The 111,044-nt window shown below is 67.9% G+C and carries 83 protein-coding genes, 1 tRNA gene and 1 riboswitch (1 of these 85 cut by a window edge); of the genes, 28 read left to right on the top strand and 56 right to left on the bottom strand.

Annotated elements, in window-relative coordinates:
• Window positions 1-117 precede the first annotated feature (117 nt).
• The 3 genes from KY501_RS03500 to KY501_RS03490 are packed head-to-tail and all read right to left on the bottom strand — an operon-like array spanning window position 118 to window position 4,781.
• Entirely contained in the window at window positions 118-921 is an 804-nt protein-coding gene (locus tag KY501_RS03500) for an ABC transporter permease (protein WP_224361045.1), read from the bottom strand.
• 5 nt (window positions 922-926) lie between these two features.
• Window positions 927-1,673, bottom strand: coding sequence for an ABC transporter ATP-binding protein (locus KY501_RS03495; RefSeq protein ID WP_224361044.1), 747 nt, complete (start codon window positions 1,671-1,673; stop codon window positions 927-929).
• A 42-nt stretch (window positions 1,674-1,715) separates the two neighbouring features.
• Entirely contained in the window at window positions 1,716-4,781 is a 3,066-nt protein-coding gene (locus KY501_RS03490; protein WP_224361043.1) for an adenylate/guanylate cyclase domain-containing protein, read from the bottom strand.
• 237 nt (window positions 4,782-5,018) lie between these two features.
• On the opposite strand from KY501_RS03490, the gene KY501_RS03485 reads away from it, so the two are divergent.
• Window positions 5,019-5,918 (top strand): hypothetical protein, encoded by a 900-nt coding sequence (locus tag KY501_RS03485; protein WP_224361042.1) that lies wholly within the window; start codon window positions 5,019-5,021, stop codon window positions 5,916-5,918.
• Between the two features lie 42 nt (window positions 5,919-5,960).
• Here KY501_RS03485 and rnr read toward each other — a convergent pair whose 3' ends face one another.
• Window positions 5,961-8,879: a ribonuclease R gene (gene rnr / locus KY501_RS03480; protein WP_224361041.1), complete on the bottom strand. Its 2,919-nt coding sequence runs from the start codon at window positions 8,877-8,879 to the stop codon at window positions 5,961-5,963.
• 119 nt (window positions 8,880-8,998) lie between these two features.
• Window positions 8,999-10,402 carry a protease inhibitor I42 family protein gene (locus KY501_RS03475; RefSeq protein WP_224361040.1) on the bottom strand — a complete coding sequence of 468 codons (1,404 nt, stop codon included), beginning with the start codon at window positions 10,400-10,402 and terminating at the stop codon, window positions 8,999-9,001.
• Window positions 10,403-10,560: 158 nt separating this feature from the next.
• On the opposite strand from KY501_RS03475, the gene KY501_RS03470 reads away from it, so the two are divergent.
• From KY501_RS03470 to KY501_RS03455, 4 genes are all read left to right on the top strand, one after another.
• Entirely contained in the window at window positions 10,561-11,799 is a 1,239-nt protein-coding gene (locus KY501_RS03470; protein ID WP_224361039.1) for a molybdopterin molybdotransferase MoeA, read from the top strand.
• Between the two features lie 110 nt (window positions 11,800-11,909).
• Complete coding sequence (gene ribA / locus KY501_RS03465; protein WP_224361038.1) at window positions 11,910-12,581, top strand: GTP cyclohydrolase II; 672 nt, start codon at window positions 11,910-11,912, stop codon at window positions 12,579-12,581.
• Window positions 12,538-13,497 (top strand): MBL fold metallo-hydrolase, encoded by a 960-nt coding sequence (locus tag KY501_RS03460; RefSeq protein ID WP_304608590.1) that lies wholly within the window; start codon window positions 12,538-12,540, stop codon window positions 13,495-13,497. The genes ribA and KY501_RS03460 overlap by 44 nt, the downstream gene beginning before the upstream one ends.
• 13 nt (window positions 13,498-13,510) lie before the next feature.
• Complete coding sequence (locus KY501_RS03455; protein WP_224361037.1) at window positions 13,511-14,749, top strand: cytochrome P450; 1,239 nt, start codon at window positions 13,511-13,513, stop codon at window positions 14,747-14,749.
• 9 nt (window positions 14,750-14,758) lie between these two features.
• On the opposite strand, the gene KY501_RS03450 is transcribed toward KY501_RS03455, so the two are convergent.
• The 10 genes from KY501_RS03450 to lpdA form a co-directional block, all read right to left on the bottom strand.
• Entirely contained in the window at window positions 14,759-15,922 is a 1,164-nt protein-coding gene (locus tag KY501_RS03450) for an acyltransferase (RefSeq protein ID WP_224361036.1), read from the bottom strand.
• Window positions 15,923-16,018: 96 nt separating this feature from the next.
• On the bottom strand, window positions 16,019-17,731 hold the full coding sequence (locus KY501_RS03445; protein WP_224361035.1) for a fatty acyl-AMP ligase: 1,713 nt from the start codon (window positions 17,729-17,731) through the stop codon (window positions 16,019-16,021).
• A gap of 1 nt (window position 17,732) precedes the next feature.
• Window positions 17,733-18,044 carry an acyl carrier protein gene (locus KY501_RS03440; protein ID WP_224361034.1) on the bottom strand — a complete coding sequence of 104 codons (312 nt, stop codon included), beginning with the start codon at window positions 18,042-18,044 and terminating at the stop codon, window positions 17,733-17,735.
• Window positions 18,045-18,059: 15 nt separating this feature from the next.
• A complete protein-coding gene (locus KY501_RS03435; RefSeq protein ID WP_224361033.1) occupies window positions 18,060-19,028 on the bottom strand; it encodes an acyl-CoA desaturase in 969 nt (322 codons plus the stop codon).
• 22 nt (window positions 19,029-19,050) lie between these two features.
• Window positions 19,051-20,034, bottom strand: coding sequence for an acyl-CoA desaturase (locus KY501_RS03430; RefSeq protein WP_224361032.1), 984 nt, complete (start codon window positions 20,032-20,034; stop codon window positions 19,051-19,053).
• A 47-nt stretch (window positions 20,035-20,081) separates the two neighbouring features.
• Window positions 20,082-21,179: a lipoyl(octanoyl) transferase LipB gene (lipB, locus tag KY501_RS03425; RefSeq protein ID WP_224361031.1), complete on the bottom strand. Its 1,098-nt coding sequence runs from the start codon at window positions 21,177-21,179 to the stop codon at window positions 20,082-20,084.
• Window positions 21,176-22,894 (bottom strand): ClpX C4-type zinc finger protein, encoded by a 1,719-nt coding sequence (locus KY501_RS03420; protein ID WP_224361030.1) that lies wholly within the window; start codon window positions 22,892-22,894, stop codon window positions 21,176-21,178. The genes lipB and KY501_RS03420 overlap by 4 nt, the downstream gene beginning before the upstream one ends.
• A 45-nt stretch (window positions 22,895-22,939) precedes the next feature.
• The gene (locus tag KY501_RS03415) at window positions 22,940-24,244 is read right to left on the bottom strand and encodes a dihydrolipoamide acetyltransferase family protein (RefSeq protein ID WP_224361029.1); all 1,305 of its coding nucleotides are present in this window, start codon (window positions 24,242-24,244) and stop codon (window positions 22,940-22,942) included.
• A gap of 64 nt (window positions 24,245-24,308) precedes the next feature.
• Window positions 24,309-25,238 (bottom strand): lipoyl synthase, encoded by a 930-nt coding sequence (lipA, locus tag KY501_RS03410; RefSeq protein ID WP_224361028.1) that lies wholly within the window; start codon window positions 25,236-25,238, stop codon window positions 24,309-24,311.
• 279 nt (window positions 25,239-25,517) lie between these two features.
• Entirely contained in the window at window positions 25,518-26,915 is a 1,398-nt protein-coding gene (gene lpdA, locus KY501_RS03405) for a dihydrolipoyl dehydrogenase (protein ID WP_224361027.1), read from the bottom strand.
• Window positions 26,916-26,987: 72 nt separating this feature from the next.
• On the opposite strand from lpdA, the gene KY501_RS03400 reads away from it, so the two are divergent.
• Window positions 26,988-28,142 (top strand): hypothetical protein, encoded by a 1,155-nt coding sequence (locus KY501_RS03400; RefSeq protein WP_224361076.1) that lies wholly within the window; start codon window positions 26,988-26,990, stop codon window positions 28,140-28,142.
• 19 nt (window positions 28,143-28,161) lie between these two features.
• Here the strand turns inward: KY501_RS03400 and KY501_RS53855 are convergent, their stop codons facing one another.
• Window positions 28,162-29,409 (bottom strand): FKBP-type peptidyl-prolyl cis-trans isomerase, encoded by a 1,248-nt coding sequence (locus KY501_RS53855; protein ID WP_224361026.1) that lies wholly within the window; start codon window positions 29,407-29,409, stop codon window positions 28,162-28,164.
• A gap of 45 nt (window positions 29,410-29,454) precedes the next feature.
• On the opposite strand from KY501_RS53855, the gene KY501_RS54190 reads away from it, so the two are divergent.
• Complete coding sequence (locus KY501_RS54190) at window positions 29,455-29,859, top strand: pentapeptide repeat-containing protein (RefSeq protein ID WP_224361074.1); 405 nt, start codon at window positions 29,455-29,457, stop codon at window positions 29,857-29,859.
• Window positions 29,860-31,960: 2,101 nt separating this feature from the next.
• On the opposite strand, the gene KY501_RS03385 is transcribed toward KY501_RS54190, so the two are convergent.
• From KY501_RS03385 to KY501_RS03340, 10 genes are all read right to left on the bottom strand, one after another.
• Complete coding sequence (locus tag KY501_RS03385) at window positions 31,961-33,331, bottom strand: sensor histidine kinase (RefSeq protein WP_224361025.1); 1,371 nt, start codon at window positions 33,329-33,331, stop codon at window positions 31,961-31,963.
• Complete coding sequence (locus tag KY501_RS03380) at window positions 33,328-34,752, bottom strand: sigma-54-dependent transcriptional regulator (protein WP_224361024.1); 1,425 nt, start codon at window positions 34,750-34,752, stop codon at window positions 33,328-33,330. The genes KY501_RS03385 and KY501_RS03380 overlap by 4 nt, the downstream gene beginning before the upstream one ends.
• A gap of 60 nt (window positions 34,753-34,812) precedes the next feature.
• Window positions 34,813-35,493: an ABC transporter ATP-binding protein gene (locus KY501_RS03375; protein WP_224361023.1), complete on the bottom strand. Its 681-nt coding sequence runs from the start codon at window positions 35,491-35,493 to the stop codon at window positions 34,813-34,815.
• A gap of 6 nt (window positions 35,494-35,499) precedes the next feature.
• Entirely contained in the window at window positions 35,500-37,929 is a 2,430-nt protein-coding gene (locus KY501_RS03370; protein WP_224361022.1) for an ABC transporter permease, read from the bottom strand.
• 5 nt (window positions 37,930-37,934) lie between these two features.
• Window positions 37,935-40,364, bottom strand: a complete 2,430-nt coding sequence (locus KY501_RS03365) for an ABC transporter permease (protein ID WP_224361021.1) — start codon at window positions 40,362-40,364, stop codon at window positions 37,935-37,937.
• Window positions 40,365-40,436: 72 nt separating this feature from the next.
• On the bottom strand, window positions 40,437-41,201 hold the full coding sequence (locus KY501_RS03360) for an ABC transporter ATP-binding protein (RefSeq protein ID WP_224361020.1): 765 nt from the start codon (window positions 41,199-41,201) through the stop codon (window positions 40,437-40,439).
• On the bottom strand, window positions 41,198-42,490 hold the full coding sequence (locus tag KY501_RS03355; protein WP_224361019.1) for an HlyD family secretion protein: 1,293 nt from the start codon (window positions 42,488-42,490) through the stop codon (window positions 41,198-41,200). The genes KY501_RS03360 and KY501_RS03355 overlap by 4 nt, the downstream gene beginning before the upstream one ends.
• A gap of 751 nt (window positions 42,491-43,241) precedes the next feature.
• On the bottom strand, window positions 43,242-43,826 hold the full coding sequence (locus KY501_RS03350) for an INSIG family protein (RefSeq protein ID WP_224361018.1): 585 nt from the start codon (window positions 43,824-43,826) through the stop codon (window positions 43,242-43,244).
• A gap of 42 nt (window positions 43,827-43,868) precedes the next feature.
• Window positions 43,869-45,209 (bottom strand): hypothetical protein, encoded by a 1,341-nt coding sequence (locus tag KY501_RS03345; protein WP_224361017.1) that lies wholly within the window; start codon window positions 45,207-45,209, stop codon window positions 43,869-43,871.
• Window positions 45,206-47,293: a hypothetical protein gene (locus tag KY501_RS03340; protein WP_224361016.1), complete on the bottom strand. Its 2,088-nt coding sequence runs from the start codon at window positions 47,291-47,293 to the stop codon at window positions 45,206-45,208. The genes KY501_RS03345 and KY501_RS03340 overlap by 4 nt, the downstream gene beginning before the upstream one ends.
• A 131-nt stretch (window positions 47,294-47,424) precedes the next feature.
• On the opposite strand from KY501_RS03340, the gene KY501_RS03335 reads away from it, so the two are divergent.
• Window positions 47,425-48,042: a metallophosphatase domain-containing protein gene (locus KY501_RS03335; protein WP_224361015.1), complete on the top strand. Its 618-nt coding sequence runs from the start codon at window positions 47,425-47,427 to the stop codon at window positions 48,040-48,042.
• 126 nt (window positions 48,043-48,168) lie between these two features.
• Here KY501_RS03335 and KY501_RS03330 read toward each other — a convergent pair whose 3' ends face one another.
• The 11 genes from KY501_RS03330 to hisG all read right to left on the bottom strand — a co-directional run bounded on the left by KY501_RS03330 (window position 48,169) and on the right by hisG (window position 56,836).
• Window positions 48,169-48,675, bottom strand: a complete 507-nt coding sequence (locus tag KY501_RS03330) for a MarR family winged helix-turn-helix transcriptional regulator (RefSeq protein WP_224361014.1) — start codon at window positions 48,673-48,675, stop codon at window positions 48,169-48,171.
• 134 nt (window positions 48,676-48,809) lie between these two features.
• Window positions 48,810-49,535 (bottom strand): polysaccharide deacetylase family protein, encoded by a 726-nt coding sequence (locus tag KY501_RS03325; protein WP_224361013.1) that lies wholly within the window; start codon window positions 49,533-49,535, stop codon window positions 48,810-48,812.
• 121 nt (window positions 49,536-49,656) lie between these two features.
• The gene (gene hisIE / locus KY501_RS03320; RefSeq protein ID WP_224361012.1) at window positions 49,657-50,274 is read right to left on the bottom strand and encodes a bifunctional phosphoribosyl-AMP cyclohydrolase/phosphoribosyl-ATP diphosphatase HisIE; all 618 of its coding nucleotides are present in this window, start codon (window positions 50,272-50,274) and stop codon (window positions 49,657-49,659) included.
• A complete protein-coding gene (gene hisN / locus KY501_RS03315) occupies window positions 50,274-51,056 on the bottom strand; it encodes a histidinol-phosphatase (protein WP_224361011.1) in 783 nt (260 codons plus the stop codon). Before hisN ends, hisIE begins: the two co-directional genes overlap by 1 nt.
• Window positions 51,053-51,814, bottom strand: a complete 762-nt coding sequence (gene hisF, locus KY501_RS03310; protein WP_224361010.1) for an imidazole glycerol phosphate synthase subunit HisF — start codon at window positions 51,812-51,814, stop codon at window positions 51,053-51,055. Before hisF ends, hisN begins: the two co-directional genes overlap by 4 nt.
• Window positions 51,814-52,350 carry an imidazoleglycerol-phosphate dehydratase gene (locus KY501_RS03305; protein WP_224361009.1) on the bottom strand — a complete coding sequence of 179 codons (537 nt, stop codon included), beginning with the start codon at window positions 52,348-52,350 and terminating at the stop codon, window positions 51,814-51,816. Before KY501_RS03305 ends, hisF begins: the two co-directional genes overlap by 1 nt.
• Window positions 52,347-53,060, bottom strand: a complete 714-nt coding sequence (locus tag KY501_RS03300; RefSeq protein ID WP_224361008.1) for a 1-(5-phosphoribosyl)-5-[(5-phosphoribosylamino)methylideneamino]imidazole-4-carboxamide isomerase — start codon at window positions 53,058-53,060, stop codon at window positions 52,347-52,349. Before KY501_RS03300 ends, KY501_RS03305 begins: the two co-directional genes overlap by 4 nt.
• Complete coding sequence (gene hisH / locus KY501_RS03295) at window positions 53,057-53,650, bottom strand: imidazole glycerol phosphate synthase subunit HisH (RefSeq protein WP_224361007.1); 594 nt, start codon at window positions 53,648-53,650, stop codon at window positions 53,057-53,059. Before hisH ends, KY501_RS03300 begins: the two co-directional genes overlap by 4 nt.
• Window positions 53,647-54,684 (bottom strand): pyridoxal phosphate-dependent aminotransferase, encoded by a 1,038-nt coding sequence (locus KY501_RS03290; RefSeq protein WP_224361006.1) that lies wholly within the window; start codon window positions 54,682-54,684, stop codon window positions 53,647-53,649. Before KY501_RS03290 ends, hisH begins: the two co-directional genes overlap by 4 nt.
• Window positions 54,681-55,982: a histidinol dehydrogenase gene (gene hisD / locus KY501_RS03285; RefSeq protein ID WP_224361005.1), complete on the bottom strand. Its 1,302-nt coding sequence runs from the start codon at window positions 55,980-55,982 to the stop codon at window positions 54,681-54,683. Before hisD ends, KY501_RS03290 begins: the two co-directional genes overlap by 4 nt.
• A complete protein-coding gene (gene hisG / locus KY501_RS03280) occupies window positions 55,979-56,836 on the bottom strand; it encodes an ATP phosphoribosyltransferase (RefSeq protein ID WP_224361004.1) in 858 nt (285 codons plus the stop codon). Before hisG ends, hisD begins: the two co-directional genes overlap by 4 nt.
• A 316-nt stretch (window positions 56,837-57,152) precedes the next feature.
• Between hisG and KY501_RS03275 the strand changes: the two genes are divergently transcribed.
• From KY501_RS03275 to KY501_RS03260, 4 genes are all read left to right on the top strand, one after another.
• Complete coding sequence (locus tag KY501_RS03275; RefSeq protein WP_309242942.1) at window positions 57,153-58,097, top strand: trypsin-like serine protease; 945 nt, start codon at window positions 57,153-57,155, stop codon at window positions 58,095-58,097.
• Window positions 58,098-58,144: 47 nt separating this feature from the next.
• Window positions 58,145-59,029, top strand: a complete 885-nt coding sequence (locus KY501_RS03270) for a S1 family peptidase (RefSeq protein WP_224361003.1) — start codon at window positions 58,145-58,147, stop codon at window positions 59,027-59,029.
• A 65-nt stretch (window positions 59,030-59,094) separates the two neighbouring features.
• Entirely contained in the window at window positions 59,095-65,670 is a 6,576-nt protein-coding gene (locus KY501_RS03265; RefSeq protein ID WP_224361002.1) for a pentapeptide repeat-containing protein, read from the top strand.
• Window positions 65,671-65,679: 9 nt separating this feature from the next.
• Window positions 65,680-67,635 (top strand): metallophosphoesterase family protein, encoded by a 1,956-nt coding sequence (locus tag KY501_RS03260; protein ID WP_224361001.1) that lies wholly within the window; start codon window positions 65,680-65,682, stop codon window positions 67,633-67,635.
• 24 nt (window positions 67,636-67,659) lie between these two features.
• Here KY501_RS03260 and KY501_RS03255 read toward each other — a convergent pair whose 3' ends face one another.
• Window positions 67,660-68,628, bottom strand: coding sequence for an Rpn family recombination-promoting nuclease/putative transposase (locus KY501_RS03255; protein ID WP_224361000.1), 969 nt, complete (start codon window positions 68,626-68,628; stop codon window positions 67,660-67,662).
• A gap of 83 nt (window positions 68,629-68,711) precedes the next feature.
• Here KY501_RS03255 and thiO point away from each other — a divergent pair, with 83 nt between their 5' ends.
• The 3 genes from thiO (at window position 68,712) to moaA (ending at window position 72,284) form a co-directional block, all read left to right on the top strand.
• A complete protein-coding gene (gene thiO / locus KY501_RS03250; RefSeq protein WP_224360999.1) occupies window positions 68,712-69,830 on the top strand; it encodes a glycine oxidase ThiO in 1,119 nt (372 codons plus the stop codon).
• 108 nt (window positions 69,831-69,938) lie between these two features.
• The gene (locus KY501_RS03245; protein WP_224360998.1) at window positions 69,939-71,144 is read left to right on the top strand and encodes an HD domain-containing phosphohydrolase; all 1,206 of its coding nucleotides are present in this window, start codon (window positions 69,939-69,941) and stop codon (window positions 71,142-71,144) included.
• Window positions 71,145-71,273: 129 nt separating this feature from the next.
• Window positions 71,274-72,284, top strand: coding sequence for a GTP 3',8-cyclase MoaA (gene moaA / locus KY501_RS03240; RefSeq protein WP_224360997.1), 1,011 nt, complete (start codon window positions 71,274-71,276; stop codon window positions 72,282-72,284).
• 62 nt (window positions 72,285-72,346) lie between these two features.
• On the opposite strand, the gene KY501_RS03235 is transcribed toward moaA, so the two are convergent.
• Window positions 72,347-72,730: a DUF4870 domain-containing protein gene (locus KY501_RS03235; RefSeq protein WP_224360996.1), complete on the bottom strand. Its 384-nt coding sequence runs from the start codon at window positions 72,728-72,730 to the stop codon at window positions 72,347-72,349.
• A gap of 386 nt (window positions 72,731-73,116) precedes the next feature.
• Here KY501_RS03235 and KY501_RS03230 point away from each other — a divergent pair, with 386 nt between their 5' ends.
• On the top strand, window positions 73,117-74,475 hold the full coding sequence (locus KY501_RS03230) for a hypothetical protein (protein WP_224360995.1): 1,359 nt from the start codon (window positions 73,117-73,119) through the stop codon (window positions 74,473-74,475).
• On the opposite strand, the gene KY501_RS03225 is transcribed toward KY501_RS03230, so the two are convergent.
• From KY501_RS03225 to thiC, 3 genes are all read right to left on the bottom strand, one after another.
• Entirely contained in the window at window positions 74,469-77,033 is a 2,565-nt protein-coding gene (locus KY501_RS03225; RefSeq protein WP_224360994.1) for a serine/threonine-protein kinase, read from the bottom strand. The genes KY501_RS03230 and KY501_RS03225 overlap by 7 nt on opposite strands.
• 23 nt (window positions 77,034-77,056) lie before the next feature.
• Entirely contained in the window at window positions 77,057-79,396 is a 2,340-nt protein-coding gene (locus KY501_RS03220; protein ID WP_224360993.1) for an ATP-binding protein, read from the bottom strand.
• A 231-nt stretch (window positions 79,397-79,627) separates the two neighbouring features.
• On the bottom strand, window positions 79,628-81,502 hold the full coding sequence (gene thiC, locus KY501_RS03215; protein ID WP_224360992.1) for a phosphomethylpyrimidine synthase ThiC: 1,875 nt from the start codon (window positions 81,500-81,502) through the stop codon (window positions 79,628-79,630).
• Between the two features lie 40 nt (window positions 81,503-81,542).
• Window positions 81,543-81,652, bottom strand: a riboswitch (TPP riboswitch).
• A gap of 183 nt (window positions 81,653-81,835) precedes the next feature.
• On the opposite strand from thiC, the gene KY501_RS03210 reads away from it, so the two are divergent.
• The 5 genes from KY501_RS03210 to KY501_RS03190 are packed head-to-tail and all read left to right on the top strand — an operon-like array spanning window position 81,836 to window position 86,743.
• On the top strand, window positions 81,836-82,267 hold the full coding sequence (locus KY501_RS03210) for a CBS domain-containing protein (protein WP_224360991.1): 432 nt from the start codon (window positions 81,836-81,838) through the stop codon (window positions 82,265-82,267).
• A 39-nt stretch (window positions 82,268-82,306) separates the two neighbouring features.
• The gene (locus tag KY501_RS03205) at window positions 82,307-83,659 is read left to right on the top strand and encodes a universal stress protein (RefSeq protein ID WP_224360990.1); all 1,353 of its coding nucleotides are present in this window, start codon (window positions 82,307-82,309) and stop codon (window positions 83,657-83,659) included.
• A gap of 3 nt (window positions 83,660-83,662) precedes the next feature.
• Window positions 83,663-85,072 carry an SLC13 family permease gene (locus tag KY501_RS03200; protein ID WP_224360989.1) on the top strand — a complete coding sequence of 470 codons (1,410 nt, stop codon included), beginning with the start codon at window positions 83,663-83,665 and terminating at the stop codon, window positions 85,070-85,072.
• A 60-nt stretch (window positions 85,073-85,132) separates the two neighbouring features.
• A complete protein-coding gene (locus tag KY501_RS03195) occupies window positions 85,133-86,542 on the top strand; it encodes a sigma-54-dependent transcriptional regulator (RefSeq protein ID WP_224360988.1) in 1,410 nt (469 codons plus the stop codon).
• A gap of 54 nt (window positions 86,543-86,596) precedes the next feature.
• On the top strand, window positions 86,597-86,743 hold the full coding sequence (locus KY501_RS03190) for a hypothetical protein (protein ID WP_224360986.1): 147 nt from the start codon (window positions 86,597-86,599) through the stop codon (window positions 86,741-86,743).
• Between the two features lie 23 nt (window positions 86,744-86,766).
• On the opposite strand, the gene KY501_RS03185 is transcribed toward KY501_RS03190, so the two are convergent.
• The 5 genes from KY501_RS03185 to KY501_RS03165 are packed head-to-tail and all read right to left on the bottom strand — an operon-like array spanning window position 86,767 to window position 92,474.
• Window positions 86,767-88,953, bottom strand: a complete 2,187-nt coding sequence (locus KY501_RS03185; protein WP_224360984.1) for a fused MFS/spermidine synthase — start codon at window positions 88,951-88,953, stop codon at window positions 86,767-86,769.
• 17 nt (window positions 88,954-88,970) lie between these two features.
• On the bottom strand, window positions 88,971-90,086 hold the full coding sequence (locus KY501_RS03180) for a sensor histidine kinase (protein ID WP_224360982.1): 1,116 nt from the start codon (window positions 90,084-90,086) through the stop codon (window positions 88,971-88,973).
• Complete coding sequence (locus tag KY501_RS03175) at window positions 90,083-90,793, bottom strand: response regulator (RefSeq protein WP_224360981.1); 711 nt, start codon at window positions 90,791-90,793, stop codon at window positions 90,083-90,085. The genes KY501_RS03180 and KY501_RS03175 overlap by 4 nt, the downstream gene beginning before the upstream one ends.
• On the bottom strand, window positions 90,768-91,958 hold the full coding sequence (locus tag KY501_RS03170; protein ID WP_224360979.1) for a protoglobin domain-containing protein: 1,191 nt from the start codon (window positions 91,956-91,958) through the stop codon (window positions 90,768-90,770). The genes KY501_RS03175 and KY501_RS03170 overlap by 26 nt, the downstream gene beginning before the upstream one ends.
• A gap of 48 nt (window positions 91,959-92,006) precedes the next feature.
• Window positions 92,007-92,474 carry a hypothetical protein gene (locus tag KY501_RS03165; RefSeq protein ID WP_224360977.1) on the bottom strand — a complete coding sequence of 156 codons (468 nt, stop codon included), beginning with the start codon at window positions 92,472-92,474 and terminating at the stop codon, window positions 92,007-92,009.
• Window positions 92,475-92,783: 309 nt separating this feature from the next.
• Between KY501_RS03165 and KY501_RS03160 the strand changes: the two genes are divergently transcribed.
• Window positions 92,784-96,350, top strand: coding sequence for a serine/threonine-protein kinase (locus tag KY501_RS03160; protein ID WP_224360975.1), 3,567 nt, complete (start codon window positions 92,784-92,786; stop codon window positions 96,348-96,350).
• Here the strand turns inward: KY501_RS03160 and KY501_RS03155 are convergent.
• From KY501_RS03155 to KY501_RS03140, 4 genes are read right to left on the bottom strand one after another with little or no spacing between them, the layout of a single operon-like run.
• Window positions 96,347-97,168, bottom strand: a complete 822-nt coding sequence (locus tag KY501_RS03155) for an SDR family oxidoreductase (RefSeq protein ID WP_224360973.1) — start codon at window positions 97,166-97,168, stop codon at window positions 96,347-96,349. The genes KY501_RS03160 and KY501_RS03155 overlap by 4 nt on opposite strands.
• Complete coding sequence (locus tag KY501_RS03150; RefSeq protein WP_224360972.1) at window positions 97,165-97,917, bottom strand: lysophospholipid acyltransferase family protein; 753 nt, start codon at window positions 97,915-97,917, stop codon at window positions 97,165-97,167. Before KY501_RS03150 ends, KY501_RS03155 begins: the two co-directional genes overlap by 4 nt.
• On the bottom strand, window positions 97,914-98,882 hold the full coding sequence (locus tag KY501_RS03145; protein WP_224360971.1) for a 3-oxoacyl-ACP synthase III family protein: 969 nt from the start codon (window positions 98,880-98,882) through the stop codon (window positions 97,914-97,916). The genes KY501_RS03150 and KY501_RS03145 overlap by 4 nt, the downstream gene beginning before the upstream one ends.
• Complete coding sequence (locus tag KY501_RS03140; protein ID WP_224360970.1) at window positions 98,879-99,022, bottom strand: hypothetical protein; 144 nt, start codon at window positions 99,020-99,022, stop codon at window positions 98,879-98,881. Before KY501_RS03140 ends, KY501_RS03145 begins: the two co-directional genes overlap by 4 nt.
• Before the next feature lie 166 nt (window positions 99,023-99,188).
• Between KY501_RS03140 and KY501_RS03135 the strand changes: the two genes are divergently transcribed.
• Entirely contained in the window at window positions 99,189-100,949 is a 1,761-nt protein-coding gene (locus KY501_RS03135; RefSeq protein ID WP_224360969.1) for a sigma-54-dependent transcriptional regulator, read from the top strand.
• 39 nt (window positions 100,950-100,988) lie between these two features.
• On the opposite strand, the gene KY501_RS03130 is transcribed toward KY501_RS03135, so the two are convergent.
• Entirely contained in the window at window positions 100,989-101,573 is a 585-nt protein-coding gene (locus KY501_RS03130) for a superoxide dismutase (protein ID WP_224360968.1), read from the bottom strand.
• A gap of 34 nt (window positions 101,574-101,607) precedes the next feature.
• Window positions 101,608-102,108, bottom strand: a complete 501-nt coding sequence (locus KY501_RS03125) for a flavin reductase family protein (protein ID WP_224360967.1) — start codon at window positions 102,106-102,108, stop codon at window positions 101,608-101,610.
• Between the two features lie 399 nt (window positions 102,109-102,507).
• On the opposite strand from KY501_RS03125, the gene KY501_RS03120 reads away from it, so the two are divergent.
• From KY501_RS03120 to KY501_RS03110, 3 genes are all read left to right on the top strand, one after another.
• Window positions 102,508-104,388, top strand: a complete 1,881-nt coding sequence (locus tag KY501_RS03120) for a M4 family metallopeptidase (protein ID WP_224360965.1) — start codon at window positions 102,508-102,510, stop codon at window positions 104,386-104,388.
• Window positions 104,389-104,648: 260 nt separating this feature from the next.
• The gene (locus tag KY501_RS03115) at window positions 104,649-105,512 is read left to right on the top strand and encodes a pirin family protein (RefSeq protein WP_224360964.1); all 864 of its coding nucleotides are present in this window, start codon (window positions 104,649-104,651) and stop codon (window positions 105,510-105,512) included.
• Window positions 105,513-105,638: 126 nt separating this feature from the next.
• Window positions 105,639-106,040, top strand: a complete 402-nt coding sequence (locus tag KY501_RS03110; RefSeq protein WP_224360963.1) for a DoxX family protein — start codon at window positions 105,639-105,641, stop codon at window positions 106,038-106,040.
• Window positions 106,041-106,240: 200 nt separating this feature from the next.
• Here the strand turns inward: KY501_RS03110 and KY501_RS03105 are convergent.
• A tRNA-Thr gene (locus KY501_RS03105) sits at window positions 106,241-106,316 on the bottom strand.
• 251 nt (window positions 106,317-106,567) lie between these two features.
• On the opposite strand from KY501_RS03105, the gene KY501_RS03100 reads away from it, so the two are divergent.
• A complete protein-coding gene (locus KY501_RS03100) occupies window positions 106,568-108,118 on the top strand; it encodes a Glu/Leu/Phe/Val family dehydrogenase (protein ID WP_224360962.1) in 1,551 nt (516 codons plus the stop codon).
• Between the two features lie 75 nt (window positions 108,119-108,193).
• On the opposite strand, the gene KY501_RS03095 is transcribed toward KY501_RS03100, so the two are convergent.
• Window positions 108,194-108,541: a PilZ domain-containing protein gene (locus tag KY501_RS03095; protein WP_224360961.1), complete on the bottom strand. Its 348-nt coding sequence runs from the start codon at window positions 108,539-108,541 to the stop codon at window positions 108,194-108,196.
• Between the two features lie 162 nt (window positions 108,542-108,703).
• On the opposite strand from KY501_RS03095, the gene KY501_RS03090 reads away from it, so the two are divergent.
• A complete protein-coding gene (locus KY501_RS03090; RefSeq protein WP_224360960.1) occupies window positions 108,704-109,339 on the top strand; it encodes a DUF6066 family protein in 636 nt (211 codons plus the stop codon).
• A 60-nt stretch (window positions 109,340-109,399) separates the two neighbouring features.
• On the opposite strand, the gene KY501_RS03085 is transcribed toward KY501_RS03090, so the two are convergent.
• Window positions 109,400-111,044, bottom strand: the 3' portion of a protein-coding gene (locus KY501_RS03085; RefSeq protein ID WP_224360959.1) for a carboxypeptidase regulatory-like domain-containing protein. The gene runs 1,280 nt beyond the window's last position; 1,645 of the gene's 2,925 nt are visible here — the last part of the coding sequence; the start codon falls outside the window, past its right edge; its stop codon occupies window positions 109,400-109,402.

The following is a 111,044-nucleotide window of genomic DNA, read 5'->3' as shown; positions in this document are numbered from 1 at the left end:
CTCTCCAAGTACGCTGCTTCTTCGGGGACCAGATGGATCAGGTGCGGCGGTCGTCTCCTCATCCACCAGAGCTATTCATTCCCCACGACTATGTCGAATGACTTGTCGGACACTCCACTAGCTCACGCTCTCGGCGCTGTAGCGGGCAATGAGGCCCGTGCGCACGGCATGCCGGAACACGCTCATGAAGAACGCGCAGGCAAGCAGGATGTAGATCACCGCCAATCCCATGCCCCAGAGCAGCGTGGTGCCCGAGAAGGAGCCTCCCGCGACGATCGTCCGCATGCCCTCGAAGACATGGGACGGCGGCAACAGGTGCGAGATGAGCTGCATCCACGGTGGGAGCGTCGAGACGGGATAGAAGACTCCCGCGAACGGGGAGATCACGGCGGGGATGGGCCAGACGAACCACTCCGCGGACGGCCCGAGCCTCAGCACCACCGCGCTGCCGAAGATGCCGAGCGCGATCCCGAACAGGAACAGCACGAGCAGGAACGGCACGAGCAGCACACCGTAGGAGAACATGGACAGGCCAAATGCGGCGCTGGCCACGGCGACCATGACGAGGAGGCCAACGGAACTCGTCGCGATGCTGGAGAGCACCAGCCCGCCGACGTACTCCGAGATATGGATGGGCGACGCGAAGACGTTGAGGAAGTTGCGCGACCACACGTCCTCGAAGAACGCCATCGTCACGCCCTGCATGACTCGGGTGAGGAAGTCCCAGAGCAGCACCGCGCCCAGGAGCGAGGGCAGCAGGTTCAGCCCCGGCGCGGAGAAGGAGCTGAAGTACCGGGTGATGAAGCCCCACAGGATGATGTCGATGGCCACCCAGACGAAGAGCGGGAAGATGCGCGAGAGACTCCCGCGGATGAGGAAGAACTGACGCAGGACGATGGCGGCGGCACGTTGGATGGACATGATGCTCAGCTCTGGGCCAGCGCGAGCGGCTCTCGCGCCACGGTGATGAACAGCTCCTCGAGGGTGGCCTTGCCGTGCTCTCGCGGCAGCGTCTTGGGGTCTCCTTCGAGGAGCACCTTGCCGCGCGAGACGAAGAGCACGCGGTCGCAGACCTCCTCCACTTCGTACATGTTGTGCGACGTCCACAGCACACCGCTGGAACCGCTCGTGGAGAACTCGCGGATCCGAGCGCGGATGTCCTGGGCCGTCGCGGGATCGAGCGAGGCGGTGGGCTCGTCCAGGAGCAGGAGCCGTGGGCTGTTGAGCATGGCCTTGGCCAGGGCCACGCGCGTCTGCTCTCCCGAGGAGAGCACTCCGCACTTCACGTCCCGGAACTTCTGGAGATCGAACTGGGTGAGCAGCGTCTCGATGCGCTCGGAGAGCTTCTTCACACCGTAGAGGAGTCCGAAGACGCGCAGGTTCTGCTGGACGGTGAGGTTGCCGGGCAGCGGCGCGTAGACCGCGGCGAAGTTGGTGCACGAAAGCGCCTGGGAGCGCCGCTTCGAGAGATCCACGCCTTCGATGTGGATGGACCCGGCGCTCGGCTCGAGGACGCCGAGGACCATGTTGATGGTCGTGGTCTTCCCTGCTCCGTTGGGCCCCAGCAGCCCGACGATCTCGTTGCGTCGCACCTCGAACGAGATGCCGTCCACGGCGACGGTGGCGCCGTACTGCTTGCGCAGTTGCTGGACCGAGAGAACGTTATCGGTCATAGGCCCTGCATATCAGCGCGCGGGGCGCGCTGTAGCCTCTTCCTACGCCTTCAACGTGCGCAGCTCCGCCTCAAGGATCCGCAGCCAGCCGCGCAAGTCCGACGAGGCCCCCTCGAGCGGAACGTGCCGCGCGCGCTCCAGCCGACGGTGGACCTCCGCCCTGCTCTGCTCCGCCTCCGGGCTCCCAGAAGCTGCCGCGCGCAACGCGATCAGATCCAGCGTCGCCCGGAGCAGAGATGCCAGCTCGCGCAGCACCGGATCGTTCTCGAGCTCGGGTGCCGAGCCCAACGCCGAGAAGCTCCTCCGGGCCTCCTCTACCGCGCCCCGCGAAGCCTGGGACGCCGCCAGATGCAGCGAGAACCGCAGCGCGTGCCAACGAGACACCTGGGTCAAGATCGACGTGGCGCTCATCAAGTAGGTCTCGGCCACCTCCAGCACTCCCGAGTCCAGGAAGGCCCGGCCCAGCTCACCCCAGGCGCATCCCTCAACGATGCGCATGCCCAACTGCCGAGCCAGCTCCACCACGGCTTCCAGGTGCTCACTCGCCTCGGAGGGGCGATCCGCATCCAGCAGGCAACAGCCCAGGTTCAACCGCGCGAAGGCCTGCCCCGAGCGGCTGCCCGCGCCCAGAGCCTTCGCGAGCGCCTCCTCCAAGAAGCGCACCGCCTCGGCCGTGCCGCCGGCTTCACCAATCGCCAACGCCAGGTTGTTGAGGAAGAGCACCTCGAAGGTCAGATCTCCCACCGCCCGGAACAACCCCAGCGCCGCATGCAGGTGAGGCACTGCCGCTCCCGGGCCACTGCGCACCTGCTCGATGATGCCCAGGTTCCCAACCGTATAGGCCTCCAGCCACCGGTCCCGTCCCGAGGGCAGGCTCCGTGCCTCCTGGATGAAGCGCCAGGCCTCGTCCACGTGCCCCTCATGCCGGGCGACGATCGACAGATCGACCAGGATCCGCTTCTCCTGCACTCCCGCGCCCAGCGTCCGGAACGAGGCACGCGCCTGCTCCAGATCCCTGCGCGCCGCCGCGAGCTGCCCCGTCTCCAGCCAGGCCCGGCCTCGCACCGCCAGCGCCTCGGCGCGCAGCAGCGAGTCCTGGGAGAGCGTCGACGCCTGCTCCAGCGCCCGATCCAACCGCGGCAGGGTGATGCCCACCGGCCCGCGAGAGGCGATGTCCGGCTCCAGCGCCACCAACGCATCCAGCGATCGCTTCACGGACTCGGGAGTCGGCGGCCACGAAGCCAGCCCGTGATCGCACACGGCCAGCAGGTTCTCCCGCTCCAGCATCAGCCGGCGGAGCGCCTCCACTCCTCCGCCACGTGCCGGACCACGCAGCTCCCGTGCCATCGACAAATAGAAATCCGCCTGGCGGCCAATGAGCGCCGCGCTGTCCTCTGTCTCGGCCAACCGGGCAGAGGCGTACTCACGGATGCTCTCGTACATGCCGAGGCGCAATTCGCCCGGCATCGCCTCCGAGGCCCCTGCCCGTAGCAGTGACTTGGACCGCAGCGCCTGGACGCTCTCGAGTACGTCCGGCCCGCCCGCCACCGGCGCGAGCACCGCCTCGGCCGCCTCCAGGGTGAAGCCTCCTCGGAACACCGAGCACTGCGCCAACACCGCCTGCTCCGTCACATCGAGCAGGTTCCACGACCAGTCGATCGCCCCTCGGAGCGTCGCCTGCCGAGCCACCGCGTCCCGTTGCCCGCTGCGCAGCAGATCGAAGCGCTTGGACAGCCGATCCCGGATCTGCCCCACGCCCAGCAGCGCCGTGCGCGCCGCCGCCAGTTCGATGGCCAGGGCAATCCCATCCAGTCGCCGAACGATGTCCGCCACCAGCGGCGCCTCGGACTCGGTCAGCTCGAAGCCCGGCCGAGCCACCTCCGCCCGGCGGACGAACAGGCGCACCGCCTCCGCGCGGGAGATCGCCTCCAGCGTGCGCGCGGACTCGTCCGGCAGCCCCAGCGGAGCCAGATCCAGGATCCGCTCTCCCGCCAGGCGCAGGGACTCCTGCGAAGTCACGAGGAAACGCGCTTGCGGCGCCAGGACGATCCACCGCCGGAGCGTGGCCGGTACGTGCTCCAGCAGGTGCTCCAGGTTGTCCAGGATGACCAGCGCGGGCCCGCGCCCGCTCAGCGCGCGCCCCAACTGGCCCACCAAATCCTCCCCCGAACCGCTGCTCAGGTGCGCCCCGAGCGCCTGCCCGACGACGTGGCAGATGTCCTCGAGCGTCTTCGCCTCGGTGAGATCGCACCACCACACGCCGCCCTCCCAGGAGCGCGTGCCCAATTCGAGGCTGCCGAAATGGGTGACCAACCGCGTCTTCCCCATGCCCCCCGGCCCCATGATCGTGATGAGCCGCGCTCCCTCCGAGAGCCACAGCCGCAGCGTGTCCAGCTCCTCCTCGCGGCCGATGAAGTCCCCCGCATCCTCGGGGAGGTTGCCGCGCCGCTCCTCCTGCACGCGAAGGGACTCGAAGCGCCGCTCCGCCAGCGACAGGGGCAGCACCTCCAGGAGCGGAACAGGCTCGGAGATACCCTTGAGGCGGAAGTTGCCGAGCACGCGCACCGAGGGCCGCCCCAGGCGCTCCAGCATGCCGGCCACCTGGGCCCACGCCGCGCCGCTCAGCAGCACCTGGCCGCCGTGGCCCGCATCCGCCACGCGGGCCGCCACGTTCACCATCCGGCCCACGTAGTCCACCTGGCCGGTGCGGGAATCCACGCGCAGCTCGGGCTCGCCCACGTGCACGCCCATGCGCACGCGCAGGCCCCGGAACAAGAGCCCATGCGGCCCTCGCTCCACCGCCCCCTCGGGCTGAGCCAGCAGTTCCTCCGGCCAAGGAGCGTTGAGCAGCACTTCCTGCACGTCCAGACACCAGCGCATCGCGTCCGACACCGTGGGGAAGGCGACCATGAAGGAGTCGCCCTGCGTCTTCACCTCGTAGCCCGAGGTGGTTCCCAGCAGGGTGCGGAGGATGCGGTCGTGCAGCTCCAGCGCCAGGCGCATGCCCGTGCTGCAACGCTCCCACAGCAAGGTGGAGCCCTGGATGTCGGTGAAGACGAGGGCCACCGTGCCGGATGGGGCTTCCATGGGCCTGGCGAGAGCGTTCATGACCGGCTTCGAGCCCGACGGGACCCGACACCCGGAACAGTGCCGTGGGGCTCTCCACAAGAGAGGCATCCGCGGGCCACAGGCATCCCCCGCTATCGGGAACTGGACGGAGGATCGGCGGGCTGTTGAGCACCGCACGCTTCTCACGTTCGGAAACGAAAACCCGATCACCCTGGAAACGGACCGCCCTTCATTACCGTGTCACGGTCGCCATCTTGTCTAGCTGAAAGGACCCCCATGACAGAGATGACCCCCCAGACCCTGAGCCGCGCGGGAGTCCGAGTCCGTGCGAAAGGAGCAAGCAGGTGGGCCCTGGCCGTGATGCTGCTGCTGGCAGCGTCGGGCTGTGGCCCCGCGGAGGAGGAGCCCGAGCCCTTCTCACCGAGCACCCGGAGCCAGGAACTCGACTCGATGAACGGGCTATCGGCCAACGGGCTCAGCGCGAATGGACTCTCAGCCAATGGGCTCAGCGCGAACGGACTCTCGGCCAACGGGCTCAGTGCCAATGGCCTGTCCGCGGAGAACTTCGCGTCCTGGTTCGCGACGAATCCCGCGCTGAGCGACATGGTGATGCGCTACATCGTCCGGTGCGCCGTGCCCGCGGGAGAGACGCGCTCCTATACGGATCCGCAGACGGGTCAGAGCTATAGCTGGAGCGGCAACCTGGGGCTGGCTCCGGATTGGGCGGCCGGCGCGCCCGCCACTACGGCCGAGCAGCAGGTCATCACCGCGTGCCTCATGGCGCATGTGAACCGGTACGGGCTCAGCATCCCCATCTCGGTGCTGGGCCGGGATGCGCACGGAGAGCTCATCCCCTACAGCATCCAGGAACTCGCGACGTTGAGCGTCCGGGAGGCCTGCTTCTTCGGCAACCTCTTCACGGACGAGGGGCTCTTCTTCGGCGTGGACCGGCTCATCAGCAGCGACAGCGCGTACCTCACTCGGGCCTGCGCGGGGATGAGTTCAGCGCAGCAGTGCGAGCCCATGCAATTCGTCGGCGCCTGCTGGCTGCACTGCACCCCCGAGCTGTTGATGCCCTTCTACAGCCGGTGCACGCACAACGGGGTGTCCTACCGGGCCATCACCACACGGATGCGCGTCGTGGACTACGAACAGCTCTTCCAGGACGCTCCCTGACCTTGGGCAGGATCCAGTCCCTGCCCCGAACGCGAGGGTGGCTCAGCGCTTCCTTCGCCCAGGCTTGAACTTGCCTCGAGCCTTCTGCGGCTTGCCGCCTCCCGAGCCCTTGCTCTTGCCCGCGGGCGCGGCGCGGCTCGCCTTCTTGCCCCCGGGCGAGGCATTGTGGGCAGGTCGCTTCTCCCATCTCTCGCGGGGAGGAGCCTCCTGCGCACCGGCAGGGCCTCCAGCGGGGCGGCCCTCCTCACTCGTGCGACCACGCCGGGCTGCGAGCGCACGCAAGCGATCGAACCCGGGAGGAGGAGCCGGTGGAGGTGCATCCGCCATGAAGGCCGCCAGCGGATCGCCCTCGGCGATGGGATGAGGCTCGGGGCTCCAGGGAGACTGTGACGCTTCGGCGTCACGCTCCCGCTGGGCTGACTCTGCTGGGCGCACGATGAAGCGCCTGCGCCCCGTGGCTTCTGGCTGCTCCGAGATTTTCTCTCGCGGCTCGGGGCGCCGGGGTGCCTGCTCCCACTCGGCACCGCGCTCGCTCTTCCAGCGCTTGCGGTCGACCTTGCTTGGCGCCGCCTCCTCTCGCTGGCCGTCTCGGACGAAGCGACGGCGCTTCTCCTCGCTGACGACGCCAAACCGAGGCGCCGCGTCGTCCGGGCTCCAAGCCCCGAACCGGCTCCCGGGAGAACGGGCGCGCTCCTGCCGCGGCTCCTCCTCGAAACGAGACGTGGGCTGCCAACCCGGCCGTTCCGGGCGCTGAGCGCGCTCACGGCGCGCCACGGGCCGGCCTTCGATCTCCAGGGGCTCGAAGTCCATCTGCCGCCGCTCGGTGCTCACGGAGGTCAGGCGCACGCGGCACTTCTGGCCCACACGGATGCGCCGCCCGTCCGAGAACACGAGCGCGTGCAGCATCTTGTCCAGCTTCCCGCCGAACCCGAGCGCATCGAGCTTGATGAGGCCCTCCACATGCTCGGTGTCCAGCTCCACGAAGGAGCCGAACTCCGCGAGCCCGGAGATGGTGGCGTCGAACTCCTCGCCCACCCGGTCCTTCATGAGGAGCGTGGCGTAGAAGGAGACGACCTCGCGCTCCACCTGCATCGCGGCGCGCTCGCGCTCGGAGCTCTGCTCGGCCATCTCCTCCAGCAGGGACTCCTCGCGCTCCAGCGCTGCCTGCGAGCGCTTCTTGCCCTTGCGCGCCCACTGCGCCTTGAGCAGCCGGTGCACGAGCAGATCCGGGTACCGGCGGATAGGCGAGGTGAAGTGCAGGTAGTGCTCGGCCGCCAGGCCGTAGTGCCCCACCCGCGAGGCCGAGTACACCGCCTGCATCATCGAGCGCAGCAGCAGTTGGTTCAGCGCGCGCTGCTCCGGGTGGCCCTCGAGCTGGGAGATGAACGCGTCCAGTTCCTTGGACGACACCCCGTCCTCGAAGCGCAGCTTGAATCCGTAGGCCTGCGCCAGCGCGGCGAAGGCGGCCAGCTTCTGCTCGTCCGGCTCGCCGTGGAAGCGGTAGACGGTGGGCAGCCCTTCGTCCTGGAAGAACTTCGCGACCGCCTCGTTGGCGGCCAGCATGCACTCCTCGATGAGGCGGTGGCTCTCCTTGCGCTCGCGCTTCTCCATGCGCGCGGGCATGCCGTCCTCGCCCATCATTACCTTGTGCTCGGGCAGATCGAAGTCGATGGCCCCCCGCTCCTTGCGCATGGCTCGAAGCGCACGAGAGACCACCAGCAGCCGCTCGAAGAGGGGACGCAGCGCGTTGCGGTGAGGCACGTCCTTGCCGTCCAGGACGTCCTGCACCTCGTTGTACGTGCACCGGGCCACGCTGCGCATGACGCCCGGGTAGAGCTCATAGGAGCGCAGGTGGGCGCGCGCGTCGAACACCATGTCGGCCACCATGCACAGCCGATCCTCGTCCGGCCGCAGCGAGCAGATGCCGTTGCTCAGCCGCTCCGGGAGCATGGGCAGCACGCGATCCGGCAGGTACACCGAGGTGGCCCGGCGCAGCGCCTCGGCATCCAGCGGCTGGCCCTCGCGCACGTACTGCGTCACATCCGCGATGGCCACCACCAGCCGCCAGCCCGAGCCATGAGGCTCGGCGTACACCGCGTCATCGAAGTCCCGCGCGTCCTCGCCATCGATGGTGATCAGCTGCATGGAGCGCAGATCCCTGCGCCCCTCTGCTCGCGACTCCTCCTCGGAGACGGCGGGGCCCACGCGGTCGGCCTCGTCCATCACCTCGGGAGGGAACTCGTCGTTGAAGCCCTGGCCATAGGCGATGGAGAGCACCTCGGCACTCGGATCGCCCGGCCGGCCGAGCGACCCGGCCACCTCGCCAATGAGGCCCTCGCCCTCCTCCAGCATCCCCGCGCCCACGCCCAGGCGCACCTTCACCAGGTCGCCAGGACGTGCCATCTGCGTACGAGGGACGCGGATGGGCCCCTGCAGGCTGTTGTCGTTGGGAACCACCTGCGCGTGCCGCGCTCCCAGCTCCGAGTAAACGCCCACGACGAGTTCGCGGCGCCGCTGCACCACGTCCACCAGACGGCCCTCCAGCCGCCCCGGACGCCCCGCCACCTCCACGAGGACGCGATCGTTGTCCAGCGCGCGCGAGGCCTCCGCGGGAGGCAGGAACACGTCGTCGCCCTCTCCGGACAATGGGCGGACGAAGCCGTAGCCGTCGCGGTGGACGGTGAGGATGCCCTCCACTTGGGTGGGCTCGGAACGGGTGGGAAGAGGGCCCTTGCGCCCCTTGCGCCGCTCGGGCTCGGAGGACTCGGCGCGCCGCTGCTCCAGCCGGAAGCGCTTGCCCTCCTTGAGGATCTCTCCCTGGCGGACCATTTCCCGCAAGGTGCGCTTGAGGGTTGTCTGCTCTCCAGGGTGCATCCCCGCCAGCCGCAGCAGCTCTTTCACCCCCAGGGGGTGATCGGCATCGGCGAGGATCTGTCTCAGTTGCTCAGAGGAAGGAGTCACAAAGTGTCGGGTCGCGGGCCTTCCCGCTCATTGGAACGGGTAGGCCCGGACGTGCCGGACAGGAACCCCCCAGGCAGCCGTGCTCGGTCCCTGGCTTGCTCCAGGTCCGAGCCCAGCGCTCAAGGCTTGACCGTCACGTTGATCTTGAACGAGCGCTCCACGACGCCCGGAGTGAAGGCCTTCGCGAGGAAGAACTCCATCTCCGAGGTGCCGGGGTTGCGCGGGGTGAAGAAGAATTCGCGGGTGGCCACGGCGCCCGCCTCGCCCGGCTCGTACCGAGCCTCGCGCAGGCCCACGCGCTTGGCCGCCGTGGGCTCGATGGCCCAGGTATACCCGGGCTGCTCCTGCAGGCGCACGGTGAGGCCGTGGTTGAGCTTCACGTCCACGGAGGTGGGCACCTCGCCCTCCACGTGGACGATCTCCATGTCCTCGCGGGACACGCGCGCCTCGGGCGGACGCGGCTCGAAGTTCTCGACGATGATCCTGCCGCCCCAGCCGGAGGACTTCTCCACCACACCGGTGATGAAGAGCAGCTGTCCCACGTACTTGCGCATCCCCTTGGTGCCCTTGCCCTCGAAGATGAAGGACACCTGCTGGCGCGTGCCGGCGTTGGAGACCACGAGCACGAAGTCCTCGCCCGTCATCTCCAGGTTGCCGCGCAGCGAGGCAAAGCCCTTGATGCCCGAGCCCATGCCGGCGCTCGTGACCATGGACACCTCGCCGGGGGACAGGAAGCGAAGCTTGGCCTCGGTCTCGGCGGGCGGGGGCGCGGGGGCCTCGGCCTCCGGCTTCTTCGCCGAGTACTTCCGCACATCCACCGTGCCGCCGTAGTTCGTCGTCTTGCGGATCAACCCGCTGACGGAGACCTTGTGGTCCACATAGGCGGGCAGCACTTCCTGATCCGGGCCCTGCAGCAGGAACGTCAGCTCGCGCTTGTCCCGGCCCACGACGAGCAGGTTCGGCATGCCGTCGGTGACGACGAGCCGGCCCTTGAGGCTGCCCTCGCCGAACACGCCGCGGCCTTCGCCAGCGGACAGCAACTGCTCCATCTCTCGCTTGGTGAGCGCGTCACCCACCGGGGGGAGCTTGGTGGCGCGGGGACGGGGCTTCTCCTGAGGAGGGGCTGCCGGAGCCGCGGCGCCCTTGCCCTTACCTGCCGCGGGAGCCTTCGCCTTGCCCTCGGCCTTCTCGGTCTTGGCCTCGGCCTTCTCGCCCTTGGTCTCGGCCTTTTCACCCTTGGGGGGCGTCTCGGCCTTCGCAGCGGACTCTGCCTTGCTGGCGGTCTTGCTCTTGGGAGCCGCGGCCTTGGGGGCGGCACTCTTCGCCGCGGCCTTGGGCGCTGCCTTCTTCGCCGGCACTTTACCCTTCGTCACTTCTGCCACCTTGTCCTTGACGGCCTTGGCCACCTTCGTCGCCGCCTTCGCCACCCGCTCGCTCGCGTTCTTGAGAAGCTCCAGCCGCGCAGCCTTGTCCTTCTTGGCAGCGGGGGTCGCCTTCTTGGCCCCAGACTTGGGCTTGGCCATCGACGCTGTCTCCTTGGATCCCGTGTTATTTCAACGGGTTGGCGGATCTCCCCTGGCGGGGGGGCGTGTCACGCGAACAACGTCGCTTGTAACGATGATCCATGGGACTGTCAAACAAAGTCTTGAATTTCCTAGAGACTTCGATCTCAGTGCACCCCATGAGCGCTGAAAACGAGCTGCTATCGGTGGAGGACGCGCGGGCCCGATCGCTCGCCCTGGCCTCCCCTCTTGCCGTGGAGTGGGTGCGCCTGGACGAGGCGCTGGGGCGCGCGCTGGGCGCGGATGTGACTGCGCAGCGCACGCTGCCCCCGTGGGACAACTCGGCCATGGACGGTTACGCGGTGCGTAGCGCCGATCTCCTGAGCCCTCTGCCCGTCCGCCTCGCCGTGGGGGAGATCATCCACGCCGGGGAGATGCCCGAGGTGGAGCTGCGCCCAGGTGTCTGTGCCCGGATCATGACGGGTGCGCCGCTGCCCGTTGGGGCGGACGCGGTGGTGATGCAGGAGCGAACCCGAGCCATCGCCAGCGAAGGCGCCGAGGGCCCGGCCGTGGAGATCCTCGAGGCCGTGCCGCCCGGAACCTTCGTCCGCCCCCGAGGTGAGGACGCTCGGGCCGGAGAGCCGCTGCTCGCGCGAGGCACCCCCCTGGGCATCCCGGAACTGGGACTTTTCACCGCCCAGGGGATGCTCACGGTGCCGGTGCCGCGCCGGCCTCGAGTGGCCATCCTCTCCACGGGCGACGAGCTCTGCCGCGCGGACGAGCCCCCTGAAGGCCGCATCGTCGACACCAACGCGCCCTCGCTGGCGCTGGCGGTGGCTCGGGCCGGAGGCATCCCCACGCTGCTGGGCATCGCCCGGGACACGCAAGAAGAGGTGTCCGCGCGCCTGGCGGATGCCCAGGGGTTCGATGTGGTGATCACCAGCGCGGGTGTCTCCGTGGGCGAGCGCGACTTCGTGAAGGCGGCGCTCCATGAGCAGGGCGTGGAGATGAACTTCTGGCGGGTGGCCATCAAGCCCGGCAAGCCGCTGGCCGTGGGGCGGCGCGGCAACACCCTGTACTTCGGGCTGCCCGGCAACCCCATCTCCTCCCTGGTCACCTTCGAGCTGTTCGTCCGCCCGGTGCTGCGCAAGCTGCTCGGGCACACGGACGTGGAGCCTGCGCGGGTGTCCGGCCGCCTGGATGGCTCGTTGCGCAAGTCCGCCGGGCTGGCGCACTACATCCGTGTAGCAGCCATCTGGCGAGACGGAGAGCTGTGGGCCCGCCCGCTCGCTACCCAGACGTCTGGGGCGCTGCGATCAGCGGCCTCGGCCACCCACCTGCTCCACTTCCCCCGCGAGGCGAGCAGCCTGGCTCATGGGGAACATGTCGTCCTCTTGCCTGTCTCCTGGATCGCTTGAGCAACTCCTGAGGGTCCTCTACATCCAACCTGTTGGATCGCTGGGCCACACTTGACTTGAACCCCAACGACCCCCGAAAAGGGGGCCTCATCCCGGGAGAATGGTTTCCCATGTCCGACACGCGTCCACCCCAGGTGCTCCCCTCGCGCAAGCCGACCCAGAACCTGGAGCGGTTCTCCGAGGCGGACATTCCGACCGAGCGGGGAGTGCTGAGGACGGTGGTGTTCCGGGATCGGCGCAACGGCCGTGAGCACGTGGCCATCGTCGTGGGCGAGGTAGCAGGCAAGGAGGGGGTCCCCGTCCGGGTGCACTCCGAGTGCCTGACTTCGGAGGTGTTCGGCAGCCTCAAGTGCGACTGCCGCGAGCAGCTGGACCGGGCCCTGGACTTCATCACCCAGGCGGGGTGTGGGGTGGTGCTGTACCTGCGTCAAGAGGGTCGCGGCATCGGCCTGGGCAACAAGATCAAGGCCTATGCCCTGCAGGCCAAGGGGTACGACACCTACGAGGCCAACCGGCAATTGGGTTTCGCGGATGATCTTCGCAGCTATGATATTGCAGCGGAGATGCTGAGGTCCCTGGATGTGCCGTCGGTGGACCTGATTACGAACAATCCATTGAAGATCGCGGGGCTGGTGGAGGAAGGCATCCCGGTGCGGCGTCGAATCCCTTCCCGGACCGAGCACAATCCGCATAACGTCGGATACCTGAAGACCAAGCGCGAGCGCACGGGGCACCTGATTGAGCTCTTCGCCGAGGAAGACACCGAAGCCAAAGCCGGCTGACAAGCCGCTGAAGTTCCGCGCCCGCCAGGCGGCGCGCCGGGTCCAGGCCGCCGTGAAGGGGGCCAAGGGCACGTCGTCGAAGACGCACTTCCACGTCCGGTTCTGGGGCGTGCGTGGCTCCATTCCCTCACCGGGCCCGCATACCCGGCGCTACGGCGGCAACACCCCGTGCGTGGAGATGCTCGTGGGGGACAAGCTGCTGGTCTTCGATCTGGGCACGGGCGCACGGCCGTTGGGCGACGCCCTGCTGGCCTCGGGGCAGCCGGTGAGCGCCTCGGTGTTCCTGTCGCACTACCACTACGATCACCTGCAGGGCCTGCCCTTCTTCACGCCCATCTTCGTCCCGCAGAACGCGTTCACCTTCTACGGGGCCGCGCGCAACGGGCAGTCGGTGAAGCAGATCCTCGCGGGGCAGATGACGCAGCCCTACTTCCCGGTGACGGCGGAGGGCGTGTTCCGAGCGCGGCTCGAGTACCACGACATCCAGGCCGGCGAGCAGATCACCGTGGGCCCGGCGCAGGTGCGCACGCTGGAGCTGAACCACCCGGGCGGCAACCTGGGCTACCGCGTGGAGTGTGACGGGCGCTCGGTGGTGTACGCCACGGACATCGAGCACGGCGGCGGAGACGAGGAGCGCTTCTTCGAGTTCGCCCGGGGCACGGACCTGCTCATCTACGACTCGATGTACACCGAGGACGAGTACTGCGGCCGTCACGGTCCGCCGCGCACGGGCTGGGGCCACTCCACGTGGCAGGCCGCGGTGCGCGCGGCGAACGAGTCCCAGGCGAAGACGCTGGTGCTCTTCCACCATGATCCGACGCGCGACGACGCGGCGATGGACCGGTTGGTGCGTCAGGTGCGCAAGCACCGCCCCGAGGTGATCGCCGCCAAAGAGGACATGATCCTCAAGCTCTAGGAAGGGAGCGGGGATGGACGACTCCACCGGCCCCCTGAGCACGGATCTGGCGAACCCGGAACTCTACGAGCGCAACGAGGCTCGTGAGCTCTTCGCGCGTCTGCGCAAGGAGCGCCCCGTCGCGTGGAGCCTGGGGCCTGATGGGCACGGCTTCTGGTCGGTGCTCCGGTACCAGGACATCGCCACGGTGTCGAAGAACCCTCGCCTCTTCTCTTCGGCGTGGCACCTGGGCGGCCATCGCATCCACGACGAGGCCAACGCGGAGATCCTCAAGGGCCCCGGGCCCACGATGCTCACGCTGGATCCGCCGGAGCATGGCACCTACCGCGGCCTTGTCTCTCCCGGGTTCAACGCCGAGCGCATTCGCGGGCTAGAGGCTAGCATCCGGGCTCGGGCGACGGAGCTGCTCGATCGCATCGCCCGGCGCGGGGAGTGCGAGTTCATCTCCTCCGTGGCCGCGGAGCTGCCGATCCAGGTCCTCGCCGAGCTGCTGGGCGTGCCTCCCGAGGACAGGCCCCGGCTGTTCGAGTGGTCCAATGCGCTCGTTGGCGAGAGCGATCCGGAGCTGCGCAAGCCGGGCGAGTACATCCACCAGTGCCTGAAGGAGATGCGGGCGTACGCGCAGAAGCTGTGGCGCGAACGGCTGCGGCGGCCCGGGGACGATCTGGTCTCGATGCTGGTGCACACTGAGTTGGAGGGGACGGGGGACGTCATCTCCGTGCCGGCGTACTACGCCACCTTCTCCTTGCTGGTGGTCGCTGGGAACGAGTCGGTGCGGAACTCCATCGCGGGAGGGCTCGTGGCCCTCTCGCAGCATCCCGAGCAGCGGCAGCGGCTGCTGGACACCCCAGCGCTGATCCCCCAGGCAGCGAAGGAGATCGTCCGCTGGGTGTCTCCGTTCCTCCACTCTCGCCGCACGGCCACCGAGGACACCGAGCTGGCTGGGCAGCGCATCGCCAAGGGAGACAAGGTCGTCCTCTGGTACCTCTCGGGCAACTATGACGAAGAAGTGTTCGAGCAGCCCGAGCGCTTCGACGTGACACGCGCCGGCCAGCCGCCCCACCTGGGCTTCGGTCATGGACTGCACTTCTGCCTGGGCTGGCGGCTCGCGGAGCTGCAGTTGACCGTCGTGTTCCAGGAGCTGCTGCGCCGCTTCCCGGACATGGAGCCGAGTGGGCCCATCCGCCGGGTCCGGTCCAACTTCGTGAACGGCATCAAGGAGATGCCGGTGCGCTTCACTCCGGAGCGCTGAGCCGCCAGTTCAGGCTTTCGCCTCCGGCAGGATCAAGGACACCTCGGACCCTTCGTCGGTCTGCTGGATGGCGGCAGTGCGTGACTCGACGGCTGGCAGCAGGGTCCGCAGCGGCGGCCCCCTGCCGAAGTCGAGCATTCCGAAAGGAAGGCGGGACACGTTGGTCACCAGGAACCCGTTCCGAGGGTCGGCCAGGTGGACGTCCTCGAAGACCCGTGGCCCCTGCTCTCTTCGGAGCTGCTCGAGGCACTCGAGCGAGTCACGGGCGCCACGCTCATCGAGGACCGCACGAACGGACTCCTGCACCCGTGCAGCGAGCTCGGGGATCGACTCGCGCTCAAGGAGCTCTCGGTCGAGCCACAGCGGTGCGGCCCGCACGGCGTTCCCGAAATAGCTCTGGGGCAGCCCTCCGTAGCTGCGGCGGTAGTCGATGGGAACGGACAACGCGAGCCCCTCGGGTCCGGCGAGGACGTGCGCGTACGTCTTGAGGAGCCAGGCACAGAGCAGGTCATTCTCGAAAAGCGTCGGGCCTCCGGAGGAAGGCTCGAGCGCTGGCGGTACCCTCCGCACTCCAAAGGTGGCGGGCTGGGGAGACTCCACGGCTCTCGTCCCAGGGCTCCACGTGAAGCCCGTCCTGCGCCAGACGTCCTCCGGCTTGATGGCCGTCTCTCTCGACTGGAGTCCGGCAGCCAGCACGCTCCGATCCCAGGTGGGCGCATCAGCGGTGCGGCCGAGTGTCGCCCGTGACCACGCTCGCAAGAACGTGAAGAAGCCGTGGCCATCCGTCACAGCGTGCGACACGGTCACGCTCAGGATGCTGCCGGAGGGCATCCGCGTCAGGCGGACGCCCAGCAGCGGTTGCTCCAGCCCCGTTGCCAGCCGGGGAACGAACTCCCCCAGAGACTCCGGGCCACTCAGCTCACCGGGCGCCCGGGGTGTCTCGCGGACCTCGATCCATTGGGACGGGACCTGCGACGGTGCGAACCCCAGGCGGGCATCCGGCAGCTCGACGAGATGACACGCGAGGGGCGTAAACCCCTGGAGCACGGTGGACAGGGACGCCTCGAGCCGGCCCGCATCGAGGTGCTCCCCGTACTCCAGGACGGCCGAGAAGGCATGGCCGACGAAAAGGTGATCGATCGGAGAGAGGGGAAAAGGTCCGGTGGAGGGCACAGGAAGAAACCGGGGTGGGGCCGGGGCGGGCCGGGTTTGCGCCAACTGGTCCAACCAGCTTACCAGTTGGTCCAGACCGCGCCCCGAGGGGGGACCTCAACCTCGCGCGAGTTCGTCGAGTGCTCCCGCCTCGAACATGGAGCGGCACTGGCGGCGCTGGATCTTCCCGCTCGAGGTCCTCGGAATGCCACCGGTCCTCACGAGCACCGCCACGTGCAGTTGCAGCCCGTATTCCTCCGAGAGCGTTTGCCGCAGTTGGCCCACGATCTCCTCCACGGGCGGCGACTCCTGGAACTCGCGCTGGACCTCCTGGGCGATGACGAGCTTCTCCGTCCCCTTGTCCTCGACGAGGAAGGCAGCGGCGCACCCGGCTCGCAGCGCGGGGTGGCTCTGGCCGATGGACCACTCCAGATCATGAGGGTGGTAGTTGCGGCCACGGATGATGAGGACGTCCTTCAGGCGCCCCACCACGAACAGTTCCTCGCCCTTCTTGAAGGCGAAGTCCCCCGTGCGCAGGAAGCTCCCCTCCCCTGTCTCCAGGTGCGCCCCGAACGTCTCCGCTGACTCGTCAGGACGCCCGAGATAGCCCCCCGCGACGCCAGGGCCTCTCACCCAGACCTCTCCCACTTGCTCAGGAGCTACACGGGCCCGGGTCTCAGGATGAACGATCAGCACCTCCGTATCGAGGCCCGCCGTGCCACACCCGACGATGGTCGTCGAGCCCGAAGCGCCCTCGGGCACCTCCACCACCCGCCCCTGTTCGAGCGCCACGTTGTCGACGGTGCAGAGAATGGGCTCCGCATCGAGCCGACCTCCTGTCACGGCCAGCGTCGCCTCGGCCAGGCCGTAGCACGGGTAGAAGGCAGAGCGGCGGAAGCCCTGAGGCGCAAACGCATCCTGGAAGCGCTCCAGCGTGTCACGGCGGATCGGCTCCGCGCTGAGATAGGCCTGCACCCAGTTCCCCAGGTCCAGCCCTTCCCGTTCCCGAGGCGGGATCTTCCGGACACAAAGATCGTAGGCGAAGTTGGGCCCACCCGAGTGGGTTCCCTTGTATCGCGAGATCGCCTCGAGCCACCGCCGGGGCCGGCGGATGAAGGCCAACGGAGACATCATCACGCTGATACAACCAGCGTACACGGGCTCGAGCACTCCGTTGATGAGGCCCATGTCGTGGAAGCACGGCAGCCACGTCACCGAGACGCTCTGCTCGCCAAGCAGCAGCGGCCGCCGGATGCACTCCATGTTGGCCATCAGGTTGGCATGGCTGACCATGACGCCCCGAGGAAGGCGCGTCGAACCCGAGGTGTACTGGAGGAAGGCCAGGTCCTCGGGCTTCACGCGGTGTTCACCCGGCGAGTCCGGTCCGCTGTCCATCGCATCGGTGGCGATGAGCGGCAGTCCAGCCAGTTGCTCACTCTGCGAGAGCCACGCCTGGAGCATCGGCAGCAGATCCCCCGCGGTCAGCACGGCCGCGGCGTGGGCATCATCGACGATCGCCTGGATCCGCGAAGTCCGCTCGGTGGGGAGCGGAGGAGGAACCGCGATGGGGATCACTCCGGCGGCGAGACAGCCGAAGAACGCTGTCACGAAGTCGAGCCCCGGCAGGTAGAAGAGTAGGACGCGCCGACCCGTGAGCCCTTCCCTCTGGAGCGCCCGCGCCACGGTCGCATGGCGCGCTCGCAGCTCCGCGAAGCTCAGGCGGGCCGATTCGGTCTCCCCCTCTTCGAGGAACAGGAAGGCCGTGCGCTCTCCATGGGCCTGAGCGCGGTGCTCCAGGACCTCGAGCACAGTCCCCATCGAGTCCCCCATCTCACTTCTCCGGCTTGCGCAGCTTCGCGCGGTTCGCGGTGACGAACTCGGCCAGGGCTTCGATCGTCTTGTACTCGTAGAGGAGCTTGGGGTTGATCTCACACCCGAGCCACTGCCCGAGATCGCCCGTGAGCGCGACGGCGGCGGTCGAGTCGAGGCCATAGCGCCCCAGCGGCAACTTGGGGTTGACCTCCGAGGGCTCGAACTCGAGCAGATCGGCGATGTACGTCACCAGCCACTGCTGAACGGCCGCCGCATCGGGCACTCCCTCAGAGGGCTGCCCCGACACCCCAGGACTCTGCTCTTTCGACATTCGACGTTCCTCCATTCATCTCGGGAGCCGTGCTTCACCCGCCGCCACGGAGCGCGCCGCCCGCTCGGCAGAGCCTTCCTCCGAACCCCAAGCCTCTTCAGGAACGGCACTCCGGGAAGCAATGGCACTGGCCGGGGGCCGCTTGACGTTCCAGACCCAACCGAGCCCCTCGAGCCCCCGGAGCACGATCGCCCCCGGATCGAGCTGCCACCACTCGAGCCCGAACACCCCCGAGGATGGAAACGCATGGTGGTTCTGGTGCCAGCCCTCGCCGAAGGTCGGCAGCGCGAGCAGCGCATTGTTGGCGCTGTTCCCTCGAATGGCGAACGGACGGCTGCCATGGCTGTGCGCGATCGAGCCGATGGCCAGGCTGATCTGATAGGCCACGAAGATGCGAGCGAATCCACCCCACAGCAGTCCCTGGAGCGCTCCGGCGAAGCTCCAGGTGAGCAGCCCTCCGAGCAGCGCCGGTACCACCAGCCCCAAGCCGATCCAGAGGAAGTAGAAGCGGCTCCACAGCCGGATGGCGGGTGACCGCATCAAGTCCTTCGCATAACGCACGGTGTCGGGGATCTCGTGGCTGTAGGTCCAGCCCAGGTGCGCATGCCACAGGCCTCGCAGATTCCCGAGGGGCTTGTCGCCATGGACATAGGGAGAGTGGGGATCCCCCGCCACGTCCGTGAAGCGATGATGGGTCCGGTGGTTCGCCACCCAGTAGATGAGCGGCCCCTGGCAAGCCATGGAGCCACAGACGGCCAGCGCGGCCTGGATCCACGGAGCAGCCTCGAAAGAGCGGTGGGCGAAGTAGCGGTGGAACCCCACGGTGATCCCCACCATGCTCAGCGAATACATGAGGCAGAACAGCCCGACTTCGACCGGGCCGATGCCCCAGCGAAGGCTGGTCACCAGCGCGGCCACCGAGCCCGCCAGGGAGAGGACGACCACCCCGATCGCGTGGAGCTTCTTCGATCTATCGAGCTGCACGGCTCCCTCCCTGCATGTCCGGCTAGCCCACCGAAGTCCCTGCTTCGCCGCGAGGCTCCACGCCGTCCCACGGGTGCCGAGCCTCGGGCGGAGGCACCTTCACGTCGGAGGCAAGCCCGGCACGCTCGAAGCCTCGGATCAGCCCACCCCCGAGATCGAAGTGCCACCACCGGAACCCGACGAACGCCGAGCTGGGAAAGGCATGATGCGTGTTGTGCATGGCCCCTCCGAACGTGGGGATCACCAACCAGAGGTTGTTCGTGCTCCAATCCCCCGTCTGGAAGGGGCGCGTCCCGAAGACGTGACAGAAGGAGTTCCCCGCGAACGTCGCGTGCTGCACGAGGAACATTCGCACCAGCCCTCCCCACAGCAGGCCCGACACGGCGCCGGACACGGAGCCCGCGACCAGCCCTCCAATGAGCGTCGGCACGCCCAGGCCGATCAGCACCCACAGGTAATAGAGCTGGTTGATCCGGGTCAGCGTCGTGTCGCGGAGCAGATCCTTGGCGAGCCGGATCGGGTTGGCCGGCGCGTGGCCGAACATCCACCCCACGTGCGCATGCCAGAGCCCCGAGACGACTCCCCGCTGCTGGCCGCGCTCATCCAAATATGGCGAGTGCAGATCCTCCTCGCTATCACTTCGCGCGTGGTGGAGGCGGTGATTGCTGGCCCAGTAGATGACGGGCCCCTGCGCCGCCATGCTCCCGAACACGGCGAGCATCGCTCGAAGAAGCGGATGCGCCTTGAACGATCGATGCGAGAAGAGCCGGTGATAGCCCACGTCCACGCCCATCATCGTGACGGCGTACATCCCCACGAGCAGCGCGATCTCCACAGCCTTGAACCCATGGAGGAAAGCGCCCACGAGGGCCACGCCGCTCCCCAGGAACGGCACGATCAACGTGACGAGGGCATGCAACCGCTGGCGGGTGCGCACCGCGCGGCCGTCGATGGTCAGTCGCTGGGCCGCACTGGAGGTCCGCACCTCCTGGCCGTCGGAAGACATGGTGAGCAGATCGAGTGGAGGAGGGAATGGAAAGCTTGAGGGCGAGGTCACCCCCCTGTCAACTCCCCCCGGAGCGCCACGGCGCGCTTCACTCCCTCTCGAAGGCCCCGGTACTCCAGCCGCTCGAGCGCGGTGTTCGGACTGACCCACTCGTGGGCGTCGTGCTCGGCGCTGAGCCGCACCTCGTGCCCCTCCGGGCACCACGCGACGAAGGCCGTCTCCTCCACCAGCATCGGCGGAAGGATCTCTCCGAGCGCGAACGCGTGCCGGTAGTCCAGCGCGCGCACAGGCACGTCCAGGCCGGTCTCCTCCTTCAGCTCTCGCGCGGCGGTCTGCTCTGGAGACTCGCCCGGCTCCACGCGGCCCGTGATCGTCTGCCAGAAGCCTCCGCGCTCGGGAATGCGGCGCACCATCAGCACCCGGGCCTCGGGACCGTGCCCTCGCAGCACGGTGATGCTGACCGTGCGCACGGAGACGCCGGACTCGCGCCGCTCGCTCTCGAAGACGGAGCAGAAGTGACGGGCGAGCGTGTCCTCCACGTCCGGCACGGAGACGAGGTGGCCCAGCTCGCGCTTCATCGAGGTGACCCCCGCCTCGCGGATGCCGCACGGCACAATCAGGTTGAAGTGCGGCAGGTGCGTGTTGACGTTCAGCGCGAAGCCGTGCGTCGTCAGCCAACGGGAGATGTGGATGCCGATGGCCGCGATCTTCCGTGTGTCCGGTGCACCCTCCTGCCCCAGCCACACCCCAGGCCACTTGGGGATGATGCCGGCATGGAGCCCGTACTCCGCGAGCGAGTCGATGACGCAGCGCTCCACGTCTCGCACGTAGCGCCGCACATCCTGGCGCTCCTTGGGCAGCAGGAAGATGGGGTAGCCGACCACCTGCCCCGGCCCGTGGTAGGTGACGTCTCCTCCGCGGTTGGTCTGGTAGAGGTCCACTCCCTCCGAAGCCAGCAGCTCGTCACTGGCGAGGACGTTCTCCCGCTTCGCGCCTCGCCCGAGCGTGAGGACGGGCGAATGCTCCAGCAGCAACAGCGAGTCTCCGATGAGCTCCTGCTTCCGCGCCTCCGCGAAGCGCTGCATGAGCGTCAGGCCATCCTCGTACTCCACGCGGCCCAGCTTGTAGACCGTGAGCGTGTTCACACCGAACCCTTCCGCCGGCCTCGCCGGCCCGGCTTCGTCGCCGCACCCTTCCCTGCCACCTTCTTCGTCCGCGCCTTCTTCTCTTCCCCCGCGAGGCTCCAGGAGCCCGCCAGCACACGCGTCAGCAGCGCGCTCAGCTCGTGTCCGGCCCGAGGCGAGCGCACAGCCTCCGCGGCAAAGGCGGCGAGCACCGGCTCGGACAAGGCGAGCTCCGAGCCGCGCAGGGCCAAGCGCCGCCGGGCGATCTCCAGGAACTCGACCTCGGTGGGCACCTGGAGCGGGATGGAGACCTGGACCTGCTCGAGCAGCTCCAGCGGCACCGAGTCGAGCACGGCCGCGGACAGGGCGCTGGTGGTGAACACCGGCAGGCTGCCCGACGCGCCATGCAGCACGAAGCTGGGAGCCTCCAAGGTGCCACGCGCGCTCATCAGCACCGTTCGCTCCGGGTAGCGCGCAATCAAGGAGCTGAGCCTCGCCCAGTCCTCGGGCATGTACCGCTCCACGTCCTCCACGAGCACCAGGGAGCCGCCACCGCCCTGCTCCAGCGTGTCGAGCGTCGCGATCGTCCCCCGATCCTCGCGCGCCAGCTCCCGGAACCAGACGGTCTTCCCACAGCCCTCTGGGCCCACCACCAGCAGCCGGCGGGCCCCCGCCTCCAAGGCCCGCTCCAGAAGCGCGCGAGCCTCCTGCTGGCCGATGAAGGGCATCCCCTCGCCCTGGGCCTCCTTGCGCCGCGAGGCCCGAGGACGCACCGCGCTCATGTCTTCCAGCGAGAGCAGTCCCCGCGACTCCATCACGCACCCAGCGCAGATGAAGGAGCCCGTGGGACCCGCGACCAACTCCCCCACCTCCACACCCGGGCGGCAGCAGAACGAGCACCAGGCATCGATGGCGGGATCGGCTCGGGTCGGTCCCCGTTCGATCAGCGAACGCTCCTCGGCGCGCTCCCCGTCTCCCTGAGTGCCCTCCTCGGAGTCAGACCCGAACTCGGGAGGAACCGAATGCGAGGAGACGGCTTCGTAGGAATCGACCTGCACATCCGCCACCAGGGCCGTCACACCGCCCTCGACGAGAGGCCTCACCTCCAGCGCCACGGAGGCGGCCGCATGCGTCACCGAGCTGCCGGGATGGCGCGGGCTCTCCGTTCGAGGCTCAGGCTCCGCGACCGGGCGCAGCTCGAGATCCCCCTGCGAGTCCTCCTCCTCGACCGACCACTCACGCGGAGCCCGCTCCTCCTCCTGGGCATTCCGAAGGGCCCAGTCGAGCGCCCGCCGACTCGCGTCCTGGAGATCCACGGGACGATTGGCGCCCGCCTCGACGCTCCAGCGCTTCACCTCATCCTCGGCTTCGCCTCCGTCCCCCGAGACGCCTTCCTGCTGCCTCAACGCCGCATCGATGAGCCGCTGACGCTCGGCCAGCTCCTCGGGAGCCGACCTCAGCTCCCGAACACGGCCACCAGACTCGAAGTCTTCCCCTGGAGACGCCCCAGCGCTCGACTCCTCCGCCTCCATCTCCAGCCGGATGAGCTCCTCGGCCACATCGTCCCGGCTCGGGTCCAGGCTCTGGGCATGGCGCAGCAACTGGAGCGCCCGCACCAGGTTGCCCGACTGCCGGTAGAGCTCGGCCGCCTTGCACAGCTCGGCGATGGCACCGGCCTTGTCGGCCCTCAGCTCCGCCGCCTGGGCGGCTCGGATGTGTTCGCGAGGATTGGCCATGGGGTAAGCGTAACCCGGCCACGGGCCACAGGCCCGCCCGTCGAGCTAGGTCATCGCCAGGAACAGCATGTCCGGGGTCTCGAGATACTTGATGACCTCGTAGACGAACTCGGCCGCCACGGAGCCATCGATCACGCGGTGGTCGCACGACAGCGACAGGTTCATCATCTCGCGCACGACGATCTGGTCGTCCTTGACAACAGGGCGCTTGCGCAGCCGGTGGACCCCCAGAATTCCCACCTCGGGGTGGTTGATGATGGGCGTGGCGAAGAGGCCGCCGCTCTGCCCCAGCGACGTGATGGTGAACGTGCCGCCGGTCAGCTCCTCCATCTTCAGCTTCCGATCGCGAGCAGCTGTCCCCAAGCGGGCGATCTCGTGGGCCAGATCGCGCACCGTCAACCGGTCCGCGTTGCGCACCACCGCCACGGTGAGCCCGTCTGGTGTCTGCGCCGCGATGCCGATGTTGTACTCGCCGCGGACGACCAGCTCCTGCGCCGCCTCGTCGAAGTTGGCGTTGAGGTGGGGGAACTTCTTCAGCGCGGCGATCACCGCCTTCACGATGAACGGCAGGTAGGTGAGCTTGACGTCATCGCCCGCGGCCTGGAGCTGCTTGTTGAGGCGCTTGCGCAGCGCCACCAGGTCCGTGCCGTCCACCTCCTCGACGAAGGCGAAGTGCGGCATGGTGAACTTCGACCGCACCATCTTCTCCGCGATCTTCTTGCGCAGCCCCCGCATCGGAACCCGCTCGTCGCCACGGGCCGCCGCGAGCGGAGCCGGAGGAGGAGCCGACGGGCGGGCCTGCACAGGAGCCGGAGCCGGGGTCGGGGCCGGAGCCGGAGCCTCGGTAACGGTGTTACCCGAGCCCTTGCCCTCCAGCGCCGCCACGACATCGGCCTTCGTCACCCGCCCCTGCGGACCGGAGCCGGAGATCTCCGCGAGATCCAACCCGTGCTCCCGAGCCATGCGGCGGGTGAGCGGCGTGGCCAGCACCTTGGTCGCGGGCGCAGTGCCGTTCTTCGCCGCCACGGACTCGGACTTCGCCGCGGAGGACGTGCCCGCACCGTTGCCGCCATGCGCGCCATGACCCGCTGCCTGAGCGGGAGCGGCCCCCTCCACCTCCAGCGTGACGAGGAGCTGGTGGACCTTGGCCATGTCGCCCTCCTTGCCGTGCGTCTTGAGGACGCGGCCGGCCTTGGGGCTGGGCACGGTGACGGTGGCCTTGTCGGTCATCACCTCGGCGATCACGTCGTCTTCCTTGACGGCGTCGCCTTCCTTCACGTGCCACTTGACGAGCTCACCTTCCATCACGCCTTCGCCGAGGTCGGGGAGCTTGAATTCGAAGAGAGCCATGGGAATGAGGGTTCCGTCCTTCGCGGGGGAAACGGGACTCGGTGAATGGGACTGCGAAGAGGCGCTAACCGATGCGCTCCAGCCGCTCGCGCTCCATGAGGCCTTTCATGAAGAACTCGGCGGCGCGGTAGCTGGAGCGGACCAGCGGACCGCTGGCCACATAGAGGAAGCCGTAGGACTCGGCCAGCTTCTTGTAGGACTCGAACTGCGCCGGAGAGACGAAGCGCTCCACGCGCAGGTGGTACTGCGAGGGCTGCAGGTACTGGCCCAGCGTGAGCACGTCCACGCCCGCCTCGCGCAGATCCTTGAAGGTCTGCTCCAACTCGGCGTCCGTCTCGCCCAGGCCCACCATGACGGAGCTCTTGGTGTACAGGCCCTCGGGGCGCTTCTTCAGGTACTCCAGCACGCGCAGCGACTGCCGGTAGGTCGCGCGGCGATCGCGCACCGTGGGCGTGAGGCGCTCCACCGTCTCCACGTTGTGGGCCACCACGTGGGGCCGGGCCTCGGCCACGGTGGTGAGATCCTTCTCCACGCCCTTGAAGTCGGGGATGAGCACCTCGACGATCGTCTTGGGAGACTCGCGGCGCAGCTCGCGGATGGCCGAGGCGAAGTGGCTGGCGCCGCCATCCGGCCGGTCATCCCGGTTCACGGACGTGACGACGATGTACTCCAGGTCCATCTCCTTGACGGCCTGGGCCAGGTGGATGGGCTCCATCGGGTCCAGCGGCGGCGGCGCGCCGACCTTCACGTGGCAGAAGCGGCAGGCGCGAGTGCACACCTCGCCCATCAGCATCACCGTGGCGGTGCCACCGCCCCAGCACTCGGCGATGTTGGGGCAGCGCGCCTCCTCGCACACCGTGGACAGCTTCGTGCGACGGACAATGGATTTGACCCGCTCGTACCCCTCGCCGTGGGGCAGCCGCACCTTCAACCACTCGGGCTTTCGAGTGCTCTCGGAGACCTGGGGGAGGGGGAACCGATCGGGAGTCGCCATGGGACGCGGGCCTTGTAGGGTTGGGTCAAAAGCAGGGTCAAGCAGGAAGCCTCTAACGCGGGGCGTCAGCTGTGACAAAGGCTTCTGGAACGTCCCGTATTGCTTAACGCCGGACGGCTCGGGCGGCACTGCTGCACCGGAAGCAGCGGAGGCCAGAGCCTCCCAATGAAAAAGCCTGGAGCCCTGGGATGTTCCCAGGAACTCCAGGCTCGGATGCGACCGCGACTGTCAGTCAGGGCTCACGCGCTCACAGCCAACGGAGCCCTGCCGCGTTCTGCATCAGATGTGGATGGGGTGACCCAGGGTCGCCTCGGCGCTCTCCTTGACGATCTCGGAGAGCGTCGGGTGAGCGTGCATGGTGCGCGCGAGCTCCTCGGTGGTGATCTCCAGGCGGAGGGCCACGCAGGCCTCGGCGAGGAGCTCGGTAGCGTGCGGACCGACCAGGTGCACGCCGAGGACCTCGTCGTACTTCTTGTCGGAGACGACCTTCACCATGCCGATGTTCTCGTTCGAGATGGTGGCCTTGTGGATGGCGCTGAACGGGAAGATGCCCGTCTTCACGTCATAGCCGCGCTCCTTGGCCTTCTTCTCGGTGAGGCCCACGGAGGCGACCTCCGGGTAGCAGTAGGTGGCGGAGGGGACCAGATCGTAGTTGATGGGCTGGGGGTTCTTCCCGGCGATGTGCTCCACCGCGAGGATGCACTCGGAGCTGGCCACGTGCGCCAGCATGGCCGTGGGGATCACGTCGCCAATGGCGTACACGTTGGCCTCGGAGGTGCGCATCATCGAGTCCACCTTGATGAAGCCGCGGTCCACCTGGATGTTGGTCTGCTTCAGGCCGATGTCCTCCGTCACGGGCGCGCGGCCCACGGCGGACAGCAGCAGCTCGGCCTCGATCGTCTTGGTCTCCGAGCCGACGCTCATCGTCACCTTCACGCCGGTGGCGGTGTGCTCCACCTTCTCGACCTTGGCGCCGGTGTGCAGATCGATCTTGCGCTTCTTGAAGTAGCGCTCCAGCTCCTTCGAGGCGTCGATGTCCTCGATGGGCAGCAGGTTGGGCATGTACTCGACGATGGAGACCTGGCTGCCCACATGGTTGTAGACGGAGGCGAACTCGCAGCCCACCGCGCCGGCGCCGATGACGATCAGGCTCTTGGGGATGCGGTCGAGCGTCAGGATGGAGTCACTGTTCAGCACCCGCTTGTGGTCCACCTGGACGTTGGGAAGCGACTTGGGGACCGAGCCGGTGGCGATGATGATGTTCTTCGTGTCCAGCGTCTGCTTGGTGCCATCCTCGGCGGTGACCTCGACCTTGCCCTTGCCGGCAATGCGGCCGTGGCCCTTGAACACGGACACCTTGTTCTTCTTCATCAAGAAGTCGATGCCGTTGGCGCCCTTGAGGACGACCTTGTCCTTGTGCTTCTGGGCGTTGGCCCAGTTGATGGCGGAGCCGGACACGTCGATGCCGAAATCAGCAGCCTCGTGGATGTGGTGGTACAGCTCGGCCGTCCAGAGCAGGGCCTTGGTGGGGATGCAGCCTCGGTGGAGGCAGGTGCCGCCCAGGCGCTTGTCCTTCTCGATGATGGCCGTCTTCAGGCCGAGCTGGGCCGCCCGGATGGCGCCCACGTAGCCGCCAGGGCCGGAACCGATGATCACCACGTCGAACGTCTCAGCCACACACGCCTCCGTTGAGTAGAACTCGCGGGGGGCTGATAACCCCCGCACACGGTGAGAATCAAGGAGTTTGCATTGCGACGCTTCCCGCTCCGCACCCTACTGCTCATGGTCCTGGCGCTGGTCGTCTTCGGGCGCCTGTACCTGGCCACCCATTCCAAAGCTCCCAAGGAGGCGGAGGAGCCCACTCCTCGCAGGCCGGCCATGGAGGTGCAGGTGGCACCGTCCACGGGCGAGAAATCCTCGACGGCGGGCACCGGTGCGCCGGCTGCCTGTGGTGGGCTCGAGCGAGCGCTGGAGGCGGTGGTGCGGGCCCCGGAGGATGCCTCGGCGCTGGCGGAGGCTCAGCGGGTCACAGCGGGGTGTCCGACTCCGCCTGCGAGGGCCTGTGAGCTGGGGGCGGCGCTGGATGTCCGGGCTCCGCTGGCGGCGGGGGAGACTCCGGCGCGGGGGTTGTTGAAGGCGCTGTGCCAGGGATGCCCGGCGGAGATGAACCCGTGTGTCAGCAGTGTGACTCGCACGCTGGTGGAGGCTTCCACGGGACATGCGCGAGCACCGGCCGAGGCGCTGTGGAACCTGGAGAATGCGGGCCCTGGAACGCCGGCCGCGTGTGCGGCGCTGGTGCGCATGACGTGGGTTCCCGCGGCAACGACGGGAGGGAAATTCGATGAGGCGCTCTGGCCACTGATGAACGCGCTGACGCCGCAGTGCGCCGGAGCGGGGCACGTATCAGTGGCTGTGCTGAATGCCGGAGTGGTGCAGCAGGGCGCGCGGGCCCAGGAACTCCAAGGGCTGGCCACGGCTCCGGGCTGGGGTTACGCGCCCGTGGTTCCCGACCAGATCACGGGCGCGGAGGCCGGGAAGCACGCGTTCGATGGGAAGGAGAAATCGGGAGTGGATCTGGGCAACGGGCAGACGCCTCGATGGGAGGCGGATGGCGCGCTGCGCGGCCAGTTCGAGCCTCCGCTGAAGCAGCTGACTTCACTGCGCGTCCGAGCGAAGGGCGCAGGCACGCTGCGCGCGATCGTCCGGATGCCTCCGGGGCTGGGACTGGATGACAAGGAGCGGGGCACGTTCTTCGTGAACCCCACGGTGTGCCGGTTCAAGGGCACCGGTCAGTGGGAGACGTGCGAGCTCCCGGTGCCCCTGGTGGATGTGGAGGCGATCAGCGTGTTCCCTGCCCTGCCCCGGATCGCGTTCCACGAGTTGGAGGTGCGTGGAACGCGGTGAGGGACAGCTTCCGAGGAACTCAGATCTCCGGAGCGGGATCTCCGGAGGCTGGCTCCTCGACTCCCTCGAACTGGATCCGTGCCTGCTCCATGACGTGCTCGAAGGCCATGACCTGTCGAGCAGAGGCCATGATGAGCGGAGCCGCCTCGGGATCCTGCAACGCCTCGTGGGCCTCGGCCAGACTCAGTCCGAATGGCTCGATGGCCAGCTCCAGCACCTCGTCCAGTCGCTCCGGCGTCAGCTCGAGTCCATCTCGCTCGATGATCGCCCGGAAGGCCACGGAGGCTCGTAGGTCGCGCTCCGCCTGCACTCGGGTGGACGGATCCTTCAGCCACCCCTCGAGCGCATCCTGCAGCTCGTCGGGAGAGAAGTTCTTCGCCCTCAGCAACGGGGCCTCGGCCTCGTTCCAGCGCCGGTAGATCTCTTCGTTCACCAGCTCGGGCGAGACCTCCATCTCCGTGCGACGGACGATCTCGTCGATCACGAGCTCCTGCGCCTCCAGCCACAGCTCATCCGCGCGCTCGTCGGCCAGCTCGTCCATGAGGGATTCCATCACCGCGTCGAGCGTCTCACCCCGCCCCAACCGCTGCAGGAACTCTTCACTCTCGGGATCGGGCAGCTGCAGCTCCTCCGCCGCATGGACATCCACCAGGAACCGGGCCGTGGCGCCCCGGAGCGACTCGACGGGATAGTCGTCAGGCAGGGAGATCTCCACCTGCACGCTCTCCCCCACGGGCGTGCCCTCCAGGGCTTCCATCAAGCCGGGGAGCATGACCTGCGGGGCCAGCTCCATCTCCAGATCATTCCGGACACTGAAGGGAATGAGCTCGCCTCCGGCATAACCCAGGGTGTCGATCCGCACTTGATCGCCCAGAGCGATGGGCTCACCGAGCGCGCGCGTCCTCCGAGCCCCGCGTTCCCGAACGAGCTCATGGAAACGCATGATCAGATCATCCTCGGTGATGGGCGGCGACTCGGGAACCGTCACGTGCAGGTCCTCGAGAGAGGGAGCCTCCGCCTGAGGCAGCTCCAGGCCGCCACCCTGCTCGCCCGAGGCCGCAAGCCCCAGCTCCGGCACCGCCTCGAGGCCCTCCTCGGAGTTTGTGGGCCCCAGCTCCGGCACCGCTTCGAGGACTTCACCCCTGGGGGCCTTGCTCGCCTGAGCGAGCTGCTCCCCCAGCATGCGGCGGAGTCGATCACCCCCCAGAGACGGGGTAACGCCCCCGCTCCGTGAGGCGCCCAGCTTCTGCAAATCGTCGTTGCTCACCACTGTGTCTCCTGTGGACCGCCGTCAGCACTACCAGCCCGAGAAATGCACCTTCGGCAGGCTGACCTTCGGCAAGCTCACCTTCGGCAGGCTGATCTTCGGCAAGCTCACCTTCGGCAGGCTGATCTTCGGCAGGCTGATCTTCGGCAACTTCACCTTGGGCAAGCTGATCTTCGGCAGCTTCACCTTCGGCAGATGGATCTTCGGCAGGCTGATCTTCGGCAGGTGCACCTTCGGCAAGTGAATCTTCGGCAGCTTCACTTTGGGCAGGTGGATCTTCGGCAAGCTGATCTTCGGCTTGTGGATCTTCGGCAGCTTCACCTTCGGCAGGTGCACCTTGGGCAGGCTGATCTTCGGCTTGCTGATCTTCGGCAGCTTCACCTTGGGCAGGCTCACCTTCGGCAACTTCACCTTGGGCAGGTTCACCTTCGGCAGGTGGATCTTCGGTAGGTTGATCTTCGGCAGCTTCACGCTGCTCGCGAGGCTCGAGAGCGTGGAGACCACCGCACCGGCCTGGCTCAACACCGGGACGTTGGTGGCCGCGGCCAGGGAGCCCAGCGCCGTGACGCCGCTCAGCACCTTGCTGGTCACGCTCGCGTTCGGATCACGCAAGGTCTTCACGAAGGCGGCGGTGTCCATCGCGGCGATGGCGATGTTGGCGCCTGGCGCGAAGCGGCCCAGTGCCTTGGCTCCCACCTTCGCGGCGGTCTTGAGCCCCGACTTCTCCGCCACGCGGACCGCCGTCTTCCCAACGGCCTGGCCCACGCGAGACTGGGCCACCCGGGAGGCCGTGGTCTTGGCGCTCGTGGACACTCGCGACGCCGCGGAGGTGATCCGTGCGGACGTGGCCGGAGCCTTGCGCTGGAAGGCACGACCCGCGGCCTCCATCGCCTTACGCGCCTGCGGCGCGGACTCGGCCAACTGCTGCGCGGAGGTGTAGGTCCCCGCGCTGGACTCCAACGCCTTGCCAATGTCCCCCGCGTCGCGAGTCTTGATGGCCTGGCGGATGTCCCCCACCGTCGACTTGGTGCTGCTGGCCAGGTTCACCGCGTTCGAGCCGAAGTTGACGAGAGAGGCTCCGTGCCCAGCCGCCTTGCGGACCGTCGTCGCGCCCGCCTTGGCCTTCTGAACCCCAGCCTGCACCTTCTCGTTCTGCCGCACCTGGTTGGCAGCGCTCGCTACCCGCTGCCCCACCCGGCTCTGCGCCACCTTCTGCGCCGTCTGCCCCACCCGGCTGGCTGCATCTGAGATCCGCTGCGAGGTGCGCGGCGCCACGCGCTGGAACGTGCGCGCTCCCGCCTTCACCGCATCGCGCGCTTTCGGCGCCGCCTCGACCAGGCCCTTCGCGGACTCGATCGCCCCCTGCGTGGAGGTGACGGCCGTGGCGATGTCTCCCACGTTGTGGGTCTCGAAGGCCTTGGCGATGTCACGCCCCGCAGTGATGCCGTTGGTGACAGTCCCGTGAGCGTTGTTGCCAAAGTCATAGAGCGCCGCACCATGGTCGGCTGCCCGCGTCGCGGCCCTGGCGCCATCTCTCACCCGCTGCGCGCCCGCCTTGGCTTTCTGGACCCCAGCCTGCACCCGCTCGTTCTGCCGCACCTGGTTGGCGGTGCTCGCCACCCGCTGCCCCACCCGGCTCTGCGCCACCTTCTGCGCCGTCTGCCCCACCCGGCTGGCTGCATCCGAGATCCGCTGCGAGGTACGCGGCGCCACGCGCTGGAACGTGCGCGCTCCCGCCTTCACCGCATCTCGCGCCTTCGGCGCTGCTTCCGCCACCGAACGGACGGAATTCACGAGCTCACGCGCCGAGGCCAGGGCCTTGGTGATATCCGCGGCCTTGCCACTCTCGAGCGCCTTGGAGATGTCGTTGAGTGCGGTCCGGCTGTTGGTCGCCAGCTCGCTCGTATTCGACTGGAAATCCCTCAGGGCCTGTCCATGCTCGCGCGCCTGGTCGGGAGAGCCCAGCTTCTCGTTCAGCTGCTGGGTCTTCTGCTTCACACGATCCACGGCCGCGTTGACCCGCTGTCCCACGCGGCTCTGGGCGACGCGCTGCGCGGCCTGGCTGATGCGCTGGGGAACCCGCGGTATCCCCTGCTGCGTGCGAGCCGCCGATCTCTGCTCGGCGCGAGCCCTCGGAGCCTCTCCCGCAACGGCCCGCGCGGACCGGGGCGCTCCGTCCTGCCTGGCCCGGGCGCTCTGCGTCCCCGGCCGTCCCGTCGCACGCACGGCCTGACGCGCATGGGTGGAGGAAGTCCCGCGGGCCTGGGCCGCCCGAGTCCTTCCGCCCTCAAAAGTGCTCCGACCGCTGTGCCCGGTGCGCTGCGAGGCAGCAGCGCCTTGCTTCCGGGGAGCCGAACGGGCCTTCGCGGGAGCTGCCTTGCGGGCCACGGGCTTGGGTGGAGGGGGAGGCGGGGGAGGCGGAGGCGGGCGATCAATCCGAGAAGCCACGCAGAAAGCTCCTAAGGTAGGTAACTACCCTTCATCATCCGTTCGGTTTTTTAAAAGTTTCGTCTCATTCTCAGATACAGCTCAGGCGAGAATTTTCTGTTTCTCAAACCCGGAGCGAGGCCACATCCGCGCGAGATCCTGTGAGCTGCAACGGAAGCCTCAGGCGCGCTCGGCAGCCAGAGCCCTCCGTCCGGTTCTCCAGGCGCAGGGTGCCTCCATGAGCCTCGGCGATCTGCCGGCTCAGCACGAGGCCAATCCCGCTGCCCTGCGGCTTCGTGGTGAAGAAGGGCACGAACAGGTTGGCCGTGTTCGCCAACCCTGGCCCCTCGTCCTCCACCCACAGCTCCACCGCGTCCGCCGAGGGCCGCGTCCACGACACCCAGACGCGCCCCTGCCGCTCCCTCGCCGCGTCCACCGCGTTGCGAACCAGGTTGATGAGCAACTGCTCCAGTTGATCTCCGTCTCCGCTCACCGTGAGCGCCGGGCCGGGGCGCACCTCCACCGGCAGCCGCGTCTCCAGCGCCACCACCCGCCGCACCCAGGACTCCAACTCCAGCGGCGCCAGCCGGGGCGGAGGCAGCTTCGCCAGCTTCGCGTAGGCCGACAGGAAGCGCGCCAGCGACTCACTGCGCCGCTCGATGATCCCCAACCCGGACCTCGCGTCCTCCTCCCAGTCTGGCGGACGGTTCCCCTGCTCCAACGAGTCCTTCAGTGCCCCCGCGATGGACTGGATGGGCGTGAGCGAGTTGTTGATCTCATGGCTCAGCACCCGGACGATCCGCTGCCAGGCCTCGCGCTCCTCCTCGCGCAGCGCCAACCGCAGGTCCGTCAGCACCACCAACTGATGTGGCAGCCCCCCCTGCCTGAACGTGCCCCGGCGCAGCTCGTACGGCCCGCCCTCCACGGAGAAGGTGCGCGTGAGCCGGCGAGGCACGGTGCCTTCCAGCAGCTCCGCCAGCCCCAGCGTTCCCGCTCCCTTGTTCACCAGGTGCGCCCGAGGCAACCCCAGCAACCGCTCGCCCGCGCGGTTCACCAACCGCAGCGTCCCCTCCGCGTCGAAGGTCAACACCGTGACGTCGATCTCCTCGATCACCTGTGTCAGCAGCGCGCCCGCCTCCAGGGCTCCCAGGCGCTGCTCGCGCAGCGTGGCGCTCAGGGCGTTGACCTCCATCAGCACCTCGCCCATGGGATCGTCCGGCCGGGCCCCGCGCCCACGCACCGAGTAGTCCCCTTCGCGCAGCGCGGCCAGCAGGTTGGCCACCGTCTGCAGCGGCCGGGAGACGCGCTCGCGCACCGCGAACGCCGCCCCCAGGTGCACCGCCAGCACCACCACCGAGAGCGTCCACTGCACCTTGGCGCTCAGGTCCCCCGTCCACAGGAGCCCCAATGTGGCGGCAGAGCCCGGCAGCCCCGCCAGCAGCGCCAGCAGGAAGACGCGGAGATCGTACGGCAGCGATCTCCGAGGCTCGCTCACCGCGCTCCCTTGATGCCGTAGTACTGCATCCTCCGGTACAGCGCGCTGCGCGACAGCCCGAGCGCCTTCGCCGCGTCACTCACGTTGCCCTCGTTCCGGGTCAACGCCCGCTCGATGAGGTAGCGCTCCACCTCCTCCAACGTCATCTCCTCCAGGCGGGACGGACCCTCGCGGCTGGCGCGGCGCAGGAGCAGATCCTCCGGCGTCACCTCGTCCCCGCTGGCCATGAGCAGCGCGCGCTCCACCGTGTGCTCCAGCTCGCGCACGTTGCCCGGCCACGAGTAGGCCATCAGCGCCTCCAAGGCACCCTGGGAGAAGCGCATCGCCCCACGTCCGTAACGGCGGCCCTGCTCGGCCAGGAAGTGCGCGGCCAGCACCGGGATGTCCTCGCGCCTGTCTCGCAGCGGCGGCAATTGCACCTCCACCGTGTTCAGCCGGTAGAGCAGGTCCTCACGGAAGCGGCCCTCGGCCACCGCCTTGGCCAGATCCACGTTCGTCGCTGAGACAACCCGCACCGACACCCGGCGCACCTTCGAGGAGCCCACCGGATGCAGCTCGCCCGTCTGCAGCACGCGCAGCAACTTGGCCTGCTGCGTGAGCGGCATGTTGCCGATCTCATCCAGGAAGAGGATGCCGCCGTCGGCCAGCTCGAAGCAGCCGATGCGATCCGTCTTCGCATCCGTGAAGGCGCCCTTCACGTGGCCGAACAGCTCGCTCTCGAAGACGCCCTCGGACAGTCCGCCCGAGTTGACCGCCACGAAGGCGCTGTCCGGACGCCCCGAGGCCGCGTGGAGCCAGCGCGCCACCACTTCCTTGCCCGTGCCGTGCTCGCCGGTGATGAGGACGTTGGCTCCCGACGGTGCCACGCGCTCCACCAGGCGCCGCACCGCCTGCATGGGGCGCGACTCGGCGAGGAAGGAAGGCCGCTCTCCCCCTCGCTTCAGGTGGGTGTTCTCCTCCTCCAGCCGCCGGGAGCGCTTCAGCGCCCGTCTCAGCTCCAGCTGCGTGCGCACCAGCGTGAGCAGCCGCGTGTTGTCCCACGGCTTCTGCACATAGTCCCGAGCGCCCGCGCGCATGGCCTCGACCGCCCCCTCCACGCTGCCCCACGCCGTCATCACCAGCACCGGGAGCGCCGTGTCCATCTGCCTCACGCGGGCGAGCAGATCCAACCCCTCGCGCCCCGAGGTGGTATCGCGGGCGTAGTTGAGGTCCATCAGCAGCACGTCCACGTCCTCGGCCTCGAGCGTGGCGAGCACGCCCGCTGGGGACTGGGCCGTGAGCACCATGTACCCGTCCCGCTTCAGCAACAGGCGCAGCGCCTCAAGCACGTCGACCTGATCGTCGGCGACGAGGATGCGCGGCCGTGCATCGACATCCGGACGGGGAGCGCTGTCAGGGGCTGGGGGAACAGTTTCGGACACGGCGTTTTCCTGGGGAAAGAAGACTCTGCCAGAAGCCCCACGTGGTGGGGGAACGCGATTTCAGCGGGACTCCTGGATCCAACCATCGGCCATCTGCACGACGCGGCTCCCATAGGCGGCGTTCGCCTCGGAGTGCGTCACCTGCACCACCGTGGTGCCCGTGCGGTTGAGGGCCTGGAACATCTCCATGATCTGCTTGGCCTGCGCCGAGTGCAGGTTGCCCGTGGGCTCGTCCGCCAGCAGCATCTTCGGGCTGGCGATCAGGGCCCGAGCGATGCCCACCACCTGCTGCTGCCCGCCGGAGAGCTGGTTGGGGTACAGGTCCTTCTTCCCCACCAGTTGGAAGCGGTCCAGCATGTCTCCCACCAGTGCCTCGCGCTCGGAGCGCTTGAGGTTGCGGTACGAGAGCGGCACCTCCAGGTTCTCCGCGACAGTGAGCCCGTCCAGCAGGTGGTACTGCTGGAAGACGAAGCCGATGGTGCTCTTGGCCAGCTCCGCCCGCTCCTTGGGCTTCATCGAGTGCACGGCCCGGCCTTCCAGCAGGAACTCGCCCGTCCACTCGGCATCGAGCATGCCCAGGATGGACAGCAGCGTGGACTTGCCCGCGCCCGAGGGGCCCATGAGCGTGACGAACTCGCCGGGCTGCACGTCGAGTTGGATGCGGCGCAGCACCCAGACCCGTCCGCCCGCGATGGGGTAGGACTTCTCGACGTTGCGCAAGGAGATGAGAGGTTGGGACATAGGTGTTTACTCCGCTCGCAGGGTGAGTGCGGGGTCCACCTTCGCCGCACGGCGCGCAGGCAGCCAACTGGCCAGAAGCGCGACTCCCGCCAGCAGCGCCCCCACTCCTGCAAACGTCAACGGATCATGCGCCTGCACTCCATACAGCAGCGCGCTCAACAGACGACCCAGCCCCAGCGACAGCAGCAGGCCCACTGCCACTCCCACCAGCGTCAGCCGCATCCCCTGCCCCACCACCAACCCCAAAACATCCACCTGCCGAGCTCCCAGCGCCATGCGGATCCCCAGCTCCCGCGTTCGCTGCGTCACCGTGTACGAGATGACGCCGTAGATGCCCAGCGAGGCCAGCACCACCGCCACACCCGCGAACAGCATCAACAGCACCATCGAGAAGCGGCGCTGGGCCACCGAGTCATCCACCACCGCATCCATGGGCGTCACGCTATACAGTGGCAGGTCGCGGTCCACCGTGCGCAGCTCCGCCTGCAGCGAGGCCAGCAGCGACTCGGGCCGCTGCTGCGTCCTCACCACCAGATACGTCGACGTGGGAGCCTGCTGCGTCACGGAGAAATAGGAAGTCGCGCGAGCAGGGACATCCAGCCCCCACTCCCTCACGTCCTTCACGATTCCCACCACCGTGGCCCACGGCGCGTCATGATCGTTGCTGCGGAGCCGCATCCGCTGGCCGAGCGGATCCTTCCCTGGGAAGGCAAGCCGGGCCATCGTCTCGTTGATCACCACCGCCAGAGGAGCGCCGAAGGCATCCGAGTCCGCGAGCAGCCTTCCCCGCAGCAGCGGGATTCGCAGCGCCTTGTGGTAGTCCGCGCTCACCGCCCGGTACTCCATCGACGGGTGCTTCACACCCGGAGCACTGGGCTCCTCGCCCTCCAACTCGTAGCCCCAGGACACGCGGCCCCTGAGCGGCAACACCGAGGTCAGCCCCGCCATCTCCACCCCGGGTACCGCTCGCACTCGCTCCAGGAAGGTGCTCATCATCGCGGCACGCTGGACTGGCTCGCGATACCGATCCGAGGCCAGCGACAGACGCGCGGTGAGGATGCCCTGGGACTCGAAGCCGGCATCCACTGCCCGCAGCGCCATGAAGCTGCGCAGGAACAGGCCCGCTCCCGCGAGCAGCACCAGCGCCAACGCCACCTGCGAGACCACCAGCAAGGCGCGCATGGCGCCCGAACCCCGCCCTCCCTTGCCTTGCGGCCCTCGGCGCATCGCCCCCTGCAGATCGACGCGGCTCGCCTGGAGCGCGGGGATCAATCCGAACAACAGCCCCGTCAGCACCGAGGTCCCCAGGGTGAACAGCATCACCCCGCCGTCCAGGTGCACGTCCGCGACGCGCGGCAGGTTGTCTCGGGTCAGGGCCAGCAGCGCATCCAGGCCCCACATCGCCAGCAGCAGGCCCAGGACACCTCCGGAGACAGCGAGCAGGAGACTCTCGGTGAAGAACTGGCGCACCAAGCGCCGCCGGACGGCCCCGAGCGCCGCGCGAATGGAGAGCTCCCGGCTGCGCGCCGTCGCCCGGACCAGCAGCAGGTTGGCCACGTTGATACAGGCAATGAGCAGCACGAAGCTCACCGCTCCCAGCAGCACCCACAGCGTCTTGCGGACCTCTCCCACCACCTCCTCTTGCAAGGTGATCACGGAGATGGCCCACCCGCTGCCCTGCCGGTACTTGTCCGGGAAGGACTGCTGGATCTCCGCCGCCACGCGGTCCATGTCCCGCTGAGCGGCATCCGGCGTCACGCCAGGCTTCAGGCGGCCCACCACGTCCAGGAAGCGCCAGCTTCGGAAGTCCGGCAGGAGCAGGTTCTCGGGCGGCACGTACGGGATGTAGAGATCCCTGTCCTGTGGGTACTCGAAGCGCTCGGGCAACACCCCCACCACGGTGAAGGGTTGTCCGTTGAGGGTGAGGGTCGTGCCCAGGATGTGGGGATTGGCCCCGAAGCGCCCGCGCCACAAGCGGTGCGAGAGGACGACCACCCGCTCCCGGCCCGGCGTCTCCTCCTCTTCGGTGAAGGAACGGCCCAGGAAGGGTGTCACGCCCAGCGTGGGGAAGAACGAGGCGGTTGCGCTGACGGCGCGCAGGCGCTCGGGCATGTCCTGCCCCGTGAGCGTCACGTCCGTATCCGTGAAGATCGCGGTCGAGGCCAGTGTCTTCGCCCGCTCGCGAAAATCGCGGTACTCGAGCACCGAGACCGGGATCTGCTTCAGGCCATTCGCATGGAAGTTGTCATAGATGCGCACCAGCTGGTCCGGCTCGGGGAAAGGCAACGGGCGCAGCAGCACCCCATTCACCACGCTGAAGACCGCGCTGTTGGCGCCGATCCCCAGCGCCAGCGTCAGCACCGCCACGAGCGTGAAGCTCCGGTCTCGCAGCAGCCCACGCAGGGCGTAGCGCAAATCCTGGAGGAAGGTGTCCATGCTCGTCACTCCGCTCGCAGGGTGAGTGCGGGGTCCACCTTCGCCGCACGGCGCGCAGGCAGCCAACTGGCCAGAAGCGCGACTCCCGCCAGCAGCGCCCCCACTCCTGCAAACGTCAACGGATCATGCGCCTGCACCCCATACAGCAGCGCGCTCAACAGTCGGCCCAGCCCCAGCGACAGCAGCAGGCCCACGCCCACTCCCACCAGCGTCAGCCGCATGCCCTGCCCCACCACCAATCCCAGCACATCCACCTGCCGAGCGCCCAGCGCCATGCGGATTCCCAGCTCCCGCGTTCGCTGCGTCACCGTGTACGAGATGACGCCGTAGATGCCCAGTGAGGCCAGCACCACCGCCACACCCGCGAACAACACCAGCAGCACCATCGAGAAACGGCGCTGGGCCACCGAGCCATCCACCACCGCCTCCATCGGTGCCACGTCATACAGCGGCAGGTCGCGGTCCACCGTGCGCAGTTCCGCCTGCAACGAGGCCAGCAGCGACTCCGGCTTCTGGTGCGTCCGCACCACCAGGTACACGCTCAACTTCGGCTGCTGCAACACCGAGTAATAGGCAGTGGGCCGCGCGGGCACGTCCAGCCCCCACTCCCTCACGTCCTTCACGATGCCCACCACCGTGGCCCACGGCTGCTCCTTCGCGCTGCTCTGGGGCCGGATGCGCTGGCCGAGCGCGGCCTCGCCGGGGAAGAGGATCCGTGCCGCCGTCTCGTTGATGACCACCGCGCGAGGCGCATCGAAGCTGTCCGAGTCCGCGAGCGTCCGCCCCTGGATCAGCGGCACGCGGAGGACCTTGTAGTAGTCCGCGCTCACGACCCGGTACTCCACGGCCGGAGGCGGCGGATCATTCGGAGCCATGGGCTTGCCATCGATCTCGGTGGTCCAGTCACTGTGGGCGGTGAGCGGCAGGATCGTGGCCAGACCCGCTGCCTCCACACCGGGCACCGCCTGCGCCCGCGACAGGATCTCCTGAAGTGTCGCGGCACGCTTGGACGCCTCGCCATAGCGCTCCTGGGGCAGCGACAGCCGAGTGGTGAGGACGCCCTGGGGATCGAAGCCCGCATCCACCTTCTGCAGTTCCACGAAGCTGCGCAGGAACAGGCCCGCGCCCACCAGCAGCACCAGCGCCAGCGCCACTTGGGACACCACCAACACGGCGCGCACCCGCCCTGAGCCGTGCCCCGCCGTCCCCCGGTCTCCCTCGCGCATGGCACCGTGCAGATCCGCGCGGCTCGCCTGGAGCGCGGGGACCAGGCCGAAGAGCACCCCCGTCAGCACCGAGATGCCCGCGGTGAACAGGACCACCCCGCCGTCCAACCGGATCTCGGAGACCCTCGGCAGCCCATCACCGATCATGGCCAGCAGCACATCCACGCCCCACATCGCCATCAGCAGCCCGAGCACCCCACCCGTAAGCGAGAGCACCAGGCTCTCCGTCAGGAACTGCGTCATCAACCGCCCTCGCCCAGCCCCCAACGCCGCGCGGATTGAGATCTCCCGGGTGCGAGCCGCGGCTCGGGCCAGCAGCAGGTTCGCCACGTTGGTGCACGCGATGAGCAGCACGAAGCCCACCGCGCCCAGCAGCAGCCACAGCGTGGAGCGCACCCCACCCACCGTCTGCTCCTCCATGGACACCACGGAAACCGCCCACCCGGCCTTCGTGCCGTACCCACCGGGGTTTGCCGCCAGCACCTCCGCCGTCACGCGCTCCAGGTCCCGCCGGGCAGCGTCCACCGTCACCCCGGGCTTCAAGCGGCCCACCACATCCAGGAAGCGCTGGCCACGGGCCGTGGGCACGAGCAGCTCCGGCGTGGGCGCAAAGGGGATGTAGAGATCCGTCTGCTGGGGATACTCGAAGCCGTCGGGCAGCACTCCCACCACCGTGAAGGGCCGTCCATCCAGGCTCAGCGTCGTGCCCAGGATGTTTGGGTTGGCGCCGAAGCGCCCGCGCCACAACCGATGCGTGAGGATGACCACCTGATCCCGGCCCGGCGTCTCCTCCTCCGGGTTGAAGCCGCGTCCCATCATCGGGGACACGCCGAGCGTGGGCAGCAATGACGGAGAGGCCAGGATGGCGCGCAGACGCTCGGGCATGTCCTGCCCCGTAAGCGTCACGTCGTTATCCACATAAGCCGCCACGGAGGACAGCGCCCGCGGCCGCTCCTGGAAGTCCCGATACTCCAGCGCGGAGGCCGGAATGCGCTCCAGCCCGATCGAGGGCAGGTTGCCGAAGATGCGCACGAGCCGCTCCGGCTCGGAGAAGGGCAGCGGCCGCAGCAGCACGCCGTTCACCACGCTGAACACGGCGCTGTTCGCGCCGATACCGAGCGCCAGTGCCAGCACCGCCGCCAGCGCGAAGCCCGGAGTCTTGCGAAGCAAGCGCAGCGCGTACCGCGCATCCTGGAATAGGTGATCCATAAGGCTCCTCGAATGAGGCCTGGGTGCTCGCCCGAAGCCATCCCCTCCGCCCCCTGTCGAGGGAGCCGAGACTCAGCGCAAGCGCTCGTCCTGCACGACACGCCCGTCGAACAAGCTCACCGTGCGAGTGCCCAGCCGCGCCTGGGCCGGATCGTGCGTCACCATGATCAGCGTGGCACCACCCTGGTGCAGCTCGGACAGCAACTGCATCACCGACTCGCCGTTCTTCGAGTCCAGGTTACCGGTGGGCTCGTCCGCCAGGAGGATGAGCGGATCTCCAGCCACCGCGCGGGCCACCGCCACGCGCTGCTGCTGACCGCCCGAGAGCTGCCCCGGCATGTGCCGCGCCCGATGGCTCATGCCCACGCGCTCCAGCGCCTTCTCCACCCGCGCCTTGCGCTCGTCGGCCGGCATGCCCCGGTACGTGAGCGGCAGCTCCACGTTCTCGAAGACGGACAGGTCGCCAATCAGGTTGAAGCTCTGGAAGATGAAGCCAATGTGCCGGTTGCGCACCAGCGCGCGCTCCGTGGGAGACAGATCCAGCACCGACTTGCCGTCCAGCAGGTAGGTGCCCTTGCTGGCCGTGTCCAGCAGCCCCAGCACCGCCAGCAACGTCGTCTTCCCAGAGCCGGAGGGGCCGACGATGGACAGCCACTCGCCCGGCCGCACCGTGAGGTGCACGTCCGCGAGGGCGTGCGTCTCCACCTCCTCGGTCTCGAAGACCTTGGTGACTCCCTCCAACTGGATGAGCGCCTTCTGGGGCACCACCTCCGCCGCACTGGCCGCCGTCACCGCCACGCTGTCGGCCTTCGCGCTCTCCGGAACCGTCGTGTTCATCGCACTCTCACTCGATCCACCGCGTCCCACGCGGTCATGTCCGAGAGGACCACCTGATCTCCCTCGGTAAGTCCCTGCACCACTTCAATGGCATTCACCGAGCCCCGGCCAAGCTGCACCGGAACGCGCACGGCCTCGTCGCTGCCCGGCATCACCCGGAAGAGCGACACCGTGGAGTTCGGCTGCGCGCCCGCGGGCCGCCCCACGGACAGCACATCCCCCAACCGCTCCAGCTCCACCGTCCCCTCCACCGTGAGATCCGGCCGCGCGCCCTTGGGCAGCGTGTCCGGCAGCGTCACCTCCACGCGCACCGTGCCCTGGCTGGCCGCCGGAGCCACTCGAGCCACCGTGCCCTCCACCACCCCGTTGCGCGTGTCGACCTGCGCCTTCTGCCCCACCTGGATGTCTCGCGCCTGCGTCTCGGCGATGCGCAGCTCCGCCTTCAGCCGCTCGGGCTTCACCACCTTGGCCAGCACCGTTCCCGGCGTCACCCACTGCCCCAGCTCCAGCGGCAGCTCCGTCAGCACGCCTGCCTCGCCCGCCTTCACCTGCATCGACTCCACCTGTGTACGCCGGAACCGGGCGACCGCTTTCAATCGCTCGATCTGTCCCTGCTGCGCCGCGAGCTGCTCGCGCGTGCTGGCCTGGATCACGGCCAAGCGCTTGCGCTCCAGCTCCAGGCGCACGCTCAGCTCCCCGGCGCGCTCCTTGGACTGCTGGGCCTCCAGCGTGGGCACGTAGGCGCGGTCCAGCAGCGCCACGGTGGCCTGGGCCTGGCGGCCGGCGTTGGCGGACTCGGCATCCAGGGTGGCGATGGCGGCCTCCTGGGAGATCCGCTGCGTCTCCAGCTCGGTGCGCAGGGCGATGAGCTCGGCCTCGGCGCTGGCCAGCTGGCGATCGGCCTCGAGCGCCTGCAGCTGCACGTCCGGATTGGAGAGCTCGAGCAGGAGCGTGTCTGGCTGCACGGGTGCACCGGGGCGCACGTGGATGCGCTCGACGCGGCCGGCCGTGTCAGCGGTGAGCCAGCGGATGTATTCGGGAACGAGCGTGCCGGCGCCCTTCACCTGGCGGAGCATGGGGCCGCGCTTCACCGTATCCATCCAGACGCTGCCTCGCTCCACGGTGGGGGCGGCGGCACGAAGCTGGGAGAGGCCCAGCGTCACGCCCACGAGCGCGAGCACTCCGATGGATCCGTAGATGAGGGGCTTGCGGTTGGGTTTGCGAGTCCGAGGGATGTCCACGGCAGGAGACCTGAGCGAAGGCCGTGCCAGCGCGGGAGTGAGTTCCAACCCTTTGGAATTCCTGGAGATTGCGCTCCGTGCCGCGCGGGCGCTGCCCGATTGCGCGAAGTGTCGTCCCAGAAACGGACACTTCGCAAGCGCCCTCTGAGGAGTCCGAGCCGGGGGTACGGGGAGCGGTCCCGCATCCTTATATGCGGGAACTGCTCCCCTGCCCTCCGAATGGAGGCAGTGCGGGGCTGTTCGGAGCTGGGACGTCACTTCTCGGAGGCGGGCGATCCGGCGCGCGGCGTTTCGAGCCTGCTGCGCCAGGAGTGAAGAACGCGACTCAACCTCTGAGGATAGCGGAACGAAGCTCCGCCGTTTCGACGCGCCGCCGGGGACTCACACACCGCAGCGGCGCGTCGTCTCTTCCGCGCAATGGGAGCGGCTCATGGATGGATGAAGTCGATGATCAGGGCCGCGCTGCCGATGACGTAGACGGCGATGACAGAGCACATGATGAAGAAGGGGTTGCTGTCGTTCTTGATCTCAGAGCTGAACATGGGGTGTCTCCTGAAGGCGTGCCCAACGCACGCGCTGACTCACACTTCAAAGCGTGGGCCAGCGTCGCGAACGCTGAACTGACACCGAGCCTCCAGGAGCCCTTCTGAAATGCCGTGCAGTTACGCAGCCTTGTGCTGCGTCCCGCAACCGCGCGCGGCAGAGACACCGCGCTGTCGTGTCATTCGTGGGATGAGCCGCTTCGAGAGCGGACAATCTGGCAGCGAGGACGCGAGCAACCGGCTCGCTGTCCAGCGACTCATCCCTCTCGGGCAGTGCTCAAGGAGGGCTCGCCTCCTTGCTGAGCGAGCCATCGGCCGAGGCTGCCAAGTCCCACAGCGGCGGTGAGGTAGAGGAATGGGAGCCAGCCTGGGATACCGAGGAAGAGCACCTCGTGATGAACGAAGGTGCCCGCGTGGACGAGGACGATCTCGACAAAAGGCCCGACGATGGCGGTCATGACCGCGAGAGCGATTCCGATTCCCGTCCGATCACAGATCCACCAACTGATCCCGAAGATGCCAGTGAGGATGGCGGAGCGGACGATCCAGGAACCGGGAGCGACCGTGAGCCAATAAGCCGCGATGAAGAGCCCCATGGCCAGAGCGGCCTTCCATGCGGGGATGGGAGCCGGATCTCGCCCGAGCCACGGCCGCGCGACGCCTCCTGCGTAGGCTCCGGAAAAGAGCAGCGGGACCCACCAGGCGGCCTGAGCGAAGAACGGGCTGGTGTAGCTCAACGCTCCGAAGTGCGAGTGGATGCCATCGAGCGCGGAGCCCAGCGTGGCCCCCAGGCCTGCGAGGATGAGCGTGGTTCTGAGGAGGCGCTGCCGTGTCTCGGACATGGCGCCATTGTGCCGGGAGGCTCACGCGGAGAACAGCGAGGCTCAGCTTCGGTGCCGCTCGGCCACGCGGTACAACTGGGTGAGCGAGAAATCCACCAGCGACTGGCACGAGCGCATGTACTTGTGGGCACGCACGAAGGGCAGCCACACCCGCTGTCCGACCCGCACTTGCGTCTCCTCCAGCTTCCTGCGGGGGATCCACTGCCCGCCCAGGCGGCGCACGAGGACCTGGCCCAGGTAGGCCCCCACGGTGGGTATTGCTCGCTGGTCGATGTTCTGCCGCTCGAAGATTTCCGGAAAGCTCTCGACCCAGAACTGGAAGTCCACGTCAGTAAGGGACTCGGGAGTTTCATCGAAGACGGAAGGCACCTGGGTGTGGAAGAGCGCCACCAGGTATTCAGCGAGCAGAGAGTAGTGCTCTAGCGCTGCCTTTACATCCGGCACGTCCGAGGGCAGGGCCGCATCGGCTGGGAGCCATTCCTCTGGCTCCGGAGGGTGGTAGGCGTTGAGCTCCGCAATCCGGCGCTGGCGCTGGCTGATGGCCTCGGTGTCCAGCATCCGCGACAGCAGGGGCGCCACGTCCGGGTGAAATCGAGGCTCTACGGGAACAAGGGCGGCGTTGCGCTCACGCAGCGCGCGCACCACGGTGTCGTAGTCGAGCTCTGGACGCAGGTGCACCAGCGCGCGGGCCTGGGCCTGGCGTGCTTCTTCACGGGTGAAATCCGCGGCGGTGGGCCAGGTCACCAGCAGCACCGAGCCGTCGGGTAGTTCTTCCACGCGGTGGGCCGGGGTGGACAGCATGCGCTCGCGGCCCACCGTCTCCACCAACTGTGGACCGAAGACGTTGAGCCAACACACCTCGTAGATCTTGTCGAAACCATCGCTCCGGGCGCTCTCCCTGTCGCGCCCGTAGTAGGGAGCATCCGCCAACTGCGCGTCGGCGGAGCTGTGGGCTGACGTATAAGAGCCCGGGTAATGTGAGGCCCAGTCGCGCACCATGTCCACGAACTGGTGGCAACGCTTCGTCTCCGAAAAGAAGGTGAGTGGCTGCACAGCCAAGCTGACCCACAATTGGCGGGGGCGCGGTTGGAGCGCGAGTTCGAGTGTCAGTGACACCGCAGGCGCTGTGGCCCGATAGAGGCCGATGATCGGGCCGATTCGATCCTGCCGCTCTTCCAGTGCCTTCCAAACGGCCGATCGAGAGTAGTTGCGCCGCCGCTTTCCATTCACCAGTTGCGGCATCCACTCGCCCGCATGGTCCTCGAGTGCCTGGAAAAAAGGCTCCAGCACACGTGGCAGTTCCATCTCTGGATGGAAGCTCCCTTTGAAGTAGAGGGAGAGGCTGTCCTCGGTATTCAAGTCCTGCAGCGTCAGCAACTTCATTGGATGAGCACCTCCACTCCCTGGACTTGCCGCTCGACAGCCTCCATGACTTGCTCCAGTTGCTGCAGTTGCCTGGGCAAGAGCTTGCCACCTTCGTAGATGAGGCGGACGCGCCGCACCTGAGCACGACGCTCGAGGGAAGGCCGCCGGATGTCCACCGTTCCTCCGTAATAGTCCACAGCGGCGAGCGCATCAGCCCCCATCTGTAACCTCAGCGCTTCGTCCTGGAGCACCGCAAGGTTGCGGCTCTTGAAGCTGAAGGTCTCCACTCGGGCAGGCTGGCCAGCCGGGGGGACCTGCTCGATGACGAGCACGTCCGCGAAGCGCACGCCGGGGACGCCCGGCTTCGTCATGCCCACGTGGACTTCGATGCGCGGCTGGCGGAAGGACTTGAGCCAGTGGCGCTGCTCCAACGGGAGGGCCGCGTCCGCACGCAGCACGGACACCATGGCGCGCTCGAAGGCCAGCCCTCGGGCGAAAGCCCCGCGCATCTGCTCATATGCCGCCCATCTCAGGGGCCCCGCTGCAGCCCTCCCCTGCTCCAGCGCCGCCAACCGCTGTTGCCGGTAGGAGACGTACTCGCTCCACAGCGTGGAGCCTTCCGGAACGCCTGGCGGTGGCGAGGACAGCGTGGAGCGTAACTTCTGCAGCAGCGCCACGTTCGCTGGCAAGCGAGGCCCCGGAGCTTCCAACTCCGCCTGCCCGAGCTTGGCTTCCACCACTTCCAGGCTGTAGCCGGCCGCCTCATCTATCAGCGAACGCACCGCCCCCAGGGTCCTTCCCGTGGCAATGCTGGGTTCCGCGGCTCCCGTACGCTCGGGCCGGGCCTCGGACAACCAGGCTTGTGCTCGCGCCAGATTGCCCCGCGCCTCGTACAGCGCGACGGCTGCAGGTTCTCCTCCCGCTCCCACGAACACCGCGGCTTCACGGCTGGCGCGAATGTAGCGTGCCAGCTCCGCCAACCCATCCAGGCCCAGCCGTTCCCCCACCTGCCACGCCACCTGCTTGAGTGCCTCCAGCCGCACCTCTGGTACCGAGAGCCGCAGTCGTGCCCGTTCTGCCTCGGCCAGATACCGAATCCCCTTGCCTCCGGCGTACAGCGCCACCAGCAGCGCTGCGGGTGCCAGCTCTCGCGTGGCCTGCTCGTACTGTCCCTGTGTCAGCTCCTTCACCCCGTGCGCCGTGCCTGCCACGAGGTGGTAGACGCCCAGCGGCACTCCGAACGTCAGATGGTCGAAGCTCCCCAGCGCCGCGCCGGCAGGGGAGTAGTGCTCGCGCATCAGCTCTCGTTCCAGGTCTGCCTGAGCCTGCTGGTAGACCGGAGGCATTTGCTGGAGCTGCCCGGTCATGCGGAGGTAACGCGCACCATCACTCGACAGGCTGCTGTTGAGCGCGTCTCGGGCCGCTTGCTCCAGGCCCCTCCTCACGTCTCCGGCGCGCTCGCCGCGCTCGGGGTAGTCCGCGAGCTTCAGCCCACGGCGCGCCAGCTCCCTGCGCACCGAATCCATCTGCCCCAGCGTCTGCCCCAACTGCTTGTCCCGCGCCAGCAGCCGGAGCAGAGCATCCAACTCATCGTCGTAGGCCGTGTGGATGATGAAGAGGGCGAATATCTGCGAGTACGCCCCGTAGTCCGCCGTGGCTTCCACCAGGAAGGCGGCCCTCTTGCTGGTGAGCACTCGCGAGGCTGTCGCATCTACCAACGGCCCCTGTGCTCCCAGCCGCACCGCGCCCCAGTTCCCCAGGCTCTCCACCACTCGCGCCATATCCACGCGGCGCTGCAACGCGAGGAAGTGGGCGGTCGAAGGACAGGCCAGAAATGGCTCCAGCAGTTCCTCATCGCTGGAGGCCTCCTCTGGCCAGTCAGAGGGCAAGGCGTGCTGGCTGGGAGCCCATGCGGCATTGCTTCCGGCTTCCTGCCAATCGATCTCCAGCCCCAGCGCCGGCCCTGCCCCCTGGAGGTAGCTGCCTGTTGGGCTGAGCAGTTCAGGCGTGGTGGCGCAACTGGCCGCCCACAACACCGCGCTCACCAGCACTCCATATCCTCGCCTCAGGCGCAGCAGTGCGAAACCCAGGTATGTGCTCATCAGAAGCCCCTCCGCTGCTCAAGGGCTTCACGCTACAGCAGCGTTCCAGCCACCGGCGATGACGTCTCGCCTCTCACTCCATCTCCCTCCCACACCTCCCGCGCCTTGGCGCTCACAGGTATCCTCGAGGGATGCTGACCCTTGTCGCCATGGCGGACACCCACGGCTACCACGACGACCTCACCGTCCCCGAGGGAGACATCCTCATCCACGCGGGAGATCTCACACGGGGAGGGAGCCTTGAGGAGATGGCCGAGGTGAACGCGTTCCTCGCCCGCCTTCCCCACCGGCACAAGATCGTCGTGGCCGGCAACCATGACTGGTGCTTCCAGGAGACCCCGGCCGAGGCACGCGCCGTTCTCACAGCCGCTACCTACCTGGAGGACGAGGCCGTCATCATCGAGGGCCTGAAGTTCTACGGCAGTCCGTGGCAGCCCTGGTTCCTGGACTGGGCCTTCAACCTGCCCCGAGGCCCGGAGCTGGCGCGGCGCTGGGCGAAGATTCCCCAGGACACGGACATCCTCATCACCCACGGCCCGCCCCTGGGCTTCGGGGATCGCGTGGCAGGAGAGCGCGTCGGCTGCGAGGATCTGCTGACCCGCGTCCAACAGGTCCGGCCGAAGCTGCATCTGTTCGGGCACATCCACGAGGACGGTGGCGTCTGGACGGAAGGACCGACGACCTTCGCCAATGTCACCTCGGACGAAGGGATGCGCGCGGTGCAGGTGCTGCGCTTCCCTCTGGCTTGAGTGACGATCGTCTGCGTTCCCGAAAAACGGCCCGCGCCACCGGAGCAAGCGCTCCAAGGTCCACCTGCCCCGGTGGCGCGGCCGTAGATCCTGGGGGCTACAGCCCCAAGTCCCATCAGGCAACGACTAGCTATCAGAAGCTGACAGGGTCAGGGACTCCGAGTCAACCTGTTGGGTCGCCTGCCCGAGTGCTTCCACCCACCGCTCGAGCAGATCCATGAGCGCGCTGCGATCTTCCCCCGGCAGCGGGAGCAGCAGCTTCGCCATGCGCTCCTGGACGATACCATCCACCTGCTCGGATAGAGCACGACCCTTGTCGGTGAGGCGTACACTCACGTGGCGCCGATCATGGCGCATGATCTTCACTCGAGCAACCAGCTCCATCTCCTCCAAACGGTCGACCAGGCGGGACATGCGAGGCATCGCGATCCCACCCAGCCGCTCGGCCAGAAGGTTGATGGTGAGGAATCCCTCCGCACGCAGCCACCAGAGCGCCTCGAAATGAAGGGGCTCGATGTCCCCTTCGACCGGGGCGGCCAGCGGGCTGGAGAAGATCCCCCGGCGGCCTACATCGATCAAGAGATGACGAAAGCGGGCCACCTGAACTCTCACCTCTTCCGACAGGTCGGACATCCGGCAAACCTCCCTCAGAGCCCCTCGTACTGGCCTCGTGAGGAGGTCCAGCCTGTCTTCAGGGGTCACTGTCAGCCACAACGTCCCGCAAATCGAGGCATATCGCCGGGCTTTCGGTGAAAGGAGGGGTAACCTTACAGGTCAGGTGCCGGGTTTGTACCCAAGGCGAGCAGTTCGGACACGGTGACGAACCGGTAGCCCTGGGCCTTCAGGCTCTGGAGGATCCGGTCCGTGGCTTCGAGGGTGCCCGGCTTCGCGGCCCACCCGTCGTGCAGGAGGATGATGGAGCCCGGCCGGGCGGCCTCGAGGATCCGCGAGGTGATGAGCGCCGCATCCTGCGTGGCGTGATCGTCCGGCACGACGTCGAAGAGGATGTCCTTGCGGTGCTCGCGAGCCAGCAGCCAGGGCAGGACGAACAGCTTCTTGCCGAACGGGGCTCGGAAGAGGATCTCGCCGCGCACGCCGGCCTCTCGCAGCAGGGCATCCGTGCGGGAGATCTCCTCCTGGACGAACGAGGGCGAGCGGAAGACGAGCCGGGTGTGAGAATAGGAGTGGTTGCCCAACTGGTGCCCCTCGGCGGCCACCCGCGCCGCGAGCTCCCGGTGAGCCTCAATGTTGCGCCCCACCATGAAGAAGGTGGCCTTCACCTGATGGCGCGCGAGCAGTTCCAGCACCGCGGGAGTGTTGGCCGGGCTGGGCCCATCATCGAAGGTGAGCGCCACCATCTTCTGCTGCGTCTCGACGCGCGCGTACAACTCGCCGAACACCTGGAAGCTTCGCGCCTTCGAGAGCTGATACAGGCCGGCCAGCACCGCCAGCACGGCCAGGACTCCTCCGACAACCCATCGTCTCCAGTTCATGCGGGCGCGCCCTGCAGGAACCGCACCTGTGCGCAAGCCCTTGAAAAGAGGATGCACAGGCTCATGGCGCCGAAAGCGGCGTGGCCGCTGCGCCGCGCGCTCCGTGGCTCACACCGCCCGTTCAGCCCTTGACGGGCCCCGCCGCGCGCCGAGCGAGCACATCCTTGACGTCATCCAGGGTGATGCCCAGCGGACGGACGGCCACGAGCAGGTGGTAGAGCACGTCGGCCGCTTCCTCCACGGCGCGGGCCTTGTCTCCATCAGCGCATGCGGTCACCAGCTCCGCGGCCTCCTCACCGATCTTCTTGAGGCGCAGGTTCCGATCCTCCAGCAACCGCCGGGTGTAGCTGGGCTTCTGGCCGGGCTCGGGCGGCTTCGCGGCGCGCTCGGAGATCGTCGCATCCAGCGCCACCAGGGCATCCAGCCGGCCGGGGCCGAAGCAGGTCTCCTCACCGGTGTGACACGCGGGGCCTGCTTTCTCCACCCGTGCGAGCACCGCGTCCCCATCACAGTCGGCGGTGAGGGACACCACCTTCTGCACGTTGCCGCTGGTGGCACCCTTGTGCCAGAGCCCCCGGGTCCGCGAGCGGTAGTGCATCTCACCGGTGGCGAGGGTGCGCTCCAGGGCCTCGAGGTCCGCATGGGCCACCATGAGCAGATCGCCCGAGCGAGCGTCCTGCGTCACCACCGTCACCAGCCCGTTTCCCTTGGTGAAGTCCAGCTTGGAGAGATCCAGCATCACTTCCTCGTGTTGGCGCCGAGCAGCTCGCGCACCTGGGTCGCGAGCGCCGCGTTGGTCGCAATGCCATTGCCGCCGAACGAGGTGCGCACTCCCGTCCAGTCGGTGAACACCCCACCCGCCTCCTCGATGATGGGTTGCAGCGCGGCGGCGTCCCAGGGCGAGAGGAACTCGTCCACCATCACTTCGGCGCGGCCCGTGGCCACCAGGAGGTAGCCGTAGCAGTCGCCCCAGGTGCGATCCATGTGAGCCTTGGCCGCCAACGCCCGCCAGGCCTGGCCGCGCTCTGGGGACTGGATGAAGCGCTCATCCGTGGAGAGCACCACGGCCTTGGACAGCTCAGACACGGAAGACACCTGGGTCCGCTTGTCGTTCCAGTAGCAACCTGCGCCCGGAGAGGCCACGAGCAGATCTCCCACGGCCGGGAAGTACGCAGCGCCCGCGAGGATGCGCTCACCCTCGGCCACCGCGACGAGCGTGCCCCAGAGCGGAACTCCGCGGATGAACGTCTTGGTGCCGTCGATGGGATCGAGGATCCAGCGGCGCTTCGCCTCCTTGCGCGTCTCGCCGAACTCCTCGCCGAGGATGCCGTCCTGGGGGAAGCGGGCCTCGATCCACTCGCGCGCTGTCTTCTCGGAGGTGCGGTCCGCCACCGTCACCGGCGTACCGTCTCCCTTGATGTCCACGGTGACGCCCTTGCGGAAGAAGTCGAGCGCCACATCCCCGGCCTTCCGAGCCACCTCGGCGGCCGCCTGCATCAAGCCCTGCGTTTCGGTCGTCATGCGACGCTCCTGATCCTCAGGCCGCTCGAGTGGAGCAGCGATTTGATCGCCCCAACGGTGGTGAGTCCATCGTGGAGGATGCCCGCCACGAGTGCCGCGTCCGCCCTGCCCTCCGTGAGCGCGGCCCGGACATGCTCCGCGTTCCCCGCCCCACCCGAAGCGATGACCGGGACGTCCACCGCCTCGGCGACGGCCCGTGTCAGGTCCAGGTCATACCCCGAACGGGCCCCATCGCGATCGATGCTCGTGAGGAGGATCTCGCCCGCGCCGCGTTTCACACACTCACGGGCCCAGGCGACGGCCTCGAGGTCCGTGGGAGTCTTGCCGCCCCGCGTGTAGACGCGCCATCCGGCTCCCTCGCGCCGGGCGTCGATGCTGGCCACCACGCACTGAGCGCCGAAGCGGTCCGCGCAGGCCGTGAGCAGCTCGGGGTTCGACACCGCAGAGGAGTTGATGCTCACCTTGTCCGCGCCGGCCCGGAGCGCCCGGCCCACGTCGTCCACCGTGCGCACGCCTCCGCCCACGGTGAGGGGAATGAAGAGGCGCTCGGCGGTGCGCTGGACGACGTCCCAGAGCGTCTCGCGCTCCTCGGAGCTGGCGGAGATGTCCAGGAAGGTGATCTCGTCGGCGCCCTCGGCCTCGTAGCGCAGGGCCAGGGCAACCGGATCGCCCACGTCTCGAAGGCCCTCGAACTGGACGCCCTTCACCACCCGGCCGCCCTTCATGTCCAGGCAGACGATCAATCGGCGCGTGAGCATCACTTCACCTCCAAGGCAACCGAACCCTTGGTGCTGAACACCGTCCCCGAGTCCACCAGCGCATCCCGCAGGGCGAGGCCCACGGCCTTGAAGGCGGCCTCGGTGAGGTGGTGGCTGTCCCGGCCGCGGAGGATACGGATGTGGAGCGTCACCTTGGCGTGCTCGCAGAAGGAGCGCATCCAGTGGTCGTACAGCCGGTTGCGCAATGGGCCGCGGTAGTAGAAGCGTCCGCAGGTGTCGATGGCGGCATGCACGAGCGCGTCATCCATGGGGATGGTGCGCTCGCCATAGCGCGCGGCGGTGGGCGGGATGACCTGATAGACGGCCGTGCCCACGGCGATGGCCACATCCTCCATGATGTGGTGCCGGAGATCTCCGCGAGCGTGGAGCTCGAGATCCAACCCCGCATACTTCGCGAAGGTGCCCAGCATGTGGTCGAAGAACTTGAGGCCGGTATCCACCTTGGCCACGCCCTGACCGCGCTTCAGCTCGACGCGGATCTGGGTCTCCTTTGTCTCTCGAGTCACGACAGTCATGCGAACTCCCGTGCGACCGAGGCCGCGTCGAGCTTTCCGGTGTAGAGCGCCATGCCGATGACGGCGCCGTGGGCCCCGGCCTCCGCCAGGGCCCGGAGATCCTCCAGGGTCGTCACGCCCCCCGAGGCGTAGATGCGATGCCGACTGCTCCGCACCACCTCCTGCATCAGCGGCAGGTCCACGCCTCCCATCTGGCCCTCCTTGTGGACGGCGGTGACGAGCAATCCTCCGAGAGGCAGCGGCTCCAGCACCGAGAGCACGTCGGAGACATCCCGAGCACTCCCGGCTGTCCAGCCACGAGTCACCACCTCACGGCCCTTCACGTCCGCAGCCACCACGACCTTGCCGGGGAATCGGAGGGCGACATCGGAGAGCCACGCGGTGTCTTCGATGGCCCGCGTGCCCACGACGACGAACGAGGCCCCGCTGGCAAGCACTGCCTCTACCCGGGCCGTGTCGCGGACTCCGCCACCCACGGTGAAGGTGAGGCCCGGCTCGTAGGTGAGCAGCCGGGAGATGACCTCCAGGTTGGAGCCCTTTCCGAGCGCCGCGTCCAGGTCCACGACATGGAACGTCTTGAAGCCCAGGCCGCGCCACTTCTTCAGCGCATCGAGCGGATCATTCACGCGCACGCGCTCGGCATCGTAGGAGCCACCCACGAGCTGCACGCACGCGCCCTCGCGCAGATCGATGGCGGGGATGGCGATCATGGCGATACCTCCCGGAGGAACGCCTGCACGAAGCGCACGCCCGCCGCGGAGCTCTTCTCCGGGTGGAACTGCACCCCGAGCACCTTCCCGCGCCGCACGGAGGCAGGGAAGCGATCCTCCTCGTGCTGCGTCCAGCCGACGACCACTCCGGGCTCCTCGGCGCGGCAGACGAAGCTGTGGGCGTAGTAGACGGTGTCCAGCGGAGAGCCGGGCACCGCGGCATCCTCCTCGACGGAGTTCCAGCCGATGTGCGGCACATGCCTGGCGCGCAGCCGCGTTACCCGGCCCTTGAAGATACCGAGCCCGCGGCCCTCCCCTTCGTCACTGCCCTCGAAGAGCAGCTGCATGCCCAGGCAGATACCGATGCACGGGAGCCCCAGCTCCAGGGCCTGACGCATCTGCTCCCGGCCGGGCTCCAGCCGCGCCGCGGCGGCACCGAACGCACCGACTCCGGGCAGGACGAGCACGTCCGTGTCCAGCGCCTTCACTGGGTCCGTCTGCACTCGCACCTCGGCACGCGTCTCCGTGGCGAGCGCCTTGGCCAGCGAGTGGATGTTTCCCGCGCCGTAGTCGAACAGGGTGACTCTCATCGCAGTGACTCCCGCAGCGCCTGGAGCGCCGTCTCCATCATGGGCCAGGGTCCACAGGCAATCCGGAGCGCATCCCCCACTCCGGTCAGCCCCTGGAACGCACGCACGTTCACGTCCCGCTCTCGCATCCGCGCGGCCACCTGGGGCGCACCGGGCAGCGGGACGAGGAGGAAGTTGCCCTCGGAGGGCAGCGGTTGAAACCCGAGCGCCTTGAACTCCTCCACCAGGCGCTTGCGGCTCTCCTTGATCTCCTCGGCCCGTTCCTTCACCCAGGAGAGGCCCTCGGTGAGCGCGGCGATGGCGACACGCTCGGAGACGCCTGTGTGCTTGTACGGCCCGCGTGCCTTCTCCACCTCCGCCACCAGTTCTGGGCGGCCCACGGCGTAGCCCACGCGCAGGCCAGCCAAGCCGAACGCCTTGGAGAGAGTGCGCGTCACGAGGACATTGGGGCGTGAGCGAACCAGATCGACGACGCTTTCCCTGGCGAACTCCGTATAGGCCTCGTCGACAAGGACGATGCCCGGAGCCGCATCCACCAGCCGTTCGAGCCCGGCCCGGGAGACCACTGTGCCCGTGGGGTTGTTGGGCGAGCAGACGTAGATGAGCCGTGCGCCCGTGGCGAGCAGACCATCCACGTCGATATCGAAGTCCGGCCGCAACCGCACGGGGACGAACTGGAGGCCGTTCACCTTCGCGAAGTAGGCCAGCATCGAGAAGGAGGGGTCCGGGACGGCGATACGTTCGCCCGGCTCCAGGAAGGCCCGGAGGGTACAGTCGATGAGATCATCCGAGCCGCAGCCCGTGGTGATCCACGAGGCATCGAAGCCGGTATAGGAGGCCAGCGTCTTCTTGAGCTCCGGCGCATAGGTCTGCGGGTAACGAGAGACGACGGAGGTGGAGACCTCACGCAGGACGCGCTCGGCGGCCGGGGGCATGCCGAAGAGGTTGGTGTTGTCACTGAGGTCCACGCGGCAGTGCACGCTCGGGGGCGAGTAGAGCGAGATGCCCTCGTAGGAGGGGCGACGGGGGATCATGACTCCCTCCAGGCACGGGCGGCCTCGGCGTGGGCGAAGAGCCCCTCGCTGTCGGCGAGCAGACCCACGTCCTCCGCGAGCCGGGCCGCCGCCGCATGATCCACACGCTGGTAGGTGGTCCACCGATAGAAGTCGAGCACCGAGAGCCCCGAGTATGCATGACCGAGGCCCGCGGTAGGCAGGACGTGATTGGCGCCCGTCATGTAGTCCCCGAAGGCGACGGAGGTGCGCTCTCCAAGGAAGACAGTGCCGCAGTTACGAACGCGAGCCAGGTGCTCCTGAGCCATCGCCGTGGCGATGAGCAGGTGCTCGGGAGCGAACTCCGAGACGAAGGGCCAGGCCTCGTCCAGCGAGTCCACGCTGAGCACTGCGCCGCGCTCGCGCAGGGCCGTGGTAACGATCTCCCGGCGTTTGGCCTGTCCTGCCGCCCACTCCACCGCCGCGGCGATGGTTTCAGCCACTGTGACGCTCACCGCGACGGTGACGCAGCAAGCGTCCGGATCGTGCTCGGCCTGAGCGAGCATCTCACGCGCCACAGCCTCGGGATCCGCTGACCTGTCCGCGACGACGAGGATCTCGCTGGGGCCGGCGGGAGCATCGATGGCCACGGCATCCACCACCTGGAGCTTGGCGGCAGCAACGTAGGCATTGCCAGGACCGACGATGCGATCCACGCGAGGCACGCTCTGGGTGCCGTAAGCCAGGGCGGCCACTGCCCCCGCGCCACCGAGGGCGAAGACACGATCCGCTCCCGCCAGAGCCGCTGCGGCAAGCACTCCCGCCGCAGGCAGCCCATCCGGCCCCGGAGGCGAGCAGACGATGACCTCTCCGACTCCGGCCACCTTGGCAGGGACGACGCCCATGAGCACGCTGCTGGGGTACACGGCCCGGCCGCCCGGAGCATAGACACCGACGCGCCCGAGCGGATCCGGACGCCGGCCCACGACGATGCCGGGCTCGGTCTCGACCTCGGTGGCATGGGGGCGCTGAGCCTCGTGTGCCTTGGCGATGTTGCGAGCGGCGCGCTCGAAGGCGTGGCGGACCTTGGGATCCAGCGAGGCGAGCGCCTCGACCCACCGAGCCCGAGGCACCTCGAGCGACGACAGCGTGGCGCGGTCGAACTCGCGAGCCATCTCCAGGAGTGCGCGGTCTCCGTCTCGCCGGACGCGGGCGATGATGTCCCGGACGCGGGCAGCGACCTGGGCGTCCGACGCTCCCGAGCGATCCAGGAGGCGGCGCCGGTCCTCGGGAGTCAGGGCGGAGAGAGGACCTCGATACTTCAGGGCTCCGGAGCTCACGGCATCAACCTCTCGATGCGAGTGACGAGGATCCCTTCGCAGCCAATGGCCTTGAGGGCATTGATGGTGCGGTAGATGGTCTTCGAGGGGACGACCGCATGCACGGCGACGTAATCACCGCCGTTCATGATGTCCACCACGGTGGGGCCATTGAGGCCAGGGAGCACATCGCGAACCTGGGGGAGCACCTTCCTGGGGACGTTGGCCATGAGGTAGCGCTTGCCACGGGCGGCCAGCACCGAGCCCAGGGCCTGCTTCAACTCCTCCAGCTTGCGAGCGGCCTCGGCATCGTTGTTCTTGCAGGCCACGAGGCGGGCGCTGGACTCCAGGACGGTGACGACCTCGCGCAGGCCGTTCATCTTGAGCGTGGAGCCGGTGGAGGTCAGATCCACGACAATGTCCGCGATGCCCAGGTGGGGAGCGATCTCCGCGGCGCCGGACACGGGCACGACGACGATCTGTTGCCCGCGCTTCGTGAAGAACTCCTGGGTGAGCCGAGGGAAGCAGGAGGCCACGCGCATCCCATCCTTCACTCCGTCAGCGGAGGTGATGCCACTCTCCTCGCGAGCTGCCACCACGAGCCGGCACCGGCCGAACTCCAGATCCATGAGCAGTTCCAGCTCACGGCCGCTCTCATTGACGAGATCCCAGCCCGTCACACCGGCGTGCGCCGCGCCATCGGCGACGAACTCGGGAATGTCCTGGGCACGAACGAAAATGGCCTCGAACTCGCCACCGAGGGAGGCAGTGAGTGCTCGCTCGCCTCGGACCCGGACTTCGAGCCCGGCATCATTGAACAGCTCGCGAACCTCGTCGGAGAGGCGGCCTTTGTTGGGGAGGGCGATCTTGAGCATCGGGAGGCATCCAGAGGGTTGTAAGGAGGTGAAAGCTGGAACGAAAAAAGCCCGTCCTGGGGGGGACGGGCTTTCGGTCACTGCGGCAGGGCCGGGAGGATGAGGCGTCTCAGACGTTCATCCAGGCATGCGCGCGGCGAGCGGTCCCGTCGGGGCCGAGCCGATGATGCGCATGATGATGATGGATGGAGCAGAGACGCACGGCTCTATGAGTAACGGAAAGCGGGCCTGCGCGTCAACACATCCGCCCTTTTCGCCTCTGCTATAACGCCACTGTGGCCAGGTCTCGGCGGTTCCAGGCGAGTTGGCGCTTGCCATGACATTGCGTCTCCTACTCTGTCGCGCCTTGCTACTGGCCATGGTGCTGAGCGGCTGCAAGAACCGCTCAGCCGAGCCCACGTCGCCCGTGACTGTCGTCACTGATACCGATGCAGGTGCGCTCCCAGCGGAAGGGCCTCTCCCTATCAAGACGAGCTGGCTCCAGTACGCAGGGACGCTCGACGTGACGAATCGCTATTCGGCCACGGTCACCGTCGCAACAGATGACCCCCTGAGGGCCGGCGTGAACGGCCATTGCAGCGGGCTGCTCATCAGCCCACGACTTGTACTGACCGCAGGGCACTGCGTATGCCCTCCCCATGACTCCACCCTCGGAGGTCCCGAGGGCCGCAAGACCATCGACGGATCTTCCTGTGCGAGCAGGCCCACCGTCACGACCGTCTCCTATGCTCCACCGAAGCAAGGCCCTGGACGTGTCCCCGCGAGCGTGAGCCAGGCCTACGAAGGAGTCGAGGTCCGGACTCACCCCGAGTTCAAGGTTCTTCTAGACGCACAGGGGCACGTGGAGACCGCCCATGCGGATCTGGCAATCATCCTCCTGAATGAACCCGTGGAGGGCACGTGGCCCACCTTCGCCGTGGCGGACGCGGATGTTCAGCCTGGGAATGACGTCGTCATGGCCGGCTACACCTACGACAAGATCGTGGGGGGCATCTCCGGGCAGCGCCGCTTCACGAGCTACCGAGTCCAGGGTCTCATGCCCGTGGGGGATGACAGGGCTCTCTTCGAGCAACCAGAACGAGACCTCTACATCGGCGACAGTGGCGGGCCTTGCCTACGCGAGGAGGCGAACCGGACTGAACTCGTAGGGATTTCGAGTCGAGGGCTTGGGGACACCGCCACCTTCACCCGGACGTATCCCTACCGAAACTGGCTGGCCTCCGAACTCGAACGGGCCTCGCGGCTCCACTCCCCACCTTGAAGAACGCTTGGAGAAGCGACTCGAACTCGCATGGAGGTATGGCCCTGATGCCTACGCTTCGAACAGTGTCCTCCTTCCTGGGTCTGGTGCTTGTCTGCTGCGCCTGCGCAAGTACCACCCAGGACACGACTGAGCCCTCGCCCATCGGCGTCTCCGCCACCCCTCGCGACGAACGGCCTTATGTCGTTAGCGGCAGGAAAGACGCCGGGAATGTCTACCTGAGCACCGTCATGGTCGGCGCGAACAGTCCGAACGACGGAGGCTGCAGTGGGGTTCTCATCAGCCCTCGCCTCGTGCTCACCGCGGGCCACTGCGTGTGCCTGGAGCGTCCCCTGGACACTCCCGATGGCGGAGCCACGACCGTCATCGACGGAGTGGTCTGTTCCAAGGAAGCGACCGTCTTCACCAAGACCTACGGCAAGACCACGCGCATCGAGCCGCACGTGGGAATCCGGATCGAGCCTCACCCGGGCCTGAGACTCTTCTATCGAAGAGACGGAACCCTCGTGCGGGGGCAATCCGACCTCGCGATCATCCATCTGGAAGCCCCCATCACGAATATCCGCAGTGTCGCGTTGGCTCAGCGAGGAGTCAGGAGCGGCAGCGCCGTCGCGATCGTCGGCTTCGGCTACACGAACTTCACCAAGCAGGACTTCGGTGAACGGTATTATGGAAACACCACCATCAGCACGGTGAACGATGAGACCTTCAGCATTGAGGGGCCGGGAGTCCATGCCTATGCAGGAGACAGTGGCGGCCCCTGCCTGAGGTGGCCCGATGGGGCCACGGAGCCTGTGCTCGTAGGCATCACTCGTGGCGGTGGAGCGCCCGTCTATTCGAGATTCACGAGCACGACCATTCCCAACCATCGAGAGTGGATCGAGCGCGTCATCCGCGAAGCAGAGAAGCTCACCCATGAGGGGTCTCGTTAGAGAGGCAGTGTCCAGGAGTTAGCTGATAGAATCCAGCGTGGACCGCAGTTCCCGCCCCACGCCCCATGCCGCCTCGCGCATACACTCGCGTCGCCGTCGCCCAGCTCGCGTGCCAGCCCGCCATCGTCAAGGAGGGGCGCGCGCCTTTCGAGGATCCCCTGTTCGATCTGGCGCGCCCGGACGCTCTGCGCCCCGAAGGTCACGCCCCGGAAGAGCTGGAGAAACGCTTCCTGCAACTGCGCGAGCGCATCGCGCGCATCCACTTCGAGCAGTTGATGCTCAAGGTCCGGGCCATCCTCGCTCGGTGCCAGGAATGGGGTGTCCGGCTCATCGTCTTCCCCGAGTACAGCATCCCCTGGCAGGTGCTCGAGGAGCTGGCTCGCGCCGGAGGCGATCTGGTGATCGTGGCCGGAACCCACTCCGTGACACGCATGAGCATCCGCTCGGGCGTCTACCAGCGGTTGGGCGCACCTCAGCCTCCCCGCGCGGGCGAGTCCGTGTGCCCCGTCCTCTATCGAGGCCAGCTCCTCCACCTGCAGCCCAAGCTCTCCCGCGCCACGCCCGAGACCCAGATGGTCCCCGGCAAGCTCTGGCACCCCGTCGAGTTGCCCGAGGGACTGCCAGGGCCCATGGGAGTGCTCATCTGCCTCGACTTCCTGCACCGCGGGTCCGAGTCCCATCGAGACCTCGTGGCCCAGAAGCTGGAGCAGTGCCGCTTCCTGGCCGTGCCCAGCTACACGCCTGACTACACGGCGCAGGAGTTCACCTCACAGGCACTGATGGACGCCCGCAGGTACGGCCGGCCGGTGCTCTGGGCGGACGTCGCCACCTTCTCGGAGAAGCAAGAGGCTGGCGGGAGCTCCCTCCACGTGGATGAAGGACGGCCGGAGGACCTGCGTCGCTTCCCAGAGCAGGCGGGCTACCTGGAGCCAGGTGACGAGGGCGTCATCGTCGCGGACGTGGACCTCGGCTACGAGCGCGTCGGCAATTCCACCCGCTACGACCCGCAGCGCCCCATCGAGCCCTTCGCCGCGGCCAGCCTCGTCTATCCGGCCCGTCCCGCGGGGGAGCGTTACGCCCGCTGGCTCGACGACGCAGCTCCCTTGCTCGCCCGAGGCGACACGGAGGCCGCCGACACGCTCGCGGAGCGCATCACGCAATCCCGCACGCTGCTGCTGGACGCCGGAGCGAGCGGCAAGTCCCACCAGGCCCGCTTCCGCCGCCTGCTGGGCGATCTCGACAACCTCAACACCGTGGAGCAGATCCACCGCTATCTGCGCGAGATCGTCCTCCCTCCGGAGGCACTACCCCTCCCCAACCTCCGAGCCGTGCTGGCTGGCGCGGCGGAGGATGCGATCTTCGAGTGGGAGAAGGACTGGCGGGGGCATGGCCTGGGAGCGCTCGTGCAGCGACTGCACGCGGCGGCGAAGCCGGTGACGCCGCCCGCTCCAGGCGAGTGGTCCGAGGCGGGGCTCTCGGCCCTGGCCCACGTGCGTCAATCGGCGGGCCGCGACCCCGAGGGCTCCAAGCCCGCCCAGGCCCAGCCCGAGCCTCCCGTTCGCTGGGTGATCCCGGACAAGCTGGATCCCGCCGCGCTCGGAGAGATCCGGCACGGCGGCTTCGTCTTTCGCTTCAAGCCCCGGCCCGAGGACTTCCGAGCGGACAGAGACAGGCGCGCGCACAACCGGGACGAGGAGTACCAGCCCGATGCGGGCGATGAAGTCAGCCCGGGCCTGTTGCTCGCCGGCAAGGAGCTGTTCCTCCTCACCGTGGCGGAGTCCTCACACCCTACCGCCGTCGTGGCGGTCATGCAGGAGGACCATCACCAGGGCTCGCTCCTGCCCATCACCCACAAGGAGGAGCACTGGGAGCTCCTCGTCTGGGACCAGGACGGTTGGTGGCGAGACCACGGCGCCCAGGCCCTGCACTCCTTGAAGGAGAAGCTCCATCGGGTCGAGGTCCGCTCCACCTCCCGGCCCGAGTTGGTGAAGCGATTGGAGGCGCTGCTCCCTCGCTTCAAGGGAGCAGGCCCGCGCGCCCAGGCGCTGTTGACGCAGCGACTGTCCTCCGTGAACGACACCTTCGTGCAGCCCACCGTGCTCAGGAGTGAAGCAGCGCTGCCCGCGCTGGAGGCGCTCGATGCCTGGCTCGAATCCACGGACCAGACCGCCCTGGTGCTGGGCGACTATGGCTCCGGCAAGTCCACGACGCTGGCCCGGTGGTGCGCCACGCGGTGGGAGCGCAGTGACGCCCTGCTCCCCATTCTCTGCAACCTCGCCTCCGCGGCTCCGTCTCGGGACGCCCTGGGGCTGCTCCTCGACGCAGCGGACACTCCAGACACTCCGGCCAATCGCGCGGCCTTGCGGCTGCTCATCCACACCCGGCGCCTGCTCCCCGTCTTCGACGGTTTTGACGAGATGGCCATGCGCATGCGCACCACGGGCCTCGCCAGCCGGCTGTCGGAGCTGCTCGGCGTGGCAGAGGCAGGCGGGCGCGTGATGGTCTCCTCGCGCGAGCACTACTTTGAGTCCGAGTCCACGCTCCACTCCACCGTGACCCAGGCCCTGAATCAGGCGCTGGGAGCCTCCGCGGGCCTCACCCGCCTGACCTTCCTGCCCTTTGACGCATCCCAGGTGCGGGAGTTGATGACGGGGGTCCTCCCGTCCGCGCAAAAGGTGGAGCAGGCGCTCCAGCGGATTCACGACACCTATGATCTGATGGATCTGGTGACTCGGCCGCTGCTCCTCGGCATGGTGCTCGCGTCCCTGGAGCACATTGCCCCCACGGCGCGAGTAGCCCCCTCGGACATCTACGAGGCGTACCTCCGAGACTGGCTCCTGCAGACACCCGAGGATGGAGAATCGCTCACCCACGCCCAGAAGCAGGAGTTCGCCGAGGCCCTGGCGGAAGAGCTGTGGCGGCAGGGGACGACCTCCTGCTCCTGGGAGGAGCTCCGCAGGACGGTGCGCGAGCGCCTGCGCCAGCAACTCCCCGATCACCTCACACCCGCAGCCATCTTCCGGGACATCGAGGGCGGCGCCTTCTTCGTGCGTGAAGGAGAGGATCGATACCGGTTCGCACACAAGTCATTCCTCGAGTACTTCCTGGCCCGAGCTCTGGCGGAAACCCTCGAGGCCCAGCCAGCGCGAGCCTTGGACACGCGTCCACTCACCCGCGAGGTCGCCGCGTTCCTCGGAGAGATCCTGCGCCGCAGGACCGGCGATGCCTTGGAGAGCCCTGCCGTGCGCGCCCTCCGAAGCCTGCTCCAAAGTGGGAGGGCCGCGGGCGACGCCTCCTACATCATGGTGGTGGCCGCCAATGCCCTCCGGCTCCTGCATGGGCTGGCGGTCTGGGCCCAGAACGGACGGCAGTGGATCCCCGAACAGGCCGACCTGCGAGGCGTGGATCTGACGGGAGAGGATCTGCGAGGCGCGCATCTGCGAGCCGCACGGCTCATGGGGGCCCGGCTCGCAGGCGCGGATCTCTCCAGGGCCGACTGCTCCGGCGCTGACCTCACTCACGCGGTGCTCGCGGGAGCGCGTCTGGACGAAACCTCCCTGCGAGGAGCCCGCGCGGCGGAGGCAGACTTCACCCAGGCCGAGGCCACGGGCTGCGATACGCGAGAGGCGGCGCTCACGCGCGCGGTGCTGAACCAGGTCGCGTGGTTAAATGGACGATGGGAGGGAAGCAACACCGCTGGCGCGGAGGTGACTGCAGCCCTGATGGCTCCGGCTCCCCCCACGGAAGGACGGAAGCTCGCGATCCGGTTCTTGCGGACAAGCACCACTGCTGGCCGCCAGTGGGGACCGCTCCGCTCTGTGTCGTTCTCCTCAGACGGTCGGCGCTTGGCCTCCGCAGGGGCCGACGGCACCGTGCGCCTGTGGGAGGCCGACTCCGGACGCGAGCTGCGCGCCCTGTCGGGACACTCCGCCAGTGTCAGGTCCGTGTCCTTCTCCCCGGACGGTCGGCACCTGGCGTCCGCAGGGGCCGACGGCACCGTGCGCCTGTGGGAGGCCGACTCCGGACGCGAGCTGCGCGCCCTGTTGGGACACTCCATCAGGGTCTTGTCCGTGTCCTTCTCCCCGGACGGTCGGCGCCTGGCCTCCGCGGGGGAAGACGGCACCGTGCGCCTGTGGGAGGCCGACTCCGGACGCGAGCTGCGCGCCCTGTTGGGACACTCCGACTGGGTCAGGTCCGTGTCCTTCTCCCCGGACGGTCGGCGCTTGGCCTCCGCAGGGGAAGACGGCACCGTGCGCCTGTGGGAGGCCGACTCCGGACGCGAACTGCGCGTCCTGTCCGGGCACTCCGCCAGTGTCTGGTCCGTGTCCTTCTCCCCGGACAGCGGGCGCCTGGCCTCCGCGGGGGAAGACGGCACCGTGCGCCTGTGGGAGGCCGACTCCGGACGCGAACTGCGCGTCCTGTCCGGGCACTCCGCCAGTGTCTGGTCCGTGTCCTTCTCCCCGGACGGCGGGCGCCTGGCCTCCGCAGGGGGAGACGGCACGGTGCGCCTGCGGGAGGCCGACTCTGGACGCGAGCTGCGCGTCCTGTCGGGACACTCCGGCTGGGTCTTGTCCGTGTCCTTCTCCCCGGACGGTCGGCGCCTGGCCTCCGCAGGGGAAGACAGCACCGTGCGCCTGTGGGAGGCCGACTCCGGACGCGAGCTGCGCTCTTTGTCGGAACAGTCCGCCAGTGTCAGGTCCGTGTCCTTCTCCCCGGACGGTGGGCGCCTCGTCTCCGCAGGGGGAGACGGCACCGTACGCCTGTGGGAGGCCGACTCTGGACGCGAGCTTCGCTCTTTGTCGGGACACTCCGCCAAGGTCTGGTCCGTGTCCTTCTCCCCAGACGGTGGGCGCTTGGCCTCCGCGGGGGAAGACGGCACCGTACGCCTGTGGGAGGCCGACTCCGGACGCGAACTGCGCGCCCTGTCGGGACACTCCAACAGTGTCGGATCTGTGTCGTTCTCCCCGGACGGTCGGCGCCTGGCCTCCGCGGGGGGAGACGGCACCGTGCGCCTGTGGGAGGCCGACTCCGGACGCGAGCTGCGCGCCCTGTCGGGGCACTCCGCCAGTGTCAGGTCCGTGTCCTTCTCCCCGGACGGTCGGCGCCTGGCCTCCGCGGGGGACGACGACACGGTGCGCCTGTGGGAGGCCGACTCCGGACGCGAACTGCGCACCCTGTCCGGGCACTCCGACAGGGTCAGGTCCGTGTCCTTCTCTCCGGACGGTCGGCGCCTGGCCTCCGCAGGGGACGACGGCTTGTGTATCTGGAGCTCCATGGAGGAGCGGCCCCTCGCGAGGATCCAGACGGCAGGCACCAGCTCCATGGTCGCGACGCCAAGCGGCTACTGCCTCTTCAACGGAGACCCTGCACAGCACAGGTTGTCCCTGTCCCGTCCCGAACGGCCTACGACGCTCCTCTTTCTTCCACTTAGCAATGCGCTGCGCTCCGTTCTCCACAAGCCAGACAAGGTGAAGGCAGCGCTAAGGGGAGAACCCGTCGACCCCAGCGAGATGGCCATGGAGTTGGAGTCACTGGGTTGGGCAGGCGGCGAAGCCTGGGACGGTCAGATCCGACACCTCCCGGAAGCCGCTTCCAACCTCACGAACATCTCTCCTGCCGAGTCCCTCCCGTCCTCGCCGTTCCGCCCCGGCTCGGCCTTACAGGACTCCGGACTCCTCATGGGGCGCTCTGCTTCCGTGCGCGAACTCCTCGCGCTCGTGAACGGCCGTAGCCCGGCCATCCTCCTCGGCCCCCGTCGCGCTGGAAAGACGTGGATGCTGGAGCACATGCAAACTCGTCTTACCCCACGGTACACGGTCCGCTACGAGTCGCTCCAAGGCCGACCGCCCCGCACCGCTGACGACCTGGCACGGCTGCTTGAGCCGGAACTCACTAACGCCACTCCCAGCAACTACTCACCCAGCGCCGAGTTGCTACGCAAGCTGAACAAGCGCGCCCAGGATGGTGGCGGTCCCAAAGCACAACCCCACACACCGGAGCGCGTCTACCTGCTGGATGAGGCCGGCGCCCTGGTGCAAGGCGATGAGACGCTCTTCCCCTGGCTCCGAGAGCTCGGGCAGCGAGGTGCCGCGCTGGTGTTCGCAGGCTCGAAGTGGGACTGGAAGAAGGTGATCCTCCGAGCCACGGAGGTCTGCCCGGGCTCCTCCTTCGGCAACGACTTCACGCCGGTCATCCTCGACGCGATCCCTCCCGAAGAGGCCCAGCGATTCCTCACCCAAACGGTCCCTGGCCTCATCCCGGAGCACGTGGCGGCCTGGGTGCTGGAGCTGTGCGGCGCATGGCCTTTCTACCTCCAGGTCATGGGACATGCGTTGTTCTTCGCGGACGCCGATGGCAACCGCAAACCTTTCAACGACAAGACCGCGCTCGCGGAGCTGTACGATCAGCGCCTCCTGGTCGAGCGCTCCGCCGTCTTTGAGGATCGCCTCCGGGAGCTTCCCGAGCCTGTCCAGAAGCTCCTGTTCACCCATCGCGCTCAGAGGCCAGAGTTCCGCTCGCTCGCGCCCGAGGAACGCCAGTTGCTCATCGCCACCGGGCTCTGCACCGATGCGGGCCGGTGGCTGTCCGATCGCCCCTTCTTCGAGTGGATCCGCCGGCGGGCCGACGTCCTGGAGAGCTGAGGAACGAGCATGGGAACCTACGACGCCCGGCGTGACTTCGGCACGGCCCCCACGGCTCGCGACTACGGAGAGCTGTTGCAGCAGGTGCGCCGTCCCCCATCAGCGGGAGTGCTCTGGCTGGTGCTCGCGCCCCGTCGCTACGGCAAGACCTGGACGCTCAAGGCCCTGGAGTCCCGGCTGGGCGACTCGGCCTGCTACCTGGATCTGCGCCTCGCACTCGACAGAGAGGACTGGAGGGCCGGAGCGAGAATCGAGCAGGGAGGCCACTGGCTCCTGGACGAGATCTCGGGCCTCGTGGGTAAGGGCACAGCGCCTCAAGATCTCGCTTCCTCCCAGGACTTCCTGACCCGCTGCGAGAAGTTGAAGCGCGCGAAGACCAGCATCGTCCTCGCGCTGACGCCGCGAGAGATCGAGCACCTGCGGCACGCGGACAAGGACGGTGACTACCTCTCCCCCAAATCGATCCTCACGCTCTCGCCCCTCAGCCCCAAGGAAGTCGGGGAGGTAGCGCGAACCACCGAGGCCCGAGCTCTGCTGACCACCGTGCCCCCCTCGTGGCGACGCACGCCCTTCCTCCTGGAGCTGCTCTTCGAAGTGGACGAGAAGGCGCGAGCCGAGGGCGAGCCCCTAGGGAAATACCTCATCCCGCAAGCCCTCGACGTCTCCGAAGGGGGCTCCCCCCACCGCTACTTCCACGATGTCTTTTGGGACGCTCTCACGGAGGAGCATCGGGAGGTGCTGCGCTCCATCGCGAGGAGTGAGCCCGTGGACGCCCATGTCTGCCAGCCACTGCGCCAGGCTGGGCTCGTGGAGAAGGATCCCACCCATGGGCGCCTGAGGCTGACCGACCCCGTGCTGGCGGAGCGCCTCTCGCTCGTGCGCATCCACCACATCTCGGACGTTCACTTCGGCCCGAACACAGCCCAGGGCTTCGACGACAAGGAGGGAGGCCCCCTGGCCAAGGCCACGAACCCCGGCTCCGTGCGGGACGGGTATCTGTCCCACGTCGAAGGGCTCCACGCGACGGACAAGGCCCCCCACCTGCTCATCGTCTCAGGCGATCTGACCGAGCGAGCGACCTCGGCCCAATTCGAGGAGGCCCGACTCTGGCTGGAGCAGATCGAGAAGATCCTGGCGCCCCATCCGCTGCTCGGAGATTCCACCCGCCGCGTCCTGCTGGTGGGTGGCAACCACGATGTCGACTGGAGCCAGGCGAAACCGAACGGAGACGAGCGCGCTCGCCACGAGACCTTTGCGAAGGTCTTCAAGGATTACGTGCATCCCCACCTGGAAACTCCGCCGGAGACACGAGACTTCAAGCCGGTAAAATGGAAGGAGTTTGGGCTCACCATCCTTCTCATGGGCACCAGCGAACTGGGGGGACAGGTCCAGGAAGAGGTAGAGCAAAGGGCCCGCGTCTATGAGCTGTCGAAGCTCTCCGCCGCCGCTTCACCCGAGGAGCGTGACAAGGCTGAGACGGCCGCGATCCAGGCGGCGCGCATCGATCCCGGGCTGGTGCACCATCGAGTGCTGAAGTGCGTGAGCACGCACAAGTGGGAGGACTCGCTCTCCGTACGGATCGCCGTCCTGCACCATCCGCTCTCACCGTTGCCCTCCACGGAGGTTACGCGCTACGCGGGGCTGCTCAACGCAGGAGCGGTGAAGCAGGTGCTGCTGGAGAAGGGCTTCTGTCTGGCACTGTGCGGCCACGTCCATGCAGGGTGGTTTGCCGAGGAGCGCTGGCACGAGCGCACCGTCCGCACGCTGCGTATCGCGGCGGCCCCGTCTCTCGGGAGCAGCTCCATTGCGGAAAACAATGGCTTCAATGTCGTGGAGATCCTGCGCGAACTCAACCGCGAGGGCCGCGCGACGTACCAACTCCAGGTCCGACGCTTCGTCCGCAAAGGCGAGCGAAGCTGGGAGCAGCACTCCGACCAGATGGGCCCCTTCTCTCCAGGCTCATGAACACACCTCCAGGAGATTCGCGCCTCACGCTCCAGAGCCATCGGTCGAGTTGTCCCGCAGAGCCTCGGGAGCACTTGCGGCCGTCAGGGCCTGATCGAGCCAGCGCTCCAGGGTTCCCAGGTCCATACAGCTCTCCAGCAGTGCCTCTTGCTGGGGCTCAAGAGACAACCCGCGCTTCTGGAGGACCTTGCGAATGGAGGTACGCAAGGCTCGCCTGCCCGCCTCCTGGCCCTCCTCCATGCCTTCCAATCTCCCCCGCTGGTGCCCCTGCTTCTCCGCCAGCGACAGGGCGCCCCGCTCGTCCTGAATGGCCATGCCCGCGCGCAAATAGGTCTCCCACTCCTCCTCGGTGAATCCCGCGGCCCTGGCTGCCTCCAACGCGTCCCGGAAAGGCCTCTCCGCCAAGACCTCCGGTACCATCTGGAGGCTTGGTGCCTCACGGAAGAAGTAGGCCCACTTCTCCACCGCCGTCACGGGTGGCCGATGGGCGTCGTACTTCGGAAGCTCCAGGAAAACGAACTGCAGGTGCCCCAGGCCTCGAGCCCCCATGTGCTGCTCCTGCATGCGCCAGCGGCTCAGCATGGGCACGTGAGCGCCCTCCACTCTCGGCCACAACTCGAAGTCGCAGATCGTCACCCCCACCACGTCATCGAGTTCTGGATAGGGGCGACCTGCATCCAACTGGGAGGTATAGGCCTTGGCCACGTTATAGATGACGCGCTTCTCGAAGCCCTCGACGTTCAGCACCTGCATCTCGACCACATAGTGGGTGCCGCGTGCATCCACGCACTTCACATCCACGATCGAGTTCTTCAAGCCCTGCACCGCGGGCCGCTGCTCCGGCGTGAGCAGATGCACCTCAACCACCCGGTGGGCATCGTCCAACTCCAGCAAGCCGTTGAGCAGGGCGATGAGCAGGGGCTTGTGCTCCTCGGTACCAAAGATTTTCTTGAAGGCGAAGTCCGTCTTCGGGTCCGCGAACAGAGGGCGCATGCTCCCTCTTATGTAGCGCGCCCGAAGGGATATGTCCCGAGGGCGCTTGCAATCGCCCCCAAGAGGAAGCACAAGCGGCCGCCATGAGTCTCCCGGACGTCATCATCGTGGGTGGAGGCGTGATGGGCTGCAGCCTCGCCCTCCGGCTGCGCCAGGCCGGTGCCAAGGTCACCGTGCTGGAGCGCTCCATCCCCGGCGCAGAAGCCTCCAGCGCCGCCGCTGGCATCCTCGCCCCTCAAATGGAGGCGGATGGCCCCGGCCCCTTCCTCGATCTCTGCCTGCGCAGCCGCGCGCTCTACGGTGCTCTCGCCACCGAGTTGCGTGAACTCACCGGCGTGGACATCGGCTACCTGCCCTGCGGCGTCCTCAAGGCCGCGTTCACCGAAGACCAGGTCCATCACCTGGACGCCATCGCCGCCTGGCAGCGGGCCATTGGCCTGCGCGCGGAGTTCCTCGACGGAAAACAGGCTCGCGAACTCGAACCGCAGCTCTCCCCCCAAGCCCTGGCCGCCGTGCACTTCCCGGACGATCACCAGGTCGACAACCGGCTCCTCGTCCGAGCCCTCTCCATGGCCGTGGCGCGCGTGGGCGCCACCTTCCGCAGTGGCTACGTGCGAGGCATCGTCGAAGAACGCGGCCGCGCCGTGGGCGTCGACCTGGACGGCGATCTCCTCCGAGCCGACGCCATCGTCGTCGCCGCCGGCTCCTGGTCCGGCCTCGTCCAGGGCACCGCCATGAGTCCCCAGGTGGTGCGCCCCGCCCGCGGGCAGATGCTCCAGTTCCAGACGCGCCTGCCCGTCACCTCGCGCATCCTCACCTCCGAGAAGGGCTACCTCGTCCCTCGGACCGATGGACGCCTGATCGCCGGCAGCACCATGGAGTTCGCCGGCTTCGACAAGCAGGTGACCGCTGAGGGAGTCTCCCGAATCCTCGCCATGGCCCTGGAGCTGTGCCCGGCGCTCGGGCAGGCCGCGCTCACCGAGATGTGGGCAGGCTTCCGCCCCTACACCGAAGATCGCCTGCCCATCCTGGGACCCGGCCCCCTGCCCGGCCTCTTCCTGGCCACCGGTCACTTCCGCAACGGCATCCTCCTCACGCCTATCACCGCGAAACTGCTCACACAGTGCATCCTCGGAGAGCGCCCCTCGGTGGATCTCTCCCCCTTCCGCTACGATCGGTTCACTGCCCGTCCACAAGCCTGAAGCAACCTGTTGAATCCCGGATAGGAGGGCAACCGAGAAAGCAGGGAAGGTGGTAAGTTCTCGTACCCATTGGCGATCGAAACCCGGAAACCTCTAGAATCCCCCATCGTGGAAGCCATTCCCCCCGCCCCTCCTCGCATCCTCATCGTCGACGACGACGACTCCGTCCGCGACGTCATCTCCGTCCTCCTCACGGAGGAGGGCTACAACTGCGTGGTTGCCAGCGGCGCCGAGCAGGCCCTGGACATCGCCACGGAGGCCGAAACTCCCCTCGTCATCAGTGACATGAAGATGCCGGGCAAGGACGGCCTGTGGCTGCTGGAGAACCTCCGCGAGCGTCACCCGGATACCTCCGTCATCATGCTCACGGGCTACGGCGACACCGAGTCCGCCGTGGACTGCCTGCGCCGCGGCGCGGTGGACTACCTGCTCAAGCCACCCAAGCTGACGGATCTCATCCGCGCCATCGAGCGCGCCCTGGCCAAGCGCCGCATCGAACTGGCCCGCAAGCGCTACCAGAAGAAGCTCGAGCGCAAGGTGCGCGACCGCACCGCGGAGCTGCGGCTGGCGCTCAAGGACATCGCGAACACGTACCAGAACACGCTGCTGGCGCTGGTGGCGGCGCTGGACGCGCGCGAGCACGAGACGTCGGACCACTCGCAGCGCGTGGTCAGCTACACGTCAGCGATCGCGCAGCGCATGGGCCTGGGCGGCAAGGAGCTGGAGGAGATCGGCCGCGGCGCGCTGCTGCACGACATCGGGAAGATCGGCGTGCCGGACGCGGTGCTGCTCAAGCCGGGCAAGCTGACGCCGGACGAGTGGCTGGAGATGCGCAAGCACCCGGACATCGGCTTCCAGATGATCCAGGCGATTCCCTTCCTGGACACGCCGGCGCAGATCGTCCTGTCGCACCAGGAGCGATGGGACGGCGCGGGCTATCCGCGCAACCTGCAGAAGAACGAGATCCACATCGGCGCGCGCATCTTCGCGGTGGCGGACACGCTGGACGCGATGACGAGCGATCGGCCGTACCGCAAGGGCACGACGTTCGCCAACGCGATCCTGGAGATCAAGCGCTGCGCCAACACGCAGTTCGATCCGGAAGTGGTCCGGGCGTTCCTGGACATCGGCGAGGAAGGCCTCATCCGCATCAAGAAGGAGATGGCGGAGCGCAAGCTGAAGCCGCCCGAGGTAGAGGCCCAGGCCCAGGAGGCCGAGGCGGAGCTGGAGAAGCTCACCGAAGACGACGACATGGAGCTCACGCCAGCTCCAACCCCACCTACCCCGCCCTTCCCGGGGAACAAGGTGGCCTGACCGGCTCGGGAGCAGCGAGCCGGCCGGGTCGTAAAACGCACGATTGGAGCGAAACCAGGCGTGCATCCCCGCGTCCTCAGGTCCATATTTCCTGCTGGCTCTCCATTGCCCCTCGAGATGACGCCCCCTTTGCCTACAGTCGCCGCGCCCCTGCGAGACCCGCTCGCGCCTCCCCTCCTGGACGCCCAGGGACGGCGGATGACGTACCTGCGGCTCAGCATCACGGACCGCTGCAACTTCCGCTGCACCTACTGCTCGCCCGCCTCCTGGGGCGGCAAGAAGGACCTGCTCACTCCCGACGAGTTCGCGCGCATCGTCTCCGTCTTCGCCGCCATGGGCATCCAGCGCGTGCGGCTCACCGGCGGCGAGCCCCTCATCCGCCCCGACATCCTCGAGATCGCCCAGCGCATCGCCTCCACGCCTGGCGTGCGGCGCGTCGCCATCACCACCAACGCCAGCCACCTCGAGCGCCTCGCGGCCCCCCTGCGCGAGGCCGGCGTCAGTCAGCTCAACATCAGCCTGGACACCCTCTCCGCGGAGACCTTCCGCCGCATCTCCAAGCAGGGAGACTTCGCCGCCACCCTGCGCGGCATCGATGCCGCCGCCAAGGCCGGCTACGACTCGCTCAAGCTCAATGTCGTCGTCATGCGCGGCATCAATGACGACGAGGCCCCGGCCCTCGCCCGCTACGCACACGAACGGGGCATCACCCCTCGCTTCATCGAGCTCATGCCCTTCGGCCAGGGCACGCCCGTGCCCACCGCCGAGCTGATCGCGCAGATGCAGGCCGCCGGACTCTCGCTGGCGCCCGAGCCTGCCGACGAGGACGCCTCCAGCCTCACCTCGGGCCCGGCGCGCTACTGGCGCGCACCCACGGGCCGCGTGGGCTTCATCTCCCCCCTCACCCAGAACTTCTGCGGGGGATGCAACCGCGTGCGAGTGGCCTCCAATGGAGACCTGCGCAGCTGCCTCGGAGGCCGTGCCCAGGCCCCGCTGCACCAACTCATCCGCGGGGGAGCCTCGGATACGGACCTGGCCCTCGCCATTCGCGGTGCCCTGGGCGAGAAGCCGGAGGGCCATCGCTTCACCGAGGCCGGCAACGGCTCCACCCTCCTGCCCATGATGGGCATCGGCGGCTGACCCGCTGTCAGCCCTCCGCCGAGCCCCTGCTCACCCCACCGTGCTCTCGCACGGCGGCGCGGCTACTTCACCAGCCGGACCGTGGCCGGATAGCGGTACATCTCACCGTTGTTCGCCTTGAGGGCGGCCATGATGGTGAGCACCAGCGCCGCGATGCCCACCACCGGCAGCAGCACGAAGCCCACGATGCAGAGCATCAGGATCGCCGAGACCCAGATCGCCACGGTCGCGGTGATGGAGAAGTTGAGGGCCTCCTTCGAGTGCGCCTCCACCCACTTGGACTCCTTGCCCTTGGTCAGCCACACGATCAGCGGCCCCAGGAACGGGAACCCAAAGAGGCCCGCGATCAGAGCGCTGAGGTGCGCGAGCATTCCCCACGTCTTCTCGTCCTGAGTTGGCGCGGGCGAGCCCGTCAAGAACGACTGCCCACTCTCCTGCTGATCCATGTGCAAGCCCCTCCAGAATCCGTGTGTGGCGCACGGGATGCGCCGATGGCCCCCTTTTTGCCAGCGTCCACGTCAAATGTCACGTAGAGCACGGAGATCACGGCGCTTCGCGCCCGCTTGCTTGCTGCTCCACGCATGTCATCGGAGTTGTCACCGCAGCCATGCGCCTGAGCCGGAAGAGCCTTGGCCGCCCCGCCTCGTCAAGCGGACGAATGGACAGCTCACGGGCAAAGACAAGCAAAACCTGCACAAACCCAGAGCATGGGCTGGACCGTCGTACATTGAACTTTTGAGAGCACTTCAATATTCCTTATCGACGCAACACTTGTCGGGGGAATGTCATGAATATCAATTCACGGAAATCCTCTCTCGCACGCGAGCCGTGGATGCCTTTGGGAACCTTGCTCGTCCTCATCACCACGCTCGGCGGTTCAGCATCGGCCGACGGCATGCATTGGACCAATGGGCTGAGCACTGACGACCTGCGCTTCAATGCCCTCTCGGCCAACCCTCGCGCCAACACCCGGATGGTGGAGGTTCCCTTGAGTACGGCGACCTACAACCTGAACACGGGAGATTCGGTGCTGCGCGAGCAACTCCTGGATCCGCGTGCCCGATCCTTCTTTGGCTATCTGGTCTCCTGTGCACTCGATGCCAGCCAATCCGTGCAATGGAATGACGCGCAAGGCCATTCCTATTCCTGGCAGGGAGGCATTGGCCTGTGCCCCGAATGGGGACAGGGCCCGGCTTCAGTCTCGTGTCAGCACTGGGTTTCCGCCTGCCTGCTGGCACGCAACAACGCGGAGGGAAAGCGCGTGCTGCTCTCAGGAAGGGGAGCGCATCCGACCTACCCCGAAGCACTGACTCCGTCGTCGACAGTGACGACAGATGCCTATCGCCCCTACTCCAAGACGTTGACGGCCAGCACGCAGCCTTGCTCGAGCCCCCGCCAGGGTGTCCATCGCGACTGTGGCTTCCAGTTGGAGCACATCGGCTCCTGCCAACCCGGGCAACCGGTGCACCTGGGGGCCGGCGGTGTGCCGCCAGGCCGCGGCTGCGGCACCGCACCGCTGGGTCAGACACTCGCGGGGACGTCCGTGCTGCGCGTCTGCGAAGGGCTCCATGCATGCGATGACGCGCAAGCGCTGGCCCAGTCCGAGGGCACCTGCGGCACTTCCCAACCCGCCGTCAGCTTCACGTGCCCTGAGGAAGGCTCCTTCAGCGTCATGAGCGGCGCCCGCGTCTCGAATGAGCCCGCTCAGGTCGTCGTCGCGGCCGGGAACAGTTCCTATCCAGCGGATGAAACCGAGGTGTTCTCCCTCAGGGAGGGGGCCTTCTTCGGTACGCTCTTCGGCCCGGGGGCCCTGGCAGTGGGCGTGAACGTGCGAATCGAGGCCGGTGTACTGCAGGTGAACCTGCCTTTGGCGCTCCTGACCGTGCTCTACCCGAAAATGTATTCGTGCCACGATTCCTCGTGGGGACTGACCAGTGCCCTGATGTCGTCCCGGCTCTGTACGCAACTGGGACTGTTCTGCGTGGCCCAACCTGTCGGGGCGTGCAATGCCTGGACGCTCGCCCCCGGGTACTCCGGTCCCCGCTGCGTGAGTGACAACGTGGATGGCTCAGGGGGCTACGGCGCGTGTGTGACGCCAGGTGGGACCCTGGTATCGCAGACGATCACCCCCTTCCTGCCCTACGGGTGTGAGACCAGTTCGAACCTGCTGGGCTGCCTGCTCTCTCACTGAGTCCGCGAAGGGGCTGGGTGAGCGGCCAGCCATTCGGCAGCCTCCGTCTGGCGCGGGTGTCCCAACTTGCGCCAGTACTCGAGGGCGTGTTCCGCCAGCGCCCTCGCCCTGCGCAGATCTCCCCCCGACTCACCCAGGGCACGTGCAAGGCTGAACTGGATGAAGGCCGGAGCGTCGCCGGAGAGCTTCAAGGAACGCTCGAGCAGCGGCACGGCCTGCTTCGCGGCACCTCGCTTGCGCAGCACCTCCGCCCACTCCCCGAGCACGATGCTCAGCGCCACGGGGTTGGGAGGCTTCGCGCTCTCGAAGATGGAAAGCGCACGCTCCAGTGAGGCCTGGGCCTCGGTGGGCCTGCCGACAGACTCCAGCACGGGCCCCAGATTCGTAAGGGCCAGGGCGACATTGGGATGATCCGGTCCCAGCGAGCGCTCGAAGATTTCCAGGGCTCGCTCACAAGCGATGAGCGCTTCCCTGTCCCGGCCCACGAGGTGGAGCAGGTTCCCCATGTTGGTGAGGGCTCCAGCGACGTACGGATGCTCGGGCCCCAGCGTCTCCTCCCAGACCGCCTGCACGCGCACCTGCAACGCCAGCGCGTCGTCATAGCGCCCCACCGTCCAGTCGACGTTGGCGAGATCGTTCAGGGCCCCCACCGTCTGCGGGTGCCGCGGCCCCAATACCTTCGCGAAGAGCGCCACCGCGTCCTGGTGAAAACGCAGGGCCTGGGAAGACTCGTTCAGCGCCAGGAAGACATTGCCCATCTCATTGAACGAGGCGGCTCGAACCCTGTCGTCCCCAGCGGCAGCCACGGAGGCCTCGAGCGCCACTTGCAGGAACAGCGCCTCCTGAGGCGCGCCCCGCTCCCGAATGAGGCGGATCAACAAGGCCCAGGCCCTGGCTTGCAGCACCCGATCCTGCCCCACGGCAGCCAGGCGGATGGCCTCGCGCGTGCGCGCCTCCGCGCCCGGGTAGTCCCCGCTGGCCCATTGCACCCATGCGATGTTGTAGAGCGTCTGCGCCTGGAGCGGAGGGAAGTCCACGGCGGTAACGCGCCCGAGGATCTGCTCTCCCAGTGCTGAACCCTCCTTGTACTTGCCCGCCTCGAACAGCGCTTCGATGCGATCCACCTCCTTGAGAAGCGAGTGGACCTGCTCACGCACCACGGGATTCTCGGGCGGAGGGACGCTGGCCGTCAGCGTCCGCGTGTCCGTGCAATCGCTGAGCAGGGGCAGGGCCGCCACCTGCAGCTCGGCGGCCGTCATGGTCTTGTCCTCCTCGCGGGACAGCAGCTCGGTGAGGGCCTTCAAGCGGTCCCGCCGCCGCTCCAGACAGGCCTCCTGCAAGCCCACCCGATCGCCCCTCCCGGCCTCAGGCGAATGATCTGCCTCGCAGACCTGCTTGCGCAAAGCCACCCAATCGCCGGCATACGTGTCGAGCTTGCGCTCCAGTTGGCGGGCCGCAGCCGGTGCATAGGTGAGTCCCGATGCCAGCATTGCCTGCCGCACGCGCGCCCGGATCGGCTCGTCCCACACGCCCACGAGCCACTTCTCACTGCCAGCGCACCGTGGTTCCCGAAGCCGGAGCCAGGCACCCACCATCAGGGCCATGAGCGCCATGCCCGCGCCCATGAGGGCCACTGCGCGCGTGCGCTTCCGCCAGCGCTCGTCCGGATCGCTCTCCAGAGCGGAGATGAGCTGCTGCATCGTCTCGGGCCGCTCCCGAGGCTCGGCGTTCAAGCCCTGCAGCACGGCCCGTCGCACCCACGCTGGCACCTCGGTCCGGCCAGGCACCGGGCTCAACCGGCCCTCGCGCTGGGCTTCCCTCCATGCGGACGCGTCGCTCCCCTGGAAGGCGGGCTGCCCATACAAGGCTTCATAGAGCGCCACGCAAAAGGCAAACAGATCGCTGCGCGCATCCGCGGGGTGCCCCTTGAAGAGCTCCGGAGCCATGTAACGGGGGGTGCCCACCACGGTGCCCGCGAGCGTCAGCGCACTCTCCCAGTCCTCACGAGACAGCATGGGCAGGACGCGCCCGTCACCGACGAGAAGCTGCCCCCTGGCGAGCCCGAAGTCCGTCACCCGGACCCGCCCATCCTTGCCCACGAGGACATTTTCCGGCTTGAAGTCCCGGTGGACCAGCCCGGCCGCGTGTGCCGCCGCCAGGCCTCGGGCCGCGGCGAGATAGGCCGCCAGCACCTCGCGCCAGGAACGCCTGGCCGCCGTGCACCAGGCACCGAGCGTCCCTCCTTCCACGTACTCCATGGCGAGATAGAGGACGCCATCCTCCAGTTGCCCCGCATCGTATACGGCGACGACGTTGGGGTGGCTGAGGCGCGCCATGGCTTGCGCCTCTCTGATCAGCCGTGTCTCCAGGGACGCTCCCTCTGCAACCTCCGTCCTGAGGTGGGGGTGCAGCACCTTGAGTGCTACACGGCGATCCAACCGGGCATCATAAGCCGCCCAGACAACGCTCATGCCTCCCCGGCCAATCTCCGCCAGGAGTGTGTAGCGCCCCGCGACCACCTGGCCGAGATGAAAGCGCGTGCTCCCGGAAGCCCCCACGGAGTGTTCCCCTTTCTAACAACTCATGCGCTCATGCCTCGCGTTGCCAACGGGCCGTGCAGATCGCTCAGGAGCTCACGGGACACACGGAGCAGTTCCTCCTCGGTGGCGCTGTCTCGTGTGAGGTGGAACGTCGGCCCCAGCGTGAGCTGACGCCGCTCTGTCCCCGCGAGCTCTCTCGCGGCGAAGGTGAGCAGGGGAAGAGAGCGCAGCCGGCTCTGGCGGAGCATGTCGACGACCTCGAAGCCATCCACCCTGGGCAGTTCCACCTCGAGCACGAGAAGATCCGGGGGGGCTTCACGTGCAAGTCCCACGGCACGCTCCCCGTCCTCGGCGTCCTGACAAACCGCCCCCCATGGCTCCAGCACGGCACGCAGCCGCTGCCGCAGCCACGGATCCTTCACCGCCAGCAGCAGCCGGGGAGGACCCGGCTCGCGAATGACACGGCGCAGGGCCTGGACGAGCCGTGCCTCCTCCAGAGGAGGGCTGAGCCACTCGACGCGAGGCAGGTTCGACCGCTCCCCCTCGGCTTGCTCGGAGATCACCACGATGGGAATGGCAGAGGTGGCATGCTCCTCGCGAAGACGCCGCACCAGCGCCAGGGCATCACCCTCCACGAGCCGCGCATCCACCACCAGCACGTCCGCCGTCTTGCTCTGCAGGTGAACATCCGCTTCGGAAAGCGAACCCGCGCGCACGGAACGAAATCCCGCCCCCGTGAGCAAACCCCGCAGCCGCTTGACCAGCTCAGCCTCCGCGGCGACCGTGAGGACGTTGTAGCGCGAATCGTCCTTCATCAAGAGGGAGCCCGACTCGGCCTTGATGGCCGGGAGCGCGAACGTGAAGATGGTGCCGCGCTGGGGCGCGTCTCGCACCTCGATACGCCCGCCATGCTGCTCGACAATCGCCTGGGAGATGGCAAGCCCCAGTCCCGTCCCTCCCTTCGAGCGCTCGTCCGTGCTGTCCAGCTGCTCGAACTTGCCAAAGAGGCGCGCACGCTTCTCCGCGGGAATACCGGGGCCCTCGTCCATCACTTCGAAGCGCATCACTCCCAGCTCATCCTGCGCCGCCCGCAAGGTGACCGTTCCTCCGGTCGGAGAGAACTTGACGGCGTTGGACACCAGGTTGGTTAGCACCTGGATGAGCCGATCCCGATCCCCCTGGATCAAGGCAGGGCTTCCCCCCTGCGCGAGCAGCTTCACATTCATCCCATCCGCCATCCCGGAGACGCTCGCGAAGGTGGCCTCGATCAACTCGGCCACATTGAGAGGCTCAAGGTGCAATTCGAGTTTCCCGGCCTCCATCTTCTCCAGATCGAGGAAGTCATTGATGAGCCGGATGAGCCGCTCGGAGTTGTGGCGTGCAATCCGCACCATTCTCACGACAGCGGGGGGGAGCTCCCCCATCACTCCGCCTTCCAGCAGTCCAAGCGAGCCCCGAATGGAAGTCAGCGGGGTACGTAACTCATGGCTCACCGTGGAGACGAATTCGATCCGGGCGCGCTCCGCCTCCTTGCGCTCCTTCACGTCACGCAAACAGAGGATGACGAGAGGAGTCCCCTCGACAACGACGCGATTGACAGACATCTCCGCGGCGAAGACGGTCCCGTCCGCGCGCAGACACGGGAGCTCCAGGTTCCTCACGCGGCGAGTGGCTGTCTGCCCTTGCAGAACCTCCAAGAGCTGCTGCCGCTGCGGGGAGGTGGCCGAAGCGGCGATCCCGAGCGACAGGAAGTCACGCCCTCTCGCCTGCGCCCGCACCAACCGGAAGAGCTCCTCCGCGGCGGCGTTGAACTCGTGGATGCGGCCCTGCTCATCCAGGGTGAGCAGCCCTTCTGGGATAGCGTCGAGGAGAACGGCCTTGTGCTTTTCGCTCGCACGCAGCACCGCGATTTCCGCTGGGAGTTCCGAGTGCGGCGAGGTCGCTGGGGAGTCGGAGCCCGCAGATCTCCACCTGCTGGCGAGCATTCCCACCGTCGCAACAAGGAGAACGAGGCCAACAACCTGGAAACGGAACTGCTTTACAGCGACCCCCTCCGCATACGTGAAGAGCAGCTTCGAGCCAGCTTCACTCAAGGAGGTGGCACGCAGGCCTGTCTGTCTTTGGTCGAGCAACGCTTCGGCCTTGCCCAGGGCGACGAGGTAGTCATCCCACGCGCCAGCCGCCAGACCTGCATTCCCTATCGGGCGCAGCAAGGCGGGAAGGGTCCGAAGCGACTCTGCCTCACCCCGCAGGTCCGCGAAGCGTTTGGGAAAGCCTCCCCCCTCTTCGTTGGGAGCCAAGAGAAGCAGATCCTTCTCCAACGCAACGCTCTCACTCCAGAGCGCTTGGAGCCGGACCTGATAGGCATATCCGGCAGCCATGGTGACCCACATGGCCACCCATCCCGTGCCAAGGACCAGGAGGGCTGCGAGGTAGAGACCGCGCAGGAACCTTCTTGATTGGTACATTAAACCCAAGACGTCCACCGATCCCTAGACCATCCGGAAACCGTGACTATCGGTGGGCAGCGCCCCATAGACAACTTCATGCACCTCAAAGCGAATAAGCAATGAGGCAGATGTTTGCCAGAGGATCTAAAGTCGGGTGGGTCTTCAGCGGTAGAGTTCGGTGCCGCCCCTCTTGAACTCCTCGCTCTTCTCGGCCATGCCCGTTTCGAGAGCCTGCTCCGCGGCGACGCCGGTCTTCTCCGCGAAGTCGCGCACCTCCTGGGTAATCTTCATGGAGCAGAACTGCGGGCCGCACATGGAGCAGAAGTGAGCCACCTTGGCCCCTTCCGCGGGCAGCGTCTCGTCGTGGAAGGCCCGCGCCCGTTCCGGATCCAGTGAGAGGTTGAACTGATCCTCCCAGCGGAACTCGAACCGGGCCTTGGACAGCGCGTTGTCCCGAGCCTGTGCGCCTGGGTGCCCTTTGGCCAGATCCGCCGCGTGCGCCGCGATCTTGTACGTGATGACGCCCTCCTTCACGTCATCCCGATCGGGTAGACCCAGGTGCTCTTTCGGCGTGACGTAGCAGAGCATCGCCGTGCCGAACCACCCGATCATCGCCGCGCCAATCCCACTGGTGAAGTGATCGTACCCGGGCGCGATGTCCGTCGTCAGAGGCCCCAGCGTGTAGAAGGGCGCCTCGTGGCACACGGCGAGCTGCTTCGTCATGTTCTCCTGGATGAGGTGCATGGGCACGTGGCCCGGCCCCTCGATCATCACCTGCACGTCGTGCTTCCAGGCGATCTTCGTCAGCTCACCCAGCGTCTCCAGCTCGCCGAACTGCGCCGCGTCGTTGGCGTCCGCGATCGAGCCGGGGCGCAGGCCGTCGCCCAGGCTGAAGCTGACGTCATACGCCTTCATGATCTCGCAGATCTCCTCGAAGTGCGTATAGAGGAAGTTCTCCCGGTGGTGTGACAGGCACCACTTCGCCAGGATCGATCCGCCCCGGCTCACGATGCCCGTCAGCCGCTTCGCCGTCAGCGGGATGTACGCCAGCCTCACGCCCGCGTGGATGGTGAAGTAGTCCACGCCCTGCTCGCACTGCTCGATGAGCGTGTCCCGGTAGATCTCCCACGTCAGCTCCTCGGCCTTGCCGCCCACCTTCTCCAGCGCCTGGTAGATGGGCACCGTGCCGATGGGCACCGGCGCGTTGCGGAGGATCCACTCGCGCGTCTCGTGGATGTTCCGGCCCGTGGACAAGTCCATCACCGTGTCCGCGCCCCACCGGATGGACCACACCATCTTCTCCACCTCCTCTTCGATGGAGGAGGTCACCGCCGAGTTGCCGATGTTGGCGTTGATCTTCACCAGGAAGTTGCGACCGATGATCATCGGCTCCAGTTCCGGGTGGTTGATGTTGGCCGGGATGATGGCGCGGCCTCGGGCCACCTCGTCCCGCACGAACTCCGGAGTGATCTTCCGCGGGATCGCAGCGCCCCACGAGTGCCCCGGGTGCTGCGCCGCGAGCGACGCCTCCACCTTCAGGTTCTCGCGCACCGCCACGAACTCCATCTCCGGGGTAACGATGCCCTTGCGCGCGTAATGCAGCTGCGTGACGTTGGCCCCTGGCTTCGCCACGCGCGGCTTGCGGCGGTGGGCGAAGCGCAGCCCGGCCAGACGCGGGTCTGCCTCCCGGCTGCGGCCGTACTCGGAGGTGATGCCCGACAGCTCCTCGGTGTCCCCTCGCCCCCCGATCCAACTGGCGCGAATGGCCGGCAAGCCCTCGCGCAGCTCGATTCGCGCCTCGGGATCCGTGTACGGACCGCTGGAGTCATACACGTAGACGGGCGGGTTGGGCGTCGCGGGCGCTTCGGGACCGTGGCCATGACGGGTGGGCGTCTGGCTGATCTCCCGCATGGGGACCCGGAGTTCCGGATACTGCTCGCCGGGGACGTACACCTTGCGCGAGGCCGGCAACGGCCCCCGCGAGATTCCCTCCAGCACCTTTCCATCGACCTTGAGGCTTCTGGACGCTCCACTCATGCGACTCCTCCTCGCGGCGGCATGAGAAGACAAGCGAGGCACAGAGCGCCCGCCGCTTCCCTCCGCCGGTATGACCCGGTTCAGGTTCCAAGGGTCCGGCCGCTCTCACGGCCGTCTCAGCCCCTGCTTGGGGCACCCCTAGCGACGGCGCGGGTCTATCTCACACGGCAGGGCCATTCAACCCGCCCGCGCAGGTTCTGCGGGGTAGCAGGCAGCCGCGCAAACCTTGCGCCCTCTGGAGGACAGCCCCACCGTCCCTTCGAGGCGGCCTGGCTTGGACCCGAAACTGCATAAGCGAGTCCCCACGCACTCTTCGCGCTGGAGCCTGAACGTATGAAGACCGTTGGCGAGCTGATGACCCGGGACCTGGTCACCCTCAAGGAGTCGCAGAACCTGGCAATCGCGGACGAGCTGCTCCGCCTGCACCGCATCCGGCACCTGCCCGTCGTGCGCGAGGGCAAACTGGTGGGGCTCATCACCCACCGCGATCTCCTCAAGGCCACCGCCCTCAAGTGCCCGGATCCGGCGAAGAATCCCCTCTGGGCGGCGGACATCATGAACCGCGAGGTGCGGACGGTGAAGCCGGACATGTCCCTGCGCGAGGCGGTGAAGCTCATGCTGGACAACAAGTTCGGCTGCCTTCCCGTCGTGGGAGAGGAAGGCAGGCTGCTGGGCATCCTCACGGAGGCTGACCTGGTGCGCTACGCGCAGCAGCTCATCGGCGACCTGGACCGGATGAGCGAGGCAGCCGAGTACGAGGAGTAATCCAGCCCCACAGCCCTCCACGAAAGGAAAGGCGCGCCCATGGCCATTGTCTTCGGAACAGATTTCTCGGAGCACGCCGCCGTGGCCGCCCTGGCCGCGGCCGCCCTGGCCCGCCGCACGGGAGAGGTGCTCCATCTGGCCCACGTCGTGGAGTATGGAAGCAGCGGAGGCTCGGCCTCCCTGCTCGAAGCGGTGCGGCGCGAGGCCACCGCGCGCCTGGAGCAGCAGGCCCAGGAGCTGCGCCGGCGCGAGGTGAGCGTCACCCCGCACCTGCTCGATGGTGCCCCGGACGAGGTGCTCGTGGAGTTGGCGTCCCAGGTCCACGCCTCGCTCATCGTGCTCTCGCACCACGGGCAGAGAGCCCCGAGGTGGCGCATCGGCAGCGTGGCGGATCAGGTGGTGCAGTCCGCGCGCTGCCCCGTCCTCGTGCTGAAGGCCCCCCAGCCCATCGAGTCCTGGGCCAGGGGTGAGCGCTCCCTGCGGTTGCTGCTCGGGCTGAACTTCTCCGGGCCCTCGGACGCCGCCGTGGCCTGGGTGCGGCGGCTGCGAACCCTCGGCCCGTGCGAAGTCATGGCCGCCCACCACTTCTGGGGCGCGGATGCGCACGCACGCTATGGAATGCCGCCCTCGCCCTCGACGGACGTGACGCCCGAGGCCGAACAGGCGCTCCGCCGCGATCTCACGGCGCGCCTGGGGGCCATGCCTGGCAGCGGCTCCGTCTGGGTGCACCTCGAGCCCGGCCTCGGCCGTCCGTCCGAGTCGCTCGTCCAACTGGCCCGCAAGGAGGCCGTGGATCTGGTGGTGGTGGGCACGCACCAGCGCTCCGGGACAAGCAAGTGGTGGCACGGGTCCGTCTCGCAGAATGTCCTGCACCACTCGCCCTCCTCCGTCCTCTGCGTGCCCGTCAGTGCCGCCGTGACGCGGACCATCCCGCACGTGCGCCGGGTGCTGGCTCCCACGGATCTGTCCGAGCTGGGCTCCACTGGCGTGCGCCATGCCTACGCGCTGGCCCCGGCTGGGGGCACCGTCTACTTGCTCCATGTGCTGCCACCGCCTCAGGGCAGCGCATCTGTCGCCTCCGGCTATGCGCTCCCCGAGCCCACCTCGTCCCAGGAGCGCGCCGAGCGGGAGCAGCTCCTCGCGGAGCTCCGGGCCCTCATCCCTCCCGAGGCCACCGCTCGCGGCATCACCACGCGCGTGGAGATCATCACAGGACGGAAGGTCTCCGAGGCCATCTGCCAGGCCGCGGAGCGTCTGGACTGCGACGTCATCTGCCTGGCCACCCATGGACGCTCCGGGCTCACGCGCGCCCTGGCCGGTTCCGTGGCGCAGGAAGTGTTGCTCCATGGCACGCGACCCATGTTCATCGTCCGCCCATCCCAGGACGCGTAACGGATGAACTCCCCCCCCCTCCATGCGCTCCCGAGCAACGGCTCGGAGTCCCAGGCCCCCACCGCTCCTACCACTTCCGGCTCGAAGCACTGGGTGAGACCCGCGCTCGCCCTCGCGGGCGTGGCCGCCAGCGTCCTCGTGGCCTGGCTGGGAGTGGACAACCCCATCATCGCCCGCTCGATCGCGATCGCTGGGGTGTGCCTGACGCTGTGGCTCACCGAGCTGGTGCCCCCCTTTGTCCCCACCCTGCTGCTGCTCGGGGGAACCGCCGCGCTGCTGGGCCCGCTGCAGCCCGCCTACAAGCTGTCCGCGGTACTCGCGTGGTGCGCGGATCCGGTGCTGGCGCTCTTCCTGGGCGGCTTCACCCTCGAGGTCGCCGCCTCGCGGCACGGGCTGGACCAGGCCGTGGCGCAGCACGTGGTCCGCCTGGCCCGCGGGAGCCGCCGGCTGCTGATGCTGCTCATCACCTTCGGCGTGGCCTTCCTGTCCATGTGGATGTCGAACATCGCCGCCGCGGCGATGATGCTGGCCTCCCTCCGACCGCTGCTCCAGGCCTCCCACCACGACACCGCCTTGCGGCGGGCCCTGCTGCTGTCCGTGGCGCTCGGGGCGAACTTCGGAGGCATGGCCACACCGGTGGGAACGGGCCCCAACGCGATCGCCATCTCCGCGGCCACTCCCTATACGCAGGTGACGTTCGTGAAGTGGATGGCCTTCGCCCTGCCCCTCACGGGGCTGATGCTCGGGCTGGGCTTCCTGCTCCTCGTGGTGGGCTACCGGGTGCGAGGCCGCTTCGAGCTGCCCGCCACCCTCCCCCGCAAGCTGGACACACGCGCCCGCTGGGTGCTCGGCATCTTCGCCGCGTGCGCGGGCCTCTGGCTCTCCGAGCCCCTGCACGGCCTGCCAGCGCCGCTCGTGGCATTGGGGGCCACTGCCGCTCTCTTCGGCAGCGGCCTGCTGCGGCGCGAGGATCTCGGGCGGCTGGACTGGTCCACGCTCCTGCTCATCGCCGGAGGCATCTCCCTGGGCCGGCTCGTGGAACACTCGGGCGTGGTGGCCACCGCGCTGCACGGGGTGGACTGGAGCACCTGGCCCCAGGTGGCCCAGGTGGGGCTGATCGTGGGGCTGGCGGCGCTGCTCTCGGCTCTCATGAGCAACACCGGCACCGCGGCGCTCCTCGTTCCCATCTCCGTCCAGCTCTTCCCCTCCGCCTCCATGCCCATCCTCGTGGCCATGGGGTGCTCCTTCGGCATCCCCTTCGTCATCAGCACCCCGCCCAACGCCATGGTCGCGGGTGAGGGTGGCGTGGACTCTTCGGACATGCTGCGCGTGGGCCTGCCGCTCATGGTGCTGGGCTGCGGCGTCATCACCTTCACAGGTCCCTGGGTCCTTCGCTTCTTCGGCCTCCCCTGACCCCCCGGAGCACCCTTCAACCCCTTCCGCGGGCCGCGGGCCCTGCTAGCGTGAACCCTCATGGCTGCTGAACGCATCCTCGTCGTCGATGATGAAGACAATGCCCGCCGTGCCATCGTCACCATCCTGGGTGAGGAGGGCTACGAGGTCGCCGAGGCCTCCAATGGCGCGGACGCCCTGGCGCGCATCCCCGAGTTCTCTCCCGCCGTGGTCCTCACGGACGTGCGCATGCCGCAGATGGACGGGCTCACGCTGCTCAAGAAGGCACGCGAGATGGGCTCGGATGCCACCTTCGTGATGATGACGGCCTTCGCCAGCGTGGAGACCGCCGTCGAGGCCATGCGCGCGGGCGCGGACAACTACCTGGTCAAGCCGCTGGACGCGGACGCGGTGCTCGTCATCCTGACCAAGGCGCTGGAGAAGCGCAGCCTGCGCCGCGAGGCCGAGACGCTGCGCGATCAGGTCCGCCAGCGCACCCGCTTCCACAACATCATTGGAGACTCGCCCCAGCTCCAGGGCGTCTATGACGTGGTGCGGCGCGCGGCGAACACCCGCGCCACGGTGTTGATCCTCGGCGAGTCCGGCACGGGCAAGGAGCTCATCGCCCAGGCGCTGCACCAGGAGTCTCCGCGCAAGGACAAGCCCTTCGTCCGCGTGCACTGCGCGGCGCTCTCCGAGAGCCTGCTGGAGAGCGAGCTGTTCGGCCACGAGAAGGGCTCGTTCACGGGCGCCGTGGCGCGCAAGGAGGGCCGCTTCGAGCTGGCCGACGGCGGCACGCTCTTCCTGGACGAGATCGGCGAGATCTCCCCCTCCGTACAGGTGAAGCTGCTGCGCGTGCTCCAGCAGCGCGAGTTCGAGCGCGTGGGCGGCACCCAGACACTCAAGGTGGATGTGCGCATCGTCGCCGCCACGCACCGGGATCTGCAGGCCGAGGTGAAGGCGGGCCGCTTCCGAGAGGATCTCTTCTACCGGCTCAACGTCGTGTCGGTCACCCTGCCCCCGCTGCGCGAGCGCAAGAGCGACATCCCCGCGCTCGTCAGCCACTTCCTGGAGAAGTACAGCGACAGCTACGGCAAGCACGTGAAGGCGCTGGCACCGGGCACGCTCCAGGCCCTGCTGGCGCACGACTGGCCGGGCAACATCCGCGAGTTGGAGAACGCCATCGAGCGCGCGGTGGTGCTGGCCCAGGGCGACGAGCTGACCACGGACGACCTGCCACCCGTGCTGAGGGGCCCTCGGCCGCAAGGCTCCAGCTCCAACAACCTCATCCCCGGTGCGTCCATGGCGACCATCGAGCGAGAGGCCATCCTCCGCACGCTGGAGATGGTCCAGGGCTCCACCAGCCGGGCCGCGGAGATCCTCGGCATCAGCGTGCGGAAGATCCAATACCGGCTGAAGGAATATGGCAGCGGTAAGACACCCTCATCCCACGACGATGCGGATGAGGCAGCGGCAGCCTCCCGAGGTTGATAGGTTGAGGGGCGAGGCCCGAGGAAATCAGGCCTCGCTTCTCTGGAGGGATGTGTGGAGGAGTTCTGGCTGGAGATGTTGATCGGTCTGGCGGTGACGGTCCTACTCGTCGTGCTCCTGGGGCCTGGCCTGTGGAGTTCGCGCGTGGACATCCACAAGTCCGATGACAAGAAGAACAAGGATTCCAAGGCGGGCCCGTAGTCCCCAAGGCTTGGGCTCGCAGCTCAGCGCGCGACCGCCGGGACGACGAGCTCGCGCACCTGGGCATGCCAGCTCCCCTTCCGGAGCAGAGGCAGCACGCTGCCTCGTTCATCCGTCCAGGTGACGGATGGAGGGCCTAGCAGTTCCAGGCGGCTCACCTTCGACGTGGCCTTCACGAAGGTGGGGCCCCACGAGAACTCCACGTCCGGGCTCAGGAGAATCCACACGCTGCGCGCCGAGCGATCCTCCGGATCGTAGACGACGAGCGTGGCGTGCATCCCGAACGTCCGGGCGTGCGCCAGCGCGATAGGCACCAGGTCCAGGTGCGCGTTGCTGATGTGCAGCGCCAGCACCCCATGAGGCCCCAGGTGCCGGCGGTAGACGGAGACCGCCTCCTCGGTGAGGAGATGCACGGGGATGGAATCCGAGCTGAAAGTGTCCACCGCGAGCACGTCGAAGCCTTGGGCCTCGCCGCGCTCCAACTCCCGCTCCAGCGAGATGCGCGCGTCGCCCTCGACGATCTCCACCCGCGCGGGGGTCTCCGCCAGGTAGCTGAAGAAGCCCCCCTCCCCGCGCGCCAGGGAGATGATCTTCGGGTTGATCTCGTAGAAGCGGACCGTGTCCTCCGCCCGGGCCAGCGCGGCCGAGGAGCCCACGCCCAGCCCCAGCACACCGATGCGCAGGCCGGCAGGCAGCCCCACTGCCTCGCGCAGGCGCCGGTGCTCGGCGATGGCCAGCCCCAGGCCGCTCTCGGTCGTGAAGTAGGACATGGGGAGCTGCCGCTTGGGGGGCTCGGTGTACTGGACACCGTGGGCGATGGCGCCGTGCTTGAGCGTGAAGCGGTGATCCTCCGGCTTGCCCCGGCCCTGCTCCAACACCTGCACCACCCCGAAGAAGTTCCGCGCCGTGAGCCGCACCTCGAAGCGGAAGTCCGCCACAGCCACGCCCAACCCCACGATGACGAAGGCCAGCAGGAACATCCGCAGGCTCCGCCGCAGCCGTGCCAGCTGATCCTCGCCGGGTGGACGCACGAACATCGTCACCAGGGCAATGAGGCAGCAGGCCGCCAGCGCCAACGGGTACTCCGCGTAGGTGACGAAGAGGCGCGGCGCCACGATGCTGACGATGAGCCCTCCCAGCACTCCGCCCACCGACACCCAGAGGTAGAAGGCGCTCAGGTGGCGCGGTGCCGGCCGCAGGCGGTACAGCTCTCCATGGCACACCATGCAGCCCGCCAGCAGCGCCGCGCCATACGCGAGGATCTGGAAACCGAGGGGCGTGTGCGGCCCCAGGAGGACGACCCGCGTGACGCCCGCCACCGAGGCGATGAGGAGCAGGGAGAAGAACGCACGCGAGTACAGCGCTTCCCGCTCGAAGGCGAGGATGAAGGTGAGCAGGTAGATCGCCAGCGGCAGCACCCACAGAAAAGGCCCGGCCGCCACGTCCTGGGAGAGCTGGTTCGTCGTGGCCAGCAGCAACACCGACGCGCACGCGCTCAGCCCCAGCCATGCCACCGTCCTCCCGAGCCCCGGCCGAGCCTCCTCCTCCGCCAGAGGACTCGCCTGCTCTGGAGACTCCGTCCGCGCCGGTCCGGAAGGGGCCGCGTGCTTCCATAGATCCCCAGCGCACACGGCACAGCCCACCACGAAGAGGACGAAGCCCGCGGCCCAACTCCAGCCCTGCACGCTGCGCGGCACGTACGGCTCAATGAGGAAGGGGTAGCTCAGCAGCGCCAGCAGCGAGCCCGCGTTCGACAGCGCGTAGAGCCGATAGGGCGAAGCCCCCGGCCGCGCCCGGGCAAACCAGCTCTGGAGCAGCGGCGCGGTGGTGGACAGCACGAAGAAGGGCAGGCCAATGGTCACCGCCAGCATCGCCAGGAGCCGCCCGGTGAGCCCCTCTACCCCCTCCGGCCTCCACTCCGGCCCAGGCGCCACGGGCGAGCCCACCCACAGCGCGCGCGCACCGAGCACCACCACCGTGATCCCCAGCAACGCCAGGTGCAGCTTCACCTGGGAGCGCGGCGTCAGGCGCGTGGCCACCCCATGCGCGTAGGCGTAGCCGGCCAGCAGCGCCGCCTGGAAGAAGAGCATGCACGCCGTCCACACCGCGGGTGTGCCGCCGAACCACGGCAGTGCGAACTTGCCCACCAGCGGCTGGACTCCGAAGAGCAGGAAGGCGCTGGCGAAGAGCGTGAGGGCGTACCGGAGCATCGAGAGCGCAGGCTACCTCACCGGTAGGCCACGACAGGAGGGGCCTTGGGCAATCTCAAGAAGAAGCGCGCTCCCCCCCCTGGTGCATCACCGACTTCCAGTGTTCCGCCGTGCTGCGTCACGATGGAGTGCACGATGGAGAGCCCCAGCCCCGAGCCCTGGGCCTTCGTGGTGAAGAAGGGCTCGAAGATGCGGTCCCTTACCTCACTGGGCACCCCTGGCCCCGTGTCATCCACCGTCACCCACACGCTCTGGCCATCCTCCCCCGCCGAGATGCGGACCTCACCTCCCGCAGGCGTCGCCTCCAGGGCATTGAGCGCCAGGTTGATGAGCACCTGCCGCAACCGCTCCTCCTCGCCCGGGACCCGAGCCGTCGAGGCAGCCCCCACCCGCTCCAGCCGCACCTTGCGCGCCTCGGCCTGGCCGCCGAGCAGATCCACCACCCGCCGCAGCAGCGGCTCCACCTCCACCGGCTCCGGGCGGAAATCCCGAGGCCGCGCGAACTGCAGGAAGTCCTCCAGGATGTGATCCAGCCGCCGGATCTCGTCACGCACCAGGCTGAGGGGCTCCAGCAACGGGCCCTGCTGAGCCTCCGAGAGCTTGCGCACGCGCCGCTCTAGCACCGAGAGCTGCAGCGCCGCGGCATTGAGCGGGTTGCGGATCTCGTGGGACAGGCCCGCCGTCATCGTCCCCACCGCCGCCAGCTTCTCCGTCACCTGCGCACGGCGAGCCAGCTCGCGCTTCTCCGCGTGCAGCCGCACCTGCCGCATGGCCTGCTCCAGCGTGAGCAGCAGATCCTGAGGTGCGCACGGCTTCATCAGGTATGCACAGGCCCCGGCCCGCACCGCCTCCACCGCCGTCTCCAGCGTGGCGAAGCCGGTGAGCAGCACCACCTCGGACTCGGGCAGCTCCTGCTTCAGCTCGGCGGCCAGCGCCGTGCCGTCGCCATCTGGCAGGCGCAGGTCCACCAGCGCCACGTCAAAGCCGTCCTTCGCGCATTCGCGAGCGGCCCGGCAGCTCTCCGCGATGCGGACCTCATAGCCCGCATCCCCGAGCAGTTCCTGAAGGTTGTCGAGGAACGCCGCGTTGTCATCCACCACCAGGACTCGCGGATTGCGGGCAAGCGGGCTCATGCGGCGGACCTGCCCGCGGCGTGCGTCCGCTCCAGCGCGTCCACGAGCGCCGCCGTATCGAAGGGCTTCTGGAAGACGCCCGCTGTCTCCTGCCCCAACGCCACCTCCGGATAGGCCGTGATGACGAAGACGGGCAGGTCCGGGAAGCGGGCCTTGAGCCGGCGCAGGGCCTCGCCATCCGGGCCCCCGGGCATGCGCAAGTCCACCAGCGCCGCGAAGGGCTTCACCATGGAGAGCCGATCCGCCTCCATCACCGAGCGGGCCGTCACGCACGAGAAGCCCCGCGAGCGCAGCACCTCGGTGAGGTTGTCCGCGAGCGCGGGATCGTCCTCCACCAGCGCCACCAGCCCATCCCGCCGCGCCGAGGACAGCAACCCCATCAAGGCCGGCACCGGCACCGGCTTGGGCAGCACCGCCAGCAACCCCTCGTTGCGCGCCGCCTCCAGATCGTTCTCTCCCGGGTAGGCGGTGATGACCACGGCGGCGACGCCCGGGTCCACCTGGCGGATGTGGTGCACGGCCGCCGCGCCGCTCATGCCCGGCATCTTCATATCGGTGATCAGCGCGTCGAAGCGCGTGCTCTTCGCCAGGGAGAGCGCTTCGGAGCCATCCGTCACCACGGTGGCCGCGTCTCCCATGTCGCGGAGAATCTCCGCGATGTTCTCCGCGAAGGCTCGGTTGTCATCGAGCAGCAGGTAGTGCCGCACTGGACCCTCCCGGCGGTGTGATGGGTAGTCGGATGACGAAGCGGGCGCCCGGGCCCTTCTCGGGCCGAGGCACGTAGGCAATGGAGCCTCCGTGGCGCTCCAGGATGCGCTTGACGAGCGGCAACCCCAGGCCGATGCCGCGCGCCTTCGTCGTCATGAGCGGCTCGAAGAGGCGCCGGCGGATGGACTCGCTCACCCCAGGCCCCAGGTCCTCGAAGATCAGCTCCACCGAGCCCGCAACGATCGTGGCCGTCAGCTCCACCTTTCCGCTCTCCCCCATGGCCTGTATGGAGTTCTCCAGGAGGTTGATGAAGACCTGCCGGAGCTGATTGGGATCGCCTCGCAGCTCGGGCAGCTCCGAGAGCCCCCGCTCCACCACGCTCACGCCCACGGGGATCTGAACGGCCGAGCGCGCGCTCTGCCACACCTCCGCCAGCCGCACTGGCTCGTGCTTCAGCGGCTTGTCCCGGATCATGTCCAGCAGATCCGTAACAATGCGGTTGGCGATGGCCACCTGCTCGCCGATGCGATCCAGGTGCTTCGTCGTGCGCTCGTCCCCCGGTGTCATGCGGCCCTTGAGGATGAAGAGCGATGTCTCGATGACCCCGAGCGGGTTGCGCAGCTCGTGCCCGATGGAGCCCACCAGCTGCCCGAAGGTGGACAGCCGCTCGTTGCGAGCCTGCTGCGCGAGCAGATCCTCCCGGTAGGTGTGCAGCATGATGGCCAGCTCCAGATCGAGGATCTTCGACACCGCCCGGCGCACCTGCTCCACTTCCTGGGGGCGGTGGCGGTAGTACTCGTCGATGAGCGCCTGGAACTCCAGCCGCAGCACGTTCATCGCGCCGAACATGTAGTGCTGGGGCAGAGCGATGCGCACGTGCATGCGCCCGATTCGGCAGCGCAGCGCGTAGTACGCCTCATCCCACGGCCCCCTCAGCAACTGATCCATCCAGATCTGCAAGGTGCCCTTGAGGTGACCGACCTGACTCTCCCCGCCCTCGAGCGCCGTACGCGCGCCCTCGTGCTCCAGGATGCGTGCGTAGAACACCTCGGCGATGCGCGAGAAGTGCTCTCTCGCCACGCCGTGCAGAGCCAGCAGCGCCTGCTCGTCCTCGGGGCTGAAGCCCACGTATCTCTTGAGCTCCTCGAACAAGGTTTCCGCCATGCGCGGGCAGCCTAACGCCGGCCAGGGCATTGGACAGCCTCTTCCCGCCTACCCCGCGAAGGGGGACTGGGTGAATGGGATCTGATCCACCCGGCAACCGGCCTGCCGGGCCAACTCCATGAGCAACAACTCCCGGTGAACGCGCAGCTCCAGCCGCGTGCGCTGCTGATCCTTGAGGAAGTGCAGGCCGTGGACGAGCTCGAGCACCGTGGCCTCTCCCGCGGCGAGCCCCAGCAGCGCCGAGCCCAGCGCCTCTTCCGCCGTGGGCAGCAACTGGTTCTCCACGGCATCCAGGCGGCGCTCCACCGTCCTCTGCACCCGCCCCTCCTCGCTGCCGGGGGACTCGAGGAAGCGCGAAAGGCTCAAGCCGCGAGACGAGGGCTCGGCTGCCGGCGCCGGCCGCAGGCGGGGAGGTTGTACGGTGAGCGAAGAGCCCGGCTCCAGCCCAGACGCCTGGCCGGAAGGGGCGCTCAGGAGCGTGGCGAGCAGGACGAGGCAGGCGCTGTGGGCAACCATGAAGGACTCCGTCTCCCGGGAAGAGCCCCGGCCCCCGGTTCCACAGCAATCCCCACGCCACCCCACTCCCCTCGCGAAGCCCCCCAGGCGCCGCGCAACTCTTGCGGGGAACCCCAGGTCGGGCGCAGCCCCTGCACCCACGGGCACCCCTATTTCGTGACAGCGGCAAAACACAGTATTACTTCAATTTGCCAACCCGTTAAGGCTGCCCGCAGTCGGACAACCCGCATCTTCTGGCCGTGAAATGTTTAAATCCATGTCTCAACATCATCACTCGGGGCTTCAAGGGCCGGGCCCCCAGAGGAATCCATGGACGTAGTCGCGCCGGGAACCAGCACGGGAGATCTCTCCGCGCCGTTCCTTGCCAGCGCTGAGGTGGTGGGCCGCCGTTACCAGGTCCTGGAGGTGGTCGGCCGAGGCGGGATGGGGACGGTGTACCTCGCGAAGGATCGGCTCGCTGGCGTCGTGGCCCTGAAGCGACTGCATCGCTCGGTGGACGAGATCGCCGAGGACGCCACGCGCAGCCTCGGCGCGAAGACGGCGCCGCCCGAGATCGCGATCGGGCTGGCCGACGAGTTCAAGGTCCTCACCTCGCTGCATCATCCGCACGTCATCAGCGTGCTCGACTACGGGTTCGATGATCAGGCGCGGCCCTACTACACGATGGATCTGCTCAAGGGCGCGCAGGCCATCACCGAGGCGGGAAAGAGCCTGCCGCACGAGGTGCGCGTGGGCCTGCTGGCGCAGGTGCTCCAGGCGCTGGCGTACATGCACCGCTGGGGCGTCATCCACCGCGATCTCAAGCCGGCCAACGTGCTCGTCGTCGACGGGCAGGTGAAGGTGCTGGACTTCGGCCTGGCCATTGCCCGCGAGCGCCCGGATGCGCAAGGCACGGTGGGCACGCCCGGCTTCGTGGCCCCCGAGCTCTTCGAGGGGCAGCCCGCCTCGGCCGCCTCGGATCTGTTCAGCCTGGGGATGATCGCCTACCGGCTCTTCGCCGCAGCGAGCCCCGGGCGGCCCGCGGGACTGCCCGCGAACTTCGAGGAGAGCGCGCTCGGACACGTGCTGCGCAAGCTGAGCGCGTCGGATCCCCACGAGCGGTACCGCAGCGCCGAGGAGGCCCTCTCCGCGCTGACCGAGGCGACCGGTCATCAGATCGTCACGGAGACCTCGGCCACACGCGAGAGCTTCCTGCAAGGCGCGCGCTTCGTCGGCCGCGAGCACGAATTGCAGCGGATGGAAGGCGTGCTCAACCAGGCGCTGCACGGCAAGGGCAGCGCGTGGCTGGTGGGCGGTGAGAGCGGCGTCGGGAAGTCCCGGCTGCTGGACGAGGTGCGCACACTGGCGTTGGTGCGCGGCTCGGTGGCGGTACGGGGCCAGGGCGTCACCGGCGGTGGCAGCCCGTACCAGGAATGGCGCTCGGTGCTGCGCTGGCTGGTCCTGCTGGCCGAGCCCAATGACTTCGAGGCGGGCGTGCTCCGGCCCCTGGTGGAGGACGTCGAGGCGCTGCTGAACCGCCCCGTGCCCGCCATGGTCGAGTTGGATCCCGAAATGGCGCAGGCGCGCCTGTTCGCTGTGGTGGAGGATCTGTTTCGCCGGGTGCCCCAGCCCACGGTGCTCATCCTGGAGGATCTGCACTGGGCTCATGACGAGTCGCTGCGCCTGCTGGCCCGCATCTCGGACCTGGCGAAGACCTTGCCCCTGCTCATCCTCGCCAGCTACCGGGATGATGAGCGGCCCGCTCTCCCGAGCGAGCTGCCGGTGATGGAAGTGCTGCGGCTGCCCCGGCTCGGCGAGAACGCCATCGCCGTGCTCACCGAGTCGATGATCGGCGCGGCGGGGCGCTCGCCCCATATCCTCGAGATGCTGCGGCGCGAGACGGAGGGCAATCCGTTCTTCCTGGTGGAGGTGGTCCGCGCGCTGGCCGAGGAGACGGGACAGCTGGCCCGGATTGGCAGCGCGCCCCTCCCCGCCAAGGTGTTCCCGGGCGGCGTGAAGCAGATCGTCCAGCGGCGGCTGGCGAAGCTCCCCCCTTCGGCACGCGAGCTGCTCCAGTTGGCGGCCATCATCGGGCGCCGGATCGATCCGAAGGTGCTGAGCTGGTGCGCGCCCTCGATGCGCATGGAGGCCTTCCTGTCCGAGTGCGCGAGCGCCGCGGTGCTGGACTTCTCCGAAGGCCAGTGGCGCTTCGCGCACGACAAGCTGCGAGAGGGTGTGATCGCGGATCTGGTGCCGCGCGCCGAGCCGCTGCTGCACCGCCAGGCGGCGATGGCCATCGAGGCGGTGTACTCGGAGTCCCCGGATTGGACGGTGGCGCTCGCGCTCCACTGGGGCAAGGCGGGTGACGCGGCGAAGGAGATCCACTACGCGCAGAAGGCCGGCGAGCAGGCCCTGGCGGCCTATGCCAGCCGCGAGGCCATCCACCACCTGGAGCGAGCGCAGGCCCTGCTCGCGCCCACGGCCACGGACGCTCAATCCCTGGGGCCCGAGAAGCGCGCCCAGCTAGCGCACCTCGAGGCGCTGCTGGCGGATGCCTACTTCCAGCTCGGGCTGCTGGACAAGTGCCGCGCGCATGCCGAGAGCTCCCTGCGGTACTTCGGCTGGAGCGTGCCCTCCTCCTCCGCGGGCTGGGGGGTGGGCGTCCTGGGCCAGCTCGTCCAGCGCCTCGCCCAGGCGACGGTGCCGGAAGCGTTCGAAGTCGGCACGAACGAGGAGCCGGAGCACCGCGCGGAGGCGGGTCGCATGCTGCTGCGGCTCACCGACATGTTCCTCCTTGCCCAGGACATGCCGCGCCTGCTCTGGACCGGACTGCGGATGCTCAACATCTGCGAGCCCCTGGGCGCCTCCCCGTCCCTGGCGCGCGGCTACGCGCTGATGTCCGTGGTGGCCAGCCTGCCGCCCACCTTCCCGATCGCCGAGCTCTGGCTGCGCCGCTCCCAGGAGATGGTCGAACAGGTAGGCACTCCCATCGACGTGGCCTACGTGCTGTCCCGCAACGCGATGTCCGGCGTCGGCATGGCCCGCTGGCAGGAGCTGGAGGCCTGGGGCGAGCGCTCCATCTCCATCGCCAGCAGCGTGAGCGACTACCGGCAGCTGGAGGAGACCTGCGCGGTGCTCACGGCCGCGAACACCTGCCGCGCGCGCTACGAGCGCGCCATCGAGCTGGCGGAGCGGATGGAGCACTCGGCGCGGCGGCGGGGCGCCACGCAGACGCAGCTCTGGGGCCCCGTGATGCGCGTCGGGCCGATGATGCGCCTGGGCCGCTCCATGGAGGCCGTCCTTCTGGCTTCGGCGGAGATGACCCGCATCGAGGCAAACGTCGACATCGCGTCGAGGATCGTGTTGTACGGCACGATCGCGCTGGCCTGGCTGCGCCAGGGCAACGTCGACCAGGCGCGCCAGTTGGCCACAAAGGCGCTCCAGGTGCTGCAGTCCATCAAGCCCTTCGCCTTCTTCCTGTACCCGGGCATCATCGCGATGAACGAGGTGCTCCTCACGCTCTGGGAGCGCTCCGCCGCGGGCTCCCCGGAGCGGGAGCAGCTGATGAAGGAGGCCCAGGCGGGCATCCAGATCCTGCGCACCTTCGCCCGGGTCCTGCCCCTGGGGCGCTCCTTCTCATGGCTGTGCCGCGGGAGCGAGACATGGCTCTCGGGCCACCCGGCGGAGGCACGCCATGCATGGGCGAAGGCGCTGGCCGAGGCGGAGCGGCTCAAGATGCCCTTCGAGGAAGGGCTCGCCCGGTTCGAGCTCGGCCGCCACATGGATCTCCAGGAGCCCAACCGGAGAACCCAGCTGATCAAAGCCCGGGGGATCTTCTCCGAGCTGGGGATGCCGGACGAGCTCGCACGGGTCCAGACGGAGCTGGATCGCGGTTAGCCTCGGCCTGGCGGGTTGAGCACCAGGTCCAGCAGCCGCAGCGTCATGCCCCCGGTGAAGTCGATGGTCGCCCCGTTGAACCAGTCCACCTCGTCTCCGAGGAGGACCGCGACGAAGCGGGCCACCTCCTGGACGGTGCACATCCGCCCGGAGGGGTTCATCTGGCAGTGGGCGGCCTCCAGCCGCGCCAGCGCCTCCGGCGAGTAGACGTGCGTGAGAGCCGGAGTCATCACCGTGCCGAACTTGAGCAGGTTCACCCGGTGGCCCTTGGGCCCCAGCTCGATGGCCATGTGGCGCACATAGATCTCCAGTGCGGCCTTGGCGGCGGTGATGAGGCCCGTGTTGTGGAGCAACGACTCGGTCAGCGGGTTGGTCAGCCCCAGCAGGCGGGCCTGTGGCGCGAGCAGATCGCGCGCCACCAGCGCCTGGATCCAGTAGACGAACGAGTGCGCCATCGCGTTGAAGGTGCGCTCCACCTGCTTGGGGTGCAGCGGGCCTTTCTCTCCCGAGAGGAAATGCCCCACCGAGCCGCTGGCGATCGAATGGACGAACAACTTCACGCTCCGCGGGCCCGCCGCCGCCAGGAGCGCCTCCGCTCCCTGGGCAGCGCCCTCGGGAGTGCCTGCATCGCCGCGATGCATGATGACGCGACGCCCGGTGGCGGCCACCTCTCGCTCCACCTGCTGGGCCTGGTCCAGGTAGCGCCCCCGGTGCACCCCGAACACGTCGAGCCCTCGGGAGCCCGCCACCTCCACCGCGATGGCAGCCCCGGTCCCGGACGATGCGCCGAGGATCACCGCCCACTGCCCCGCACTCATGCGGACTCCTTCCGGCCTCTGGCTCGATCCATGAGCGACTGAACCGCGCCCCGCACCTCCTGATGCAGATTCACCAGGGCCGCGCGATCCGCGGGATCGATCCTCCCCTGGAGGTGCCAGTGGATCGGCTCACCGATGAGCTGGGTGATCTTCACCGGGATCGTCAGTGCGAACGGCCACAGCCCCGTGGCCCCGACGCCCAACCAGAGCGGGATCCCCGCCGGCATCCGGAAGCGCCTCCCGAGCGCATAGCCATCATTGAGGCCGATAAAGATGTCATCCACGCCGGTGGCCGCCACGGGGATGATGGGCAGGCCATGGCGGATGGCCAGACGCAGGTATCCGAGCCGCTCTCCCCAATCGACTTCATAGCGGTGGCGGAAGCTGCGGAACCCCTCGCGTGTCCCACCGGGCTGGACAAGGATGTGCTCGCCCCGCGCGACGGCCGCCTCGATGCCGGGGCCATCCCCGGTGACGAAACCCAGACCGTTGATCCACCACCTCAGGATCCGGTTCGTGCCGAAGAAGCCATGGATGATGCCGTGAGGCAGGTAGCCCAGCCGCTCATAGAGGCTGACGGTGAGCATGCACTGGTCGATCGCCATGGGCCGGCCGTGATAGGCGACGATCAGACTGGCCCCGGGCTGGAGCAGCGTCTCCATGCCCCTGACCTCATAGCGGTGCCACAAGCGCATCACCCGGAACGCGGCCAGCCAGGTCGCCAGGGGAACACCGCTGGCCTGACTCATCCTCCCACCTGATAGATGATCGCGCCCTGGGCGACCCCCGCCCCCAGCCCCAACAGCAGGATGCGATCCCCTGGGCGTACTTCCCGGGTCCGCATCAGCACATCGAGGCTGTACGGGATCGACGCGGCGGCCACGCTCCCCACGTCCTGGACGATCGGGATGAGCTTCGCCCTGTCGATGCCGAGCGAGGTGACGATGGCATCGACCAGAGGCCCGTTGGGCTGGTGGGGCAGCACCCACTGGATGTCCTCCAGCGTCAGGTTCGCCTGCTGGAGCGCCGCCTGGGTGGCCGAGCCCAGCGCATCCACCGCGACCTGGAAGATGTACCCCCGCGGGGCATAGAACTGGATCGTCTCCCTCTTCCCGGTGAACAGCGGCTGTCCCAGGCCGGTGTCCGGAGGCAAGGTGCCGTTGTTGGAGAGCGACACACCCAGCACGCCCTCGTTCGGGCGCGCGGCCCCGAGCACGGTGGCAGCCGCCGCGTCTCCCATGACGAGATAGGGCCGCGGGTTGCCTGGCTCCAGAGCGCGGGAGCAGAACTCGACGGTGACGATCCCAACCGGCCCCAGCCCGGTGGCCACCGAGCGGGCAGCGACATCGAAGGCCGAGACGAAGCCCGCGCACGCATTGTTGAGGTCGAACGCGTCACACGTGTAGGTGAGTCCGAGCGCGCCCGCGATCATGCTCGCGGTGGCGGGCGCGGAGGAGTCTCCACCGGTGGAGGAGACGAACAGGATGCGGCGCAAATCCGTGGGTGCCAGCTTCGCGGCCTCGAGCGCGCTGCGCAGCGCCTGCAGCCCCACGTCCCGCATGCGGGTGCCTGGCTCCACCCAGTAGCGCGTCCGGATGCCCGTATTGGCCTCCAGCTTCACCGGGTCCCGGCCGAGCTGCCGGGCCAGTTCCTCCGTCGGCACTGCCCGCCCGGGCAGCACGCCCGCGGTCCCGAGGATGCGCACGGGGATCATATGGGCACCTGCATCCCAAAGAGGCTTCGGACGTGCTCCGGGCAGGTGTCGAGCCACCGGCACAGTGCCCCGAAGTGCAGGGGGGCGAGCCCCCCATCCTTCCCATCCAGAGCATCGGCCGTGGTGCGCTCGCGGGTCATACGTCCTCCTTTACTACGATGCCCTGTGTGGCGGCGCAGCGGAACACACTGAGAGCAACCCCGCGAGATGCTTCCACCCAGCGGCCCGCCCTGAGAGGATGACAGCGTGCCAGGGCGGAGCGGCCCCCCGCTTCATGCACGGAAATTCCAGGGCTTGGGTGACTCCATGCAACATGACCTGTCCTCGCTGGTGGTGGCGTTGTCGAAGTCTGAAGATTTCGAAGACGCCGCCACGAGGACCCTGGCGACCTTGATGCAACTGACGGAGCGGACGATTGTCGCCAGCAAGTTCGCCGGGCGCGGCAAGGTGCTCCGAGGCATGGTGCACCTGCGTCCCTCGGAGGGATACCTGCGGCTGGCGATCCTCGAGCAGGGCGCCACCGCGGTGCAGACGGCCGGGAGCACCGGTGCCCGCGGAGTCCCGAGCCTGGTGTCCGCCACCGCGTGGCGCTCGGTGGTGCAGCACGAGTGCCCGGTGTTCATCGATGTGACGCTGGGGACGCTGCGCCCGTACTCGCCTCAATCTCCGGACAAGATCGAGGAGTTGCTCCCGGGCAGCTTCAGCAGCCAGGAGAGTCGCCAGAGCTTCCTGAACCGACAGGCTTCGCACGTGTGCGTGATTCCGCTGCGCACGCTGGGCTCGGGGATTGGGGGGATGATCTCGCTGGAGGCGGACAGCCCCACGGCGATGGGCCAGGACTTCGTCTGGCGCGAGTGCGTGGAGCAGTTGCAGACGATCGCGGAGATCGCCTCGCCGTACCTCACGGGCCTGCCGTTCCGGCCGGCGCCCCAGGTGGAGGTGGACGAGTACCTGCCCGTGGTGGGCTCGTCCATGGCGAACCTGCTGCCCATCCTCAACGTCTTCGCCCAGCAGGAGGAGAGCATCCTGGTGAGCGGCGCCACGGGCGCGGGCAAGTCACGGCTGGCGCGGTGGATGCACTCGCGCTCGAACCGGCGCAAGGGCCCCTTCGAGGTGTTGGATCTGATCGCCGTGCCCGAGGATCTGCAGATGGCGGAGCTCTTCGGGTGGAAGAAGGGCGCCTTCACCGGCGCGGTGAAGGACAGCATGGGCAGCCTCGGCCGGGCGGAGGGCGGCACGCTCTTCATCGACGAGATCGACAAGCTGTCGCTCAAGGCGCAGGCGGGCCTGTTGCGCGTGCTGGAGGAGCGCTCGTACCGGGTGCTGGGAGACGGGGCGGGAGATCGCGGCGCGGACGTGCGCTTCATCATCGGCACGAACGTGGATCTGCACGAGGCCGTGCGCACGGGGCGGTTCCGCGAGGACCTGTACTACCGCATCAACGTGCTGCCGCTGCGGGTGCCGTCGCTGGACGAGCGCCGGGATGAGATCCCGCTGTGGGCCAACTACATGGTCAACCGGCGGCACAAGGAGCAGTTCCCGCAGGGCGTGGCGCACCTGAGCCCCGAGGCGGAACAGACGCTGTGCCAGCGCACGTGGCCAGGCAACCTGCGGCAGTTGGACAACATCATCCGCCGGGCCTACACGCTGGCGCTGGTGGAGCATGGCGCCACGCCGGAGCTGACGCTGGGCGAGAGCCAATTCGCCCGGGCGCTGGAGTACGAGGGGGCCACGGGCGAGGCGAGCCCGAGCGTGAGTGTGAGCCACTCACTGACGGATGCGTTCCGCGCCGCGGCGGCGGCCTTCATCGCCGAGGCCCAGCGCCGCGGTACCCCGCTGGATCTGGGGCTGGCCGAGTCGCTGGTGGGCATGGTGCTGGGGCTGGCGGTCCAGAAGTTGGATCGCGAGGACGCCTTCCGCCTGCTGGGCCGGGAGAACCTGCTGAAGAACCGCAACCACCACAAGGTGCTCAAGCGCGAGTTGGAGAAGGTGGAGGCGCTCTACAAGGAGCTGGGCGAGGGCAGCTCGCCCTTCTCCTCACTGCTGGCGGAGAACGAGGCGGACTGAGCTGGCTGTCCGCCTCGAGGCTCCCCGCTGTACCGGGGCTCAGGCGCCCTTGAGGTTCGCCAGGACGAAGTCCCAGTTCACGAGGTTCGTGAGGAACGTGTCGATGTACTTGGGACGCGCGTTGCGGAAGTCGATGTAGTACGCGTGCTCCCACACGTCGATGGTGAGCAGCGCCTTCTGGCCGTGCTTCATCGGCAGGTCCGCGTTGCCCGTCTTGGTCACCGCCAGCTTGCCCTTCTCGAGCACCAGCCAGGCCCAGCCCGAGCCGAACTGCGTGGCCGCGGCGTTGGAGAACTCCTCGCGGAACTTCTCGAAGGAGCCGAAGTCGCGGGTGATGGCAGCGGCGAGATCGCCCGTCGGGGCCCCTCCCCCGTTGGGCTTCATGCAGTTCCAGTAGAAGGTGTGGTTCCACACCTGGGCGGCGTTGTTGAAGACGCCTCCCTCGCTGCTGAGGATGACCTGCTCGAGCGAGCTGTTCGCCTCGGGCTTGCCGTCGAGCAGCTTGTTCAGGTTGTTCACATAGGCGGCGTGGTGCTTGTCGTGGTGGAACTCGAGCGTCTCGGCGCTGAGGTGCGGGGCCAACGCGTCCTTCTTGTACGGAAGCTCGGGCAGCGTGAATGCCATGGGTCTACTCCCTTTCGTCGTGTGTGCTGCGGGGTCAATGATTCGCTGGGTCGGCCGGCGGCAGTCCCGTCACGGCGCGATAGGCTCGGTTCCAATAGAGGAGCGGCTCGCGCGCTTCCCCTCGGAGAATGGAGACGACCTGGCCCACGAGCAACAGGTGATCTCCATAGCGGCGCAGATCGAGCACGGTGCACGACAGCCCCGCCAGGCAGTCTCGAACGAACGCGGCTTCGTCGAAGGCAGCCTGGGCGGATTCTCCCTTCGCGCAGTGCACGGCGGTGTCTTGCTGAGCGGCGGAGAGGATGCTCACGGTGAATCGCCCGGCGGCCTGCACCCGCTTCAGTGTCCGTGAGCTGTCGGAGAGAGAGAGCAGCACGAGGGGAGGCTCCAGCGAGAGCGAGCTGAAGGAGCTCACCGTCGTGGCGGCGAGGCCCTGCTCATCGCGAACCGCGACCACGGACACGCCGCTCGCCCACCGCGCCAACGCCTCGCGGAAGTCGAGCGCGTTCACGCCCTCAGAGCTGCTCGGAGTCATGCCCCGCCTTTACCGGACCAGGGCCCCGGCGTCAGCAATCCGGCCAATCCATTGGCAGGAGGACAACGCAATGACAGGGCTTCGGTGCACCGGAGGGACGGGGTTCCGCGCTGGCAGCGGCTCATGGGTCTCTCCGGAGGTCCATAGGTGTGCCTAAGTAGCGCTTCTGGTGACAGCTGTCTACAAGGTGGTGACAAGTGTCCCAGAGGCAAAGTGCCTTCTGCTGATGACGGAAGTCACCGGCGGACAGGCTCTGGTGGAAGGCCACCCCCGTAAAAACAAGGAGTTACCAGCGCAAGTTCCTGACGCGCCGCATGGCACACATCATGCTCCATCCTGAATACATCGACGCACTAATCAGGACAAATTCTTACCCCCGCTTACTTGGAGCCCTCCGCCATGCAGATCGCCAACCGCCCCCAGACGTCCCCGCTGTCTTCCACCCCCGCCGTCAACACGCTCGCGCAGCAGAACCCCGCGGCCTCCCCCGCTCGCAAGCAGGAGTCGGGCTTCGACACTCAGTCGAGCTTCGTTACCTCGAGCGCCAAGGCCCCCGTGGCCCTCACCGCGCAGACGGCCGCTCCGGCTCCGGCAGTTGCCGCCAAGCCCGGCCCGCTGGCGCTCGAAACCCCTGAGGCCCAGGCCGCCGTGCAGAAGTCGCTCGAGTTCATCCAGTCCCAGTCCAGCATCAGCAACCAGGGCATCGTCGCCGGCGGCAGGACTCCCGCCTCCTTCGACCCCCGCTCTGTTACGCGCGACGAACTGGGCATGACGCACGTGCGGCTGGACCGGACGCACGAGGGCGTGAAGGTGTTCGGTGAGCAGGTCATCAGCCACCTGGACAAGGAGGGCAAGGTGTCCAGCCTCACGGGCAACACCTCCACCATCCCGGCCGGGCTGGGCTCGGACGAGGTGAAGCTGTCCTCCGAGGAAGCGTTGGCCGTGGCGCAGAAGGCGTTCGCGGGCCACACGGACGCCAGCCACCCGCCCTCCGCCGAGCGCGTGGTGGTGCAGGACAAGGAGGGCCAGTACCACGCGGCCTACCAGGTGCAGCTCACCAACGTGGAGGACCTGCAGGCCGATGAGCGCCCGCGGCGGATGAACTACTTCGTGGACGCCAACAGCGGCGAGGTGGTGCGCAGCTTCGACCAGATGGGCGGCATCGAGTTGCCCAAGGCGGGCGAGGCCAAGGCGGGCGAGGCCTCTGCCAAGGGCGAGGAGACGAAGGGTGAGGCGGCGGCGGCCACCCCTGCCGAGAAGCCTGCCACGCCGAGCACTCCGGCCACCGACAACAAGGCGGGGGCGACGGGCAAGGCGGATGACACCACGCTCTACAGCGGCAAGGTGGACCTCTCCACCACGAAGCAGGCCAACGGCAGCTACACGCTGGAGGACACCACGCGCGGCGGCGGCATCGTCACCTACGACGCCAAGAACAGGACGACGCCCAGCGGCAAGACGGAGTTCACCGACAAGAACGACGTGTGGGGTGAGGCCTCGGACAGCGCGAACACCAAGGCGGCGGTGGATGCGCACTACGGCGCCGAGATGACGTACGACTTCTACAAGGACGTGCTGGGCCGTGACTCGCTGGACGGCAAGGGCGAGAAGCTCGTCTCCTACGTGCACGTGGACAAGAACTACGTGAACGCCTACTGGGACGGCGAGAAGATGAACTACGGCGACGGCAACGGGAGGGACGCCGGCCCGCTCACCACGCTGGACATCGCCGGCCACGAAATCTCCCACGGCCTGACCGAGCGCACCGCGGGCCTCATCTACGAGGGCGAGTCCGGGGGCCTCAACGAGGCGATGAGCGACATTCTGGGTACGGGCGTGGAGTGGTACGCCAGCCAGAAGAACTCGGCGGTGCAGTTCGACTGGAAGATGGGCGAGGACGCGTGGACGCCGGCCAACGGCACCGGGGATGCGCTGCGCTACATGGATGACCCGACCAAGGACGGCTACTCCATCGACAACTACAAGAACTACCCGAAGCAGACCGAGGTGCACGGCTCCAGCGGCATCGCGAACAACGCCTTCTACCTGCTGGCCAACGGCGGCACCAACCGCACCTCGGGCGTGCAGGTGAAGGACGGCATCGGCATGGAGAAGGGCCTCAAGGTGTTCTACCGCGCGCTGGAGCACTACATGACGCCGAACACCACCTTCGCCGAGGCCCGTCAGGCCACCATCAACGCCGCCACGGACCTGTACGGCGCTGGCTCGCCCGAAGTGCAGAAGGTCAAGGAGAGCTGGAACGCGGTGGGCGTGAACTGAGCCCCCCTGAGAAGCCGTGGAGCCCCCTGTCGGGCGCGACCGCCGCCAACCTGTATGCTTGTTGGACAGGTTCGCAACAAGCGCGGCCGACAGGGGCTCCTTGATGCACGACGATCACGTTCGTCCTAGGTTTCTAGACGATCGGTCAATTCTTTTGGACTGGATGCCATAGCACGTCCATGGCTCCCCCTGCATTTTCGTGCCATGGAAGGCCCGCGAGCCGCTGACGGCGGCTTCGACCAGCGGGCAGGGAGAGCACCATGGCCAGCACACGTCCACAGCAAGGGATAGAGCGCCGTCTGGCGCGCATCATCGATCTTCCCGCTCCCATGCCGGGGCAGTTCGGGCCCGCGCACACCGTGGTGCCGGTCATCCCTCCCGGCGACTACGCCCACTCCGATCCCTTCATCCTGTTGATGGACGACCGCGTCGACGGCCAGCTCCTTGGCGGACCGCACCCTCACGCAGGATTCGAAACGGTGACCCTCGTGGTGCAGGGAGGCATGGTCCACGACCACGGCAAACTCGGAGAACGTGACGCGCAGTGGATGACCGCCGGCAGTGGCGTCATTCACGGAGAAGGCCTGGACGAGGCGGGCAAGGGCCGCATCCTCCAGCTCTGGGTGACCCTGCCCAAGGCTCAGCGCTGGGCTCCCCCCAGCTTCCAGGACATCCCCTACTCCGAGCTCCCAGTCAGACGCGAAGCAGGAGTCGAGGTCCGGCTGTACAGCGGCAACTCGGGAAGCGTGCGCTCCGAGACGAAGAACTACGTGCCCGTCACCCTCGCCGAGTTCTCGTTCGAACCAGGCGCGACGATCTCACAGGACCTGCCAGCCTCGTACAACGGCTTCTTCTACGTGTTGGAGGGTGAGATCGCCGTGGGCCCGGATGCCCAGGCGCTGCGCCCCGGACAGGCGGGCTGGCTGGATCGCCCGGCGGCCACAGGGGACAGCTCCATCCGCATCACCGCGACCACGCAGGCTCGCGTCCTGCTCTACGCCGGCCAGCCCCAGGGAGATCCGCTGGTCAGCTATGGACCGTTCATCGGAGACACCCAGGCCGACATCCTGCGGGTGATGGGCGAGTACCGCTCCGGACGCTACGGCCCCCCGCCTCGGCGATAGGGCTCATGTCCATCTTGTCTGTTGCCACACCACACACGCCGCGCATATCTGGCGACCCCACATCAGCGCGTGTCGTGCCCCCATCCCGGCCTTCCGCCGGCATCAACGACACAACGAGGAGAAACCATGGGATTCCTGAAGCCCCACGCCGAACGCATCTATGCCGTGCTCCGCATCATGGCCGGGTTCATGTTCATGCTGCACGGGATGCAGAAGCTCTTCGGCATGTTCGGCGGCATGCCTCCCGGGGTGCCCGCGTTCATCACCTACGGCGCAGGAACCATTGAGTTCGTGGGCGGCTTGCTCATCCTGATCGGGCTGTTCGCCTCCCCCGCGGCCTTCATCGCGAGCGGCACCATGGCATTCGCCTTCTTCATGGGACACGTGATTCCCGCCCAGGGAAACATCCTCCCCATCGTGAACAAGGGCGAGCCCGCCGCGCTCTACTGCTTCCTCTTCCTCTTCGTCGCCGCGCACGGCTCGGGCATCTGGAGCGTCGACGCCGTGCGCCGAGGCGCGAAGAGCTAGCAACGTCCTCGAACTCGGCCTCGCTCACTTCGACCGGCCCGACATCGGACGTGTAGGTGACTGGCTCACCACGCCCGGTATCCAGATGAACGACACGGGGGGGTATGCTCCCTCCCTCAGGCCGCCTCCGCGGATTCCCTACAGCGGCACCAAATAAAAAGGGCTTGGGAGACAACTGCCTCCCAAGCCCTTGATTTTCTTGGAGCCGACACCCAGATTTGAACTGGGGACCTACTGATTACGAATCAGTTGCTCTACCGACTGAGCTATGTCGGCCCAACGTGGGGGCGCGAATACCATGCACCCCGGGGTGGGGCAATGCATTTGTTCATCCCCCCTCCCACCGACCCCTCACCTACCGACCGGTCGTGAGGTCATTCGTGACACAGTGCGTCGGCTAAGTACCTGAGATTTCTCAACTTTTCGACGTTAGTGACACCCGGGGTGAGTTGCTTCCCCTGGGGGGCTGTGCACATAAGGTCCCAGCTTCAACCCCCCTTCGCCTTCACGCAAGGAGCTGTCGCCACATGGCTAGCGAAGAGAACTTCATGCGCGCCCCCGCGCCCTCCCCGAAGCGCACCATCTACACGGAGGCCATGGAAATCTTCCACCGCGCCGCCGACCTGATCGGTCTCGACAAGCGCGTCCGGCTGGAGCTCGAGGAGCCTGACTACGAGCACATCTTCTACGTCACCGCCAAGCTCAAGGACCGCCTGGTCCCCCTCGCCCCCGAAGAGGCCAAGGCCTTCTCCGATCTCTCCGTCACCCAGGTCCGCAACCCCGACGGACTTGAGCGCCTCGCCGACGGCAAGATCATCCTAAATGGCCGTGCCCTGTTGGGCTCGGACGTAAATATCCGCCGTGGCCACCTTCGCCTGCCCGACGGAGGTGTCTACCAACTCGTCCCCGGCGAGTCCCAACGCTTCAAGGCCTACCGCGTCCAACACAACCAGGCCCGCGGCCCCTACAAGGGCGGCATCCGCTACCACCGCGAAGTCTCCCTGGATCTCTTCAAGGCCCTGGCCGCGGAGATGACGTGGAAGACGGCCATCGCCGAGGTGCCCTTCGGCGGCGGCAAGGGTGGCATCCAGATCGATCCGCGCCAGTACGGCCGCGAGGAGCTGGAGAACATCACCCTGCGCTTCATGTACAAGCTCAAGAGCCTCATCGGGCCCAGCATCGACATCCCCGCCCCGGACGTGGGCACCAACGGGGACATCATGGCCCTGATGCTCCGGCAGTACTCGGACGGTGAGCGCGAGCGCCACAACATGCGCGGCATCGTCACCGGCAAGGACGTGCGCATCGGCGGCTCCGAGGGCCGCGTCAAGGCCACCGGCCAGGGCGTCGCCTACTGCATCGAGGACTTCTACTCCGAGCGCAACGAGACGCTGCGCGGCAAGACGTTCACCATGCAGGGCTTCGGCAACGTGGGCAGCAACGGAGCCTCCATCCTCGCCGGCATGGGCGCCCGCCTGCTGGCCGTGAACGACGCGGACGGCTCCATCTTCAATGGAGACGGCATCGACGTGCCCTCCCTCATCGCCTACGTCAACGATCCGAAGAACCTCAAGAAGAGCGTGGCCGGCTTCCCCGGCGCCCAGCGCATCGAGAAGAAGGATCTCTGGGAGATCTCGGCGGACATGCTCATCCCCGCCGCCCTCGGTGGCGAGATCACCGCCGACGTGGCCGAGCGCCTCAAGGTCAAGCTCATCGCCGAGGGCGCCAACGGCCCCACCACTCCCGAGGCCGACCGCGTCCTGCAGAAGCGCGGCATCGATCTCATCCCGGACATCATCGCCAACGCCGGCGGCGTCACGGTGAGCTACTACGAGTGGATCCAGAACAAGCGCATGGAACGCTGGAGCGAGTCCGAGGTGGATCAGCGCCTCGAGAAGGCGATGAAGCGCAACTACCGCATCATCCGCGACATCTCCCGCAACCAGCCGCGCAAGACAGACATGCACGACAGCCGCGCCTACTGCCTGGGCAAGACGGTGGATCCGCGCTGCGCCGCGATGATCCTCGCGCTCAAGCGCATCGAGGCCCACTACCTCATCGAGGGCTTCTCGCAGTAATCCGCCCACGCCCGTGGGCGTGAGCCGGGGCCCGGTTGCCTCCTTATGGGGAGGAGCCGGGCCCTTCGTGTTTCCTCAGTGCATCACCCGCTCGCGGTCCACCAGCAGCAGCGGCGCCTCGTCCTGGGTTTCGTAGGCGACGATGCGCAGGCCCACGCCCCGGCTGTTGCCCTCGCGCCCGTCCTGCCGCCCGTACGCCAGCGCTACCTGGTAGCGGACCTCGCACAGGCACGTCATCTCCGTCCCGTCCTCGCCCGCGAAGGTGATCTTCAGCTTCTCCCCCAGCGGCATGGGCTCGCGCGTCTCCACGAACAAGCCTCGCGCGCTGATGTTCCGCCCGATACCCCGTGTCATCCCTTCACGCGTGCTCAGGTAAACGGTGAAGACCTTGTCGAACCGAAGATGTGCTCGGCGCTCGTTCACTCGGTGGTGCCTCCAAGAGGTGAGGGCCGCAAACTACATGGTGGGCTCATGTAGTCAAAATATCTACTCCTCGCTACCTCTGCGTACCACAGGAAGGTCATGGCGGGAGTGCGAGGGAGTGGCACGATCCGCGCCCCACCCTTTTCGGGAGCTGTGCCCACCGTGAACCGTTTGCTCGTCTCCGTTGCCCTGCTGTTGCCCGCGCTCGCCCTGGCGGACGTGGACCCCCGCTTCGCGCGGATGCGCGACGCCGCCGAGCCGCTGGGAGGCCTGAGCGCCTTCCTCAACCGCTACATTGGAGAGTGCGGAGACATGTTCGCCAGCGCGGACTGCCGCACGAAGGCGGACGAGTTCCGGAAGAACTACCGGGGCAAGAAGCTGTACATGATCGTCACGGAGGACGTGGCGACGATGGTGTCACCGGGCCCGTACCAGCCGGCCTCGGGCAACTTCATCATCAACATCCTGCCCTTCTTCCCGGGCGGGAAGTACGCGATGACGCACGGCACGCCGAAGAAGACGGATGCGCAGGGCAACCCCGTCCTCCCGCTGCTGAGCGTGTCCGGGACGACGCCGGAGGGGTGGACGGGGGGCATGTTCGCGCGGCTGTTCTCCTCGCGGGGCATCCGGGTGCAGGTCGTCTTCACGCCGCTGGACATCTGGAGCCTGCCGAAGCCCTCGGGCGGCAAGTCGTTCGGTGTGGCGGCGCGCGTGGAGGCCATCCTGCTGACGGAGGGCCGCACCGGCGAGGAGCTGGGGCTCTGGCTGGACGGGAAGGACGCCAACAAGAAGAAGTAGCCCCTCGGCCGTGGCGGGCCTGCCGTGGCCCGCTATGGCTGAGGCAGCGCGGGAACCTGCTCAGGGCCCGAAGATGAGGGTAACGGTCCGTTCCGAGCCTCCACTCCTCACCGTGATCACCACGCTGGTGCCCTGGGGTCCCACGAGCGCTGTCTGCGCATCGATAAGATCCTTGACCGGCTTACCCCCTAGCGCGACCAGCACGTCCCCCACCTGGATCCCCGCCCGGGCCGCGGGACTTCCTGGCTTCACCTCTTGGATCAGGAGCGAACCGCCGCCCCTGCCCAGCACCAGCCCCACCGAAACAGTGGGCGTGTCAGAAGTAGCGATCGCGATATCCCCCAGGTCCAACACCTGGCCTTCTGTCAGGGTCACCGTGCGGCGCTCTCGAGGATGGATGGGCGAGGTCCTGAAAACCAGCGTGTGCTCCCCCGAGTTCAACCCCTGCAGCGTGAAGCGCCCATCGGGCGAGGAATGCGCTCCAAGCGCGTCGGACCCGGCACTTCGCCCCTCGACGTAGACCGATCCCGACGCCGGCTTCTTCGAGACAACCTCCACCAGACGGCCTCGCACTCCCGCCGTGGCCTTCAGGACCACCTGCACGTCGGCCGAGGCTCCGGACGTCAGGGACACCAAAGCCTCGCCCATCGAACCATCCTGCGCTCGCACGCTCACCTTCACGGGCTCGGCAGGGACATCCTTCACATCGAAGCGATCCCCCGGAAACTCCCAGGTGCCCCCCCCCGCCGGGAACCGCGAGCGGGCCTGCGGCTGGATGGAGAGCGTGAAGCCCTGCACGGGAGCGCTTCCGCTGTAGCGCACCACCTGTCCCCGCAGTGAGGCCGAAGACTGGAGCTTCACCACCACCTCCTGCTCTCCAGGCTTCACCACCAGTTCCCCCTTGCGCCCCCCATTGCTCGCGGTCAGCTTCAAACTGCTCGCGGAGGTGCCTTGCTCCGACGGAAGGGAGAAGGAGAAGCGCCCCTCTTCGTCCGCCATGGCCATCATCCCCATGCTCCCGAGGCCCATCGAGGTGGACATCATCACGGTAGCTTCCACGGAAGGCGCCCCTTCCGGCTCGAGGACGACGCCCCGAAGCAGGGCAGAATCGGACGTCTCGCCCGCCCAGGTCAGCTCCACTCGAGAGGTCTGCCCTGCCTCCACCCGGACCTCCACCGTCTCGACCTTGGAGACGTTCGGCTGCTCCCGAGGCGTCACACGCAAACCGTACCGGCCGGGCGGCAATGACATCTGGAAGTGGCCACTCGCATCCAGGTCCGTCCGGGCGAGGCCCGAAGAGCCGAAGCGGATGTGCAGGCCTCCTATCTCGAGGGCCACCACGGACAGCGCCTCGACAGGCAGCCGCCCCTTGGCCGCGCGCACCACCCCCTCCACCGTCCCTGTCTCCTTGAGAATGAAATCCAGCCGCTCCGTGCCCCCTTCCTTCACCACCGCCCCCCGCATCTCTCCCTGCGCCGCGCCTTCCCGGGTGGCCGTGAAGCGGATGGGGCCAGCTGTCAGCCCTTCGATCCGGTAGTGCCCCCCCGCGTCCGTACGTGCCTGCGCGGTTGTACTTCCCAGTGAGCCTCCCCAGACCGCCCCTCCTTTCACCTGCACGCCCTGCACCGGCACGCCGTCCGGGTCCGTCACCGTGCCTTCCACGGCGCCGGTGCCCGTGAGAGGGATCTCCAGGGAGAAGCGCTCA

It is taken from the genome of Hyalangium versicolor, assembly GCF_020103695.1.
Classification (GTDB): Bacteria; Myxococcota; Myxococcia; order Myxococcales; family Myxococcaceae; genus Hyalangium; species Hyalangium versicolor.
This window is presented reverse-complemented; position numbering and strand designations above follow the sequence as displayed.

Coding starts and splice junctions, on each gene's coding strand:
- KY501_RS03470 (WP_224361039.1), top strand. CDS start 10,561: ATGAGCGCTGAAAACGAGCTGCTATCGGTGGAGGACGCGCGGGCCCGA.
- KY501_RS03375 (WP_224361023.1), bottom strand. CDS start 35,493: ATGTCCCAACCTCTCATCTCCTTGCGCAACGTCGAGAAGTCCTACCCC.
- KY501_RS03370 (WP_224361022.1), bottom strand. CDS start 37,929: ATGGACACCTTCCTCCAGGATTTGCGCTACGCCCTGCGTGGGCTGCTG.
- thiO (WP_224360999.1), top strand. CDS start 68,712: ATGAGTCTCCCGGACGTCATCATCGTGGGTGGAGGCGTGATGGGCTGC.
- KY501_RS03195 (WP_224360988.1), top strand. CDS start 85,133: ATGGCTGCTGAACGCATCCTCGTCGTCGATGATGAAGACAATGCCCGC.
- KY501_RS03130 (WP_224360968.1), bottom strand. CDS start 101,573: ATGGCATTCACGCTGCCCGAGCTTCCGTACAAGAAGGACGCGTTGGCC.
- KY501_RS03185 (WP_224360984.1), bottom strand. CDS start 88,953: ATGCTCCGGTACGCCCTCACGCTCTTCGCCAGCGCCTTCCTGCTCTTC.
- KY501_RS03115 (WP_224360964.1), top strand. CDS start 104,649: ATGGCCAGCACACGTCCACAGCAAGGGATAGAGCGCCGTCTGGCGCGC.
- KY501_RS03205 (WP_224360990.1), top strand. CDS start 82,307: ATGGCCATTGTCTTCGGAACAGATTTCTCGGAGCACGCCGCCGTGGCC.
- hisN (WP_224361011.1), bottom strand. CDS start 51,056: ATGACGACCGAAACGCAGGGCTTGATGCAGGCGGCCGCCGAGGTGGCT.
- KY501_RS03275 (WP_309242942.1), top strand. CDS start 57,153: ATGACATTGCGTCTCCTACTCTGTCGCGCCTTGCTACTGGCCATGGTG.
- ribA (WP_224361038.1), top strand. CDS start 11,910: ATGTCCGACACGCGTCCACCCCAGGTGCTCCCCTCGCGCAAGCCGACC.
- KY501_RS03490 (WP_224361043.1), bottom strand. CDS start 4,781: ATGAACGCTCTCGCCAGGCCCATGGAAGCCCCATCCGGCACGGTGGCC.
- KY501_RS03335 (WP_224361015.1), top strand. CDS start 47,425: ATGCTGACCCTTGTCGCCATGGCGGACACCCACGGCTACCACGACGAC.
- KY501_RS03255 (WP_224361000.1), bottom strand. CDS start 68,628: ATGCGCCCTCTGTTCGCGGACCCGAAGACGGACTTCGCCTTCAAGAAA.
- KY501_RS03475 (WP_224361040.1), bottom strand. CDS start 10,402: ATGGCCAAGCCCAAGTCTGGGGCCAAGAAGGCGACCCCCGCTGCCAAG.
- KY501_RS03270 (WP_224361003.1), top strand. CDS start 58,145: ATGCCTACGCTTCGAACAGTGTCCTCCTTCCTGGGTCTGGTGCTTGTC.
- lipA (WP_224361028.1), bottom strand. CDS start 25,238: ATGGCGACTCCCGATCGGTTCCCCCTCCCCCAGGTCTCCGAGAGCACT.
- KY501_RS03440 (WP_224361034.1), bottom strand. CDS start 18,044: ATGTCGAAAGAGCAGAGTCCTGGGGTGTCGGGGCAGCCCTCTGAGGGA.
- KY501_RS03235 (WP_224360996.1), bottom strand. CDS start 72,730: ATGGATCAGCAGGAGAGTGGGCAGTCGTTCTTGACGGGCTCGCCCGCG.
- KY501_RS03100 (WP_224360962.1), top strand. CDS start 106,568: ATGGCTAGCGAAGAGAACTTCATGCGCGCCCCCGCGCCCTCCCCGAAG.
- KY501_RS03325 (WP_224361013.1), bottom strand. CDS start 49,535: ATGAACTGGAGACGATGGGTTGTCGGAGGAGTCCTGGCCGTGCTGGCG.
- KY501_RS03120 (WP_224360965.1), top strand. CDS start 102,508: ATGCAGATCGCCAACCGCCCCCAGACGTCCCCGCTGTCTTCCACCCCC.
- hisH (WP_224361007.1), bottom strand. CDS start 53,650: ATGAGAGTCACCCTGTTCGACTACGGCGCGGGAAACATCCACTCGCTG.
- KY501_RS03210 (WP_224360991.1), top strand. CDS start 81,836: ATGAAGACCGTTGGCGAGCTGATGACCCGGGACCTGGTCACCCTCAAG.
- KY501_RS03110 (WP_224360963.1), top strand. CDS start 105,639: ATGGGATTCCTGAAGCCCCACGCCGAACGCATCTATGCCGTGCTCCGC.
- hisG (WP_224361004.1), bottom strand. CDS start 56,836: ATGCTCAAGATCGCCCTCCCCAACAAAGGCCGCCTCTCCGACGAGGTT.
- KY501_RS03445 (WP_224361035.1), bottom strand. CDS start 17,731: ATGGGGGACTCGATGGGGACTGTGCTCGAGGTCCTGGAGCACCGCGCT.
- KY501_RS03160 (WP_224360975.1), top strand. CDS start 92,784: ATGGACGTAGTCGCGCCGGGAACCAGCACGGGAGATCTCTCCGCGCCG.
- KY501_RS03125 (WP_224360967.1), bottom strand. CDS start 102,108: ATGACTCCGAGCAGCTCTGAGGGCGTGAACGCGCTCGACTTCCGCGAG.
- KY501_RS03500 (WP_224361045.1), bottom strand. CDS start 921: ATGTCCATCCAACGTGCCGCCGCCATCGTCCTGCGTCAGTTCTTCCTC.
- KY501_RS03360 (WP_224361020.1), bottom strand. CDS start 41,201: ATGAACACGACGGTTCCGGAGAGCGCGAAGGCCGACAGCGTGGCGGTG.
- KY501_RS03180 (WP_224360982.1), bottom strand. CDS start 90,086: ATGAGCCCGCTTGCCCGCAATCCGCGAGTCCTGGTGGTGGATGACAAC.
- KY501_RS03220 (WP_224360993.1), bottom strand. CDS start 79,396: ATGGCTGCCGGATATGCCTATCAGGTCCGGCTCCAAGCGCTCTGGAGT.
- KY501_RS03330 (WP_224361014.1), bottom strand. CDS start 48,675: ATGTCCGACCTGTCGGAAGAGGTGAGAGTTCAGGTGGCCCGCTTTCGT.
- KY501_RS03260 (WP_224361001.1), top strand. CDS start 65,680: ATGGGAACCTACGACGCCCGGCGTGACTTCGGCACGGCCCCCACGGCT.
- hisIE (WP_224361012.1), bottom strand. CDS start 50,274: ATGCTGGATCTCTCCAAGCTGGACTTCACCAAGGGAAACGGGCTGGTG.
- KY501_RS03455 (WP_224361037.1), top strand. CDS start 13,511: ATGGACGACTCCACCGGCCCCCTGAGCACGGATCTGGCGAACCCGGAA.
- KY501_RS03350 (WP_224361018.1), bottom strand. CDS start 43,826: ATGTCCGAGACACGGCAGCGCCTCCTCAGAACCACGCTCATCCTCGCA.
- KY501_RS03430 (WP_224361032.1), bottom strand. CDS start 20,034: ATGTCTTCCGACGGCCAGGAGGTGCGGACCTCCAGTGCGGCCCAGCGA.
- KY501_RS03135 (WP_224360969.1), top strand. CDS start 99,189: ATGCAACATGACCTGTCCTCGCTGGTGGTGGCGTTGTCGAAGTCTGAA.
- KY501_RS03345 (WP_224361017.1), bottom strand. CDS start 45,209: ATGAAGTTGCTGACGCTGCAGGACTTGAATACCGAGGACAGCCTCTCC.
- KY501_RS54190 (WP_224361074.1), top strand. CDS start 29,455: ATGCACCTTCGGCAGGCTGACCTTCGGCAAGCTCACCTTCGGCAGGCT.
- hisF (WP_224361010.1), bottom strand. CDS start 51,814: ATGCTCACGCGCCGATTGATCGTCTGCCTGGACATGAAGGGCGGCCGG.
- KY501_RS03415 (WP_224361029.1), bottom strand. CDS start 24,244: ATGGCTCTCTTCGAATTCAAGCTCCCCGACCTCGGCGAAGGCGTGATG.
- KY501_RS03340 (WP_224361016.1), bottom strand. CDS start 47,293: ATGAGCACATACCTGGGTTTCGCACTGCTGCGCCTGAGGCGAGGATAT.
- KY501_RS03485 (WP_224361042.1), top strand. CDS start 5,019: ATGACAGAGATGACCCCCCAGACCCTGAGCCGCGCGGGAGTCCGAGTC.
- KY501_RS03140 (WP_224360970.1), bottom strand. CDS start 99,022: ATGACCCGCGAGCGCACCACGGCCGATGCTCTGGATGGGAAGGATGGG.
- KY501_RS03365 (WP_224361021.1), bottom strand. CDS start 40,364: ATGGATCACCTATTCCAGGATGCGCGGTACGCGCTGCGCTTGCTTCGC.
- thiC (WP_224360992.1), bottom strand. CDS start 81,502: ATGAGTGGAGCGTCCAGAAGCCTCAAGGTCGATGGAAAGGTGCTGGAG.
- KY501_RS03420 (WP_224361030.1), bottom strand. CDS start 22,894: ATGGCCAATCCTCGCGAACACATCCGAGCCGCCCAGGCGGCGGAGCTG.
- KY501_RS03150 (WP_224360972.1), bottom strand. CDS start 97,917: ATGAGTCAGGCCAGCGGTGTTCCCCTGGCGACCTGGCTGGCCGCGTTC.
- KY501_RS03305 (WP_224361009.1), bottom strand. CDS start 52,350: ATGACTGTCGTGACTCGAGAGACAAAGGAGACCCAGATCCGCGTCGAG.
- KY501_RS03200 (WP_224360989.1), top strand. CDS start 83,663: ATGAACTCCCCCCCCCTCCATGCGCTCCCGAGCAACGGCTCGGAGTCC.
- KY501_RS03165 (WP_224360977.1), bottom strand. CDS start 92,474: ATGGTTGCCCACAGCGCCTGCCTCGTCCTGCTCGCCACGCTCCTGAGC.
- KY501_RS03300 (WP_224361008.1), bottom strand. CDS start 53,060: ATGATCGCCATCCCCGCCATCGATCTGCGCGAGGGCGCGTGCGTGCAG.
- KY501_RS03230 (WP_224360995.1), top strand. CDS start 73,117: ATGCCTTTGGGAACCTTGCTCGTCCTCATCACCACGCTCGGCGGTTCA.
- KY501_RS03145 (WP_224360971.1), bottom strand. CDS start 98,882: ATGATCCCCGTGCGCATCCTCGGGACCGCGGGCGTGCTGCCCGGGCGG.
- KY501_RS03495 (WP_224361044.1), bottom strand. CDS start 1,673: ATGACCGATAACGTTCTCTCGGTCCAGCAACTGCGCAAGCAGTACGGC.
- KY501_RS03290 (WP_224361006.1), bottom strand. CDS start 54,684: ATGATCCCCCGTCGCCCCTCCTACGAGGGCATCTCGCTCTACTCGCCC.
- KY501_RS03155 (WP_224360973.1), bottom strand. CDS start 97,168: ATGAGTGCGGGGCAGTGGGCGGTGATCCTCGGCGCATCGTCCGGGACC.
- KY501_RS03170 (WP_224360979.1), bottom strand. CDS start 91,958: ATGGCGGAAACCTTGTTCGAGGAGCTCAAGAGATACGTGGGCTTCAGC.
- KY501_RS03265 (WP_224361002.1), top strand. CDS start 59,095: ATGCCGCCTCGCGCATACACTCGCGTCGCCGTCGCCCAGCTCGCGTGC.